Annotated in this window: 119 protein-coding genes, 1 tRNA gene and 2 pseudogenes (2 of these 122 cut by a window edge); 62 read left to right on the top strand and 60 right to left on the bottom strand. The window is 58.4% G+C overall.

All coding sequences use genetic code 11. From position 1 onward, the window contains the following. The 5 genes in view from PSFL_RS11555 to PSFL_RS11535 are tightly spaced (at most 38 nt apart) and all read left to right on the top strand, a layout consistent with a single transcriptional unit that may run on beyond the window. Nucleotides 1–693: the 3' portion of an ABC transporter ATP-binding protein gene (locus PSFL_RS11555; RefSeq protein WP_120733473.1), read on the top strand. Its footprint begins 405 nt before the window's first position; the window shows 693 of its 1,098 coding nt (coding positions 406–1,098); its start codon lies off the left edge, out of view; its stop codon occupies nucleotides 691–693. Beyond that, nucleotides 690–1,556: a carbohydrate ABC transporter permease gene (locus PSFL_RS11550; RefSeq protein WP_397470064.1), complete on the top strand. Its 867-nt coding sequence runs from the start codon at nucleotides 690–692 to the stop codon at nucleotides 1,554–1,556. Before PSFL_RS11555 ends, PSFL_RS11550 begins: the two co-directional genes overlap by 4 nt. A gap of 10 nt (nucleotides 1,557–1,566) precedes the next feature. Further along, complete coding sequence (locus tag PSFL_RS11545) at nucleotides 1,567–2,367, top strand: carbohydrate ABC transporter permease (protein ID WP_017735079.1); 801 nt, start codon at nucleotides 1,567–1,569, stop codon at nucleotides 2,365–2,367. A 10-nt stretch (nucleotides 2,368–2,377) separates the two neighbouring features. Beyond that, nucleotides 2,378–2,650, top strand: a complete 273-nt coding sequence (locus PSFL_RS11540; protein WP_029293327.1) for a DUF2160 domain-containing protein — start codon at nucleotides 2,378–2,380, stop codon at nucleotides 2,648–2,650. A gap of 38 nt (nucleotides 2,651–2,688) precedes the next feature. Then, on the top strand, nucleotides 2,689–4,431 hold the full coding sequence (locus PSFL_RS11535; protein WP_397470063.1) for an extracellular solute-binding protein: 1,743 nt from the start codon (nucleotides 2,689–2,691) through the stop codon (nucleotides 4,429–4,431). Between the two features lie 233 nt (nucleotides 4,432–4,664). Here PSFL_RS11535 and nuoN read toward each other — a convergent pair whose 3' ends face one another. The 22 genes from nuoN to PSFL_RS11425 form a co-directional block, all read right to left on the bottom strand. Next, entirely contained in the window at nucleotides 4,665–6,128 is a 1,464-nt protein-coding gene (gene nuoN / locus PSFL_RS11530; protein WP_057441395.1) for an NADH-quinone oxidoreductase subunit NuoN, read from the bottom strand. 7 nt (nucleotides 6,129–6,135) lie between these two features. Continuing rightward, nucleotides 6,136–7,668: an NADH-quinone oxidoreductase subunit M gene (gene nuoM / locus PSFL_RS11525; RefSeq protein ID WP_057445263.1), complete on the bottom strand. Its 1,533-nt coding sequence runs from the start codon at nucleotides 7,666–7,668 to the stop codon at nucleotides 6,136–6,138. Between the two features lie 39 nt (nucleotides 7,669–7,707). Next, nucleotides 7,708–9,561, bottom strand: a complete 1,854-nt coding sequence (gene nuoL / locus PSFL_RS11520) for an NADH-quinone oxidoreductase subunit L (protein ID WP_170044291.1) — start codon at nucleotides 9,559–9,561, stop codon at nucleotides 7,708–7,710. Further along, nucleotides 9,558–9,866 (bottom strand): NADH-quinone oxidoreductase subunit NuoK, encoded by a 309-nt coding sequence (nuoK, locus tag PSFL_RS11515; RefSeq protein WP_003174727.1) that lies wholly within the window; start codon nucleotides 9,864–9,866, stop codon nucleotides 9,558–9,560. The genes nuoL and nuoK overlap by 4 nt, the downstream gene beginning before the upstream one ends. Before the next feature lie 2 nt (nucleotides 9,867–9,868). Further along, on the bottom strand, nucleotides 9,869–10,372 hold the full coding sequence (gene nuoJ, locus PSFL_RS11510; RefSeq protein WP_017476146.1) for an NADH-quinone oxidoreductase subunit J: 504 nt from the start codon (nucleotides 10,370–10,372) through the stop codon (nucleotides 9,869–9,871). 9 nt (nucleotides 10,373–10,381) lie between these two features. Then, entirely contained in the window at nucleotides 10,382–10,930 is a 549-nt protein-coding gene (nuoI, locus tag PSFL_RS11505) for an NADH-quinone oxidoreductase subunit NuoI (protein ID WP_003174725.1), read from the bottom strand. Between the two features lie 11 nt (nucleotides 10,931–10,941). Next, the gene (gene nuoH, locus PSFL_RS11500) at nucleotides 10,942–11,949 is read right to left on the bottom strand and encodes an NADH-quinone oxidoreductase subunit NuoH (RefSeq protein ID WP_017737147.1); all 1,008 of its coding nucleotides are present in this window, start codon (nucleotides 11,947–11,949) and stop codon (nucleotides 10,942–10,944) included. Then, nucleotides 11,946–14,660, bottom strand: a complete 2,715-nt coding sequence (gene nuoG / locus PSFL_RS11495; RefSeq protein ID WP_057960016.1) for an NADH-quinone oxidoreductase subunit NuoG — start codon at nucleotides 14,658–14,660, stop codon at nucleotides 11,946–11,948. Before nuoG ends, nuoH begins: the two co-directional genes overlap by 4 nt. Nucleotides 14,661–14,795: 135 nt before the next feature. After that, on the bottom strand, nucleotides 14,796–16,151 hold the full coding sequence (gene nuoF / locus PSFL_RS11490) for an NADH-quinone oxidoreductase subunit NuoF (protein WP_397470062.1): 1,356 nt from the start codon (nucleotides 16,149–16,151) through the stop codon (nucleotides 14,796–14,798). Then, entirely contained in the window at nucleotides 16,148–16,645 is a 498-nt protein-coding gene (nuoE, locus tag PSFL_RS11485) for an NADH-quinone oxidoreductase subunit NuoE (protein WP_057441399.1), read from the bottom strand. Before nuoE ends, nuoF begins: the two co-directional genes overlap by 4 nt. Before the next feature lie 2 nt (nucleotides 16,646–16,647). After that, nucleotides 16,648–18,432 carry an NADH-quinone oxidoreductase subunit C/D gene (gene nuoC, locus PSFL_RS11480; RefSeq protein WP_033896875.1) on the bottom strand — a complete coding sequence of 595 codons (1,785 nt, stop codon included), beginning with the start codon at nucleotides 18,430–18,432 and terminating at the stop codon, nucleotides 16,648–16,650. Nucleotides 18,433–18,504: 72 nt separating this feature from the next. Beyond that, on the bottom strand, nucleotides 18,505–19,179 hold the full coding sequence (locus tag PSFL_RS11475) for an NADH-quinone oxidoreductase subunit B family protein (protein WP_012724951.1): 675 nt from the start codon (nucleotides 19,177–19,179) through the stop codon (nucleotides 18,505–18,507). 10 nt (nucleotides 19,180–19,189) lie between these two features. Further along, nucleotides 19,190–19,603 carry an NADH-quinone oxidoreductase subunit A gene (locus PSFL_RS11470; RefSeq protein WP_003219575.1) on the bottom strand — a complete coding sequence of 138 codons (414 nt, stop codon included), beginning with the start codon at nucleotides 19,601–19,603 and terminating at the stop codon, nucleotides 19,190–19,192. Nucleotides 19,604–20,274: 671 nt separating this feature from the next. Next, complete coding sequence (aceA, locus tag PSFL_RS11465) at nucleotides 20,275–21,600, bottom strand: isocitrate lyase (RefSeq protein ID WP_003219577.1); 1,326 nt, start codon at nucleotides 21,598–21,600, stop codon at nucleotides 20,275–20,277. A 509-nt stretch (nucleotides 21,601–22,109) separates the two neighbouring features. Then, nucleotides 22,110–22,835 carry a secretin N-terminal domain-containing protein gene (locus PSFL_RS11460; RefSeq protein WP_397470061.1) on the bottom strand — a complete coding sequence of 242 codons (726 nt, stop codon included), beginning with the start codon at nucleotides 22,833–22,835 and terminating at the stop codon, nucleotides 22,110–22,112. A 241-nt stretch (nucleotides 22,836–23,076) separates the two neighbouring features. Then, nucleotides 23,077–23,499, bottom strand: coding sequence for a GNAT family N-acetyltransferase (locus PSFL_RS11455; protein WP_057441403.1), 423 nt, complete (start codon nucleotides 23,497–23,499; stop codon nucleotides 23,077–23,079). Continuing rightward, nucleotides 23,492–24,661 carry a JmjC domain-containing protein gene (locus PSFL_RS11450; protein ID WP_397470060.1) on the bottom strand — a complete coding sequence of 390 codons (1,170 nt, stop codon included), beginning with the start codon at nucleotides 24,659–24,661 and terminating at the stop codon, nucleotides 23,492–23,494. The genes PSFL_RS11455 and PSFL_RS11450 overlap by 8 nt, the downstream gene beginning before the upstream one ends. An 84-nt stretch (nucleotides 24,662–24,745) precedes the next feature. Beyond that, on the bottom strand, nucleotides 24,746–26,116 hold the full coding sequence (gene purB, locus PSFL_RS11445) for an adenylosuccinate lyase (RefSeq protein ID WP_038441746.1): 1,371 nt from the start codon (nucleotides 26,114–26,116) through the stop codon (nucleotides 24,746–24,748). A gap of 125 nt (nucleotides 26,117–26,241) precedes the next feature. Next, on the bottom strand, nucleotides 26,242–26,865 hold the full coding sequence (hflD, locus tag PSFL_RS11440; RefSeq protein ID WP_005789104.1) for a high frequency lysogenization protein HflD: 624 nt from the start codon (nucleotides 26,863–26,865) through the stop codon (nucleotides 26,242–26,244). Next, nucleotides 26,862–27,986 carry a tRNA 2-thiouridine(34) synthase MnmA gene (gene mnmA, locus PSFL_RS11435; protein ID WP_170044288.1) on the bottom strand — a complete coding sequence of 375 codons (1,125 nt, stop codon included), beginning with the start codon at nucleotides 27,984–27,986 and terminating at the stop codon, nucleotides 26,862–26,864. Before mnmA ends, hflD begins: the two co-directional genes overlap by 4 nt. Nucleotides 27,987–28,045: 59 nt before the next feature. Further along, on the bottom strand, nucleotides 28,046–28,492 hold the full coding sequence (locus PSFL_RS11430; protein WP_397470059.1) for an NUDIX hydrolase: 447 nt from the start codon (nucleotides 28,490–28,492) through the stop codon (nucleotides 28,046–28,048). 212 nt (nucleotides 28,493–28,704) lie between these two features. Continuing rightward, nucleotides 28,705–30,930: an NADP-dependent isocitrate dehydrogenase gene (locus tag PSFL_RS11425; RefSeq protein WP_115128477.1), complete on the bottom strand. Its 2,226-nt coding sequence runs from the start codon at nucleotides 30,928–30,930 to the stop codon at nucleotides 28,705–28,707. Nucleotides 30,931–31,425: 495 nt separating this feature from the next. Between PSFL_RS11425 and icd the strand changes: the two genes are divergently transcribed. Further along, nucleotides 31,426–32,682 (top strand): NADP-dependent isocitrate dehydrogenase, encoded by a 1,257-nt coding sequence (icd, locus tag PSFL_RS11420; RefSeq protein ID WP_057441442.1) that lies wholly within the window; start codon nucleotides 31,426–31,428, stop codon nucleotides 32,680–32,682. Nucleotides 32,683–32,761: 79 nt separating this feature from the next. Here icd and cspD read toward each other — a convergent pair whose 3' ends face one another. After that, nucleotides 32,762–33,052: a cold shock domain-containing protein CspD gene (cspD, locus tag PSFL_RS11415; protein ID WP_120734442.1), complete on the bottom strand. Its 291-nt coding sequence runs from the start codon at nucleotides 33,050–33,052 to the stop codon at nucleotides 32,762–32,764. A 223-nt stretch (nucleotides 33,053–33,275) separates the two neighbouring features. Between cspD and clpS the strand changes: the two genes are divergently transcribed. Together clpS and clpA are read left to right on the top strand one after the other, a co-directional pair. After that, the gene (gene clpS, locus PSFL_RS11410; protein ID WP_029293391.1) at nucleotides 33,276–33,644 is read left to right on the top strand and encodes an ATP-dependent Clp protease adapter ClpS; all 369 of its coding nucleotides are present in this window, start codon (nucleotides 33,276–33,278) and stop codon (nucleotides 33,642–33,644) included. A 29-nt stretch (nucleotides 33,645–33,673) separates the two neighbouring features. Further along, nucleotides 33,674–35,944 carry an ATP-dependent Clp protease ATP-binding subunit ClpA gene (clpA, locus tag PSFL_RS11405; RefSeq protein WP_057445275.1) on the top strand — a complete coding sequence of 757 codons (2,271 nt, stop codon included), beginning with the start codon at nucleotides 33,674–33,676 and terminating at the stop codon, nucleotides 35,942–35,944. Nucleotides 35,945–36,155: 211 nt separating this feature from the next. Here clpA and infA read toward each other — a convergent pair whose 3' ends face one another. From infA to aat, 3 genes are all read right to left on the bottom strand, one after another. Then, nucleotides 36,156–36,374, bottom strand: coding sequence for a translation initiation factor IF-1 (gene infA / locus PSFL_RS11400; protein WP_002553999.1), 219 nt, complete (start codon nucleotides 36,372–36,374; stop codon nucleotides 36,156–36,158). Between the two features lie 100 nt (nucleotides 36,375–36,474). Continuing rightward, nucleotides 36,475–37,182 carry an arginyltransferase gene (locus PSFL_RS11395; RefSeq protein ID WP_057441413.1) on the bottom strand — a complete coding sequence of 236 codons (708 nt, stop codon included), beginning with the start codon at nucleotides 37,180–37,182 and terminating at the stop codon, nucleotides 36,475–36,477. 55 nt (nucleotides 37,183–37,237) lie between these two features. Then, the gene (gene aat, locus PSFL_RS11390) at nucleotides 37,238–37,918 is read right to left on the bottom strand and encodes a leucyl/phenylalanyl-tRNA--protein transferase (protein WP_057960010.1); all 681 of its coding nucleotides are present in this window, start codon (nucleotides 37,916–37,918) and stop codon (nucleotides 37,238–37,240) included. Nucleotides 37,919–38,439: 521 nt separating this feature from the next. Between aat and PSFL_RS11385 the strand changes: the two genes are divergently transcribed. Genes PSFL_RS11385 through cysG form a run of 6 tightly spaced genes read left to right on the top strand, consistent with a single transcriptional unit; the run spans nucleotide 38,440 to nucleotide 45,928 of the window. Then, nucleotides 38,440–40,848, top strand: coding sequence for a DNA translocase FtsK (locus PSFL_RS11385; protein WP_057441416.1), 2,409 nt, complete (start codon nucleotides 38,440–38,442; stop codon nucleotides 40,846–40,848). 57 nt (nucleotides 40,849–40,905) lie between these two features. Then, entirely contained in the window at nucleotides 40,906–41,529 is a 624-nt protein-coding gene (gene lolA / locus PSFL_RS11380; protein WP_057960009.1) for an outer membrane lipoprotein chaperone LolA, read from the top strand. 10 nt (nucleotides 41,530–41,539) lie between these two features. Continuing rightward, nucleotides 41,540–42,865 (top strand): replication-associated recombination protein A, encoded by a 1,326-nt coding sequence (locus tag PSFL_RS11375; RefSeq protein ID WP_397470058.1) that lies wholly within the window; start codon nucleotides 41,540–41,542, stop codon nucleotides 42,863–42,865. Beyond that, nucleotides 42,862–43,236: a fluoride efflux transporter CrcB gene (crcB, locus tag PSFL_RS11370; protein ID WP_057441422.1), complete on the top strand. Its 375-nt coding sequence runs from the start codon at nucleotides 42,862–42,864 to the stop codon at nucleotides 43,234–43,236. The genes PSFL_RS11375 and crcB overlap by 4 nt, the downstream gene beginning before the upstream one ends. Before the next feature lie 16 nt (nucleotides 43,237–43,252). Beyond that, nucleotides 43,253–44,533: a serine--tRNA ligase gene (gene serS / locus PSFL_RS11365; protein WP_057441423.1), complete on the top strand. Its 1,281-nt coding sequence runs from the start codon at nucleotides 43,253–43,255 to the stop codon at nucleotides 44,531–44,533. After that, on the top strand, nucleotides 44,534–45,928 hold the full coding sequence (gene cysG, locus PSFL_RS11360; protein ID WP_397470057.1) for a siroheme synthase CysG: 1,395 nt from the start codon (nucleotides 44,534–44,536) through the stop codon (nucleotides 45,926–45,928). Nucleotides 45,929–45,994: 66 nt separating this feature from the next. Here cysG and PSFL_RS11355 read toward each other — a convergent pair whose 3' ends face one another. From PSFL_RS11355 to PSFL_RS11325, 7 genes are all read right to left on the bottom strand, one after another. Continuing rightward, a complete protein-coding gene (locus PSFL_RS11355; protein WP_120733461.1) occupies nucleotides 45,995–46,990 on the bottom strand; it encodes a glutathione S-transferase family protein in 996 nt (331 codons plus the stop codon). Nucleotides 46,991–47,078: 88 nt separating this feature from the next. Next, the gene (locus PSFL_RS11350) at nucleotides 47,079–48,080 is read right to left on the bottom strand and encodes a glycosyl transferase family protein (protein ID WP_170060723.1); all 1,002 of its coding nucleotides are present in this window, start codon (nucleotides 48,078–48,080) and stop codon (nucleotides 47,079–47,081) included. Continuing rightward, nucleotides 48,077–48,412 carry a TusE/DsrC/DsvC family sulfur relay protein gene (locus PSFL_RS11345; protein WP_057441427.1) on the bottom strand — a complete coding sequence of 112 codons (336 nt, stop codon included), beginning with the start codon at nucleotides 48,410–48,412 and terminating at the stop codon, nucleotides 48,077–48,079. The genes PSFL_RS11350 and PSFL_RS11345 overlap by 4 nt, the downstream gene beginning before the upstream one ends. Next, a complete protein-coding gene (tusB, locus tag PSFL_RS11340) occupies nucleotides 48,409–48,702 on the bottom strand; it encodes a sulfurtransferase complex subunit TusB (RefSeq protein WP_128593583.1) in 294 nt (97 codons plus the stop codon). The genes PSFL_RS11345 and tusB overlap by 4 nt, the downstream gene beginning before the upstream one ends. Beyond that, entirely contained in the window at nucleotides 48,702–49,052 is a 351-nt protein-coding gene (tusC, locus tag PSFL_RS11335; RefSeq protein ID WP_057960003.1) for a sulfurtransferase complex subunit TusC, read from the bottom strand. The genes tusB and tusC overlap by 1 nt, the downstream gene beginning before the upstream one ends. Before the next feature lies 1 nt (nucleotide 49,053). Further along, nucleotides 49,054–49,446 carry a sulfurtransferase complex subunit TusD gene (gene tusD, locus PSFL_RS11330; RefSeq protein ID WP_057960002.1) on the bottom strand — a complete coding sequence of 131 codons (393 nt, stop codon included), beginning with the start codon at nucleotides 49,444–49,446 and terminating at the stop codon, nucleotides 49,054–49,056. Nucleotides 49,447–49,533: 87 nt separating this feature from the next. Further along, nucleotides 49,534–50,205 (bottom strand): Bax inhibitor-1/YccA family protein, encoded by a 672-nt coding sequence (locus tag PSFL_RS11325; protein ID WP_029293588.1) that lies wholly within the window; start codon nucleotides 50,203–50,205, stop codon nucleotides 49,534–49,536. 152 nt (nucleotides 50,206–50,357) lie between these two features. Between PSFL_RS11325 and PSFL_RS11320 the strand changes: the two genes are divergently transcribed. Further along, nucleotides 50,358–50,448: transfer RNA gene (locus PSFL_RS11320), tRNA-Ser, on the top strand. 115 nt (nucleotides 50,449–50,563) lie between these two features. On the opposite strand, the gene PSFL_RS11315 is transcribed toward PSFL_RS11320, so the two are convergent. The 5 genes from PSFL_RS11315 to PSFL_RS11295 form a co-directional block, all read right to left on the bottom strand. After that, complete coding sequence (locus PSFL_RS11315) at nucleotides 50,564–51,613, bottom strand: tyrosine-type recombinase/integrase (RefSeq protein ID WP_397470056.1); 1,050 nt, start codon at nucleotides 51,611–51,613, stop codon at nucleotides 50,564–50,566. Between the two features lies 1 nt (nucleotide 51,614). Further along, nucleotides 51,615–51,857: a DUF4224 domain-containing protein gene (locus PSFL_RS11310; protein WP_057960000.1), complete on the bottom strand. Its 243-nt coding sequence runs from the start codon at nucleotides 51,855–51,857 to the stop codon at nucleotides 51,615–51,617. Nucleotides 51,858–51,859: 2 nt separating this feature from the next. Next, the gene (locus PSFL_RS11305; RefSeq protein WP_397470055.1) at nucleotides 51,860–52,081 is read right to left on the bottom strand and encodes a hypothetical protein; all 222 of its coding nucleotides are present in this window, start codon (nucleotides 52,079–52,081) and stop codon (nucleotides 51,860–51,862) included. A 393-nt stretch (nucleotides 52,082–52,474) separates the two neighbouring features. After that, nucleotides 52,475–53,221, bottom strand: coding sequence for a hypothetical protein (locus PSFL_RS11300; RefSeq protein ID WP_397470054.1), 747 nt, complete (start codon nucleotides 53,219–53,221; stop codon nucleotides 52,475–52,477). Further along, nucleotides 53,218–53,463, bottom strand: coding sequence for a hypothetical protein (locus PSFL_RS11295; RefSeq protein ID WP_397470053.1), 246 nt, complete (start codon nucleotides 53,461–53,463; stop codon nucleotides 53,218–53,220). Before PSFL_RS11295 ends, PSFL_RS11300 begins: the two co-directional genes overlap by 4 nt. 101 nt (nucleotides 53,464–53,564) lie before the next feature. Here PSFL_RS11295 and PSFL_RS11290 point away from each other — a divergent pair, with 101 nt between their 5' ends. Continuing rightward, entirely contained in the window at nucleotides 53,565–54,041 is a 477-nt protein-coding gene (locus PSFL_RS11290; RefSeq protein WP_397470052.1) for a hypothetical protein, read from the top strand. A gap of 99 nt (nucleotides 54,042–54,140) precedes the next feature. Here the strand turns inward: PSFL_RS11290 and PSFL_RS11285 are convergent, their stop codons facing one another. Then, nucleotides 54,141–54,437 carry a hypothetical protein gene (locus PSFL_RS11285; protein ID WP_397470051.1) on the bottom strand — a complete coding sequence of 99 codons (297 nt, stop codon included), beginning with the start codon at nucleotides 54,435–54,437 and terminating at the stop codon, nucleotides 54,141–54,143. Beyond that, nucleotides 54,434–55,012 (bottom strand): hypothetical protein, encoded by a 579-nt coding sequence (locus tag PSFL_RS11280; RefSeq protein ID WP_397470050.1) that lies wholly within the window; start codon nucleotides 55,010–55,012, stop codon nucleotides 54,434–54,436. Before PSFL_RS11280 ends, PSFL_RS11285 begins: the two co-directional genes overlap by 4 nt. Before the next feature lie 72 nt (nucleotides 55,013–55,084). Here PSFL_RS11280 and PSFL_RS11275 point away from each other — a divergent pair, with 72 nt between their 5' ends. Beyond that, on the top strand, nucleotides 55,085–55,318 hold the full coding sequence (locus PSFL_RS11275) for a hypothetical protein (RefSeq protein ID WP_397470049.1): 234 nt from the start codon (nucleotides 55,085–55,087) through the stop codon (nucleotides 55,316–55,318). 61 nt (nucleotides 55,319–55,379) lie between these two features. On the opposite strand, the gene PSFL_RS11270 is transcribed toward PSFL_RS11275, so the two are convergent. Further along, a complete protein-coding gene (locus PSFL_RS11270) occupies nucleotides 55,380–56,159 on the bottom strand; it encodes a DUF2786 domain-containing protein (RefSeq protein WP_397470048.1) in 780 nt (259 codons plus the stop codon). Nucleotides 56,160–56,278: 119 nt separating this feature from the next. Here PSFL_RS11270 and PSFL_RS11265 point away from each other — a divergent pair, with 119 nt between their 5' ends. Then, entirely contained in the window at nucleotides 56,279–57,112 is an 834-nt protein-coding gene (locus tag PSFL_RS11265) for a hypothetical protein (protein WP_397470047.1), read from the top strand. A 54-nt stretch (nucleotides 57,113–57,166) separates the two neighbouring features. Here PSFL_RS11265 and PSFL_RS11260 read toward each other — a convergent pair whose 3' ends face one another. The 5 genes from PSFL_RS11260 to PSFL_RS11240 form a co-directional block, all read right to left on the bottom strand. Continuing rightward, complete coding sequence (locus PSFL_RS11260; protein ID WP_397470046.1) at nucleotides 57,167–57,982, bottom strand: DUF2303 family protein; 816 nt, start codon at nucleotides 57,980–57,982, stop codon at nucleotides 57,167–57,169. A gap of 43 nt (nucleotides 57,983–58,025) precedes the next feature. Beyond that, nucleotides 58,026–58,373 (bottom strand): hypothetical protein, encoded by a 348-nt coding sequence (locus PSFL_RS11255; protein WP_078467578.1) that lies wholly within the window; start codon nucleotides 58,371–58,373, stop codon nucleotides 58,026–58,028. 91 nt (nucleotides 58,374–58,464) lie between these two features. Then, on the bottom strand, nucleotides 58,465–58,764 hold the full coding sequence (locus PSFL_RS11250) for a hypothetical protein (RefSeq protein WP_397470045.1): 300 nt from the start codon (nucleotides 58,762–58,764) through the stop codon (nucleotides 58,465–58,467). A gap of 11 nt (nucleotides 58,765–58,775) precedes the next feature. Then, nucleotides 58,776–59,048 carry a hypothetical protein gene (locus tag PSFL_RS11245; protein WP_397470044.1) on the bottom strand — a complete coding sequence of 91 codons (273 nt, stop codon included), beginning with the start codon at nucleotides 59,046–59,048 and terminating at the stop codon, nucleotides 58,776–58,778. A 495-nt stretch (nucleotides 59,049–59,543) separates the two neighbouring features. Beyond that, nucleotides 59,544–59,927, bottom strand: coding sequence for a response regulator transcription factor (locus tag PSFL_RS11240; protein ID WP_397470043.1), 384 nt, complete (start codon nucleotides 59,925–59,927; stop codon nucleotides 59,544–59,546). A 440-nt stretch (nucleotides 59,928–60,367) separates the two neighbouring features. On the opposite strand from PSFL_RS11240, the gene PSFL_RS11235 reads away from it, so the two are divergent. Beyond that, nucleotides 60,368–60,679 (top strand): DUF1654 domain-containing protein, encoded by a 312-nt coding sequence (locus PSFL_RS11235; RefSeq protein WP_397470042.1) that lies wholly within the window; start codon nucleotides 60,368–60,370, stop codon nucleotides 60,677–60,679. Between the two features lie 52 nt (nucleotides 60,680–60,731). Here PSFL_RS11235 and PSFL_RS11230 read toward each other — a convergent pair whose 3' ends face one another. Both PSFL_RS11230 and PSFL_RS11225 read right to left on the bottom strand, forming a co-directional pair. Further along, nucleotides 60,732–61,598, bottom strand: coding sequence for a S24 family peptidase (locus PSFL_RS11230; RefSeq protein WP_397470074.1), 867 nt, complete (start codon nucleotides 61,596–61,598; stop codon nucleotides 60,732–60,734). Between the two features lie 505 nt (nucleotides 61,599–62,103). Next, a complete protein-coding gene (locus tag PSFL_RS11225) occupies nucleotides 62,104–62,337 on the bottom strand; it encodes a hypothetical protein (protein ID WP_397470041.1) in 234 nt (77 codons plus the stop codon). Between the two features lie 279 nt (nucleotides 62,338–62,616). On the opposite strand from PSFL_RS11225, the gene PSFL_RS11220 reads away from it, so the two are divergent. The 30 genes from PSFL_RS11220 (at nucleotide 62,617) to PSFL_RS11075 (ending at nucleotide 84,696) form a co-directional block, all read left to right on the top strand. Next, on the top strand, nucleotides 62,617–63,378 hold the full coding sequence (locus PSFL_RS11220) for a helix-turn-helix domain-containing protein (protein ID WP_397470073.1): 762 nt from the start codon (nucleotides 62,617–62,619) through the stop codon (nucleotides 63,376–63,378). Beyond that, on the top strand, nucleotides 63,375–64,064 hold the full coding sequence (locus tag PSFL_RS11215; protein ID WP_397470040.1) for a replication protein P: 690 nt from the start codon (nucleotides 63,375–63,377) through the stop codon (nucleotides 64,062–64,064). Before PSFL_RS11220 ends, PSFL_RS11215 begins: the two co-directional genes overlap by 4 nt. After that, complete coding sequence (locus PSFL_RS11210; RefSeq protein WP_397470039.1) at nucleotides 64,057–64,266, top strand: hypothetical protein; 210 nt, start codon at nucleotides 64,057–64,059, stop codon at nucleotides 64,264–64,266. Before PSFL_RS11215 ends, PSFL_RS11210 begins: the two co-directional genes overlap by 8 nt. Beyond that, the gene (locus PSFL_RS11205) at nucleotides 64,263–64,571 is read left to right on the top strand and encodes a DUF1364 domain-containing protein (RefSeq protein ID WP_397470038.1); all 309 of its coding nucleotides are present in this window, start codon (nucleotides 64,263–64,265) and stop codon (nucleotides 64,569–64,571) included. Before PSFL_RS11210 ends, PSFL_RS11205 begins: the two co-directional genes overlap by 4 nt. Next, on the top strand, nucleotides 64,568–65,863 hold the full coding sequence (locus PSFL_RS11200) for a tyrosine-type recombinase/integrase (RefSeq protein WP_397470037.1): 1,296 nt from the start codon (nucleotides 64,568–64,570) through the stop codon (nucleotides 65,861–65,863). Before PSFL_RS11205 ends, PSFL_RS11200 begins: the two co-directional genes overlap by 4 nt. A 2-nt stretch (nucleotides 65,864–65,865) precedes the next feature. Beyond that, nucleotides 65,866–66,180, top strand: coding sequence for a hypothetical protein (locus tag PSFL_RS11195; protein WP_397470036.1), 315 nt, complete (start codon nucleotides 65,866–65,868; stop codon nucleotides 66,178–66,180). 2 nt (nucleotides 66,181–66,182) lie between these two features. Next, nucleotides 66,183–66,536: an antiterminator Q family protein gene (locus tag PSFL_RS11190; RefSeq protein WP_397470035.1), complete on the top strand. Its 354-nt coding sequence runs from the start codon at nucleotides 66,183–66,185 to the stop codon at nucleotides 66,534–66,536. A 98-nt stretch (nucleotides 66,537–66,634) separates the two neighbouring features. Next, on the top strand, nucleotides 66,635–67,456 hold the full coding sequence (locus PSFL_RS11185) for a DUF2971 domain-containing protein (protein WP_397470034.1): 822 nt from the start codon (nucleotides 66,635–66,637) through the stop codon (nucleotides 67,454–67,456). Nucleotides 67,457–67,790: 334 nt separating this feature from the next. Beyond that, on the top strand, nucleotides 67,791–68,123 hold the full coding sequence (locus tag PSFL_RS11180; protein WP_397470033.1) for a phage holin, lambda family: 333 nt from the start codon (nucleotides 67,791–67,793) through the stop codon (nucleotides 68,121–68,123). 31 nt (nucleotides 68,124–68,154) lie between these two features. Next, a complete protein-coding gene (locus tag PSFL_RS11175) occupies nucleotides 68,155–68,481 on the top strand; it encodes an HNH endonuclease (RefSeq protein WP_397470032.1) in 327 nt (108 codons plus the stop codon). A gap of 153 nt (nucleotides 68,482–68,634) precedes the next feature. After that, complete coding sequence (locus PSFL_RS11170; protein WP_397470031.1) at nucleotides 68,635–69,123, top strand: terminase small subunit; 489 nt, start codon at nucleotides 68,635–68,637, stop codon at nucleotides 69,121–69,123. After that, on the top strand, nucleotides 69,124–70,812 hold the full coding sequence (locus PSFL_RS11165) for a terminase large subunit (RefSeq protein ID WP_397470030.1): 1,689 nt from the start codon (nucleotides 69,124–69,126) through the stop codon (nucleotides 70,810–70,812). Nucleotides 70,813–70,962: 150 nt separating this feature from the next. Next, entirely contained in the window at nucleotides 70,963–72,264 is a 1,302-nt protein-coding gene (locus PSFL_RS11160; protein ID WP_397470029.1) for a phage portal protein, read from the top strand. A gap of 2 nt (nucleotides 72,265–72,266) precedes the next feature. After that, nucleotides 72,267–73,130, top strand: a complete 864-nt coding sequence (locus tag PSFL_RS11155; RefSeq protein ID WP_397470028.1) for a head maturation protease, ClpP-related — start codon at nucleotides 72,267–72,269, stop codon at nucleotides 73,128–73,130. Nucleotides 73,131–73,200: 70 nt separating this feature from the next. After that, nucleotides 73,201–74,397, top strand: coding sequence for a phage major capsid protein (locus PSFL_RS11150; RefSeq protein ID WP_397470027.1), 1,197 nt, complete (start codon nucleotides 73,201–73,203; stop codon nucleotides 74,395–74,397). A gap of 184 nt (nucleotides 74,398–74,581) precedes the next feature. Beyond that, nucleotides 74,582–74,761, top strand: a complete 180-nt coding sequence (locus PSFL_RS11145; RefSeq protein ID WP_397470026.1) for a hypothetical protein — start codon at nucleotides 74,582–74,584, stop codon at nucleotides 74,759–74,761. 141 nt (nucleotides 74,762–74,902) lie between these two features. Further along, nucleotides 74,903–75,244 carry a head-tail connector protein gene (locus PSFL_RS11140; protein WP_220172326.1) on the top strand — a complete coding sequence of 114 codons (342 nt, stop codon included), beginning with the start codon at nucleotides 74,903–74,905 and terminating at the stop codon, nucleotides 75,242–75,244. Continuing rightward, the gene (locus PSFL_RS11135; RefSeq protein WP_397470025.1) at nucleotides 75,244–75,576 is read left to right on the top strand and encodes a head-tail adaptor protein; all 333 of its coding nucleotides are present in this window, start codon (nucleotides 75,244–75,246) and stop codon (nucleotides 75,574–75,576) included. The genes PSFL_RS11140 and PSFL_RS11135 overlap by 1 nt, the downstream gene beginning before the upstream one ends. Before the next feature lie 9 nt (nucleotides 75,577–75,585). Beyond that, nucleotides 75,586–75,756 carry a hypothetical protein gene (locus PSFL_RS11130; protein ID WP_220172324.1) on the top strand — a complete coding sequence of 57 codons (171 nt, stop codon included), beginning with the start codon at nucleotides 75,586–75,588 and terminating at the stop codon, nucleotides 75,754–75,756. A gap of 3 nt (nucleotides 75,757–75,759) precedes the next feature. After that, complete coding sequence (locus PSFL_RS11125; RefSeq protein WP_397470024.1) at nucleotides 75,760–76,263, top strand: HK97-gp10 family putative phage morphogenesis protein; 504 nt, start codon at nucleotides 75,760–75,762, stop codon at nucleotides 76,261–76,263. Then, nucleotides 76,256–76,642, top strand: coding sequence for a DUF3168 domain-containing protein (locus PSFL_RS11120; protein ID WP_397470023.1), 387 nt, complete (start codon nucleotides 76,256–76,258; stop codon nucleotides 76,640–76,642). The genes PSFL_RS11125 and PSFL_RS11120 overlap by 8 nt, the downstream gene beginning before the upstream one ends. Nucleotides 76,643–76,697: 55 nt before the next feature. Continuing rightward, entirely contained in the window at nucleotides 76,698–77,198 is a 501-nt protein-coding gene (locus tag PSFL_RS11115) for a hypothetical protein (RefSeq protein ID WP_397470022.1), read from the top strand. A gap of 39 nt (nucleotides 77,199–77,237) precedes the next feature. Next, the gene (locus tag PSFL_RS11110) at nucleotides 77,238–77,564 is read left to right on the top strand and encodes a hypothetical protein (RefSeq protein WP_397470021.1); all 327 of its coding nucleotides are present in this window, start codon (nucleotides 77,238–77,240) and stop codon (nucleotides 77,562–77,564) included. Between the two features lie 41 nt (nucleotides 77,565–77,605). Beyond that, a complete protein-coding gene (locus PSFL_RS11105) occupies nucleotides 77,606–77,815 on the top strand; it encodes a hypothetical protein (RefSeq protein ID WP_397470020.1) in 210 nt (69 codons plus the stop codon). A gap of 72 nt (nucleotides 77,816–77,887) precedes the next feature. Next, nucleotides 77,888–78,721: a hypothetical protein gene (locus tag PSFL_RS11100; protein WP_397470019.1), complete on the top strand. Its 834-nt coding sequence runs from the start codon at nucleotides 77,888–77,890 to the stop codon at nucleotides 78,719–78,721. A gap of 59 nt (nucleotides 78,722–78,780) precedes the next feature. After that, entirely contained in the window at nucleotides 78,781–82,224 is a 3,444-nt protein-coding gene (locus PSFL_RS11095) for a tape measure protein (RefSeq protein WP_397470018.1), read from the top strand. Then, complete coding sequence (locus PSFL_RS11090; protein ID WP_198799866.1) at nucleotides 82,224–82,574, top strand: phage tail protein; 351 nt, start codon at nucleotides 82,224–82,226, stop codon at nucleotides 82,572–82,574. The genes PSFL_RS11095 and PSFL_RS11090 overlap by 1 nt, the downstream gene beginning before the upstream one ends. Before the next feature lie 48 nt (nucleotides 82,575–82,622). After that, nucleotides 82,623–83,327, top strand: a complete 705-nt coding sequence (locus PSFL_RS11085; RefSeq protein ID WP_397470017.1) for a phage minor tail protein L — start codon at nucleotides 82,623–82,625, stop codon at nucleotides 83,325–83,327. Between the two features lie 2 nt (nucleotides 83,328–83,329). Next, entirely contained in the window at nucleotides 83,330–84,112 is a 783-nt protein-coding gene (locus PSFL_RS11080; RefSeq protein ID WP_397470016.1) for a C40 family peptidase, read from the top strand. Beyond that, the gene (locus PSFL_RS11075) at nucleotides 84,109–84,696 is read left to right on the top strand and encodes a tail assembly protein (protein WP_397470015.1); all 588 of its coding nucleotides are present in this window, start codon (nucleotides 84,109–84,111) and stop codon (nucleotides 84,694–84,696) included. Before PSFL_RS11080 ends, PSFL_RS11075 begins: the two co-directional genes overlap by 4 nt. Nucleotides 84,697–84,703: 7 nt before the next feature. Here the strand turns inward: PSFL_RS11075 and PSFL_RS11070 are convergent, their stop codons facing one another. Beyond that, nucleotides 84,704–85,084: a hypothetical protein gene (locus PSFL_RS11070; RefSeq protein ID WP_397470014.1), complete on the bottom strand. Its 381-nt coding sequence runs from the start codon at nucleotides 85,082–85,084 to the stop codon at nucleotides 84,704–84,706. A gap of 132 nt (nucleotides 85,085–85,216) precedes the next feature. Here PSFL_RS11070 and PSFL_RS11065 point away from each other — a divergent pair, with 132 nt between their 5' ends. The 8 genes from PSFL_RS11065 to PSFL_RS11030 all read left to right on the top strand — a co-directional run bounded on the left by PSFL_RS11065 (nucleotide 85,217) and on the right by PSFL_RS11030 (nucleotide 93,501). Further along, nucleotides 85,217–89,155 (top strand): DUF1983 domain-containing protein, encoded by a 3,939-nt coding sequence (locus PSFL_RS11065; protein WP_397470013.1) that lies wholly within the window; start codon nucleotides 85,217–85,219, stop codon nucleotides 89,153–89,155. Between the two features lie 20 nt (nucleotides 89,156–89,175). Continuing rightward, on the top strand, nucleotides 89,176–89,571 hold the full coding sequence (locus tag PSFL_RS11060) for a hypothetical protein (protein ID WP_397470012.1): 396 nt from the start codon (nucleotides 89,176–89,178) through the stop codon (nucleotides 89,569–89,571). A gap of 1 nt (nucleotide 89,572) precedes the next feature. Next, entirely contained in the window at nucleotides 89,573–90,298 is a 726-nt protein-coding gene (locus PSFL_RS11055; RefSeq protein ID WP_397470011.1) for a hypothetical protein, read from the top strand. A gap of 38 nt (nucleotides 90,299–90,336) precedes the next feature. Next, nucleotides 90,337–91,095, top strand: coding sequence for a hypothetical protein (locus PSFL_RS11050; protein WP_397470010.1), 759 nt, complete (start codon nucleotides 90,337–90,339; stop codon nucleotides 91,093–91,095). 2 nt (nucleotides 91,096–91,097) lie between these two features. Further along, nucleotides 91,098–91,646, top strand: coding sequence for a tail fiber assembly protein (locus PSFL_RS11045; RefSeq protein WP_397470009.1), 549 nt, complete (start codon nucleotides 91,098–91,100; stop codon nucleotides 91,644–91,646). 48 nt (nucleotides 91,647–91,694) lie between these two features. Further along, nucleotides 91,695–92,120 carry a cell wall hydrolase gene (locus PSFL_RS11040; protein WP_397470008.1) on the top strand — a complete coding sequence of 142 codons (426 nt, stop codon included), beginning with the start codon at nucleotides 91,695–91,697 and terminating at the stop codon, nucleotides 92,118–92,120. Further along, entirely contained in the window at nucleotides 92,120–92,638 is a 519-nt protein-coding gene (locus tag PSFL_RS11035) for a lysis system i-spanin subunit Rz (RefSeq protein WP_397470007.1), read from the top strand. Before PSFL_RS11040 ends, PSFL_RS11035 begins: the two co-directional genes overlap by 1 nt. 68 nt (nucleotides 92,639–92,706) lie before the next feature. Beyond that, nucleotides 92,707–93,501, top strand: a complete 795-nt coding sequence (locus PSFL_RS11030) for a DNA adenine methylase (protein ID WP_397470006.1) — start codon at nucleotides 92,707–92,709, stop codon at nucleotides 93,499–93,501. Here PSFL_RS11030 and PSFL_RS11025 read toward each other — a convergent pair. The 4 genes from PSFL_RS11025 to PSFL_RS11010 all read right to left on the bottom strand — a co-directional run bounded on the left by PSFL_RS11025 (nucleotide 93,498) and on the right by PSFL_RS11010 (nucleotide 95,522). Continuing rightward, nucleotides 93,498–94,178, bottom strand: coding sequence for an SOS response-associated peptidase family protein (locus PSFL_RS11025; RefSeq protein WP_397470005.1), 681 nt, complete (start codon nucleotides 94,176–94,178; stop codon nucleotides 93,498–93,500). The two genes, PSFL_RS11030 and PSFL_RS11025, sit on opposite strands and share 4 nt — an antisense overlap. A 22-nt stretch (nucleotides 94,179–94,200) precedes the next feature. After that, on the bottom strand, nucleotides 94,201–94,548 hold the full coding sequence (locus PSFL_RS11020) for a hypothetical protein (protein WP_198849491.1): 348 nt from the start codon (nucleotides 94,546–94,548) through the stop codon (nucleotides 94,201–94,203). A gap of 97 nt (nucleotides 94,549–94,645) precedes the next feature. Then, nucleotides 94,646–94,852 carry a hypothetical protein gene (locus tag PSFL_RS11015; protein ID WP_198849483.1) on the bottom strand — a complete coding sequence of 69 codons (207 nt, stop codon included), beginning with the start codon at nucleotides 94,850–94,852 and terminating at the stop codon, nucleotides 94,646–94,648. 205 nt (nucleotides 94,853–95,057) lie between these two features. Beyond that, the gene (locus PSFL_RS11010; RefSeq protein WP_198849484.1) at nucleotides 95,058–95,522 is read right to left on the bottom strand and encodes a cupin domain-containing protein; all 465 of its coding nucleotides are present in this window, start codon (nucleotides 95,520–95,522) and stop codon (nucleotides 95,058–95,060) included. A gap of 91 nt (nucleotides 95,523–95,613) precedes the next feature. On the opposite strand from PSFL_RS11010, the gene PSFL_RS11005 reads away from it, so the two are divergent. After that, nucleotides 95,614–96,459 (top strand): helix-turn-helix transcriptional regulator, encoded by an 846-nt coding sequence (locus PSFL_RS11005; RefSeq protein WP_198849485.1) that lies wholly within the window; start codon nucleotides 95,614–95,616, stop codon nucleotides 96,457–96,459. Between the two features lie 220 nt (nucleotides 96,460–96,679). Here PSFL_RS11005 and PSFL_RS11000 read toward each other — a convergent pair whose 3' ends face one another. Further along, nucleotides 96,680–97,690, bottom strand: coding sequence for an NAD(P)-dependent alcohol dehydrogenase (locus PSFL_RS11000; protein ID WP_170044275.1), 1,011 nt, complete (start codon nucleotides 97,688–97,690; stop codon nucleotides 96,680–96,682). A 54-nt stretch (nucleotides 97,691–97,744) separates the two neighbouring features. After that, nucleotides 97,745–98,041, bottom strand: a complete 297-nt coding sequence (locus PSFL_RS10995) for a helix-turn-helix transcriptional regulator (RefSeq protein WP_057959929.1) — start codon at nucleotides 98,039–98,041, stop codon at nucleotides 97,745–97,747. Nucleotides 98,042–98,717: 676 nt separating this feature from the next. On the opposite strand from PSFL_RS10995, the gene PSFL_RS10990 reads away from it, so the two are divergent. The 3 genes from PSFL_RS10990 (at nucleotide 98,718) to PSFL_RS10980 (ending at nucleotide 105,433) form a co-directional block, all read left to right on the top strand. Beyond that, a complete protein-coding gene (locus tag PSFL_RS10990) occupies nucleotides 98,718–99,842 on the top strand; it encodes an HDOD domain-containing protein (RefSeq protein WP_397470004.1) in 1,125 nt (374 codons plus the stop codon). A 93-nt stretch (nucleotides 99,843–99,935) separates the two neighbouring features. Then, on the top strand, nucleotides 99,936–104,486 hold the full coding sequence (locus tag PSFL_RS10985) for a PAS domain S-box protein (protein ID WP_397470003.1): 4,551 nt from the start codon (nucleotides 99,936–99,938) through the stop codon (nucleotides 104,484–104,486). Next, a complete protein-coding gene (locus PSFL_RS10980) occupies nucleotides 104,486–105,433 on the top strand; it encodes a diguanylate cyclase (protein ID WP_397470002.1) in 948 nt (315 codons plus the stop codon). Before PSFL_RS10985 ends, PSFL_RS10980 begins: the two co-directional genes overlap by 1 nt. A 605-nt stretch (nucleotides 105,434–106,038) precedes the next feature. Here the strand turns inward: PSFL_RS10980 and PSFL_RS10975 are convergent. From PSFL_RS10975 to PSFL_RS10955, 5 genes and pseudogenes are all read right to left on the bottom strand, one after another. Next, nucleotides 106,039–107,103 (bottom strand): tyrosine-type recombinase/integrase, encoded by a 1,065-nt coding sequence (locus PSFL_RS10975; protein ID WP_397470001.1) that lies wholly within the window; start codon nucleotides 107,101–107,103, stop codon nucleotides 106,039–106,041. Between the two features lie 4 nt (nucleotides 107,104–107,107). Further along, nucleotides 107,108–107,344 carry a DUF4224 domain-containing protein gene (locus tag PSFL_RS10970; RefSeq protein ID WP_057441436.1) on the bottom strand — a complete coding sequence of 79 codons (237 nt, stop codon included), beginning with the start codon at nucleotides 107,342–107,344 and terminating at the stop codon, nucleotides 107,108–107,110. 11 nt (nucleotides 107,345–107,355) lie between these two features. After that, a complete protein-coding gene (locus tag PSFL_RS10965; RefSeq protein ID WP_273872626.1) occupies nucleotides 107,356–107,586 on the bottom strand; it encodes a hypothetical protein in 231 nt (76 codons plus the stop codon). A gap of 79 nt (nucleotides 107,587–107,665) precedes the next feature. Then, the gene (locus PSFL_RS10960) at nucleotides 107,666–107,851 is read right to left on the bottom strand and encodes a hypothetical protein (RefSeq protein ID WP_273872627.1); all 186 of its coding nucleotides are present in this window, start codon (nucleotides 107,849–107,851) and stop codon (nucleotides 107,666–107,668) included. Nucleotides 107,852–108,103: 252 nt separating this feature from the next. Next, nucleotides 108,104–108,418: pseudogene (locus PSFL_RS10955) on the bottom strand (hypothetical protein); the annotation flags it as partial. 977 nt (nucleotides 108,419–109,395) lie between these two features. Between PSFL_RS10955 and PSFL_RS10950 the strand changes: the two are divergent. Continuing rightward, nucleotides 109,396–109,663 (top strand): annotated as a pseudogene (locus tag PSFL_RS10950) (hypothetical protein); its annotated part runs 74 nt beyond the window's last position; the annotation flags it as partial.

Here is a 109,663-nt window from a genome sequence, read left to right as displayed (position 1 = left end):
AAGGCCCGCAACCTGAGTGCCGATGAAAAGCAAAAGGTCTCGATGGGCCGTGGGCTGGTGCGCGATGACGTCTCGGCGATCCTGTTCGACGAGCCGCTGACGGTAATCGACCCGCACCTGAAGTGGAAACTGCGGCGCAAGCTCAAGCAGATCCATGAGCAGTTCAATATCACCATGGTTTACGTCACCCACGATCAGTTGGAGGCCTCGACCTTTGCCGACAAGATCGCGGTGATGTACGGCGGGCAGATTGTGCAGTTCGGCACGCCGCGGGAATTGTTTGAGCGTCCCAGCCATACCTTTGTCGGCTATTTCATCGGCAGCCCAGGGATGAATCTGATTGAAGTGCGGGCCGAAGCTGGTGGGGTGCGGTTTGCCGGGACACATCTGGCGTTGTCCGAGGTGCAGCAGCGGCAGATCGCGGAAAAGGACTACAAAAAACTTCAGGTCGGCATTCGTCCCGAGTTTATCCATGTGTGGGACGAGCCCAATCCTGATGCGTTGCAGGCCGACGTCATGCATATCGAAGACCTGGGCACCTACAAGATCCTGACCCTCAACCTCGACGGCGCGCCGTTGAAAGTACGCCTGGCCGAAGACAAACCGGTACCCGAGGGCCGGGCGTCGATCAGCTTCCCGGCGCAATGGTTGATGGTCTATGCCGATGATTACCTGCTGGAGGCGCGGCCATGAACAAGGTGCAGAACAACAAGGCCTGGTGGCTGGTATTGCCGGTGTTCCTGCTGGTGGCGTTCAGCGCGGTGATCCCGATGATGACCGTGGTCAACTACTCGGTGCAGGACATTTTCGACCAGTCCAGCCGCTATTTCGTCGGTGCCGACTGGTACAAGCAAGTGCTGCTGGACCCGCGCCTGCATGACTCGTTGCTGCGCCAGTTCATCTATTCCGCGTGTGTGCTGTTGATCGAGATCCCGCTGGGCATTGTCATTGCCCTGACCATGCCCACCAAAGGCCGCTGGTCGTCCCTGGTGCTGATTGTGATGGCCATCCCGCTGCTGATCCCGTGGAACGTGGTCGGCACCATCTGGCAGATCTTCGGCCGTGCCGATATCGGCTTGCTGGGTTCGAGCCTGAATGCCATGGGCATCAACTACAACTACGCCGCCAACACCATGGACGCCTGGGTCACGGTGCTGGTGATGGATGTGTGGCACTGGACCTCCCTGGTGGCGCTGCTGTGCTACTCCGGGCTGCGGGCCATACCGGATGTGTACTACCAGGCCGCGCGAATTGATCGGGCATCAGCCTGGGCGGTATTCCGACATATCCAGTTGCCGAAGATGAAGAGCGTGCTGCTGATCGCCGTGATGCTGCGCTTCATGGACAGTTTCATGATCTACACCGAGCCGTTTGTCCTGACGGGGGGCGGGCCGGGGAATGCGACGACCTTCCTCAGTCAGACCTTGACCCAGATGGCTATCGGCCAATTCGACCTGGGGCCGGCGGCAGCGTTTTCCCTGGTGTATTTCCTGATCATCCTGTTGGTGTCCTGGCTGTTCTACACCGCCATGACCCACTCCGACGCCAACCGCTGAGGCCGCCAACATGAGCAAGCGCAAGGTCATCCCGCTGCTGATCTACATTCTGTTCCTGCTGGTGCCGATCTACTGGCTGCTGAACATGTCCTTCAAGAGCAACACCGAAATCCTCGGCGGCCTGACGCTGTTTCCGCAGGATTTCACCCTGGCCAACTACAAGGTGATTTTCACCGACCCCAGTTGGTACACCGGGTATCTGAACTCGCTGTACTACGTGAGCCTGAACACCGTGATTTCCCTGACGGTGGCACTGCCGGCGGCCTACGCGTTTTCGCGCTATCGCTTCCTCGGCGACAAGCACCTGTTCTTCTGGTTGCTGACCAACCGCATGGCGCCGCCGGCGGTGTTCCTGTTGCCGTTTTTCCAGTTGTATTCGTCCATCGGCCTGTTCGACACCCATATCGCTGTGGCTCTGGCCCACTGCCTGTTCAACGTGCCGCTGGCGGTGTGGATCCTGGAAGGCTTTATGTCGGGGGTGCCCAAGGAGATCGACGAAACGGCCTACATCGACGGCTATAGCTTTCCGAAGTTTTTCGTGAAGATCTTTATCCCGCTGATTGGCTCGGGGATCGGTGTCACGGCGTTTTTCTGCTTTATGTTTTCCTGGGTCGAACTGCTGCTGGCGCGCACGCTGACGTCTGTGAATGCCAAACCGATTGCCGCCGTGATGACCCGCACCGTGTCAGCGTCCGGGATTGACTGGGGGGTGTTGGCGGCTGCCGGGGTGCTGACCATCCTGCCGGGCATGCTGGTGATCTGGTTTGTTCGCAACCATGTGGCCAAGGGCTTTGCCCTTGGCCGGGTCTGAGGAAACGATGATGGAATGGATGGCCTGGACCACCCCGACTGCACTGTTCTTTGCGGCGATTGCCCTGTTGCTGGCGGGCATGACCACGTGGGAGCTGCGTTCGCCGAGCATTCCCCGGCGCGGGTTGTTACCGATCAGCACCACCCGTGGTGATCGTTTGTTTATCGGTCTTCTCGGGAGCGCCTACCTGCATCTGCTGGTGATTGGCGTAACCGGCTGGAGCATCTGGGTGGCGTCCGCGCTGTCTGTGGTGTGGCTGTTGTCTGTGATGCGTTGGGGATAGCCACAGGCATCCCTTTTGATCCCAACCAGGAGGTCTCTATGTTCGATAACAACAATAAGCTGCGACATAGCATTTCATTGGCCGCTGTCTTGGCCCTCAGTGGCCTGAGTGCTGCGGCCTGGGCTGATGCCTATGAGGATGCCGCGAAAAAATGGATTGGCAGCGAGTTCAAACCGTCCACTCTCACCGAAGCCCAGCAACTTGAAGAGTTGAAGTGGTTTATCAAGGCCGCCGAGCCGTTTCGTGGGATGAAGATCAATGTGGTGTCGGAAACCCTTACCACCCACGAGTACGAATCCAAGGTGCTGGCTAAGGCCTTCAGTGAAATCACCGGGATCAAGCTGACCCACGATCTGCTGCAGGAAGGCGATGTGGTGGAAAAACTGCAGACCCAGATGCAGTCGGACAAGAATATCTATGACGGCTGGGTTAACGATTCCGACCTGATCGGTACGCACTTTCGCTATGGCAAGACCGAATCCATCACCGACCTGATGGCCAATGAAGGCAAGGACTTCACCTCGCCGACCCTGGACCTCAAGGACTTTATCGGCATCTCCTTTACCACTGCGCCGGATGGCAAGATCTACCAGTTGCCCGACCAGCAATTTGCCAACTTGTACTGGTTCCGCGCCGACTGGTTCGAGCGGGCCGATCTCAAGGCCAAGTTCAAGGAAAAGTACGGCTATGAGTTGGGCGTCCCGGTGAACTGGTCGGCCTATGAAGATATCGCCAAGTTCTTCAGCGAAGACGTCAAGGAAATCGACGGCAAACGCGTGTATGGCCATATGGACTACGGCAAGAAGGATCCGTCCCTGGGCTGGCGCTTTACCGATGCCTGGTTCTCCATGGCCGGGGGCGGCGACAAGGGGCTGCCCAACGGCTTGCCGGTGGACGAGTGGGGCATTCGGGTCGAGGACTGCCACCCGGTGGGTTCCAGCGTGACCCGTGGCGGCGATACCAACGGCCCGGCCGCGGTGTTTGCCACGCAGAAATATGTCGACTGGATGCGCGCCTATGCGCCACCGGAAGCGGCGGGCATGACCTTCTCCGAGTCCGGGCCGGTACCGTCCCAGGGCAACATCGCGCAGCAGATTTTCTGGTACACCGCCTTTACCGCCGATATGACCAAGCCGGGTCTGCCGGTGATGAACGCCGATGGCACGCCGAAGTGGCGCATGGCACCGTCACCACGCGGTCCATATTGGGAGGAGGGTATGAAGCTGGGGTATCAGGACGTGGGTTCCTGGACCTTCCTCAAATCCACGCCTGAGAAGCAAAAACTGGCGGCCTGGCTGTATGCGCAGTTCGTCACCTCGAAAACCGTGTCCTTGAAGAAAACCATCGTCGGCCTGACGCCAATCCGCGAATCGGACATCAACTCCCAGGCCATGACTGACCTGGCACCGAAACTCGGCGGCCTGGTGGAGTTCTATCGCAGCCCGGCGCGGGTGCAATGGACGCCGACCGGCACCAACGTGCCGGATTATCCGCGCCTGGCGCAGCTGTGGTGGAGCCATATCTCGGAAGCCGCCAGCGGCGAGAAAACCCCACAACAGGCGCTGGATGGCCTGGCCAAAGATCAGGACGCCATCATGACGCGCCTGGAGCGCTCCAAGGTGCAGCCGATCTGCGGGCCGAAGATGAACCCCGAGCGCGATGCCCAGTACTGGTTCGACCAGCCGGGTGCACCGAAGCCGAAACTGGCGAACGAAAAGCCCAAGGGTGAAACCGTGAACTATGCCGACTTGCTCAAGTCGTGGGAGGCGGCGCGTAAGTGAGGTAGGGCAGATAGCACAACGGCACCGTGAGGTGCCGTTTTTTGTGGTGTCGCTGCTACCGCCATCGCGGGCAAGCCCGCTCCCACATTGATCCGGTTTCATCATGAGAGCACGGTCATGTGTGGGAGCGGGCTTGCCCGCGATGGCGACAGCGGTGGCACCGCATATCTCCCCCCAGAAACGCAAAACGGCACCCAAGGGTGCCGTTCTGTTTACTGCTTGAGCCTAAGCGATCAACCCGCCATCACCGCATGCTGCACCAGGGTGAGCAACGGTTGTGGGTAGACACCCAGGAAGAACGCCAGCAGGGCAATGGCCAGCAGCATCACGCCACCCGCTTTTTGCTCCCAGTGCAGCTCGGCGTCCACACGGCGCAGGTTTGGCTCGATCAGGTACAGGGTGACCATCACGCGCAGGTAGTAGAACACGCCGATGGCGCTGCCCAGTACCAGCGAGGCCACCAGCCACCATTCGTGGGCTTCAACACCGGTCGCGACGATGTAGAACTTGCCGATAAAGCCGGCGGTCAGCGGGATACCGGCCAGGGACAGCATCATCACGGTCAGCACGGCGGTCAGGTACGGACGGCGCCAGAACAGGCCGCGGTATTCGTACAGGGCGTCGGCGTCACGGCCTTTGTAAGGCGAGGACATCAGGGTGATGACGCCGAACGCACCGAGGCTGGTGATCACGTAGGTGACCAGGTACACGCCGATGGCTTCCACGGCCAGACCCTTGCTCGCCACCAGGGCGATCAGCAGGTAGCCGAAGTGGGCGATGGACGAGTAACCCAGCAGACGCTTGAGGTTGTTCTGGGTCAGGGCCAGCAGGTTACCGAACAGGATCGACGCAATGGCGATCACGGTCAGCACGTCGCTGAGTACGCCGGTGTTGGCGGCAGGGGAGATCTGGAACAGACGCACCATCACCGCAAACACTGCAACCTTCGACGCAGTAGCCAGGAACGCGGCTACCGGCGCCGGGGCGCCTTCGTACACGTCCGGGGTCCACAGGTGGAACGGTACCAGCGACAGCTTGAACGCCAGGCCGATCAGCATCATGGCCAGGCCCAGTTGGGCAAGCGGCGCAGGCATGCTGGTGGTGGCCAGTGCGTGGCCGATACCGCTGAAGCTCAGGCTGCCGGCTTCGGCGTAGAGCAGGGCCATACCGAACAACAGGAACGCGGAACCGGCGGCCGACAGCACCATGTACTTGATGCCGGCTTCCAGGGAGCGCTTGTTGAAGAAGGCGTAGGCCACCAGGCCGTAGGTCGGGATCGACAGCAGTTCCAGGCCGATGAACAAACCGGCCAGGTGCTGCGCGCTGACCAGCACGATACCGCCGGCCGCAGCCAGCAGGATCAGCAGGTACAGCTCTTCGCGGTTGCCCGGGTAGCCGGTGCCGCCTTCGCCGAGGTAAGCGTGGGCGAGGGTGACGCAGGCCAGTGTCGCAACCAGGATCAACGCGGTGTACAGCAGCGCGAAGTCATCGATCATCACCAGCGGGGTCACCGCCAGTGGGGCGACCTTGAGTGCCGGGATAATCGACAGCAAGGCCAAGTTCAGACCTGCGGTAGACAGCAGGAACGTCTGTGAGTGATTGCGGCGCCAGGCGATTGCCAGCATCACCACCACAATGGTGAGGCTGGTAATCAGCAGCGGCGCAAGCGCGATAAAGTGTTGGATCGTGAATTCCATAGCGCTCTTACCGGGCCGAAGCGAGTTGAGTGAAGGCGGTGCTCAACCACTGCTGCACGCCATGCATCGTGGCGGCAGAGGTGTCGAGGAACGGTTGCGGATACACGCCGATATACACCAGCAATGCCGCAAGGCCGAGCACCATGATCAGTTCGCGAGCATCCATCCCTTTGAGGACAGCGTCCGACTTGGTCGGGCCGAAGTAGGCGCGGTGGATCATGATCAGCGAGTAGACCGAGCCGAACACCAGGCCGGAGGTGGCAATCGCGGTGATCCATGGCGCACTGACGAAGCTGCCCATCAGGATCAGGAACTCGCCGACAAAGTTACCGGTGCCCGGCAAGCCCAGGGAGGCGGCTGCAAAGAACAGGCTGATCGCCGGCAGGTAGGCGATACGCGACCAGATGCCGCCCATTTCACGCATGTCACGGGTGTGCAGGCGCTCGTACAGTTGGCCACTGAGGATAAACAGTGCGGCTGCCGAAACACCGTGAGCCAGCATCTGGATCACCGCGCCTTGCAACGCCAGCTGGCTGCCGGAGTAGATGCCGATCAGTACGAAACCCATGTGGGAAACGGACGAGAAGGCAATCAGACGCTTGATGTCGGTTTGTGCGAAGGCCAGGAACGCGCCGTAGAAGATCCCGATCAGACCCAGGGTCATGGCAATCGGCGCGAACTCGGCCGAAGCATTCGGGAACAGCGGCAGGGCGAAACGCAGCAGGCCGTAGGCCGCCGTCTTCAACAGGATACCGGCCAGGTCCACGGAACCTGCGGTGGGTGCCTGGGCGTGAGCGTCAGGCAACCAGGAGTGGAACGGTACCACTGGCAGCTTCACCGCGAAGGCGATGAAGAAACCGAGCATGAGAATGTACTCGGTGGTCATCGACATCTTGGTTTTCAACAGGTCGGCGTAGTTGAAGGTAATCACGCCGGTGTTGTTGAAGTTGACCAGGACCAGGCCCAGGATCGCCACCAACATGATCAGGCCGGAAGCCTGGGTGAAGATGAAGAACTTGGTCGCCGCGTAGATCCGGGTTTTCTTGCCGTCCGAAGAACTGTGACCCCAGAGCGCGATGAGGAAGTACATCGGCACCAGCATCATTTCCCAGAAGAAGAAGAACATGAACAGGTCCAGCGCAAGGAACACGCCGACAACGCCGCCCAGGATCCACATCAGGTTCAGGTGGAAGAAGCCCACGTGACGCTCGATTTCTTTCCAGGAGCAGAGTACCGAGAGGATACCCAGCAGGCCGGTCAGCAGGATCATCAACAGCGACAGGCCATCGAGGGCCAGGTGCACGTTGATGCCGAAGCGTTCGATCCAGACGTGCTTGAATTCAAGCGCGAAGGTTGGATCGACACCCGGTGCCGGAGCAAATGAATAGTCGCCATGGGCCCACAGCCAGAGGCCGAGTGCGAGTTCCAGGGACATGGTCAGCAACGCAATCCAGCGGGGCAGGGTAGCGCCGAAGCGCTCGCCCATCCAGCAGAGCAGGCCGCCGATAAAAGGGATCAGGATTAGCCAGGGCAGAATCATGACGGGCTCGTTTCCTTTCGCAAGTTCGCAAAGTTCATATCAGACCGCTACCACTACGATGGCGCCGATCACCAGCACGGCACCGGCCGCCATGGAAGCTGCATACCAACGCAATTGGCCGGTCTCGGTGCGGCTCAGGGCGGTGTGACCGGCCTTGGCGGCACGCGGGATCAAACCAATGGTCTGGTCGAGCGGGTCTTTGCGCAGTACATGGCTGATCGCAAGGTAAGGCTTGACGAACAGTTTGTCGTAGATCCAGTCGAAGCCCCAGGCAGCGAACCACCAGGCCGAAAGGAAGCGGCCAACGCCACTGTTGGCCACGGCAGTGACGAAGCGACGCTTGCCGAGGAACAACATGGCCGCCAGCAGGATACCGGCGATGGCGATGGCGCCCGAGGCGATTTCCAGGCTGTGCTTGGCGTCGCCGCCGGCATGCCCGACGCTTTGTGGCAGTACGCCAGCCAGTGGCGGGGTGATCATGGCGCCGACGAAGGTCGACAGGATGATCAGCACCGACAGTGGCAGCCAGTGGGAAATGCCGTGACCTGCGTGGGCTTCGGTCTTGGCTTCACCGTGGAACGTGATGAAGATCAGGCGGAAGGTGTACAGCGAGGTCATGAATGCGCCAACCAGACCGGCGTACAGCAGGCCTTGGTTACCGCTGGCAAAGGCTTCCCAGAGGATTTCGTCTTTGGAGTAGAAACCTGCGGTCACCAGTGGCAGGGCTGCAAGCGCCGCGCCGCCGACGATGAAGCTGGCGTAGGCCAATGGCAGTTTCTTCCACAGGCCGCCCATCTTGAAGATGTTCTGCTCGTGGTGGCAGGCAACGATCACCGCACCGGACGCAAGGAACAGCAGGGCCTTGAAGAAGGCGTGGGTCATCAGGTGGAAGATCGCGCCGTCCCAAGCGCCGACGCCCAGGGCCAGGAACATGTAGCCGATCTGGCTCATGGTCGAGTAAGCGAGGATCCGCTTGATGTCGGTCTGCACCAGCGCGGCGAAGCCGGCCAGCACCAGGGTCACGCCACCCACCAGGCCCACCAGGTGCAGGATTTCCGGCGCCAGGGTGAACAGGCCGTGGGTACGGGCGATCAGGTAGACACCGGCGGTCACCATGGTGGCGGCGTGGATCAGTGCCGAAACCGGGGTAGGACCGGCCATGGCGTCTGCCAGCCAGGTTTGCAGTGGCAGTTGTGCCGACTTACCGACAGCGCCGCCCAGCAGCATCAGGGTTGCCAGGGTGATCCAGAAGTCGCCGACCTGGAATTTCTGCGGTGCCAGCACCAGCAGTTCCTGGATATTCAGCGTGCCCACCTGTTGGAACAGGATGAACAGGCCGATGGCCATGAACACGTCGCCGATCCGGGTCACGACAAACGCCTTGAGTGCCGCGTTACCGTTGTTGCGGTTGCTGTAGTAGAAACCGATCAACAGGTACGAGCACAGGCCCACGCCTTCCCAGCCGAAGTACAGGAACAACAGGTTATCGCCCAGCACCAGAAACAGCATGCTGGCGATAAACAGGTTGGTGTAGGCGAAGAAGCGCGAGTAACCGGCCTCACCGCGCATGTACCAGGACGCGAACAGGTGGATCAGGAAGCCCACGCCCACCACCACGCCGAGCATGGTGATCGACAGGCCGTCGACGTAGAGGGCGAAGTCGGGCTTGAAGCCTTCGACCGCCATCCACTGCCACAGCACCAGGGTGTAGTGACCCGCTTCTGGTGGCGCAACGTTGAATTGCCAGATGACGTAGGCGGCGACAATCGCCGACAGGCCAATGGAACCCACGCCGACCAGGGCCGAGAGGTTTTCCGACCAGCGTCCACGGGAGAACGACAGCAGCAGGAAACCGATCAGGGGAAATACGAAAGTCAGAAAGATCATGTTCATCCGCGCATCTCACTGGCAGCGTCGATATCAAGCGTGTGGAAGCGACGATACAGTTGCAGCAGGATCGCCAGGCCAATACTGGCCTCGGCGGCTGCCAGGCTGATCACCAGGATGAACATCACTTGTCCATCCGGCTGGCCCCAACGCGCACCCGCCACGATGAAGGCCAGTGCAGCAGCGTTCATCATGATTTCCAGGCTCATCAACACGAACAGAATGTTACGGCGAACCATCAGGCCGACCAGGCCAAGGCAGAACAGGATGCCGGCAACCGCCAGACCATGCTCCAAAGGGATAGCAGGCATCGTCATTGCTCCTTGGCTTCGTTGCGGCCCAAGTGGAAGGCAGTGATGGCTGCAGCGAGCAGCAGCATCGAAGCCAGTTCGACCACCAGCAGGTACGGGCCGAACAGGCTGATGCCCACGGCCTTGGCGTCCACGGTGGTGTGGCCGATGGCCTGGCCGCTCTGGTGAGCGAACAGTACATACAGCAGTTCAGCCAGCAGCAGCGCTGCCAGGATCACCGGGCCAAGCCAGATGCCGGGCTTGAGCCAGACGCGCTCCTGGGCGACCGAAGCCGGCCCCAGGTTGAGCATCATCACCACAAACACGAACAGCACCATGATGGCGCCAGCGTAGGCGATCACTTCCAGGACACCGGCAAACGGTGCGCCGAGGCTGAAAAAGGTCATGGCCACGGCGATCAGCGAAATGATCAGGTAGAGCAGGGCGTGCACGGGGTTGGTGTTGGTGATCACGCGAAGCGTGGACACCACTGCAATACCCGATGCGAAATAGAAAGCGAATTCCATCTTTCTTCCTTAAGGCAGCAAGCTCTTCACGTTGATCGGCTCGGCTTCGTTTTGTGCGGCGCCCTTGGGCTTACCGGCAACGGCCATACCTGCAACACGATAGAAGTTGTAATCAGGGTTTTTACCGGGACCAGAGATCAACAGATCTTCTTTCTCGTACACCAGGTCCTGACGTTTGAACTCGGCCATTTCGAAATCCGGTGTCAGCTGGATTGCGGTGGTCGGGCAAGCTTCCTCGCAGAGGCCGCAGAAAATGCAGCGCGAGAAGTTGATGCGGAAGAAGTCCGGGTACCAGCGACCGTCTTCGGTTTCAGCTTTCTGCAGGGAGATACAGCCAACCGGGCACGCCACGGCGCACAGGTTGCAGGCTACGCAACGCTCTTCGCCATCGGGGTCGCGGGTCAGTACGATACGGCCGCGATAACGCGGCGGCAGGTACACCGCTTCTTCCGGGTATTGCAGGGTGTCGCGTTTGCGAAAGCCATGGCCGAAAACCATCACCAGGCTTCGCAACTGGGTACCGGTACCCTTAACGATGTCGCCAATATATTTGAACATGGGTCAAATCCTCACTGAACCGCGCCCGCTGGCGTGTTCAACAACACAACGGCAGCAGTCACCAGCAAATTGATCAGGGTCAGCGGCAGGCAGAAGCGCCAGCTGAAATCCATCACCTGGTCGTATCGTGGACGCGGAATGGAAGCGCGCAGCAGGATAAACAACATGATGAAGAACGCGGTCTTGAGGAAGAACCAGAAGAACGCCAACTGCGGCAGGATGCCGAACGGACCGTGCCAGCCGCCGAAGAACAGCGTGACCAGCAGGGCCGAGATCAAGATGATGCCGATGTACTCACCGACGAAGAACATGCCCCATTTCATGCCGGCATATTCAATGTGGTAACCGTCGGCCAGTTCCTGTTCCGCTTCGGGCTGGTCGAAAGGGTGACGGTGAGTCACGGCCACGCCAGCGATGAAGAAGGTACAGAAGCCGAAGAACTGCGGAATGATGAACCACAGGTTCTGTGCCTGGTACTCGACGATGTCGCGCATGTTGAACGAGCCCACCTGCACCACGATGCCCATCAGCGCCAGGCCCATGAACACTTCGTAGGACACAGTCTGGGCCGAGGCCCGCAAGCTGCCCAGCAGGGCGAACTTGTTGTTACTGGCCCAGCCGGCGAACAGCACCGCGTAGACCGACAGACCGGCCATGGCGAAGAAGAACAGCAAGCCGATGTTCAGGTCCGCCACGCCCCAGGTCGGGGTGATCGGGATGATCGCGAAGGCGATCAGCAAGGCGCTCATGGCCACGACCGGTGCCAGGGTGAAGATCACCTTGTCGGCAAACGGCGGGGTCCAGTCTTCCTTGAAGAACATTTTCAGCATGTCGGCAGCGATCTGGAACATACCAAATGGGCCAACGCGGTTCGGACCGTAACGGTCCTGCCACCAGCCCAGCAGGCGACGTTCGACGAAGCTGAGCAGGGCGCCCGCGACGACCACGGCCAACAGGATCACGATGGCCTTGACGACCGAGATGATCACGTCGATCACTTCAGGGGTGAACCAGGTCATTGCGCTGCCTCCTGCAGACCGTCAACGGTTTGGCCAAAGATCGCAGGAGGAATCCCGGCGAGGCCTTTTGGCAGTGCAACCAGGCCAGCACCCAGCTCGTCGTTGATGCGCAGCGGCAGACGCAGGGTCTGGCCGGCTACGTTCACGCTGAGCAGGGCACCGTCGTTGACGCCCAGGCGATCGGCTTCGGACTTGGCCACGGACACGTAGGCTTGTGGAATGCGCTCTTGCACCGGTGCGGCTTTGGAAGAGGTCTCTTCGCTGCCGAACAGGTGGAAGAACGGCACAACCTGCCAGGTGCCCTGGGCCGGGTTGAACGGACGCGGTACTGCAGCGAACCAGTTCAGCGAATCGCCGGTGCTTTCGATCAGGCGGGTGCCCGGGTCGCCAGCGCGGATATGACCACCGACTTCGTCCTGGAACTTGTTCCAGGCCTGCGGCGAGTTCCAGCCCGGCGACCAGGCAAATGGCACCTGCTGACGGGGCTCGACCGAACCCGAGTAGCCTTCCATGGAGAAGGCGAACGCGGTGTCGTTGTCTTGCGGGGTACGCGGTTCGTGCACGCTGATATCAGCGCGCATGGCGGTACGCCCGGAGTAACGCAGCGGTTCACGGGCCAGCTTCATGCCCTTGATGCGGAACGCGGCGGACGGTGCGGCATCGACGATACGCGCCAACTGCGGTGCGCTCGCGGCGACGGCTGCGGTGACGTGGTCGAGCTGGGTCCAGTCGATCGGCTGGTTCAGCAGGGTTGCGCGCAGGGCATGCAGCCAGCGCCAGCCTTCGTGAACCAGGATGCTGGCGTCCATGTACTTTGGATCGAACACCTGGAAGAAGCGCTGGGCGCGGCCTTCCTGGCTGACCAGGGTCCCGTCGCCTTCGGCGAAGGTGGCGGCTGGCAGCACCAGGTGGGCGCGGTCGCTGGTGGCGGTCTTCTGGTGATCGGCGACGATCAGCACTTTGGCAGCATTCAGCGCGGCATCGACCTTGGTCGCATCGGTGCGGGTGTACAGGTCGTTTTCCAGTACCACGATGGCGTCCGCAGTGCCGTCGATCACGGCTTGCAGGGCGCTGTCCAGGGACTCGCCACCGAGCATGGCCAGGCCAAGGCTGTTAGCTTCCGGCACGACCAGGCTGATGGAGCCGTTCTTCTCGCGCAGCTTCAAGGCTTTGGCGATGTTGGCGGCGGCCTCGATCAGCGCCTTGGAACCCAGCGAGGTACCGGCAATGATCAGTGGACGCTTGGCCGCCAGCAGGGCATCGGCGATGCGCTGGGCCAGGGCTGCAGCTTCTGCGTCCAGGCCTTCGACGGCAGGGGCGCTGGCGTCGAGGGCGTGGGCCACGGCGAAACCGATGCGAGCCAGGTCGTCGGGTGCTGCGTGCACGCATTCTTCGGCGATATCGTCGAGCTTGGTTTCAGCCAGGCTGGCGATAAACAGCGGGTTCAGCGCGTGCTGGCCGATGTTTTTCACCGCGGCGTCGAGCCACGGCTGGACGCGCATGGCGTCGGCCATTTCTTCGGCCTTGCCTTTGACCGACTGGCGCAGCGACAGGGCGATACGTGCGGCGGTCTGGGTCAGGTCTTCACCGAGCACGAAAATCGCGTCGTGGTCTTCGATGTCGCGCATGTTCGGTACTGGCAGCGGGCTGTCATTGAGCACTTGCAGGACCAGGCGAATGCGCTCCAGCTCACCGGCTTCAATACCGCTGTAGAAGTGCTCGGCGCCTACCAGCTCGCGCAACGCGTAGTTGCTTTCGAGGCTGGCGCGTGGCGAACCGATACCCACGATGTTGCGTCCGCGCAGCAGGTCAGCGGCTTTATCCAGCGCCGCGTCCAGGCTCAGCTTGGCGCCATCGGCCAGCAATGGCTGGCGAGGGCGGTCTTCGCGGTTGACGTAGCCATAGCCGAAACGGCCACGGTCGCACAGGAAGTACTGGTTGACCGAACCGTTGAAGCGGTTTTCGATGCGACGCAGTTCGCCGTAGCGCTCGCCCGGGGAGATGTTGCAACCGCTGGAGCAGCCATGGCAGATGCTCGGCGAGAACTGCATGTCCCACTTGCGGTTGTAGCGCTCGGAGTGGGTCTTGTCGGTAAACACACCGGTCGGGCAGACCTCGGTGAGGTTGCCGGAGAACTCGCTTTCGAGCACGCCGTCTTCAACGCGACCGAAGTACACATTGTCGTGGGCGCCGAATACGCCCAGGTCGGTGCCGCCGGCGTAGTCTTTATAGAAGCGCACGCAGCGATAGCAGGCGATGCAGCGGTTCATTTCGTGGGAAATGAACGGGCCGAGGTCCTGGTTCTGGTGGGTACGCTTGGTGAAGCGATAACGGCGCTCGTTGTGGCCGGTCATCACCGTCATATCTTGCAGGTGGCAGTGACCGCCTTCCTCACAGACCGGGCAGTCGTGGGGGTGGTTGGTCATCAGCCATTCGACAACGCTGGCGCGGAACGCCTTGGATTCATCATCGTCGATGGAAATCCAGGTGTTGTCGGTGGCCGGCGTCATGCAGGACATAACGATACGACCACGGGTGTCGTTTTCGTCGGTGTACTGCTTGACCGCACACTGGCGACAGGCACCGACGCTACCAAGCGCGGGGTGCCAGCAGAAATAAGGGATGTCGAGGCCTAGTGACAGACACGCCTGTAACAGGTTGTCCGCCCCATCGACTTCGAGCGCTTTGCCGTCTACGTGGATAGTGGCCATGGTTCAAAGTTCTTCGTTGGCCCGTTGTCAGCGGGCGTGGCTAATGGAATCTTGTTATTCATGTGCATCAACACAGCCTTCAAGGCGTCAGCACATGACAAGGCGAAGGGCACGGACCCTTCGCCTATTGAAGCGTTACGCGCCGACTACGATCGGCTTTGCCAGAGGCGGGACGGCGGCGCTTTTGGGCGCGATGCCGGCTTCGAACTCCGAGCGGAAGTACTTGATTGCGCTGCCCAGTGGCTCCACGGCGCCCGGTGCGTGAGCACAGAAGGTCTTGCCCGGGCCGAGGAAACCCACGAGGCCCAGCAGGGTCTCGATATCCCCCGGCTGGCCTTCGCCTTTCTCGATCGCCATCAGGAGCTTGACGCTCCATGGCAAGCCATCGCGGCACGGGGTGCAGAAGCCACAGGATTCGCGAGCGAAGAACTGCTCCATGTTGCGCAGCAGCGAGACCATGTTCACGGTGTTGTCCACCGCCATCGCCAGGCCGGTACCCATCCGGGTGCCCACCTTGCCGATGCCGCCGGCATACATCTGTGCGTCGAGGTGCTCGGGCAACAGGAAACCGGTGCCGGCGCCGCCTGGCTGCCAGGCCTTGAGGGTGTAGCCGTCGCGCATGCCGCCGGCGTAGTCCTCGAACAGCTCACGGGCGGTCACGCCGAATGGCAGTTCCCACAGGCCAGGGTTCTTGACCTTGCCGGAGAAGCCCATGAGCTTGGTGCCCATGTCTTCGCTGCCTTCGCGGGCCAGGGATTTGTACCAGTCCACGCCGTCGGCGATGATCGCCGGCACGTTGCACAGGGTCTCGACGTTGTTCACGCACGTAGGCTTGCCCCACACGCCAACGGCGGCAGGGAAGGGCGGCTTAGAGCGTGGGTTGGCGCGGCGGCCTTCGAGGGAGTTGATCAGGGCGGTTTCTTCACCGCAGATATAACGCCCGGCGCCGGTATGCACGAACAGTTCGAAGTCAAAACCCGAACCGAGGATGTTCTTGCCCAGCAGGCCTGCGGCCTTGGCTTCGGCCACGGCACGGTTCAGGTGCTTGGCGGCGGTGGTGTATTCGCCACGCAGGAAGATGTAGCCCCGGTAGGTTTTCAGCGCACGGGCACTGATCAGCATGCCTTCGATCAGCAGATGGGGCAGTTGCTCCATCAGCATGCGGTCTTTCCAGGTGTTGGGCTCCATCTCATCCGCGTTGCACAGCAGGTAACGGATGTTGATGGATTCGTCTTTAGGCATCAGGCCCCACTTCACACCCGTGGGGAAGCCTGCACCACCGCGACCTTTAAGGCCTGCGTACTTCACGGTCTGGACGATATCGTCCTGGGCCATGTCGGCAAAGGCTTTGCGCGCTGCGGCGTAACCGTTCTTGGCCTGGTACTCGTCAAGCCATACCGCCTCGCCGTCGTCACGCAGGCGCCAGGTCAGCGGGTGAGTCTCGGCCGAACGCTTGATCAGGTTGGCGGGACCAAAGGAAGTCAGGGTCATGGGTAGCCCTCGAGCAATTGGGTGACGCCAGCAGCCTGGACGTCGCCGAATGTGTCGTCGTCGATCATCAACGCCGGCGCCTTGTCACAGTTGCCCAGGCAGCACACTGGCAGCAGCGTGAAGCGACCGTCTGCAGTGGTTTGGCCCAGGCCGATGCCCAGCTTGCTCTGGATCGCGTCGACCACCGACTCGTGGCCACCGATGTAGCAGACCATGCTGTCGCACACGCGAATGATGTGGCGGCCGACCGGCTGGCGGAAGATCTGGCTGTAGAACGTCGCCACGCCTTCCACATCGCTGGCCGGGATGCCGAGGATCTCGCCGATGGCGTAGAGGGCACCGTCGGGCACCCAGCCACGTTCCTTCTGAACGATCTTCAAGGCTTCTATCGACGCCGCGCGCGGGTCTTCGTAGTGATGCAGCTCGTGCTCGATGGCCGAGCGCTCGGTTTCACTCAAGGTGAAACGGTCTGTCTGGATAAGCGTGCTGTTCATGCTTAGCGGTCCACGTCGGCCATAACGAAATCGATACTACCCAGGTACGCAATCAAGTCCGCGACCATCTCGCCTTTGATCACCGAAGGGATCTGCTGCAAGTGGGCAAAGCTTGGGGTACGAATCCGGGTGCGGTAGCTCATGGTGCCGCCATCGCTCGTCAGGTAATAACTGTTGATACCCTTGGTCGCTTCAATCATCTGGAAGGACTCGTTGGCCGGCATGACCGGGCCCCACGAGACTTGCAGGAAGTGCGTGATCAGGGTTTCGATGTGCTGCAGGGTGCGCTCTTTAGGCGGCGGCGTGGTCAGCGGGTGATCCGCCTTGTACGGGCCGGCCGGCATGTTGCGCATGCACTGCTCGATGATTTTCAGGCTCTGGCGCATTTCTTCGACGCGCACGATGCAACGGTCGTAGGCATCGCCGTTGGCCGCCAGCGGGACTTCGAACTCGAAGTTCTCGTAGCCGGAGTACGGGCGCGCCTTGCGCAGGTCGAAATCGCAACCGGTGGAACGCAGGCCAGCACCGGTGACACCCCACTCCAGGGCCTCCTTGGTGTTGTACTGGGCGACGCCGATGGTCCGGCCCTTGAGGATGCTGTTATCCAGCGCAGCCTTTTGGTACTCGTCCAGACGCTTGGGCATCCAGTCGATGAATTCCTTGACCAGGCGCTCCCAGCCGTTCGGCAGGTCGTGGGCCACACCGCCGATGCGGTACCAGGCCGGGTGCAGGCGGAAGCCGGTGATGGCTTCGATGACCTTGTACGCACGCTGACGGTCGGTGAAGGTGAAGAACACCGGGGTCATGGCGCCGACGTCCTGGATATAGGTACCCAGGAACAGCAGGTGGCTGGTGATCCGGAAGAACTCGGCCATCATGATGCGGATGGTGTCGACGCGGTCCGGAACCTTGATCCCGGCCAGCTTCTCGACCGAGAGCACGTACGGCAGGTTGTTCATCACGCCGCCGAGGTAGTCGATACGGTCGGTGTACGGGATGAAGCTGTGCCAGGACTGGCGTTCGGCCATTTTCTCGGCACCACGGTGGTGGTAGCCGATGTCCGGTACGCAGTCGACGATTTCTTCGCCGTCCAGTTGCAGGATGATGCGGAAGGCACCGTGGGCCGAAGGGTGGTTCGGGCCCAGGTTGAGGAACATGTAGTCCTCGTTGGTGCCGGAGCGTTTCATGCCCCAGTCTTCCGGACGGAAGCGCGCCGCTTCTTCTTCAAGCTGCTGCTTGGCCAGGTTGAGGCTGAACGGATCGAATTCGGTGGCGCGGGCAGGGAAGTCCTTGCGCAGCGGGTGACCTTCCCAGGTTGGCGGCATCATGATGCGCGTCAAGTGCGGGTGGCCCGGGAAGTCGATGCCGAACATGTCCCAGACTTCGCGTTCGTACCAGCTGGCGTTCGGCCAGATACCGGTCACGGTCGGGATGCTCAGGTCGCTTTCCGACAGGGCGACCTTGATCATCACGTCGCTGTTACGTTCCAGCGACATCAGGTGATAGAACACGGTGAAATCAGCGCCGCTCGGCAGCCCCTGGCGCTTGGTGCGCAGACGCTCGTCCACGCCATGCAGGTCATAGAGCATGACGTACGGCTTGGGCAGGTTGCGCAGGAAGGTCAGGACTTCGACGAGCTTGGCACGCGCCACCCACAGCACCGGCATACCGGTGCGTGTGGCCTGGGCAGTGAAGGCGTCAGGGCCAAAACGGTTATTGAGTTCGACGACCACATCCTGGTCGTCTGCCTTATAAGGCGGGATGTACAGAGCACTGCCTGTAGTCATGGTTTTTTATCGCTTTCGGTCAACGTAAAGAATGAAGCCAGGTTTTCGTTCTATAAAAGAAGCGGTTCTGGATCAGACTTCGTCGGGGCTGCGCAGGTTGGTGACTGCGATTCGCTGTTCGCGGCGCTGTTCCTTTTGTGACGGCATCTCGGCGCGGTACACGCCTTGATCGCCGACAACCCAGGACAGTGGGCGACGCTCCTTGCCAATCGACTCCTGCAGCAGCATCAAGCCTTGCAGGAAAGCTTCAGGGCGGGGCGGGCAGCCAGGCACGTAGACGTCCACGGGCAGGAACTTGTCGACCCCCTGAACCACGGAGTAGATGTCGTACATGCCACCGGAGTTGGCGCACGAACCCATGGAGATAACCCACTTCGGCTCGAGCATTTGCTCGTAGAGACGCTGGATGATCGGCGCCATCTTGATAAAGCAGGTACCGGCGATAACCATGAAATCCGCCTGACGCGGCGATGCCCGGATAACCTCGGCGCCAAAGCGCGCGATGTCGTGGGGCGCCGTGAAGGCGGTGGTCATTTCCACGTAGCAGCACGAAAGGCCGAAGTTGTACGGCCACAGGGAGTTCTTACGCCCCCAGTTGACCGCGCCACTCAGCACGTCTTCCAGCTTGCCCATGTAGATGTTTTTGTGGACTTGGTCTTCTAACGGATCGGAGACGGTTTCCCGCTCGCCGATGGGGTACTGATCGTTAGGAGCATCCGGGTCGATCCTGGTGAGATTGTATTGCATCGCCAAAGCCTCATTGTTTCAGCTTCGCTTGCCGCTTGCGACGAGCTTCCGGAGCCCAGTCAAGGGCGCCCACTCGGAACAGGTAGACAAGACCTGCCAACAGAATTGCTATGAAAACGAGAGCTTCGACGAATCCGGTCCAGCCGCTTTCGCGGACGGACACAGACCAGGCAAAGAGAAAGAGGGCTTCGATATCGAAGATCACGAATAGCATCGCGACCAGATAGAATTTGGCTGAGAGCCGCAAGCGGGCGCCACCTGTAGGTAGCATGCCGGACTCGAACGGTTCGTTTTTGCTGCGGCCCCAGGCTTTTGACCCGAGGAGGCTGGAAACACCGAGCATGAAGGCGCAGAGGCCGACAACACCGAGGAGGAAAATGGCAAAGCCCCAGTTGTGGGCCATGAGTCCTGTCGCTTCGGTCATGCTGGAAATCCTTAACAGAGAGCAAAGGTCTCTGAGCTCGAAAAAGTAACGACGCAGTGACGATATGTCGCAGCGCAATCAATCGCGGTGATTTTATGGCTAAACACCTAGCAAGTAAAATTCCTGTGGCTAAATTATTCGCTGAAATAAGGACATAGTGCACCTTTGTGGGGCTGTAGCCCAGACGCTGCGGGCATTAGCTTGATTTTAATCAATTGTGTTTTGTTTAGGGTGTAACGAAGTTTTATTGCTCTAAATGATAATGAATATTGTTTGCGAGAGTTTTAAGCGGGTGTTGAGTGCGTCGCGGGGAAAGTTGTTGTTACTTGCCCGTATGGCGCAAGTTGCCAGCGCGCAACTTTTAACTGATTTTTCCTAAGCCAATACCGCTCTGGATCAAGGTTTTGCTCAAAAAGTCGTTTTGACTCGGTTTCTGTGGGAGTCGGGCTTTTCGGATCGCCGCATCGCCGCGATGGCGGTGGGGCATTAGGCAAATGGGTGGCTGAAACGCCGCTACCGCAGGCAGGCCAGCTCCCACATTGGGTTTCGGGAGGGGGGGCAGTAACCTTTCGCCCAGGCAAAAAAACGCCCCGAACCAGTCGGGGCGTCAGATCGTGCGGCACTGCGGTTAGCTTTCTATCGGGCCCGCAATGGCCGTGTACTCAGGTCACTTAGTGAAACTGTTCTTCTTCGGTCGAGCCGGTCAGCGCGGTCACGGACGAGGTGCCGCCCTGGATCACGGTGGTCATGTCGTCGAAGTAGCCGGTGCCCACTTCCTGCTGGTGCGCCACGAAGGTGTAGCCTTTGGCGGCGTCAGCGAATTCCTGCTCTTGCAGCTTCACGTAGGCAGTCATGTCGTTGCGGGCGTAGTCGTGCGCCAGGTTGAACATGCTGTGCCACATGTTGTGAATGCCGGCCAGGGTGATGAACTGGTGCTTGTAGCCCATGGCGGACAGTTCGCGCTGGAACTTGGCGATGGTCGCGTCGTCCAGGTTCTTCTTCCAGTTGAAAGAAGGCGAGCAGTTGTAGGACAGCAGTTGGTCCGGGTATTCCTTCTTGATCGCCTCGGCGAAGCGACGGGCTTCGTCCAGGTCTGGCTTGGCGGTTTCGCACCAGATCAGGTCGGCGTACGGTGCGTAGGCCAGGCCGCGGGCAATTGCTTGATCCAGGCCGGCGCGTACCTTGTAGAAACCTTCCTGGGTGCGCTCGCCAGTCACGAACGGCTGGTCGTACGGGTCGCAGTCCGAAGTCAGCAGGTCAGCAGCGTTGGCGTCGGTACGGGCCAGGATGATGGTCGGCGTGCCGGCAACGTCAGCTGCCAGACGGGCAGCGGTCAGCTTCTGTACGGCTTCCTGGGTCGGAACCAGTACCTTGCCGCCCATGTGGCCGCATTTTTTCACGGAAGCCAGTTGGTCTTCGAAGTGCACGCCGGCGGCGCCTGCTTCGATCATGCTTTTCATCAGCTCGTAGGCGTTCAGTACACCACCGAAACCGGCTTCGGCGTCAGCCACGATTGGCGCGAAGTAGTCGATATAGCCTTCGTCGCCCGGACCTTTACCGGCTTTCCACTGGATCTGGTCGGCGCGGCGGAACGAGTTGTTGATGCGCTTGACCACGGTCGGCACGGAGTCCACCGGGTACAGCGATTGGTCAGGGTACATGGACTCGGCGGAGTTGTTGTCCGCAGCCACTTGCCAGCCGGACAGGTAGATCGCCTGGATACCGGCCTTGACTTGTTGCACAGCCTGGCCGCCGGTCAGGGCGCCCATGCAGTTGACGAAATCTTTCTCGGGGCGGAAGGACGGCTTGGCGCCCTGGGTAACCAGCTTCCACAGCTTCTCGGCGCCCAGTTTTGCAAAGGTGTGCTCAGGTTGAACCGAGCCGCGCAGGCGGACGACGTCAGCAGCGGAGTAAGCGCGAGTCACGCCTTTCCAGCGTGGGTTTTCAGCCCAGTCTTTTTCAAGGGCTGCAATTTGCTGTTCGCGTGTCAGTGCCATGGGGAAAAACCTCGTCGCGTCTTTTGTGGAAAAACTACTGGGTTGAAAATTCCGTTTTGCCAGCCACGCATTCAGTACGTGGTTATGGCTGCTCGCTGACCAGAAGCTTAGGCGGTCAAGTTGGGCTTGGCGGGGAAGGCGACGGGATGAACGATAGGCTCAAGGGAGAAAGTGAGCAGGTAGAGGCGAACCGAGAACAGTCTTCGGGCGTCGTGGGCCTTTGTACGATCCAACAGTGTGTTGCCGGGTTACCTGGTTAGCTTCCGTCCCTCGGGACAACTTCGTTCCAGTCGCAACCTCGTCAAACACGCCTTGTGGGCGGTACAGACACGAATCGGCTCAGGTGGGTAACTTGGAGCGACGATCCGAAGGCCCTTGCCAGGGCCCCTGATTAGCGGGAGCGAGGCCATCATGCCCATGCTTTTTTGGATCGTCAAATGTTTTGTAGTGCTTTTTTTATGGCACTACATCTTTGGTCTAATACGACTAATCAGTCAGTTTTTGGTGCTTCAGTTCAAGGTGTCGACTTTGACCCGCACTGTCAGGTCGTCCCGGCCCTGGGTCGAGTAGGTGCGGGTCGCGCCCTGTTTGTCGGCCTGGGTCTGGCGATTGATGCCGGCCAGGGTGATCCACTCACCCAGGCGCCCGCTGACGGTTGTGTCGGTACTTTGCACGTTCACTACATCGGGACGCTCCTGGCTCATGCGGTCACGATTGGTGCTGATGCTCAGGTGCACGGTCTCGCCGGTGACGCTGGCGGTGACATAGAAGCCCTGGGTGACGTTGCGGTACTGGGTCTGGTTTTGCGGGCGACCATAGGCGTCGGGCTGGGTGGTGGTCAGTGGCACGCTCTGGCCGACCTGGATCAGTGCGGGCACGCCTTCGCTGGCCTGGATCTGCTGGATCCCGCCGTCACGGCTTTTGGTGCTGTAGGTGATGACCTGGCGGTTGGCCTGCTGATTGTTTTCGTTGGTGTCGACGGTGATCAGCAAGCGTTTGGAGGGTGTATCCAGTTGTGCGAGCAGGGCGCGCAGGGCCTGGATCCTGTCGGGCTCGGCATTGACGATCAACTGATTGCCGTAGGCGCTGACAGTGCCGTCCTTGCCAATGAAATTCTGCGCCACGGGTAACAGGTCGGCGCTGGTGCGGTTGTTCAAGGGTACGACTTCGGTGGCTGCCATTGTCGAAAAGCTGACGGCCATGAGCAGGCTGGCGACTAGGGTGCGTAGGGACATGTCCGTTATCTCTGCAAGTCATTTGGGCTTGATGGTGCCAGTTTATCGGCCCGGCGGGGCGCAAGTTGAATCGTAGACGGCAAAAGGCCCTGGCATCGGTGGATGGCAGGGCCTTTTTGGGGGGGCTGCTAATGACGCCTTCGCGAGCAAGCCCGCTCCCACTTTTGACCGCATTTCAGGGGTCGAGCTCGATCAAGTGTGGGAGCGGGCTTGCTCGCGAAGGGAGCGACTGGGTCTAAAGTCAGCCCTCGCGCTCCATATCAACATGGGGAATCCCGACTTCCAGGAATTCCCCGCTGACGATCTTGAACCCCAACCGCTCATAGAACGGCGCGGCATACACCTGTGCGCTGAGGAACTGCCGGCTCTGGCCGCGTTTCTCGGCCTCGCCAATCACCGCTTCCATCAGTTTGTCGCCGACCTTCAGCCCGCGCCAGTCCTTGAGGACCGATACGCGACCGATCTCGCCGCTGGGCAGCAGGCGCGCCGTGCCAATGGGGAAGTCGCCTTCGAACGCGAGGAAATGCATGGCTCCGGCGTCGTCTGCGTCCCATTCCAGCTCAGGTGGAACCGATTGTTCAGCGATAAATACCGCTTCACGAATGCGCCGAATCTCGGCGATATCCTTTTGCCAGTCCGCGACACTTACGTGAATTTTATTCATCGGCAAACCCCAGGCTTCCTTGCTTGACCAGTTCGCACAGCAGGTCGCGGCCATCTTCATCAATCAGCCACGGGCCCAGGTTGTCGACGTGCAGGGCGTCGGCCGCGCAGATCAACTTCAACAGCTCGCGCAGTTTGCCCGGCAGGTAACGGCTCTGGCCGCTGGCGAACAGCAATACATCGTCGTCCACTTCCGACCAGGCCAGGCGCGCGCTTGGGTTGCGGATCAGGACTGCACCGTCTTCCAGGCTGCTGATCACTTCATCCTGCGCCAGCTCTTCGGGGCCGGCGACCAGTTCCGGGTAGCGCGGCTCGGTCATGAATTGGCCGAACCAGGTCAGCAGCATGCGCTCGTCGCTCATGTGTTCGGCCAGCAGGCTTTTCAGGCGGTCGAGGGCGTCGCTCTGGATCTGGTGCGGGTCACTGACGGGCTGGACATCGGCGTCGGTGTAGCGCTCTTCATCCGTCAGGTACTGGCTGAGGAAGTCGGTGAAGTGGGTCAGCACTTCGGCGGCGCTCGGTGCGCGGAAGCCGACCGAGTAGGTCATGCAGTCATCTTCGGCGATGCCGAAGTGCGCCAGGCGCGGCGGCAGGTAGAGCATGTCGCCAGGCTCCAGCACCCATTCGGCGCTCTCTTCGAATTCGGCGAGGATGCGCAGGTCGGCGTGTTGCAGCAGCGGGCTCTCCGAGTTGCACATCTGGCCGATCTTCCAGTTGCGCTTGCCATGGGCCTGCAGCAGGAACACATCGTAGTTATCGAAGTGCGGGCCTACGCTGCCACCAGGGGCGGCAAAGCTGATCATCACGTCGTCGATGCGCCAGCTTGGCAGGAAGCGGAACTGCTCCAGCAGCTCGGCCACTTCCGGTACGAACTGGTCGACCGCCTGCACCAGCAGGGTCCACTCGCGGTCGGGCAGGGTGCTGAAGGCATCTTCGGCAAATGGGCCGCGACGCAGCTCCCACGGGCGCTCGCCGTGCTCGATCACCAGGCGCGACTCGACTTCTTCTTCCAGCGCCAGGCCGGCCAGTTCGTCGGCGTCGATCGGGCTTTCGAAATCAGGGATGGCCTGGCGGATCAGCAGTGGTTTTTTCTGCCAGTAGTCGCGCAGGAATTCCCGTGCCGTGATGCCGCCCAGAAGTTGAAGAGGAATATCAGGATTCATGTGTAACCTATTGAAAAAAAGCACTTTTCAGACGGGAATAAAAACGCCCGGCGCTGCCGGGCGTCTTAAGGGGTCAAGCCGCAATCAGATGCGTTTGGCTTGGTCTACAGCGTTGCCGATGTAGTTGGCCGGGGTCAGCAGTTTCAGCTCGGCCTTGGCCGCAGCTGGCATGTCCAGGCCGTCGATGAAAGTTTGCAGTGCTTCAGGGCTGATGCCCTTGCCGCGTGTCAACTCTTTCAGCTTCTCGTACGGGTTTTCGATGTTGTAGCGGCGCATTACGGTCTGGATCGGCTCGGCCAGGACTTCCCAGCAGGCGTCCAGGTCAGCGGCGATTTTCTGCGCGTTGAGCTCCAGCTTGCTGATGCCTTTGAGGCTGGCTTCGTACGCGATCACGCTATGGGCAAAGCCCACGCCGAGGTTGCGCAATACGGTGGAGTCGGTCAGGTCGCGCTGCCAGCGGGAAATCGGCAACTTGCTGGCCAGGTGCTGGAACAAGGCGTTGGCGATGCCCAGGTTGCCTTCGGAGTTTTCGAAGTCGATCGGGTTGACCTTGTGCGGCATGGTCGACGAGCCGATTTCGCCTGCGATGGTGCGCTGCTTGAAGTAGCCCAGGGAGATGTAGCCCCAGATATCGCGATCGAAGTCGATCAGGATGGTGTTGAAGCGCGCAATGGCGTCGAACAGCTCGGCGATGTAGTCGTGGGGTTCGATCTGCGTGGTGTACGGGTTGAAGCCCAGGCCCAGCTCGTCTTCGATGAAGGCGCGGGCGTTGGCTTCCCAGTCGATCTCAGGGTAGGCCGACAGGTGGGCGTTGTAGTTGCCTACGGCGCCGTTGATCTTGCCCAGCAATGGCACGGCAGCCACTTGCGCGATCTGGCGCTCCAGGCGGTACACCACGTTGGCCAGTTCTTTACCCAGGGTGGTCGGCGAGGCCGGCTGGCCGTGGGTGCGCGACAGCATCGGCACGTCGGCGAAGCGGATGGCCAGTTCGCGGATGGCGTTGGCGGTCTGGCGCATCAGTGGCAGCATCACGTCATCACGGCCTTCGCGCAGCATCAGGGCGTGGGACAGGTTGTTGATGTCCTCGCTGGTGCAGGCAAAGTGGATGAACTCGCTGACCTGGGCCAGTTCCGGCAGCTTGGCCGCTTGTTCTTTGAGCAGGTACTCGATGGCTTTGACGTCGTGGTTGGTGGTGCGCTCGATCTCTTTCACACGCTCGGCGTGCTCCAGGGAGAAGTTTTCCGCCAGGGTGTTGAGTACCGCGTTGGCTTGCGCAGAAAACGCCGGCACTTCGCTGATGGCGGGGTGAGCGGCCAGGCGCTGGAGCCAGCGCACTTCAACCAGTACACGAGCACGGATCAGGCCGTATTCGCTGAAAATAGGGCGCAGGGCCTGGGTTTTGCCGGCGTAGCGGCCGTCAACAGGGGAAACCGCAGTGAGCGAAGAGAGCTGCATGGGGTGTTCTCGGACAGTCGGGCAACGAAATGGGGCGCGTATCATACATGAAAAAATCCGCCGGTCCGTTGCCAACTGACCGGCGTATTACGCGTAACGGCTTGAAAATAGCCCGTGGCTGCGACTTATTCGTTGCGCATCAACGGGTAAAGCTCTTTGAGCAATTTGCGACGGCTGATGACCAACTGCCAACGATGACCGCCCAACTGCCGCCACAACCGCGCCGAACGGATACCGGCCAGCAGCAGGGCGCGGATTTTCGAGGCGTTGTTGGGCTGTTGCAGGTTGCGCATGTCGCCGTGGACCTGGATCCGCTGGCGCAAGGTGCTCAAGGTGTCCTGGTACAAAGCGCCACAGGCGGCGATCACGTTCTCGTGGGCCGGGCCGAAGTGCTCGACCTGGGACTGGATCTGCGGCAGGCGCTTGCCGATGGTTTCCAGCAGGTCGTCGCGCTTGGCCAGTTGCCGCTCAAGGCCGAGCATCGACAAGGCATAGCGCAGCGGCTCGCGTTGCAGGGTGCTGGGGTCGCGCTCGAGGGCGCCGATCAGCGCCCGATAACCTTCACGCAGGCTCAGGTCGTCGCCGCCGTACACATCCAGGGTGTCCTTCGGGTCGACCACCAGCAGGCTGCCGAGCATGCAGGTCAGGCCGGCCTCGGTGACCTGGCCGGTCTTGGCGATCTTATCCACCAGCACTGCGGCGAGAAACACGCCGCCCAATGCCGTCAATTGCTCCTGGGTCGGGCTCATGCCGGGGTGCTCCAGGGCTCGGCGACTTCAATCACGCCGCCCCCCAGGCAGATCTCACCGTCGTAGAACACCACGGACTGGCCGGGCGTGACCGCACGTTGCGGGTCATCGAAGGTGGCACGGTAGCCATTGGCGGTTTTTTCCAGGGTGCAGGGCTGGTCGCTCTGGCGATAGCGCACCTTGGCGGTCAGGCGGCGCGGAGCGCTCAGGTCGATCGGGTTGACCCAATAGATCTCCGAGGCCAGCAGCGCGCCGGAGAACAGCAGGGGATGCTCGTTGCCCTGGCCGACGATCAGCACGTTATGTTGCAGATCCTTCACCAGCACGTACCACGGCTCTTCACCAGCGTCCTTCAAGCCGCCAATACCCAGGCCCTGGCGCTGGCCGATGGTGTGGTACATCAGGCCGTGGTGACGGCCGATGACTTCGCCTTCGGTGGTCTTGATCTCGCCCGGTTGCGCCGGCAGGTACTGCTTGAGGAAGTCACTGAAGCGGCGTTCGCCGATAAAGCAGATCCCGGTGGAATCCTTCTTCTTGGCGGTGGCCAGGCCGTGTTTCTCGGCAATCTTGCGCACTTCGGGCTTTTCCAGTTCGCCCACCGGGAACAGGGTCTTGGCGATCTGTTCACCGCCGACGGCGTGCAGGAAGTAGCTCTGGTCCTTGTTCGGGTCCAGGCCCTTGAGCAATTCGGTGCGGCCATCAACATCGTGACGGCGCACATAGTGGCCAGTGGCAATCAGGTCGGCGCCGAGGATCATGGCGTAGTCGAGGAACGCCTTGAACTTGATTTCGCGGTTGCACAGGATGTCCGGGTTCGGCGTGCGACCGGCCTTGTATTCGGCCAGGAAGTGCTCGAACACATTGTCCCAGTACTCGGCGGCGAAGTTGGCGGTGTGCAGCTTGATGCCAATCTTGTCGCACACGGCCTGGGCGTCCGCCAGGTCGTCCATGGCGGTGCAGTATTCCGTTCCATCGTCTTCTTCCCAGTTCTTCATGAACAGGCCTTCCACCTCATAACCCTGCTCCATGAGCAGAACGGCGGAAACGGAAGAATCCACGCCGCCGGACATACCGACGATGACGCGCTTCTTTTGTGTGTCAGAAGGGGCTGGATCACGCATAGGGTTTCAACGGGTGTCTTTAAAAAGGACGCGATTCTAGCAGGCCCGAGCCCGCAAGGCTAAAGAGAAGGACGGATCAATTCGAGACTGTGGCAGTGGCCGGCCAGATAATCGTCAATACAACGCATGATCAGCTCGCTGCGCCAGTCATCGCGCAAGGCCATCAACTCGTCACGGGTCAGCCAGCGGGCGCGCACGATGCCTTCGTCCAGTTGATAGTCCGGGTGGTGTTGCAAGGCCTTGGCGATAAAGCACACGCGCTGGTAGGTCACGCCATTGCTGGGGGCGGTGTACAGATAGATACCGACGATGCCGGTGGCTTCAACGTCCCAGCCGGTTTCCTCGAGGGTTTCGCGCACGGCGGCTTCGGTCAGGGTTTCGTGCGGGTCGAGATGGCCGGCAGGCTGGTTGAGCACGGTGCGGCCGCCCTTGAGCTCTTCGACCATGAGGAAGCGGCCATTGTCTTCGACGATGGTGGCGACGGTGATGTGGGGTTGCCAGGTCATAGCGGCCTCGAATTCGGTGGGGTTGGGCCTAATCAGTGTGGGAGCTGGCTTGCCTGCGATGGCGGTGGCTCGGCTACATCTGTACCGACTGGCAGACTGCTATCGCAGGCAAGCCAGCTCCCACATTTGCTCGGTTTTTTTCATTAAAACGGTGTTGGGCACAAAGAGAAACCCCGGCACATGGCCGGGGTTTGTGATGTCGCCCTACAGCATTACTTCAATGCAGCAATCGCCGCATTGAGGGTAGCGCTCGGACGCATAGCCTTGCTGGTCAGCTCAGGATTCGGCGCGTAGTAGCCGCCGATGTCCACTGGCTTGCCCTGCACGGCGTTGAGTTCGGCAACGATGGTTGCCTCGTTCTCGGCCAGGGTTTTTGCCAGTTGAGCGAACTGCGCCTGCAGCGCGGTATCTTCAGTCTGGGCGGCCAGGGCTTGTGCCCAGTACAGCGCCAGGTAGAAGTGGCTGCCGCGGTTGTCGATGTTGCCGACTTTGCGCGATGGCGACTTGTTGTTGTCGAGGAACTGGCCGGTGGCCTGGTCCAGGGTCTTGGACAGTACCAGGGCTTTCGGGTTGTTGTAGTTCACACCCAAATGCTCAAGGGAGGCTGCCAGGGCCAGGAACTCGCCCAGGGAGTCCCAACGCAGGAAGTTTTCTTCCAGCAGTTGCTGCACGTGTTTTGGAGCCGAACCGCCAGCGCCGGTTTCGAACAGGCCGCCACCGTTCATCAGCGGCACGATCGACAGCATCTTGGCGCTGGTGCCCAGTTCCATGATCGGGAACAGGTCAGTCAGGTAGTCGCGCAGTACGTTGCCGGTCACCGAGATGGTGTCCAGGCCCTTGCGGGTGCGTTCCAGGGTGAACTTCATCGCGTCGACCGGCGACATGATGCGGATGTCCAGGCCTTCGGTGTTGTGGTCTTTCAGGTAGGCCTGAACTTTCTCGACCACGACGCCGTCGTGGGCGCGCAGCGGGTCCAGCCAGAAAATTGCTGGCGTGTTGCTGGCGCGGGCGCGGTTGACGGCCAGTTTGACCCAGTCCTGGATCGGCGCGTCTTTGGTCTGGCACATGCGGAAGATATCGCCGGCTTCAACCGACTGTTCCATCAGCAGCTTGCCCTTGCTGTCGGTGACGCGGACTACGCCGTCAGCCTTGATCTGGAAAGTCTTGTCGTGGGAACCGTACTCTTCGGCTTTCTTCGCCATCAGGCCAACGTTTGGCACGCTGCCCATGGTGGTTGGGTCGAAGGCGCCATTAGCCTTGCAGTCTTCGATGACCGCCTGGTAGATGGTGGCGTAGCAGCGATCCGGGATCACGGCCTTGGTGTCGTGCAGCTGGCCGTCGGTGCCCCACATTTTGCCGGAGTCACGGATCATGGCTGGCATCGAGGCGTCGACGATCACGTCGCTCGGCACGTGCAGGTTGGTGATGCCTTTGTCGGAGTTGACCATCGCCAGGGAAGGGCGAGCGGCGTAGACCGCCTGGATGTCGGCTTCGATCTGCGCTTGCTGGTCGGCCGGCAGGGCCTTGATGCGAGCGTACAGGTCGCCGATGCCGTTGTTCAGGTTGAAGCCGATCTGTTCCAGCACGGTAGCGTGCTTGGCCAGGGCGTCTTTATAGAACTCGGCAACGATCTGGCCGAACATGATCGGGTCGGAGACCTTCATCATGGTGGCTTTCAGGTGAACCGACAGCAGTACGCCTTGTTTCTTGGCGTCTTCGATTTCGGCGGCGATGAAGCTGCGCAGGGCGTTCTTGCTCAGCACGGCGCTGTCGAGGATCTCGCCGGCCAGTGCGGTGGTCTTTTCTTTCAGGACGGTGGTGCTGCCATCCTTGCCGATCAGTTCGATCTTGACCGCATCGGCGGCTTCGATCTGTACGGCTTTTTCGCTGCCGTAGAAGTCGCCGTTGCTCATGTGAGCGACGTGGGACTTGGAGTCAGCAGCCCAGGCACCCATTTTGTGCGGGTGCTTGCGCGCATAGTTCTTGACCGACAGTGGGGCGCGGCGGTCGGAGTTGCCTTCGCGCAGGACCGGGTTTACGGCGCTGCCCTTGACCTTGTCGTAACGTGCACGGGTTTCTTTTTCCGCGTCGGTGGTTACGGTTTCCGGGTAGTCCGGCAGGGCGTAGCCCTGGGCCTGCAGTTCCTTGATCGCGGCTTGCAGCTGCGGGGTCGAGGCACTGATGTTAGGCAGCTTGATGATATTGGCTTCGGGGGTCACGGCCAGGGCGCCCAGTTCGGCGAGGTGGTCCGCAACGGCCTTGGTGCCCAGTTGCTCGGGGAAGCTTGCGAGGATGCGCCCTGCGAGGGAGATATCGCGGGTTTCCACTTCAATATCAGCGGAAGCGGTGAAGGCCTCTACGATAGGCAGCAGTGAATAGGTGGCGAGGGCTGGGGCTTCGTCGGTGAAGGTATAGATGATCTTCGAGCGGGTGGGCATATTCGGATTAACTCTCTTCTTTGCTAAAAGCGTGCGCGGAAACTCGAGATGCGCCGGGTAAAGCGCGTTCGTTCAAAGTCATCCATGAGCCGAATGTCGATGTTTCTTCGCGGTGATGTTGGGTTGCATCAGTCGAGCGTCAAGCGGGTGGGCTACGGTGGCAGCCCGGCTTTTTCAGGCGCAGGTGCTCGATATAGAGCGGTCGGCCGTCGTGACTCTTTGGTCAGCGGCGGCATTATACATAGGTCGCTATGCTTACGCCGAGCCTTCATACAAAAGGTGGATCGTCCATTGGTCTAAAGGTCGCATGGACCGGATTGCGCCTAAAGTCGCACGCAGTGCTCAAGTTTGGCATTTTTCCCTTTTGTTTCAAGGTTGTAGGCGACTAAATCTACCGTTTTCGCAGCAAATGTACGGGGTGCAAGGTTCCAGTCCACATTCAACTGGAGTAGGCTCGGGCACAGCCAGATGTTCAATCCACAAACGGAGTTCAGCATGGGATACAAGAAGATTCAGGTTCCGGCAGTCGGCGACAAAATCACCGTCAACGCAGACCATTCTCTCAATGTTCCTGACAACCCGATCATTCCCTTCATCGAAGGTGACGGTATTGGCGTCGACATCAGCCCGGTGATGATCAAGGTGGTCGATGCAGCTGTTAACAAGGCTTACGGCGGCAAGCGCAAAATCTCCTGGATGGAGGTGTATGCCGGCGAGAAGGCGACTCAAGTTTACGACCAGGACACCTGGCTGCCCCAGGAAACCCTGGATGCGGTCAAGGACTACGTGGTTTCCATCAAGGGTCCGCTGACCACGCCGGTCGGTGGCGGTATCCGCTCGCTGAACGTTGCCCTGCGCCAGCAGCTGGACCTGTATGTCTGTCTGCGTCCGGTGCGTTGGTTCGAAGGTGTGCCAAGCCCGGTCAAGAAGCCAGGCGATGTGGACATGACTATCTTCCGTGAGAACTCCGAAGATATTTACGCCGGTATCGAGTGGAAGGCCGGTTCGCCCGAAGCAACCAAGGTCATCAAGTTCCTCAAAGAGGAAATGGGTGTCACCAAGATCCGTTTCGACCAGGATTGCGGGATTGGCATCAAGCCGGTTTCCAAAGAGGGCACCAAGCGCCTGGCGCGCAAGGCCCTGCAATATGTAGTGGATAACGACCGTGAATCGCTGACCATCGTGCACAAAGGCAACATCATGAAGTTCACCGAAGGTGCCTTCAAGGAGTGGGCCTACGAAGTGGCGGCCGAAGAGTTCGGCGCGACCCTGCTCGATGGCGGGCCGTGGATGCAGTTCAAGAACCCGCGCACCGGCCGCAATGTGGTGGTCAAGGATGCGATTGCCGACGCCATGCTCCAGCAGATCCTGCTGCGCCCGGCCGAATATGACGTGATCGCCACCCTGAACCTCAATGGTGACTACCTCTCCGATGCCCTGGCGGCAGAAGTGGGCGGTATCGGTATTGCACCGGGCGCCAACCTGTCCGACACCGTGGCGATGTTTGAAGCCACCCACGGTACTGCGCCTAAATACGCGGGCAAGGACCAGGTCAACCCGGGTTCGCTGATTCTGTCGGCGGAAATGATGCTGCGCCATATGGGCTGGACCGAGGCGGCCGACTTGATCATCAAGGGCACCAACGGGGCGATTTCGGCCAAGACCGTGACCTATGACTTCGAGCGCCTGATGGACGGCGCCAAGCTGGTGTCGTCGTCGGGCTTCGGCGATGCGTTGATTTCGCATATGTAAGTCGAAGGCTATGAAAAACGGCCATCCTGATTGCTCGGGATGGCCGTTTTTTTATGCGTGGTATCTGCTCGGTGGCGGATCAGGCCGTTTGTTTCTTTTTCGAATGAGCGGATTTATCTGCCTTGTCGTGCCTGTCTTCGTTGGTTTTTCCAGGCTCGGCTGCGCAGATGGCGACAGCATGCAGGCCCTTGGGTCCCTGGACGATTTCAAAGGACACTAATTGACCTGCTTTAAGGGTCTTGTATCCGTCCATCGTGATCGCCGAGTAATGCGCAAAAAGATCATCCTCTTTGCCGTCTTCGTTAATGAAGCCGTAGCCCTTGGCATTGTTGAACCATTTGACCTTGCCACTGATCTTGACGCCAGACATACCCATATCCCTCTGCACCAGACTCCATCACTGGAGTATCATCCAGTTTATCCGTCCTAACCCGAATAAATAAGGTTGACTGCGCGGACCTTTTTTACCCACTGTGGGTTCTATTGGTTGTAACACCGTTTTGCCGATAGTCAAGGTGACCAGTCGGTCGGAGTTGAATTTCTGACAGGTCGCCCCCATCACTGTAAATGCACAACAGACGAACCTTTCTTTCATGCATGCATTCAGCCAGATTCGACTAACATTCAATCAGGATCGCCCGGATCATCTAGAAGACGATGACGGTTCTGCAGGCATCGCTGTTCAAGAGGCCAAGCCTGCTTTACAGGCGCCGCCGATGTACAAGGTGGTTTTGTTCAATGATGACTACACGCCGATGGATTTCGTCGTCGAAGTACTCGAGGTGTTTTTTAATCTGAACCGCGAGTTGGCGACCAAGGTAATGCTGGCCGTTCACACAGAAGGACGGGCAGTATGTGGAGTGTTTACCCGCGACATCGCCGAGACCAAGGCCATGCAGGTCAACCAGTACGCCAGGGAAAGCCAGCATCCGCTACTCTGTGAAATCGAGAAGGACGGTTAACTCCGACCACTTGGGTATGAGGTGAAGCTATGTTAAACCGCGAGCTCGAAGTCACCCTCAATCTTGCCTTCAAGGAGGCCCGTTCGAAGCGTCATGAATTCATGACCGTCGAACACCTGCTGCTGGCACTTTTGGATAACGAAGCTGCCGCCACCGTTCTGCGTGCGTGCGGCGCCAACCTCGACAAACTCAAGCATGACCTGCAGGAGTTCATCGACTCCACCACGCCACTGATCCCCGTGCATGACGAGGACCGTGAGACCCAGCCAACCCTGGGCTTCCAGCGGGTGTTGCAGCGTGCTGTCTTCCATGTGCAGAGCTCCGGCAAACGCGAAGTGACGGGCGCCAATGTCTTGGTTGCCATCTTCAGCGAACAGGAAAGCCAGGCCGTGTTCCTGCTCAAGCAGCAGAGCGTGGCGCGCATTGATGTCGTCAACTACATCGCCCACGGCATCTCGAAAGTGCCAGGGCATGGCGATCATTCCGAGGGTGAGCAGGATATGCAGGACGACGAGGGCGGTGAGTCTTCTTCTTCAAGCAACCCGCTGGATGCCTACGCCAGCAATCTCAACGAACTGGCGCGCCAGGGGCGGATTGATCCGCTGGTGGGGCGTGAGATGGAAGTTGAGCGTGTTGCGCAGATCCTCGCGCGTCGTCGCAAGAACAACCCTTTGCTGGTGGGCGAGGCGGGCGTGGGCAAGACCGCGATTGCCGAAGGCCTGGCCAAGCGCATTGTTGATAATCAGGTGCCTGACTTGCTGGCCAACAGCGTTGTCTACTCCCTGGACCTGGGCGCGCTGCTCGCCGGGACCAAGTACCGTGGCGACTTTGAAAAGCGTTTCAAGGCGTTGCTTGGCGAGCTGAAAAAGCGTCCGCAGGCGATCCTGTTCATTGATGAAATCCACACCATTATTGGCGCCGGTGCGGCTTCCGGTGGGGTGATGGATGCGTCCAACCTGCTCAAGCCGCTGCTGTCTTCGGGTGATATCCGTTGCATCGGCTCGACCACGTTCCAGGAGTTTCGCGGGATCTTCGAAAAAGACCGTGCACTGGCGCGTCGCTTCCAGAAAGTCGACGTGTCCGAGCCTTCGGTCGAAGACACTATTGGCATCCTGCGGGGCCTGAAAGGGCGTTTCGAAGCGCACCACGGCATCGAGTACAGTGATGAGGCGCTGCGTGCGGCCGCCGAGCTGGCCTCGCGCTACATCAACGACCGGCATATGCCCGACAAGGCCATCGACGTGATCGACGAAGCCGGGGCCTACCAGCGCCTGCAGCCGGTAGAGAAGCGTGTGAAGCGCATCGAAGTGCCGCAGGTCGAGGATATCGTGGCGAAAATCGCGCGAATTCCGCCAAAACACGTCACCAGCTCCGACAAAGAGCTGCTGCGTAACCTGGAGCGCGACCTCAAGTTGACAGTGTTTGGCCAGGATGCAGCGATTGACTCGCTGTCGACGGCGATCAAGCTGTCCCGGGCTGGCCTCAAGTCGCCGGACAAACCGGTGGGATCGTTCCTGTTTGCCGGGCCTACCGGCGTCGGCAAGACCGAAGCGGCGCGGCAGTTGGCCAAGGCTATGGGCATTGAGCTGGTGCGGTTCGACATGTCCGAATACATGGAGCGGCACACCGTGTCGCGCCTGATCGGTGCGCCTCCGGGCTATGTCGGCTTCGATCAGGGCGGTCTGTTGACCGAGGCGATTACCAAGCAGCCGCACTGCGTACTGCTGCTCGATGAAATCGAAAAGGCCCACCCGGAAGTCTTCAACCTGCTGCTGCAGGTCATGGACCACGGGACCCTGACCGACAACAACGGGCGCAAGGCGGACTTCCGCAACGTGATCGTGATCATGACCACCAACGCCGGTGCCGAGACGGCCGCGCGGGCTTCCATTGGCTTTACTCATCAGGATCACTCTTCCGACGCCATGGAAGTGATCAAGAAGAGCTTCACGCCGGAATTCCGCAACCGCCTGGACACCATTATCCAGTTTGGTCGCCTCAGCCATGAGGTGATCAAGAGCGTGGTGGACAAGTTCCTTACCGAGCTTCAGGCGCAGTTGGAAGACAAGCGCGTGCAGCTGGAGGTGACGGAAGCGGCACGCAGCTGGATCGCCGAGGGCGGCTACGACGCGGCAATGGGCGCCCGCCCAATGGCGCGTCTGATCCAGGACAAGATCAAGCGGCCATTGGCCGAAGAGATCCTGTTCGGCGAGCTCTCCGACCATGGTGGCGTGGTGCATATCGACTTGAAGGATGGCGAGCTGACCTTCGACTTCGAGACCACTGCTGAAATGGCCTGATCGCAACACAACAAAAAGGCGCTTCGGCGCCTTTTTGCTATTTCTCAAGCGCTGCAATCAAAATGTGGGAGCGGGCTTGCCCGCGATAGCGGTGTATCGGTGCCAGATGTATTGCCTGACACACAGCTATCGCGAGCAAGCCCGTTCCCGCATTAATTTTATAGCGCGCACAAAAACGCCCGGCATAACCGGGCGTCTTGTATTGACTTGTTTAGCGAGCGCGGTAAGTGATGCGCCCTTTGCTCAAGTCATAGGGCGTCAGCTCGACGCGCACTTTGTCACCGGTAAGAATACGAATGTAGTTCTTGCGCATCTTGCCGGAGATATGCGCGGTTACGACGTGCCCATTTTCCAACTCCACACGAAACATGGTGTTGGGCAGGGTGTCGACGACAGTGCCTTCCATTTCGAAGCTGTCTTCTTTCGACATGCAGTAAAGCCCTCGGTATCCAGTGAATGGCCCGGTGCAACTGCGCCAGGCAAAAGCGGCGTGCATTGTGCCCGAAAAAGGGTGTTTAAGCCAAGGGGTTCTAGTTAAGCGTGACCCATCTTTGATTAATTAGCAGCTCAATGGGCCGATATTGGGTCTTGTAATTCATCTTTTTGCAGTTTTTTATCCAGTATCCGAGGTACACCGCGTCCAGGTTTTGCCGGGAGGCTTCACTGATTTGCCACAAAATCGCAAAGCGCCCGAGGCTGCGGCGCTCTTCGGCGGGTTCGTAAAAGGTGTAGACCGCCGATAAGCCATTGGGCAGCAGGTCGGTGACCGCGACCGCCAGCAGCCTTCCCTCAAGGCGGAATTCGTAAAAACGCGAGAACGGCAGGTCGCGCACTAGGAACGTGGAAAACTGGTCACGACTCGGTGGGAACATGTCGCCGTCGGCGTGGCGTTGTTCGATATAGCGCTGGTACAGGTCGAAGTACTCTTCGCTGAAGCCGGGCTTGGCGGGGGTCACGATCAGGTCGGCATTGCGCTTGAGGATGCGTTTTTGATTGCGATCGGCTAAAAATTGCGCCACGGGGATACGCGCCGGCACACAGGCGTTGCAGTTCTGGCAGTGCGGCCGGTACAGGTGGTCGCCACTGCGCCGAAAGCCCATCTCTGACAGGTCGGCATACACATGCACGTCCATCGGCTGGCTGGGGTCGAGGAACAGCGTAGTGGCCTGTTCTTCGGGCAGGTAGCTGCAAGAGTGGGGTTGAGTGGCATAAAACTTCAAGCGCGCCAACTCGGTCATGATCAACCCTCGGATAAGCTTTGAAATAAGTGTAAGCCAGGTGCGCGCATGTCGCCTAAGAAACCCACGGCCCACTGCTGGCTTGATCAAGATGGTCGCGCAGGTAACCGGCAAAGTCGCTGCGGGGAATGGCGCGGGCGCCGAGGCTGTGCAGGTGATCGGTGGGCATCTGGCAGTCGATCAGCACAAAACTCCAGGCCTGCAATTGCCTGACGAGCGTGGCAAAGCCATATTTCGAGGCATTGTCTGCGCGACTGAACATCGACTCGCCAAAAAACAACTGGCCCATGGCCAGGCCATACAGGCCGCCGACCAGTTCGCCCTGGTCCCAGACTTCAACGGAATGGGCGTAGCCCCGTTGGTGCAGTTGCAGATAGGCGTTCTGCATGGCTTCGGTGATCCAGGTGCCGTCTGCATAGCTGCGTGGCGCAGCACAGGCCTGTATGACAGCGGCGAAGTCCTGGTCGAAGGTGACCTCGTAGCGTTGCTGGCGCAGCAGCTTGGCGAGGCTGCGGGACACGTGCAGTTCGGCGGGGAACAGCACCGTGCGTGGGTCTGGCGACCACCACAGGATGGGCTGGCCTTCGGAGAACCAGGGGAAGCAGCCGTGGCGATAGGCCTGGACCAGGCGGTCGGCGGACAGGTCGCCACCGGCAGCCAGCAGGCCGTTGGGTTCACGCATGGCTTTGGCCAGCGGTGGAAACGTCAAGGTGTTGCGTTGCAACCAGGTGAGCATGGTATTCAGGCTTACAGAAGGGGAGGGCGGTGACAGGCCGGGGCCCGCCGCGTTAAGCAGTGATTATTGTCGAGCCGGCGCCACTCGGCCAGCCCGATCATGTAATCCGTACCCTGATGCATGAGCGGGTGTTTCTGCAACTCTATAGCAGTGATGCGGTCGTAATCGCGTCATGTCGCCATCCGTTGAGCGGGAATGCTGGGTAAAGCTTGTCCAGTCTGATAAAAACAGCTCATAAGCCTTTGTCAGTAAAGACAATGCATGCTCAAATTGAAACCCATGGGCAATGCGCCGGGCGATGCTCCATGAGCGAAGCCGGCAGCGTGGCAACGGGCACACAAACCCGTACAATGGCGGCACTATGTCCTTGTGGGCTGGCGTTAACGTCGGTGCATGATTCAATCTCGGAGTGTTAAAGGACGCTTGACGACGCTCATTCACTTTTCACCTGTCCGGATTGGGCAGTATTTTTATAGTCATTCAACTGTTGGACGCGCTTAAGGCGCAGGAAAAGACCCGTTTTGAAGAAATCCGCCGCAGCACCCAAAACAGCAGTAGTACCGGCCTGGCGCCAGCACCTGCACTATCGGCTCAAGGAAGGCGCGCTGATTGCCATCGGTGCTTTATGCCTGTTCCTGATGATGGCCTTGCTGACCTATGGCAAGGACGATCCGGGCTGGAGCCATAACAGCAAGATCGACGATGTGCAGAACTTCGGCGGGCCTGTGGGCTCCTACAGCGCCGATATCCTGTTCATGATCCTGGGCTATTTCGCCTATATCTTCCCGTTGTTGCTGGCGATCAAGACCTGGCAGATCTTCCGCCAGCGCCATGAGCCGTGGCAGTGGAGCGGCTGGCTGTTCTCCTGGCGCCTGATCGGCCTGGTGTTCCTGGTGCTGTCGGGCGCGGCCCTGGCGCATATTCACTTTCATGCACCGACCGGCCTGCCGGCTGGCGCGGGCGGTGCCTTGGGCGAAAGCCTGGGTGACCTGGCCCGCAGGACCCTGAATATCCAGGGCAGCACGCTGACGTTCATTGCCCTGTTCCTGTTTGGTCTGACGGTATTTACCGACTTGTCGTGGTTCAAGGTCATGGACGTGACCGGCAAGATCACCCTCGATCTGTTCGAGTTGTTCCAGGGTGCCGCCAACCGCTGGTGGGCCGCCCGTGTGGACCGCAAGCGCATGGTCGCGCAATTGCGTGAAGTCGACACCCGGGTCAACGAAGTGGTGGCCCCGAGTACGCCGGATCGCCGTGAGCAGGCCAAGGTCAAGGAGCGCCTGATCGAGCGCGAGCAGGCCCTGACCAAGCACATGTCCGACCGCGAGAAGCAAGTGCCGCCGGTTATCGCCCCGGCGCCGGTCAAGGCGCCCGAGCCAAGCCATCGCGTGCAAAAGGAAAAGCAGGCGCCGCTGTTTATCGACAGCGCCGTCGAGGGCACTTTGCCGCCGATCTCGATCCTCGATCCGGCGGAAAAGAAGCAACTCAACTATTCCCCGGAATCCCTGGCGGCCGTCGGCCATCTGCTGGAAATCAAACTCAAGGAGTTTGGCGTCGAAGTGTCGGTGGATTCGATCCACCCCGGCCCGGTGATTACCCGTTACGAAATCCAGCCGGCCGCAGGGGTCAAGGTCAGCCGTATCGCCAACCTGGCCAAAGACCTGGCGCGCTCCCTTGCGGTTACCAGCGTGCGGGTGGTGGAAGTGATCCCCGGCAAAACCACCGTGGGTATCGAGATTCCCAACGAAGACCGGCAGATCGTGCGCTTCTCCGAAGTGCTGTCGACCCCGGAATACGACAACTTCAAGTCGCCGGTCACCCTGGCCCTGGGGCACGACATCGGCGGCAAGCCGGTGATCACTGACCTGGCGAAAATGCCCCACCTGCTGGTTGCCGGTACCACCGGTTCCGGTAAGTCGGTGGGTGTGAACGCGATGATCCTGTCGATCCTGTTCAAGTCTGGCCCGGAAGACGCCAAGCTGATCATGATCGACCCGAAGATGCTCGAACTGTCGATCTACGAAGGCATCCCGCACCTGCTGTGCCCGGTGGTGACCGACATGAAGGACGCCGCCAACGCCCTGCGCTGGAGCGTGGCCGAGATGGAGCGGCGCTACAAACTGATGGCGAAGATGGGCGTGCGTAACCTGTCCGGCTTCAACGCCAAGGTCAAGGAAGCCCAGGACGCCGGCACGCCGCTGACCGACCCGCTGTACAAGCGCGAAAGCATTCACGATGAAGCGCCGCTGCTGACCAAGTTGCCGACCATCGTGGTGGTGGTCGACGAATTTGCCGACATGATGATGATCGTCGGCAAGAAGGTTGAAGAACTGATCGCGCGTATCGCGCAGAAGGCCCGTGCGGCCGGGATCCACTTGATCCTCGCGACCCAGCGGCCGTCGGTGGATGTGATCACCGGCCTGATCAAGGCCAACATCCCGACCCGCATGGCGTTCCAGGTGTCGAGCAAGATCGACTCACGGACCATCATCGACCAGGGCGGTGCCGAGCAACTGCTGGGCCATGGTGACATGCTCTACATGCCGCCCGGCACCAGCCTGCCGATCCGCGTTCACGGTGCATTTGTGTCCGATGACGAGGTGCACCGCGTGGTCGAGGCGTGGAAACTGCGGGGTGCGCCGGAATACAACGACGATATCCTGGCGGGTGTCGAAGAAGCCGGCAGCGGTTTCGACGGTGGCAGCGGTGGCGGCGACGATGATGCCGAGACTGACGCGCTGTACGACGAAGCGGTGGCATTCGTGCTGGAAAGCCGTCGCGCCTCGATCTCGGCGGTGCAACGTAAACTGAAGATCGGCTACAACCGCGCCGCGCGTATGATCGAGTCCATGGAAATGGCCGGCGTCGTTACGGCCATGAACACCAACGGCTCGCGCGAAGTCATCGCGCCAGGGCCGATGCGCGACTGACCTCGCGCCGCGTGGCAGCACGCGGCGCGCCTTTCACATCATTCTATGAGGACTCCCATGCGTCTTATCCGCATGCTGTTGTTGCCGGCATTGGCCCTGACCGCGTTTTCGGCCCACGCCGACCAGGCATCCGTCGCGAGCCTGACCAACTTGCTGGACAAATCCAAGACCCTGACCGCGCGCTTCTCCCAGTTGACCCTGGACGGTGGCGGTACGCAGTTGCAGGAAACGGCCGGTGAAATGGCCGTGCAGCGTCCTGGCTTGTTCTTCTGGAAAACCGACGCGCCCAATGAGCAGACCATTGTCTCCGATGGCAAGAAAGTCACGCTGTGGGACCCGGACCTGGAGCAGGCGACCATCAAGACCCTCGACCCACGCCTGAGCCAGACCCCGGCCTTGCTGCTGTCGGGTGATGTGTCGCAGATCAGCGAGAGCTTCGAGATTACCTCCAAGCAACAAAGCAACGTGATCGACTTCACCCTCAAGCCCAAGTCCAAGGACACGCTGTTCGACAGCCTGCGCCTGTCGTTCCGCAATGGGGTGATCAACGATATGCAACTGATCGACAGTGTCGGCCAGCGCACCAATATCCTGTTCACCGGGGTCAAGGCCAATGAGTCGGTCCCGGCCAAGACGTTCAAGTTCGACATCCCCAAGGGTGCCGATGTGATCCAGGAGTAAAAAGCCGCCCATGGACCTGTTTCGCAGTGACCCGATTGCCCAGCCATTGGCCGCGCGCCTGCGCTCGACCAACCTGGATGAGTATGTCGGGCAGGAGCACTTGCTGGCTCGTGGCAAGCCGCTGCGCGAAGCTCTGGAGCAGGGTGCCCTGCACTCGATGATCTTCTGGGGGCCGCCGGGCGTGGGCAAGACCACCCTGGCGCGGCTGCTGGCGAAGGTCTCCGATGCACACTTTGAAACGGTCTCGGCGGTATTGGCCGGGGTCAAGGAAATCCGCCAGGCGGTGGAAGTCGCCAAGCAACAGGCCGGGCAATATGGCCGGCGCACTATCCTGTTTGTCGACGAAGTGCATCGCTTCAACAAGTCGCAGCAGGATGCGTTCCTGCCTTACGTGGAAGACGGCACGCTGATTTTTATCGGTGCGACCACGGAAAACCCCTCGTTTGAGCTGAACAACGCTTTGCTCTCGCGAGCGCGGGTGTATGTGCTCAAAAGTCTCGATGAAGCAGCGATGCAGAAGCTGTTGCAGCGGGCGCTGAGCGAGGACAAGGGGCTGGGCAAGCGCCACCTGAGTCTGGGTGACGAGGGTTTCAAGATCCTGTTGGCGGCGGCAGACGGCGATGGCCGGCGGTTTCTCAACCTGCTGGAAAACGCCTCCGACCTTGCCGAAGACAATAGTGAGATTGGCGTCGACCTGCTGCAAAGCCTGTTGGGCGATACCCGGCGGCGTTTCGACAAGGGCGGCGAAGCCTTTTACGATCAGATTTCCGCGTTGCACAAATCCGTGCGCGGCTCTAACCCGGACGGCGCGCTGTACTGGTTCGCCCGCATGATCGACGGCGGCTGCGACCCGCTGTACCTGGCCCGGCGCGTGGTGCGCATGGCCAGCGAGGACATCGGCAACGCCGACCCACGGGCCCTGAGCCTGTGCCTGGCGGCCTGGGAAGTCCAGGAGCGCCTGGGCAGCCCGGAAGGTGAGTTGGCGGTGGCGCAAGCCATCACCTACCTGGCCTGCGCGCCGAAAAGCAATGCGGTGTATATGGGCTTCAAATCGGCATTGCGCGCCGCGGCCGAGCACGGCTCGCTGGAAGTCCCTTTGCACCTGCGTAATGCACCGACCAAGCTGATGAAACAATTGGGTTATGGCGATGAGTACCGCTACGCCCACGATGAACCGGATGCCTATGCCGCCGGTGAAGACTACTTTCCCGACGAGCTTGCCCCGCAACCGTTCTACCAGCCGGTGCCCCGTGGCCTGGAGTTGAAGATCGGGGAAAAGCTCAACCACCTGGCGCAACTTGATCGCCTGAGCCCCAAACAACGGAGAAAATCATGATTCCCTTGGTGGTCGCAGTCTCTGTTGGCGGTGTGGCCGGTACCTTATTGCGCTTTGCCACCGGTAATTGGATTAACGCCAATTGGCCGAAACACTTCTATACCGCGACGCTGGCCGTTAATATCGTGGGCTGCCTGTTGATCGGCGTGTTGTACGGCCTGTTTCTGTTACGCCCGGAGGTGCCTGTTGAGGTGCGCGCCGGGTTGATGGTGGGCTTCCTTGGCGGCCTCACCACCTTTTCATCCTTTTCACTGGATACCGTGCGCCTGCTGGAAAGTGGGCAAGTGCCGCTGGCGATAGGCTATGCGGCCATCAGTGTATTCGGCGGGCTGCTCGCCACCTGGGCCGGCCTGTCCTTGACCAAACTTTGATAAACGAGAGACCGACATGCTCGATTCCAAACTGTTACGTAGCAACCTTCAGGACGTAGCGGACCGCCTGGCATCCCGTGGCTTTGCCTTGGATGTTGCGCGCATCGAAGCGCTGGAAGAACAGCGCAAGACCGTCCAGACCCGCACCGAAGCACTGCAGGCTGAACGCAATGCGCGCTCCAAATCCATCGGTCAGGCCAAGCAGCGTGGCGAAGACATCGCGCCGTTGATGGCGGACGTCGAGCGTATGGGCAGCGAGCTGTCTGACGGTAAGGTCGAGTTGGACAAGATTCAGTCCGAGTTGGATTCCATCCTGCTGGGCATTCCCAACCTGCCGCATGAGTCGGTACCGGTCGGCGAAGATGAAGACGGCAACGTCGAAGTGCGCCGCTGGGGTACGCCAAAAGCCTTTGATTTCGAGATCAAGGACCACGTCGCCCTGGGCGAATTGACCGGCGGCCTGGATTTCGAAACCGCCGCCAAGATGTCCGGTGCGCGCTTTGCTCTGCTGCGCGGTCCGATTGCGCGCATGCACCGGGCCCTGGCGCAGTTCATGCTCAACCTGCACACCGGCGAACACGGGTACGAAGAGGCTTATACCCCTTACCTGGTTCAGGCGCCGGCGCTGATGGGCACCAGCCAGCTGCCGAAGTTCGAGGAAGACCTGTTCAAGATCAGCCGCGATGGCGAAGCCGATCTGTACCTGATTCCGACCGCCGAAGTGTCGCTGACCAATATCGTGGCCGGCGAGATCCTCGACGCCAAACAGCTGCCGATCAAGTTCGTGGCCCACAGCCCGTGCTTTCGCAGTGAAGCCGGTGCCTCGGGGCGTGACACCCGCGGCATGATCCGCCAGCACCAGTTCGACAAGGTCGAGATGGTACAGGTGGTCGAGCCGTCGACCTCCATGGAAGCCCTGGAAGGCCTGACTGCCAACGCCGAGCGCGTCCTGCAACTGCTGGAGCTGCCGTATCGCGTATTGGCGCTGTGCACTGGCGACATGGGTTTCAGCGCGGTGAAGACCTACGACCTGGAAGTGTGGGTGCCGAGCCAGGATAAATACCGCGAGATTTCTTCGTGCTCCAACTGCGGTGATTTCCAGGCCCGACGCATGCAGGCGCGTTTCCGTAACCCGGAAACCGGCAAGCCGGAGCTGGTCCACACCCTTAACGGTTCGGGCTTGGCGGTAGGTCGCACCCTGGTTGCCGTTCTGGAGAACTACCAGCAGGCCGACGGTTCGATCCGTGTACCTGAAGTGCTCAAGCCGTACATGGCGGGCGTTGAGGTCATCGGCTAAATGGAATTTCTGCCACTGTTTCATAACCTGCGCGGCAGCCGTGTGTTGGTCGTCGGTGGTGGGGAGATTGCCTTGCGCAAGTCCCGGCTGCTGGCCGATGCCGGCGCGGTATTGCGGGTGGTTGCTCCCCTGATTGAAGATCAGTTGCGTGAACTGGTGCAGGGCAGTGGCGGTGAACTGATTGTGCGCGGTTATCAGGAGGCGGACCTTGATGGCTGCACCCTGATCATCGCTGCAACCGACGACGAGCCGCTGAACGCGCAAGTGTCCAGCGATGCCCGGCGGCGGTGTGTGCCGGTCAATGTGGTGGACGCGCCAGCCTTGTGCAGCGTGATCTTCCCGGCGATTGTCGACCGCTCGCCCTTGGTGATTGCGGTGTCCAGTGGCGGCGACGCGCCGGTGCTGGCGCGTTTGATCCGCGCCAAGCTGGAAACCTGGATTCCGTCTACCTATGGTCAATTGGCCGGGCTGGCCGCGCGCTTTCGCGCCCAGGTCAAGGGCTTGTATCCCAATGTTCAGCAACGCCGGGCTTTTTGGGAAGAGGTTTTCCAGGGCCCGATTGCCGATCGGCAACTGGCGGGGCAAGGTGATGAAGCCGAGCGGTTGCTGGTGGAAAAAGTCAACGGCAAGCCGCCCCATGCGCCAGGTGAGGTGTATCTGGTGGGCGCAGGCCCCGGTGATCCGGACCTCCTGACCTTTCGCGCGCTGCGTTTGATGCAGCAAGCCGATGTGGTGCTGTATGACCGCCTGGTGGCCCCCGCGATTCTTGAGCTGTGCCGACGGGATGCCGAGCGGGTCTATGTCGGCAAGCGCCGCGCCGATCACGCGGTGCCGCAAGAGCAGATCAACCAGCAACTGGTGAACCTGGCCAAGCAAGGTAAGCGTGTGCTGCGCCTCAAGGGCGGCGACCCGTTTATTTTTGGGCGCGGCGGCGAAGAGATCGAAGAGCTGGCGGCCCATGGCATCCCGTTCCAGGTGGTGCCGGGCATCACCGCGGCCAGTGGTTGCGCGGCTTACGCTGGCATCCCTTTGACCCATCGCGACTATGCGCAATCGGTACGCTTCATCACCGGCCACCTGAAAGATGGCACCTCGGATTTGCCCTGGAATGACCTGGTGGGGCCGTCGCAGACCCTGGTGTTCTATATGGGGTTGGTGGGCTTGCCGGTCATCTGCGAGCAACTGATTCGCCATGGTCGTTCGGCGGACACCCCGGCTGCGCTGATCCAGCAAGGCACCACGTCCAACCAGCGTGTGTTTACCGGCACCCTGGCCGACTTGCCGCGCCTGGTGGCGGAGCATGAAGTGCATGCGCCGACCCTGGTGATCGTAGGCGAAGTGGTGGTGTTGCGTGAGAAATTGAAGTGGTTTGAAGGCGCCCAGTCCCAGGTATAACCTGTTCGCCCGGCTGCACACAGACCCACTGTGGGAGCCGGGCTTGCCCGCGATGAGGCTGGCGCATCAGCGCCAGATCTCTTTACCGCTTAATCCTTCTCGATCATGTTTGCTATCAAACGCCTGCAATGGCCCCTTCGGCACAATCCCTGTCGGATTGATCGTCCGGTGGCTGGCATAGTAATGCCCCTTGATATGCGCAAAATCCACGGTCTCGGCCACCCCCGGCCATTGATACAGCTCTCGCAACCAATTCGACAGATTCGGATAATCTGCTATCCGCCGTAGGTTGCATTTGAAGTGGCTGTAATACACCGCGTCAAACCGAATCAGCGTGGTAAACAGCCGCACATCGGCCTCTGTCAGGTATTCACCGGCCAGGTAGCGCTGCTGGCCCAGGTGTTGTTCCAACTGATCCAACTCGGCAAACACCTCATCAAATGCGCTTTCATACGCCTGCTGCGAGGTGGCGAAGCCTGCGCGATACACGCCATTGTTCACGGCGGGATAGATCCGCTCGTTCAACGCGTCGATGGTCGGGCGCAGCGGTTCGGGGTAGAAGTCCAGGGTGTTGCCGGTCAGCCCGTTGAACGCGCTGTTGAACATGCGGATGATCTCTGCCGATTCATTGCTGACGATGCGATTGAGCTTCTTATCCCATAACACCGGCACGGTGACACGCCCGGTGTAGTCGGCGGTGTCGGCGGTATAGCGCTGGTGCATGAAGGCAAAGTCGTCGAGCTTGTCGCCAGTGGAGCCGTGGGCCTTGTCGAAGGTCCAGCCATTCTCCAGCATCAACCAACTGACCACCGACACGTCAATCAGGCTTTCCAGGCCTTTGAGCTTGCGCAGGATCAGAGTGCGGTGGGCCCACGGGCAGGCGAGCGAAACATAGAGATGGTAGCGGCCAGCCTCAGCCTTGAAGCCGCCATCCCCGCTCGGGCCAGGTTGGCCATCGGCGGTGACCCAGTGCCGGCGTTGCGCCTGTTCCCGTTGGAAGGCGCCATCTGCGCTACTTTCGTACCACTGGTCATGCCAGTGTCCTTCAATCAGCAAACCCATGACTGACTCCTTGGCTAGTAAGCGTTGGAGTGCAGTCTAATCGTCTGGGTTCGAACAAATAGCGCAAAGGGTCGGGGTTAATTATCGACTAGTTCGATGTGTTGCGCGCATCCCAATACTGTTGGGCCAGTTCGAAGGCCTGTTCCCGTGGGTGCCCCAGGCCGCGCAGGGCCAAGGCCATGGTGGCGATCAGCGCTAATTGTGGGTAGCTGTCTTGTACCTCACCACGCCATAGGGCCTTTAGATGTTCGGGGTCGAGACTGGCGGGCTTGACGTGGCGCTGGGCGGAGAGGGCAGGCCACTCCTCGTCCCAGCTTGCGCCGCCGGTGGTGCCGTACAAGTGGCTGGTGGTGTCGGGATTGATCTCGATCTCGCCGCCATCGCCCTTGATCACAATGGTGTTGTCACCCAGCAGGCCACTGGCATCGCGGTGTACCCCCTGGTAGCCGGGATGGAAGATGCTTTGCAGGCCGCAGCGTGCGCCCAGCGGGTTGAGGATGCGGGCCAGGGAGTGAATGGGCGAGCGCAGGCCGAGGATATTGCGCAGGTCAATCATGCGTTGCAACTGCGGGGCCCAGTCGCCCAGTGGCATAAATGCCAGGTTGCCTTGTTCCAGAGCGGTCTCGACCTGTTGCCAGTTGCGGCACAGTGGAATCTGCAGCTCACCCAGCAACTGTTCGGTGTACAGCCGGCCGGCCGTATGGGCACCGCCGCCGTGCATGAAAATCCGCACGCCGTTCTGCGCCAGGCACTTGGCGGCCAGCAGGTACCACGGCAGGTGGCGTTTTTTCCCGGCATAGGTGGGCCAGTCGAGATCCACCGTCAGTGCTGGAGGGTTGAGCCGCTCGCGCAGGGCCTCGGTGAAGCCGGCGAGCTCCTCCGGGCTTTCTTCCTTGTGGCGCAGCAGCATCAGGAACGCACCGAGCTGGGAGTCCTCGACTTTCTCGTCGAGCAGCATGCCCATGGCTTCCCGGGCTTCTTCACGCGTCAGGCTGCGGGCGCCGCGCTTGCCTTTGCCGAGGATCCGCACAAACGGCGCAAAGGGGTGTTCGGCGGGAGTTTCGGTGATCAACGGGGCAAAGTCGGTCATAAGCAATTCGTCGGCCTGGGCAGGCCCGCCAGCTTGGCGGCAAGTTTGGCGGGAGTGCCTTTGAACAGTCGGTTGAGGTGCAGGCTGTTGCCCTTTTCCGGGCCCAGCTTCAAGGCGGTGTACTTGATCAGGGGGCGGGTGGCCGGGGACAACTGGAACTCCTGGTAAAAACCCCTGAGCAGCTTAAGGATTTCCCAGTGTTCGTCGGTCAGTTCCAGCGCTTCGGCGCTCGCCAGGGCATTGGCCACCTCGACTGACCAGGCATTCAGGTCAACCAGGTAGCCGTCCTTGTCCAGCTCAAGGGTGTGGGGGCCTACAGTCAGGGTGTTCATAGCCAGGTGTTGACCTTGTCATGGTCGATCGACAGCTGCACAAAACCTGGGTAGTCGACACTCCTGGCCCACTGCGGCAACGCCAGGCCGCGGGCCTGGGCATCTTCGGCAAGCACGAAGATGGCCAGGGCCTTGGCTTGCAGGGCCTGGAAGGGGGCGCTACCGGGTTGCAGGGCATAGATTGCATCGCCGCACAGCAGGATCGCATCTTGCGCGCCACACAGGCGTAGGCAACTGCCGAGGCGGCTGTCGGTAAACGGGGAGTGGGACAACACATGCAAGGTCGACATCAGAGGGTCATCACCTGATCGTAACGGTCAATCATCTGGGAAATCTGTTCGCTGCTCAGTGGCTGCGCGCTATCAGGGGCGGTCAACCCACGCTCCGCCAGGCTGTGGCTGCATGCGAACACGTCGTCGATGCCAAACAGCGAGAGGGCCTGCAGGTTGGCCGTCACATCCTTTTGTTGCACGGCCTTGGCATCTTGGGCGGTTGCCAGTTGAAACACCCCGTCATCGAGAAACAGCAGTCCGATCGGCAAGTCGAATGCGCCGCCGGCCAGCACCACATCCAGTGCTTCCCGCGCACTGGGCCCGGACCATGGCGCCTGGCGGCTGATGACTAACAAGGATCTGGACATTTCATGGCCCTCCAAAGCAGATCAGGCGGTCGGCGTCCTGAATGGCGTCGTGCAACTGCCCCAGGCCTGACAGCGCCCACGGCGCGTCCAGATTCACCGCACTGCGCTGGTAGCGCGCAGCTTCCTCGGCATTCAACACCCCTCGGCGCAGCGCCGCCGCAATGCAGACCACGCCGTCAAGCTGATGCTCGCTGACGAAGGCGCGCCATTGTTGGGCGATATCCTGCTCATCCTGGGGCGTGACCACCGAATTGGCAGCGCTATAGACGCCATCCTGATAGAAAAACAGCCGCACAATCTCATGCCCGCCGGCCAACGCCGCCTGGGCAAACTGCAGGGCGCGGCGCGAGGAGGGCGCATGGGCGGCGGAAAAAAGCGCAATCGCGAACTTCATGGAACACTCTGTAGGCAAACCTTTGCCAATGATAAAGCCGCAGGCAACAAAAAGCCCGCCGAAGCGGGCTTTTTGATGAGGCTGGGATCAGTCGTCGCGGCTCATGATGCCGAAGATCTGCAACAGGCTGACAAACAGGTTGTAGATCGATACATACAGGCTGATGGTCGCCATGATGTAGTTACGCTCGCCGCCATGGATGATGGCGCTGGTCTGGAACAAAATGCAGACCGAGGAAAACAGCACAAAACCGGCGCTGATCGCCAATTGCAGGCCGCTGATCTGGAAGAACATGCTCGCCAGCACGGCCGCCAGCAACACGAAGAAGCCAGCCGTGATGAAACCGCCGAGGAAGCTCATGTCCTTACGGGTGATCAGCACATAGGCCGACAGGCCACCAAACACCAAGGCCGTCATGGCGAATGCCGAGCTGACCACTTCCGCGCCGCCCTGCATACCCAGGTAACGGTTCAGGATCGGGCCCAGCAGGAACCCCATGAAACCGGTCAGGGCAAACGCCGACACCAAGCCCCAGGCCGAGTCGCGCAGCTTGTTGGTGAGGAAAAACAGGCCGTAGAAGCCGATCAATACCACGAAGATATTCGGGTAGCCGACACGCATCTGCTGCGCCACATACGCCATCACGCCGCTAAATGCGAGGGTGAGGGCGAGCAAGCCGTATGTATTGCGCAGGACGCGGCTAACCTCTAGCTGCTCAGCCTGCACGTTGCTATTAACTGCGTAATCCTGTTCGCGCATGGCGACACTCCTCCAGTTTTGAAACGTTCAGTCGCAAAGATCATAACAGACGCTCTGTAACAAGCTATGCAGAGAGTTTGACAGTGTGTTTCATTCGGGTATTATGGCGCCCGCTGAGACAGGATGGGCTATTATAATCCTGTGTTGCGCAAGGGAAATTGGCAGAGTGGTTGAATGCACCGGTCTTGAAAACCGGCGAACGTTAATAGCGTTCCCAGGGTTCGAATCCCTGGTTTCCCGCCAAGATTCATACGAAAGCCCCGCTATTGCGGGGCTTTTGTGTTTCTGGCATTCGGGAAGCGGGAGACGGCTTTTCATAGGTGTTCCATAACTATTGTGGAAGTGTTCCAGAACTTTCCTATTTTGATGGCTTCGCAGTAGCGCCAATCCTCCTGTAAACGCGCTTGGTAATTTCTTGTTTGCTGTGCCCCAGTAGCAGGCTTGCGTCGCCAATGTCGACGATTTCCGATGCCGCCTTTGGCCGGATATCACGAAATTGAAACCCGCCAATCTTCGCGGCGAGCATCGGATCTCCCTGATCGATGGCTTTTTGCTGCGCCTTCTCACGCGCCTTGTCCCACCGCAAGCGCAACATCCCCTTTGTCATCCTCTTGCCATGTTTGCTGATCAGCAAGTACTTGGAGGGGTGGTGTGCATTCCTCTCCGTTATCTCCCTAACTAATTTTCCCAAACTGTTTTCCCCAGCCTCCGTGTGCATCAGAATCCTGAGCTTTAGATTTGTCTTACCTTGCGTGACCATGAAGTAATCGCCCTCGATGTCATCGCTGCGCATTGAGATTACGTCAGCTGGCCGCTGGCCAGTCAGGTACGCCAGGTCCATTGCCTCCTTGAGTTCTGGCTCTGCCATCCCGTAGACCGCATCCCAGACCACCGCGTTGGCGTAGTAGTCGCGCGGAGTCTCCTTGTTTTTTCGGATGCCCTGGCACGGATTCTCCCGCTCGGTAAGGCCCCACTCCCGCGCCAGATTGAATACGTGGGAGAGCAGGGCGATTTCCCGGTTGGCCCGAACCTTTGCGGTGCGCGCATCGCGGTAGCCCGCAATATTGGCCGGCGTGATCGAGTCGATGGGCGCCCCGTCGAACATGGGGCGCAGCTGTTTCAACTCGGCCAGATTGTCTTTCTGGGTGCGCTCGCCTTTCTTGGGTATGACATCGCGCTCGTACCGGTCAAAGATCCCCTTCATCATGGTTAGATCGCCGGGTTTGTCCTTGGCTTCAAGCTCGGCCCACTTCAGGCGCGCCTTGTCCAAGTCCTTACCCAGCGGCACATCCTTTCCTGTCGCGTCTCGGTAGTAGAAGGAGGTCCAGGTGGTGCCGTTTTTACGTTTCCTCGTGCGCTGATACATGCGCGGTGGAAGGTGTCGATATTCCTTGTTGCGGGGGCGCATATCAGCTCACTCTGGAATAGTCGGGCGTCCATGCCGGGCGTGCCGGCGGCGGGTTTGGGTCAACGATCGTTGGGCTGACCATGCCCAGCTTCATGCGCGCGAACATGCGGCCCACCAAGGGGCGACCACCACGGCTTTCGACGTAGACCCAGTTGCGGTCTTTGAGCCACTTTCGTTGGTGGGCTCGGTGTTTGTAACCGGTCAGGTCGGCGAGCTCGTCGTCCGACAGGATCTCTGCCTCCATGTCTACCTCCCGCCGCCCGTTGTAGGCCGCGCTGTCTTGATGATGTGGATGATGAAACCGAAGGTGAGCAGCATCCAGGCGACGGTGCCGGCGAATGCTGCGATCAGGGTCTGGTCGGTACCGGTGGAGAGCAGCTCCGGCACCTGCCAGAAAAACCAGAAGGTGGACCCCGCCACGTACAGCACGATGGCCGTGATGAGCAGGGTAAGTTTCGTTGCGTACATGGGGTGTCCTTGCCGCGCTGGGCAGCAGAAGTTGATAGCGAAGTGCCTCGATGGCGAAGGGTGCGAAAAAGAGCTACAAATACTGTTCAACTTGCTCATGTGTCAGGGAGGGCGCGTGTCACACAATCTCGATGTTCCAGTCGTTCACGCCTATCGGGGGCATACGTTGTTTCTCAAGTTCGAATGGAGGCGACCAAACGATGATGTACCCGCATTTGCGAGAATCATTGAGCCGGCATCCGTTGAAGGATTGGGCGAAGTTGCCGCCGAGCTGACGGGCCCATGGCCTGACTATCCGGCGGCGCTGGGTGACGCAATGGCCGCTGCGGAGCGATGGATCGACAGCCAGTTATCGTGAGTTCGCTCACCGGCAGGCATGTAGGGGGATTGGGTTTAGAGCAGCGCGCCTTGTTTCGGTGTCGGCTCAGGGGTTTGGTAAGTCCAGCGGGGCGGCGAGTTGTGCGATTCGATGCGGCTGCGCATTACTGATGCGCGCGCCTCCTTAGTGGGCGGCGAGTATGTTCCGCGCCAGGCTTGATCGATCCCGATGTTCCGGCCAATGTTCGTGCTGTCTGCGCTTGATAGAGGCAGGTGGCCAAAGATCGCCGGGTCGAGCATGCGCAAGCCGTGAAGCTTGCACATCGGCCTGCCGTCATCGTCACAAACAACCCGCATCGCCTTTCCCATCTGCCCCCACCAGGCGGCGGTGCCTGGCTGCGAGTAGTCGCCTGAGCTGCCGATGCACACCCTTGGCCAACTGCTTGCCAGGCGCTCCAACCGTTCAAGACTTTCGTGCATGTGCCAGACAGGCGCGCCAAACCATCTTGGCAGCGGCCATTCCTCGATCAGTGCATCATTTGCCGCCTCGTCTCCGTCGATCACATCAGGGATCACGGCGAAGTCGCAGGCGGGGATAAGCTTTGCGTCAGCTGCCCAGCGGTAGAACGGTTGCCAATCGGTAACCGGCTTGCCTTGCTTCCAGGCTGAAAACGCTCCGTTGTCGATAGCAAACGACTGGCAGACTTGAGCCGCCAATGCGAGTTGCCGGGGATCGCTGAAGCTCACGAAGGCATGGCCACCACCAATCGCGGCGGCTGCGGCTGTCTCTGGCGTAATGGGTAGGCCGTGGTAATGGATCATCCGCTAAGCCTCACTGTTTCGATCTCGACGCCCTGGTGTGTGGCGATGATGGTTTGGTCACCGCCGAGGGATTCAGCCAGGCGGTCGGCGATCTGTTCGTGCCAGCCTTTTTTGATCAGCGCAGTCGCCGCCCGGATGTGTTCGACGTGGATCATTGCGGGAGAACGCAACTCAAGCCGATACATGATCGTTTCGCCGTCGGAAGGGCAGACTACTGCAAAGGTATGTCGGTAAATATTCACGCGAAGTCCTCGTCCGCCATTCAAGGGCGGGCTAGTAAATGAAAGAGAGGGTTAGCCTATTGGCGTGGTACTTTTTAGAAAAATTGAGAGGGATCAAATAAATGTCGAGAATTCGATACATGGATGTTTCTGAGGAAAATAAAGTCCGATATGCCGAATATCTTGAAACGGACGGCGTTTTAGTTCAGGAGATACTTGCTCCACACGACGCAGACAAGAGGGAGGGTTTGGTTTCTCGTCATCGAACAGGCCAGATAACCGCGCTAGTCATCAAGCTTGGATTTTGCTGGGCCGAATACGACTCTGGTGGATACACAACCCACAAAATTCTGAAGCCAAGTAATCTTTTGGATTCGCCTTTTTTGATTCGTGGTGGTGATTATCTGAAGGGGCTTTATCCTGAGTTTGACGAGGTTTTAGCTAGGATTGCGTATGCCTTTGAGATCACAGGCTCCAAGCGAGAAGCTTCGTTAAGCGTTTTTTTTGGCCCGCGAGTGCCAGTTGATTATTACGGAAACTACGACTACAGCAAATTTCCCGGCGGATATTCACCCGGCGTCGCATTTTATGGGGAATAGTTAATCTCCAGAGTTGTTGGGCAAGCTCCTTGCCGCTATAGCGGCTGACTTTGAAGGGGGAGGGGTTACAGGTTTTGCGGGTGGAGTACGAATGTACTCCTATGCGGCTGGCGCTGACTTTTGCTCATGCTCCAGCTCAGAGGTGATCGATTCAATCTCGGCGAACAGCTTCTGCTGCTTCAGGTTTCGTTCTTGCCAGATGGCCTTCAAGTTGCGACTCAAGGCCGCCAGCGCCGATGCGCGTGAGATGTAAACCTGGCTTGCGTGGAGCATGTACGTTCGGCCTGGCCCTTGGTAGCACTTCGGCCCATTCAGCCGCGCCAGGTTCGCACGGGCATGCAGCTCAATTTCCTCAACTCGCCGCATCCGGATGTTGATCATCCACAAGCCGCTCACGAATCAATGCCCGTGTACTTGCGCCACGGCACCTTCACGCCGTTGACCAGAAAGCCCCAGTCACTACGCCACTTGCTGGTGATGAAGAGGGTGTAGACGCCGCCGGGTGAGACTTCATCGATTCGGTGGTACTCGCCGTGGTTTAGGCGCGCGGTGTCGCCCGGGTTTCGACTCTTCATCGAAAGCTTGCAGAGATCATCCTGATCCTCCCGCCAAAGCAGGGGGCGCCCGGGTGTCAGCATGTCGAAGTAGGTTGCAGGATCCAGCCGCTCCTCGGTGTACCAGCCGAGCAGGATGATCGTGCGGGCGTTCCATGGGTGGTCATGCAGATCCCGGTCTTCGTCGTGCCGCATGATGTGGTGGATGCGGAACGACCAAGGACACCACCACAGCGCTGGCTTGTGCGTTTCGCGGGAGTAGGGGTTGAATAGCCACCAGCGGCCCATGTACATCTCGGCGCCGTCGGCGGACATGATGTGCAGGTATGGGGTGCGCTGGGCACGGGCGATGAGCCAGGCGGCAACCGCCGGGCGCGCAAGCAGCTTGGCGACCAGGCGCCAGAACAGGTTGATCACGGGGAGTCCTTGCCGGGCCATGCCCGGGCGGTGTGGTGCTACGATGGCCCCTTCCTCTAAATGGGCTGGACCATGACCAAGCACGATATTTACGATGAGATCGAAGGCTTTCAGGTTTGGAACTACATGGAGTGTGACAAGGACGAGGAAGGCCGGGAGACCTGGCGCATCAACGTCGAGATAAAGCGCGGTGGTGAGGTGGTGGTGCCGGTTGTTGCTGGTGACCGAACCTATGTTGACCGTGGCCTGGCGCAGGTTGCAGGTCGTGAGGTCGGGGCCAAGCTGATTGCTGAGGCGGGACTATAGGCTTTCTGCGGGTATGGTGAGTTCCGGTCTGGCCATTCCCTGGCGCTTGAGGGGAGGGGGATCAGGCGATTGCGGATAGCGCGAGGACATCCTCGCCACCACGCGCGATGCCGGCGTGTAGTTCCACCTTACTGCCAGCGAGCATCCCGGCGATCTGGGCGTTTAGATCCAGCTCTACCGCCTTGCCTTTCCTAGATTTCCCGATTTCCTGGGTAGCGAGATATTCGCTGATCAATGCCTTGTCCTGCGCCTGAACCGCGATGAGGCCTTGGCCGGTGGCCGGGTGCCCCAGCGGATCATCATCGCCTTGAGGCACAAGAGCTTTCAGCTTCGACTGGACCTCCCAAACCCACGCCAGCGCAAAGTGGTCGCCGGCAGTTTCTGCCGAATACCGGCTGCGATGGACTCCCGACCTGACGGCCGAGCAGTACTCCTTGCGCGCCTGAGTAAGCTTGGTGTGTAGTGCCTCATACGCGTACAGGGCGATGTTCTGGGCGGGAGAAACTCCGACGAATGTCGCGCACTCAATGATTTGGCCTTTTGCGGAACACCACGTCCGGCGGCGCAGGGTTGTGCAGCTGAATGCGTCTGCTACAGCGATGCTCAGTTGCTGATCCCACGCTGGTCGACGCTTGGCGCGAAACAGGGCTGACTCAACCTCACCGACGTCGCTCAGCTTCACATCCATTTCGGTCAGCCGGTACTCGCGCATCAATGCCTGGGCCTGCCGGAGTGCCGTTGCGGCTTCGTTCTCGTTGGCACTCTGTGCAAGTGCTAGGCAGTGCTTTATCTTGCGAATCGCCCGTTCGAGCTTCTTTTCATCGATCTGTTGTGTGGACATAGGGGATCCTCGCCTAGCTGTATGAAGTCATTAAAAAGGAGCCTCATAATTGTAAGAGGCTACGGCCACTAGATTTCGCAAGAGGTGTATGCGAAATTGCTGGCCTAATCGGGAGTATGATGAATATGAAGGTCTTTATCAGTTGGTCTGGAAATCGCAGTAGAGTAGTAGCAGAAGTGGTTAGTGATTGGATTAAGTGCGTCCTTCAGGCATCCGAGCCGTGGATTTCTACCCGGCATATTGAACGCGGCTCACTATGGTTCTCGGAAATCAATGAAAAGCTTCGCGATGTATCTATTGGCATTGTTTGTTTAACTCAGGAAAATAAGAACAAACCCTGGATACTTTTTGAAGCTGGTGCATTGGCTAAGGGGCTTACTGGAAGCCGAGTATGCACATTTCTTATTGATCTTCAGCCAGCCGAGTTGACCGATCCTTTAGCTCAGTTTAATCATACTCTCCCAAACGAAAGTAGCGTTTGGGAGTTAGTTAGAACGCTGAATTCGGGGCTTGCAGAAAAGGCATTAGAGGAGCGGGTTCTGGAGAAAATATTTGCCGTCTATTGGCCACGGTTCGTTGAAGATTTCCAGCGGGCGCTTGCCGAAAATCCTCCCCAGGAAAACGTAGAACCTAGATCGCAAGATGACCTTCTTAGTGAGATATTGGACAATACTCGTTCTCTTGGACGGCGTATATCTGATATCGAAGATCGAGAAGGTCGGTCTACGTTTAAGGCTAGAAGTGTTAGCAAGTTAGTTTCAGTCGCTGGAGAGGTTATAGAGTCGGCGGTCGACATGATAATTAAGGGGGCGAGTGATGTTTCAGTTAGAGATCATCTTGTTAGTCAAAATATCCCTGTAAGTCAGGCATCGGAATTGACCACTAAAATTAGAAATACTTTTGATAAGAAACTTATGGAACAGCCAGAATTGAAGATCCCTGATAACGACTGAGTTTTTGTATACACCGCACCACGCCTCAAACTTATGGGCATGGTGCGAGTGTGATTATTTTGGATCGAATGCGCCCAGGGACAACTCGGCAGCCGAGCCGATTTTTTCCTGAAGTACTGTTTTGAATTCCTGAGCGATGTCTTCGCGCTGTACCTCTTCGCCTACCCAGCGCAATTTCAACACCGGCTGCGAGCCGCTGGTGATCACCGACAGGCGAAGGGTGATCTGTTGTTCGGTCAGGCCTTCGAACGGGACGGTGCGGAATTGCAGGGAAACCGGCAGGGTTTCTTTGCTGCGCGCCTCGATCTGGTCCATGGCGCTGCGGCTGGCGCTGGTTTCGCCTACGGTGGTTTCCGACTCGCTCGACGCCTTGATGGTGATGGTGCGCACTGCCGCAATGGCCTTGGCCACCGCGATTGCATTGCCTGCTTCATCAACCGGGGTGAGGTACTGGTGCCAGTCTTCGATCCAGTCGCTCAGGTCTTTTTGGCTAATGCCGCGCCCGCCGATTTGCTGGGCTGCGGTGTAGCCGGCGGTGGGCTTCAGCTTGAGGACGGCGCGGTCATCGGCGTGGCCAGGTACATCGGCAGTGCCCAGGTTGAACAGGAGGGCACAGCTCATTGCGTCCTGATCAATGAAGCCGCGTGCGCCAAGCTCTGCGCGCTCAACCACGTAGGCGCTGAAATCTGCCAGCGAATGGGTGCTGTAGGTGCCACGGAAGCGGCTACGGCCGGCCTGGAACTTCTCCAGGTCGATGACTTTCGAGCTTTCCGGCAGCACTACAGTAGGGACCAGTGTTTCCAGCTTCTTGCCGTTGGCTTCCAGCGCCGTATCGGTGATGAGCTGAATTGCATCTTTGGTGAGTGACATCGCTTATTTCCTTGGATTGCGGAGGGAGGGAGAGCGGGGTAGATCAGGTGCGCTTAGGGATCGGCGCGTCATCGCGGCTAAACAGTTGGTCATGCTTTTCCGCGAAGAGGGTCACGCGGCCGCCGGTACCCACGTGCATTGGCGTATCGAGGCTGGTGTTCTCGCTGCGGGTGCCGCGCTTGGTTGGCACTTTGTAGTCGAGCTTGTGCTTGATCTTCACCTGGTGCGATTCGCCGATCTGGCTGAAGTCCAGGGTAATAACCAGCTTGCCGGCCTTGCCATAGTCGACAACCCCGGCGGCTACTTCGGATATGGCGTGGCCGATTTGGCTGGCAAAGGCGCCGCCGTTGAGCTCTTCAAGAAACTCGGCTGTATCTGTTGCTGTGGACATGGCTGTTTCTCCGGGATGGCCAAAAGGCCGCTGGGTGGAAGATTGAATTGCGATTGACGAAGGCGCTGGCGCACCTGGTTGCTGAGGCGCCTCATGGGGTGTCGGCGAACTTGAAGCCGTTTTCCTGAGCGATCAGCCTGGCCCGCTTGCTGTCGGTGCCGAACTCTTTGGCGGCCTCGATAGCAGTCAGGCCTGCCTCAGCCAGTTCCTTCAGCCTGGTCGCATCCTTGTCGCGGGCAGCCTTCAGCTTGATGCTGCGGGTGCTTTTGATCGGGCCGCCGACCTCACCGCTGACGCCGCTGGCAATCTGCTCCGCCTTGTTTCCGGCGCCGAAGAATGCGTCCATCTGGCGATGCAGATCGGCGATCACTGCGTCTTTCGGGTTGGCCATTGGGACGCCGATCATTGCGCACCACCAGCAAGGCGATTCGCCTTTTCTTCAAACTGCATGGCGATGTCGTAGGCCGCTTTAAACGTCTCACGGAAGGCACGAGTCTTGCCGCTGCCCAGCTCGATAACGCGGTACATGCCACCGCTTTCGCTCGACACCTGGAAGCGAACCTTCTTGGCCGGCATGACTCGCTCCAGTCGGTCGAAGAAGTCAGCGCGTGCTGCGTGGGTTTTGCGAAGCAGTGCACCGAGTTCGTCGATGCGGTCTTGAAATGATGGATGCATGTCTGATCCTCGGTGTGGGTTGCGTGTATTCGTCAGCACCCTGACCGCCTGGCGGGTGCCGGTGGGCCCAGGGGAGGGTGCTGACGGGTAAACGCGAGATGTGAAAAAGCCCGAGGACTCCCCGGGCTTTTTTGGTTGGCATCACGAAGACCTCCCTACGTGACAGCCTCCCAGGCCCGCTACTGGCGACGGCCTGGGTTTGAATCATCAACGGTGTTTTTGAGCTTGGGGTGGCCTGCCGATTGTTCGGCCAGTGCGCGGTGACACCGACGGCCCAGATGCCCGCTGCCTGTCAGGTGGTGTGGCGCAGCCTTCAGGCTTTCTGCGCTACCAGGGTGAAGCCGTTAATGCGGCATTGGTGCAAACCCTCCGTTCAGTGGTGAACTATCGAGCATTCCTCGGTAGTTGGTTGTGATGCAGGTGGGCGGTTATAGGCCGCGATTTCGTCCGCATCCCAAAGCCCACTCAGCGAATGGGCAGAGGTGATGCTTTCGGTTATGCGGTGAGGGTTGGCCGTTCAGCCTGGCGCACCATCCGCACCTGGGTGGTACGGCGCTCCGGTGTTCGGCGATCTCGGCGCATTGCGTCGTCACCGATCATTGCGTGCATGGCGATCAGGCTGGCCAGGACAAAGCACATCGGCGAGATGATCTGCCGGCGCATGGCCTCGGCCACCATCGCGGTCTGGCGAGTTACGCCAAGCTTGAACATGGCGCAGGAAAGGCGCTTGGCAACGGTGCAGGCCGCCACGCCGTGCAACCTGGCTATTTCCTTTGCCGTCTTGCCCTGGGCAGCGGACAGCAAGTACTGAAGTTCTCGCGGCGCAAGACCACGGCCGAGATGACCCTTCCATGCGCCGTTAACGATTGTTGCTTCCATCGTTGTGACTCCCGGTTGTTTTCCGAAAGCGCCCGATACAGGCGCTGACGTGAAATCTTCTGGTGTCGCTTGCCGGCTTCCCGCTACTGGCGCTGCCGCCGGCCCCATCAAATTGTTCTTCCAGCCACGGGCCTTTCGGCTTGTTCTCCCGCTGGATAACTTGTCTTGGTGTTTTACGCTGCACACCCGGGTCAGTTGCCAACCCTCTGAACCGTTGAGGCCGGTTCATCGCTGCCTTCCATCTGGCCGGTTGTTATCCGGCGATGGGGCAAATATGAACCATAAGTTCATTTATCGTCAAGTACCAAAAGTACATATTTATTGCGGAAGTACACAAACACCAAGAAACCTTCGGCGATGAAAATGCTGATTTACCAATCGGAACCGCTTCGCTATAGTCTCGATATACTGGATGCATATACAGCTATCGGGAGGGCGACATGGCAAGGGTGAACAAACAGTCAAAGCCGGCACAGAGGCATGAAATCAGCGGGATAGAGAGGCTTGGATTGCGCGTCTCATCCATGATTAATCATCCGGTCGCCCAGGCTCAGCGATGGGTGAAGATCCACCGCTTAGACACGGACGGAGATCGGGAATGGGGGGAGGTGATGGGTTTGCTGTCCGAGACAGACGGCATAGACTTAGTTTTCAACGACGATGAGTCGGTGACGGTGAAATGGGAAGCGAGCGTCGATGAGGACCGCCCGGTTGAGGTGTTTGAGCCCATCGAAGAGCCCGCAACCTTTTAGTCGCCCATTTAAAAGCCCGCTCGGCGGCGGGCTTCCAGACAATTAGTAAAACCTAAACCAGGTTGGCATTCCATACGAGCAGCACGCGGGCTTGAATGTATGTTTCCTCTGCTCTGATTGTTTCTGGCGGATGCCTTGTGTTGTCAGAAATCATTTTGAAGCGGTCGTCACCCATCCACTGGAGGCGCTTGATGTAAAGGTGGCCTTCCCACGAGAACATGTAAATCCCGTCCCCCGTGAATTCACGGACGCTGATATCTACAAGAAGAGGGTCTCGATGCCTGATAGTCGGGGCCATTGACTGCCCCCAACCCGTCACCATCTTGAGATTGAAGTGCTCTTTGAACTCTACGCCCATTTCACGCAAGTGCTGAGGGCTTACCCGGACATCCTGGAGCATTTCCGGGTAGTCATGCGGTATTTGGCCTCCGCCCATCGCGGCCCGAACATCATAATGCGCGATCCATACCTCATCGCCTACCGCGCCAGGTCGGTAGTAATCAACCTCTATAACGCCACCGCCATCATCTGACTCAGCAACCGCAAGTAGGCGCCGGCGCGCACTTTCAGGCAACCCCTTGCCTTGATTGGCAAGCATGCTCCGAACAATATCCGCAGCCGAAAGGGAGCTGACCTCAGTTGCACCGATTGTAACGGCGTTCATCTTTGATGAGCCGGGATTGTCACCTGCGCCGTGCTGCAGCCATTCGACCTTCACGTTCAGCGCATCCGCAATCGCACTCATTTTGGCTGGCCCGGGAAGAGTCTCGCCATTTAGCCACTTGCTCGAAGCCTTCGGCGTGACCTTGGCTATTTCGGCAAGGCGAGCTCCCGCTCCCCACTGGTCTATTCCGTGGGCTGTTAAGGCTTGCTTGAGGCGGGCAACAAATGCCGACCGAATATCTTCTATCTGAACCATAGGTTCAGCATCGCATGAGCTTGCATGTACTTTCAGTTCCGACATAATATGTACTGCAAGTTCATATTCAATCCGGAGGCCATATGCGGCCGCTTAGAAAATCTATCGATGATGCGGGTGGTGTCCCGGCTGTGGCCTTGGCCTGCGGCAAGACGCCCCGGGCGATCTACAAGTGGCTTGTTGCCGACGCGTTGCCGCGCACCGAGTACACGGGCGAAACACAGTACGCCCAAAAAATTTCAGAGCTTGCGGCCGTCAATGGGAAGCCCTTCGAGCCTGCTTGGCTTTTGGCAGAGGCGCACCCAAAGAAGTCAGCCGCTTAACAGCTGCGGGCTGGTGAGTTGATTCTCCGCCCAATTCAGCTCGACCAAAAGTGAATTGGATCAGCTGTTAATTCATACAGTGCATAGGAAGGGAATAGAGATGGAAGACAAGAAGCATGAATCAGGATTTCCAGTAGATGGCGGGGCAGACGAAAAGCTCGACTACCTCGCCAGCCTTGTAACTATCGCGAAACCTTCTCGATCCCTATCAGAAGATTGTGTATCGCGGCTTGATGAATGCCTGAGCTACCGCCAACCCACTTCGGCTCCGACGGCATCGCACTCATTATCCGCTGCGCATCCTGCTTGAGCTCTTCAACGTCAAGGGCTGGGTTGGTGGCGATCGCTTTCCCAATAAGCATCATCGCCGCGCAAATACCCTGCTCGAAAGGGGTGATTACTTTTTCTTCACTCATGTCCGGCCTCCAATGGCCTTTTCGTTTGGAAGCAAAAAGCTACCACGGATGCACCGGACACCCATAACGCCTGAATCGCAGGCATAAAAAAACCGCCTGGCAGGGCGGCTTAGTACAACGTTTAACGGGGTCAATAATGATCAATCAAGACAGAACAGTCAACACCTCCAGGAGCGTTGCGACACTTCCAGCCCATCTTAAATATGTGTCGCGACACCTCATTCCATCCCCTGCGGTCACTCAAATCATCAAAGGGAACTCGCTGTGAGCGTCCAAGCAATGTCATGGGCGCTTTCTTTGCCCATCCAGTCACTTAAAGACTCCAGCGCTCGGCACGTACTGCTGTGCTTGGCCAACTACGCCGGCTCAAATGGTGCTGGCGCGTTCCCTTCGGCAAAAACCCTTACCGATGACACCGGTCTTTCTGAGCGAACAGTCCGTATCAAGCTCGACCTGCTGGAAGAGTGCGGCCTGATCGTTCGCGGAAATCAGGCGTTGGCTGCGGTGTACATCGACCGTCATGACCGCCGCCCGGTTGTGTATGACCTCATGATCAAGCGGGGTGCAGCACCTGCACCCCGTCCAGATGTAACGGGGTGCAGCCTTGGTCAGAACGGGGTGCAGCCTGCGACAGAGCGGGGTGCAGCCACTGCACCCAATACATCATCTAACCATCAATTAACCGAAGAGCAGCAGCAGCGCGAGCTTGCGGAGTCGATTGCCGAGCAAGATCGCCAGGCCCTGGAATCGCAAGATGAGCGCCAGCGCTTCGCCATGTTCGCCGACTTCGTTCCGCCCGAAGACGCGCTGCAGACTCAACTGAAAATCGCGGGCCTGCCAGTCGACTCGATGACCGACGAACTGCTGGCCGGCTTCAAAGGTTTCTTCGTCGCCAAAACATCCGTACTCGATACCGCCGCTGGCTGGTGTTTCAAGTTGGTCGGCTGGATCAAGCGCGAGCGAGCCCAGGCCGCCGGATCCGCCTCGGCGGAAGAGGGGCCCGCCGGTGAGGACTGGGCATCGAAAGGGGTACGGCTATGAACCGAGCCAACAAACCTGTCGTGGCAAGCCAGCTGGTTGCTCGTCGTCAATGCGATCCGACCTACCAGGGCCCTGTCCAGGCTCAGGCCGCTGTTCCCGTCGACCCCTCCACCCAGGCTGTCATCGACGACCTGTTCCTTCGGTTGCGCGGGGCATGCGGCGCGTGGCGACAGTCCTGGCCCACCGAGGCTGTCATGAACGCCTCTAAGCTTGAGTGGCTCGGCGAGTTCATGCGCTCAGGCATCAGCCGTATGGAGCAGATCGACCATGGCATGCGGGTAGTGAGTGCGAGCAAGTCAGCTTTTGTGCCGGCACCCGGTGTTTTTGTCAGTTGGTGCTTTGCCCCTGAAGGCTTGGGCCTTCCGAGTGTCGAGTCTGCTTACGCGCAGGCGCTCCGCAACTGCCATCCCGCCATGCGCCACTGTTCCAAGTGGTATCACCCCGCCGTCTACCACGCAACGGCAGCCGCCGGCTTCCACAGCCTGCCGCTGCTCTCCCGTGAGCTGGGCCTGGCGAGCTTCGAAAAGCAGTACCTAAACCAATGCCGTCGAATCTGGCAGGGCGAGAGTCTTGCGCCCGTTCCGGTTGCCGAGCTTGCTGCGCCTAAACCAAAAATTACCCCCGATGTAGGCAATAGGGCCTTGGCCGAACTGCGCGCATGCCGCGCCGGAGGTTCCCGTGGTTGATCGCCTCCTGGCAACGCCCGACCCTCACCTGTACCCATACGCGGTCTTTTGCTGCTCGTTCAAGTTCGACCTGGGCGACATCCCGGACCATGCCCTGGCGCTATTCGCTGACCGCAACATGGCTGCTCGATACGGCTGCGGGATGTGGCCTGAGACGTACCAAGTGATTGATTTGCGTACCTCCCAGAGGGTTGCCCCATGACCCGCCAGACCAAGCTGACCAAGGCCGCGCGCGGGCGAGATTGTCAGGTCCGCCTGCCTGGTTGCCCAGGCGACACCGAAACCGTTGTGTTGGCCCATTACCGCCTGGCGGGGATTTGCGGAGCGGGCATGAAGCCACCAGACCTGATCGGGGCCTGGGCCTGCGAGTACTGCCACAGCCTGAGCGATGGCCGTACCAACCGAAGCGCCCTGGGCATGAGTTACGACGAGATTCGCCTCTATCACGCCGAGGCCGTCATGCGGACTCAGGCCATTTTGATCAAAGAAGGAAAGGTGAGCGCTTGAGCACCCAAATCAAAACCCTGACGGTGAAGCTGTCGGACGCCGAGATCGCCCGCAATGCCAAGCTTGAGCATGTGCGCGACCTGCGGGACGCCGGACACCCGGCGCTGCACTTTCGTTTCGCCAAGAATCGCACGCGCGGCTCCTGGTACCTGCTCAACAAGCGCAAATGGCATCGCATCGGCGGCTTTCCCGACCTGAATACCAAGCAGGTGATCGCCGCACTGCCGGCGGTGCGCCTGCGGGTAGCTGCCGACGGCGCGGCTAGCGTTTCGGGCTGGGTGACTGTGGGCGAGCTGCTCGATTGGTTCGGTGATCGCATGGCCAAGTCGCGCTCGCTGTCCGACAAGCGCCGGGCTGCGGGCAAGTCGGCTATCAGTTGCCAACTCAAGCCGCGTTTGGACGATCTACTGCTGCGCGACGTGAGCGCCCAGACCCTCGACAAGCTACTGATGTGGCCGGCCCAGGCCGAACTATCGCTGTCCTACGTGCAGCAGCTGTACCGGCTGCTCGCGGTGGCCTTCCGTCAGGCGCGCAAGCTGGACCTGATCCCGGTCAACCCGATGGCGGAAATGAAGTTCGTCAACTTCACCACGGCGCGGATCCTGCCCAAGCCGGCGCGGTTGCGTGACGTGCAGTTGCAGGACCTGGTGACCCTGCTGGCCGAGCGCTTCGACAGTGCACCGGGTGACGCCATGCTGGCCTTGATGATGCTGTGCCACGGCACCCGGATCGGTGAGACCCGTCAGTCCCGCTGGGCTGATATCGCGCTGCCAGAGCGTGAGTGGTTCATCCCGGGAGAACACACCAAGACCAAGACCGAGCTGCGGGTGCCGCTGACCGATCAGGTGTGTTCGCTCCTACAGCTATACCGCATCCGGCAAAACGCCCAGGGCTACGAAGGGCCACTCCTATTCCCGTCACGCCGTGGCAAGGCACTCAGCGACAACCAGGCGAGCGCAGTATTCACGCGGTTAGGGCAGGGCGCCTGGACCAGTCACGACCTACGCAAGGTGGCCCGCACTGCCTGGACTGATCTCGGCGTCGATGGGCACATCGGCGAGATGCTGCTCAACCACTCCCTGGGCAAGATCGCCTCCACCTACATCAACACCCAGGCCAAAGAGCAGCGGCGCCTGGCCCTGGTGAAGTGGCACAACTGGTTAGATGAGCGTGGCTTCAAGATGATTCACGCGCAGACAGGCGTTAGATATGAAGATTCGCAAAACCTCGTAGACGCCTTGAACGGCGGGGCCTGCGAGCCAGAACCACAATTTGTTAAGGGCGAGGTTTAAAAATGGATAAAAAGACTCATGGCCCCGCCTTTGTGCGCCGCCAGATCCCGCTCACCGACTGCCCATCCTGTGCCGGAAAGGGGTTGGTCAAGGGCGTGTTTCATCAGCTCGACTGCATGGGTTGCCATGCTTCCGGCCTGGTGCACGCCGAGACGCTGCAGCCGTTGCCGGTAGATGGCCTGATCGTTCAGCTCGGCATGTTGATCCGGCAAGAGCGCCACGTTGCGACGTTGCCGCCTGCAGTCGACGGCGTCGTGGCTCAGTATCAAGACATCAACCGTCGCGGGCCTGGTGGCTCGTCATTCAAAGGAGATTGATCATGGCGAGAACGAAGAATTTCACCGAGCGCACTGCCGAGGATCTGCTGGAGCACTGGGGCCGCTGGGTTGTGCTGGGCTCGGGCGTGTCGTGCTGCGCCTCCCGCGAGAACACGCTGCACACGCCGATGATCACCGACGACGATGCGCTGATGATTGACGGCCTGATGGGGCGCCTGCTCAAGCGCTACCCGGAATGCGGCAATGTGCTGATGCGCTATTACACCAGTCGAGACACCTCACTGATGGAGGTTGGCAAGAAGATGAAGTTCGGCGAGGAGAAGACCAGGCAGCTCTGGAAGGCCGGCGTTGCGTGGATTGATGGTGCGCTCGATGTCCGCCGCGAAGCAGCGTAGCTTCTCGGATGCTGCAGAAATCTGATCTAATGACAGCTCGGAAAGTGGACTGTTATCTACTTATTTTACTGTTCTAGGTTGTTAAGGGAGTTTTGCTCTTGAAGGTTTATAAATACTTGAATTTGTCAAGAGCAAGCTTTTTAAAAGATGGGTTAATAAGGTTTTCTCAGCCGGGCGCTTTGAATGATCCATATGAGTGCTTGCCGGCGTATCCTGATGAGCTTCTCCAACTTGGAACTAATTTGTTGAGAGAATCGATTGTTGCTCAGCTTGATGACGTAAAAGAAGATGATCCGGATGCAAGGAAGCTAAAGAAGGCGCGAGCACATTTAATTGTTCAGATGTTGGATGAGGAAGTAAGAAAAAATCCTTCATATTTGAGGGATGAATACGTTAAGTTGGTCACGTTGAAGATGAATGCAGGATTTGGCATTTTTTCCCTGTCAAGACGTTGGAATAGCGCCTTGATGTGGTCTCATTACACAAAGGCCTATACAGGATTTTGCGTTGGTTTTGATAGAGATCATAAATTTTTTGACGGTTTTCCAGATGCAAAAGGGGAAAGGTTTCCGCTACGCTCGGTTCGATATTCAGAGGTAAGAACTCTAGTTAAAGATGGTATAACAGATGAAGGTGATGTATTAGATGCGGTTTTAACAAAGTCATTAGATTGGTCGTACGAGGAAGAGGAGCGTTTGGTCGCTTTTTTGCACTCGGCTCATAAAGTTGAAGAGCGCTCTCCTTATAATGTTCATCTGTATAGTGTGCCATTTGACGCTTTTAGCGAGTTGATTGTCGGTCATCGAGCAACTGATGCCTTTAAGCAAGAAGTAGCGGATGCTGCTAAAGCTCTAAATATACCTGCATATGAAACAAAGGTTTCTGATCTTTCCTTCGATGTTGAACGGAAGCCGCTCTAAATTCAGTTATTTTTCGAGGCTTGACAGGACCGGGGACTGACTATAGATTTCAGTTACTTTGCGGTTTTTCCGCGTGCAAAGCCCGTCTCTGAGATGGGCTTTTTTGCTTTCTGGAGATGATCAAAGCCCGGCGGAAACGTGCAGGGGTAACAGTCAGCGTGGGGACTGGAGGGAAACGCCACGACAGCAACCTGACAGGGTCGCCACCTCCACCCATTGAGCCTCGGCATTCGCCGGGGCTTTTTCGTTTTCGGCTCCACCACACCCATCGCTCTGAGCTGGGAGTGCTGCTGGAGCCGGACCTAATCGCCCCCCAGATCGGGGAGGACAGCGGATGCCTAACATGCCCGATAAGCCAGACACCTGGGTTCTTGTACTCGCGTGGCTGAGTCAGCACGCCCCGGCCTTTTATGCCGCAGGCTTTGCAATATCGATCTCTGCACTGCGGATCATCTACGGCGGTGGCACACGCAAGGCGGCGTTCTTCGAGAGCCTGCTGTGTGGCTGTATCACGCTGTCGATGCTGTCTGGCCTTGAGTTGATCGGTATCCCACAGTCAGCAGCCAGCTTGATCGGCGGCATGGTCGGGTTGCTGGGTGTGGATAAGGTCCGCGCATTCGCTGACAGAGTCACTGGCTTCAAGCTTCCTGGTAGGAATTCCGAGTGATGACCTACATGGATGGGAGCAAAGCGAGCTGATGGGCAGGCTATCTACCATCAAACCACGCATGAGCGCGGCGGAAGGCAGGCCCTTCGCCTTACCTGCTGCACCTGAAGCTGCTGACGGCTGGGGATCCGGTCGAGGCGGTCGCCCATGGAGGCGCATCCGTGCTGCGATCCTTCTGCGTGACAACTATACGTGCCAGGCCTGCGGCCTTGTCACACAGCAGCTTGAGGTTGACCACATCGTCAACAGAGCAAGGGGAGGTTCGGATGATGACGCGAACCTCCAGGCTCTCTGCATCCCCTGCCACAAGCTGAAGACTGCTTCTGAGTCGGCTGAAGGCTCGGGCCGAGCGGTCTGACCGCACGATTCGCGAAATTGAGAAACGATGTCGTTTGCGTGCTTGTGGCACGCCAGAGTCCCACGGGGCGGGTCTAAACCGTGGAGCCTTTTCCACAGGACACCGCCCCCGACCTCATTTAGAGATTTTTTCCTCCTCACAGGTTTTTTGTTAATGGCTTTAACAACCAAACAGCGCGCATTTGTCGAGGCTGTTAGGAGAGGTGCGTCCAATCGTGACGCAGCGATAGCCGCAGGATACGCGGCCTCCAGCGCTTCGGTCGCAGGCTCGAGGCTGGCAAAACATCCGATGGTGAAGGCCGCATTGGCCGGCGCTCCCGTTAACAAGGATGTTAAAGGCAGTGCGCCTGCTCAGACACCTAGGCAGGCCCCTCTTGATCTGGAGGATGGGGCCGAAGCGTTCTCATTCGATGCAGCCAGGGTGCTGTCATTCTCCGACCCGAAAGACTTTCTGCTGGCCACCATGAACGACTTCAGCACTGAGCCAAAGTTGAGAGTCGATGCCGCCAAGGCCTTGATGCCTTTCGTACATCAGCGCAAAGGCGAGGGCGGGAAGAAGGAAGAAAAGGACCAGGCCGCTAAATCAGCGAGCAAGGGTAAATTCGGTGCTGCCGCACCGCCTCAATTGAGATCGGTAAAATAAATGAGCGAACCCGTCTGGAGTACCAGTTGCCCAGATTGGGAAACGAAGATCGTGAATCGCCAGTCGCTCGTGCCCTTCGCTCCGCTATTTCCTGAAGAGGCGCGGGCTTGTATGCAGGTCATGGGCGACCTTCGCATTGTGGATGCGCCAGGTAGTCCGCTGATCAGTGAGTCATGCGCCCCTTGGATCGATGATCTGGGGAGCGCCATCTTTGGCGCATACAACGCGGATACCGGAGAGCGCCTCATCAAGGAGTTCTTTCTACTCATCAGCAAAAAGAACGCTAAAAGCACGATTGCCGCTGCAATCATGCTGACCGTATTGATCCGCAACTGGCGGCAGTCCGCAGAGTTCATCATTTTGGCACCCACCATTGAGGTGGCAAATAATGCGTATGCCCCGGCCCGGGATATGGTCAAGCACGACGAGGAGCTGAGCGCGCTGCTGCATGTTCAGGATCACGTTCGAACGATCACACACCGTGAATCGGGAGCGACCTTGAAGGTGGTTGCCGCTGACCAAAACACAGTTGGCGGCAAGAAGGCCGCTGTGGTGCTGGTCGACGAATTGCACCTGTTCGGCAAGAACCCGCACGCAGCGAACATGCTTCGAGAAGCGACGGGTGGATTGGCTTCTCGGCCAGAAGGTTTCGTGATTTACCTCACGACCCAATCGGACCAACCGCCGGCGGGTGTTTTCCGTGAAAAGCTGATGTACGCCCGTGGCGTGCGAGACGGCACGATTGTTGACCCGAACTTTCTTCCGATCATCTATGAGTTTCCGAAGCGGATGCTCGATGCCGGAACCCATCGGTCGCCGGAGAACTTCTACGTCACCAACCCAAATATGGGCTACTCGGTCAGCGAAAAATTCCTAATTCGGGAGATGAGCAAGGCGGAGGAAGCGGGGGAGGCCGAGGTGCTTGGGTTTATGTCCAAGCATTTGAACGTCGAAATTGGTCTTGCGCTACGCTCTGACCGCTGGGCCGGTGCTGATTTTTGGGCTGCTGCGGCCATCCCTGTTTTGACCCTGGACAAGCTGATCGAAATGTCCGAAGTGATTGCGGTGGGGATTGATGGCGGGGGGCTTGATGACCTTCTTGGATTTGCTGCCGTGGGCCGTGACAAACGAACACGCGATTGGCTGGTCTGGACTCATGCCTGGGCTCATCCGTCAGTGCTTGAGCGGCGAAAGGCAGAGGCGCCACGCTTTAGGGATTTCGAGAAGGACGGGAATCTGACGTTGTCTGAGCGCATTGGCGACGACGTTGCCGACGTGGCTGACCTGGTGGAGCAGGTAGAGGCTTCTGGTCTCCTCGATAAGGTTGGTTGCGACCCGGTCGGCATTGGGGCGATTTATGACGCAATGATTGAGCGAGAAATTCCCCCTGAAAAGATCGTTGCCATCAGCCAGGGCTGGAAGCTTGGCGGGGCGATCAAGACCGCTGAGCGCAAGCTGGCCGAGGGAGGTATGAAGCATGGGGGCCAGGCAATGATGGCCTGGTGCGTGGGCAACGCAAAGGTTGAGCCCAGGGCCAACTCCATCCTGATCACAAAGCAAGCCAGCGGGTCGGCCAAGATCGACCCCTTAATGGCTCTATTTAACGCCGTGACCCTGATATCTCTGAACCCTGAAGGCCGGGGCAATGACGACTTCATGGCTGCCATTCGGAACCCGATAATCGTATGAATCCATTGCACGTATTTGTAGCCGCTGCTCTGTGTGGGTTCGCCCTGGCCGTCGCGGGGGTCTACGTTCTTGCAGGCTTAGGCTGGTCACTGCTGGCGGGATCGGTGTCCTTGCTTCTCATCGCTGGTTTCGTGCGCAAGGGGCTAACAGATGGCTAAGACTCTTTCGTCAGTCATTGGAAGCGCAGCGCGAAAGCCAAGCGCCTCGGTTGCTGACTGGATCGGCAAGACGATTAAGTTGACGGATGGCGGCTTCTGGGGGCAGTTCCTAGGGGGGCAATCCAGCTCTGGCAAGACGGTAACGGTCGATAACGCGATGCACCTGTCGGCCGTCTGGGCGTGTGTTCGTATTATCTCCACCTCTGTTGCTGGTCTACCTCTAGGGGTCTATCAGAGGGATGCTGATGGCGGGAGAAAGGACGCCCGGGACTTCGCCATTTATGACGTTATCCATAACAGCCCCAACGAGGATATGACGGCCTTTCAGTTCTGGCAGGCCATGGTTTCGGCAATGCTGCTGCGTGGGAATGCCTTTGCAGAGATTCTGCGAATTGGCGGCCGAGTGGTTGCTCTGGACTTTCTGTTGCCTTCTCGGGTTGATTTGGATCTGGATGGCGACGGCAGAATTGAGTATTGGTATTCGCCTCGCAAAGGGCCACGTCGCAAAATTGAACGCGCCGATATGCTGCATATTCCAGCATTCAGCCTTGATGGCCGAGTGGGGCTTTCGGCAATTCGTTACGGTGCCGATGTATTCGGCTCAGCAATGTCTGCTGATGATGCCGCCAACGGCACCTTCAAGAATGGGTTGCTTCCCGCAGTAGCTTTCAAGATCGACCGGACGTTGAAGCCTGAGCAGCGCGAAGAGTTTCGCGATTACGTTAAGCAGGTGTCCGGCGCCCTAAACGCCGGCAGATCGCCAGTGCTTGAGCAAGGCATCACGCCAGAAACGATCGGCATCAATCCTGTGGATGCGCAGCTGCTGGAGTCGAGGGCCTACAGCACTGAGGAAATATGCCGCTGGTTTGGTGTTCCGCCCTGGATGGTTGGCAAGACTGATTCGGGCAGCAACTGGGGTACTGGTCTTGAACAACAGATGATCGCATTCCTCACGTTCAGCATCAGTTCGGTCACCAACCAGATTCAGCAATGCATCAACAAGCGCCTGCTGACGCCGGTCGAGCGGCGCACCTATTACTCCGAGTATGCGCTGGAGGCTTTCCTGAAGGCCGACAGTGCAGGGCGTGCTGAGTGGTACAGCAAGATGACCCAGAACGGCGTAATGACCCGAGACGAGTGCAGGGTCAAAGAGAACCTGCCTCGCCACGGAGGAAACGCCGCCGTGTTAACGGTGCAAACCAACTTGGCGCCGATTGATCAACTCGGCAAGACAACCGATGGCCAGGCCGCGCAGGCCGCCTTAAAAAGCTGGCTCGGCCAGAGCGAGGAGTAAACATGCCGAAAGACACCAAGGCGAACAGCATGCGTTGTGAGATTACACCGCGGGCACTTGAGCTGTGGAATCCAGGCATTCAAGCCGCCCTTGAGGCTGATACAGACACAATCACCATCTACGGCATTATCGGTGAGGACTGGTGGGGCGAGGGCAACACCGTAAAACGTGTCGACGCGGCGCTTCGTGCCATCGGTGACCAGCCTGTCACTGTCTACATCAACTCCCCTGGCGGCGATATGTTCGAGGGGATCGCGATTTACAACCGGCTGATGGAGCATTCTCAGGAGGTAACCACGAAAGTGCTGGGGCTTGCCGCCTCTGCCGCCTCGGTGGTTGCAATGGCCGGCGCAAAGCGGGAAATCGCCAAGAGCGCTTTCTTGATGATCCATAACTGCTGGACCTACTACGCCGGTAATCGCCACGCGATCCGCGAGCTCGCCGATACGATGGAGGAGTTCGACCAAGCGATGACCGGTGTTTATGCCGATACGAGCGGGCTGGATGAGAAGGACATCGAGAAAATGCTTGATGCCGAGACCTACTTGAGCGGCTCCACCGCACTGGAAAAGGGCTTTGCCACGGGGTTGATTTCTGCAACAGAAGTCAAAGAAACAACGGATGAGTCCCAGGCTCAGGCGCAGGCTGCGCGCAAACTCGACGCAGCCTTGGCTAAGTCAGGCATGCCCCGTAGCGAGCGCCGAAAACTAATTTCCGAGATCAAGACCGGCATGCCTAGCGCTGCTGGCGGCGACACGCTTCGCGCTGTCGTGTCGGGTAAGCCTCGCGCTGCCCTTGATGTATCCGCGTTTGAAGAAACCGCAACCCAGGCGTCGGCACTACGGGATCTCCTTCCCATTCGCTAGACGACTGCATCAGCAACCCGATTATCAACCGCCCAAGTGGCGGTTTTTTCATTTCTGAAGGAAACAAACCATGCCAGTAGATCTGTCCCAAATCGAAGCTTCTCAGAAGCAAACCCAGGCAGACCTGAAAGCCGTTGGCGATCAGATCAAGACTTACGCCGAGCGCACTGAGAAGGAAATCAAAGCCTCCGGCGAAATGCAGACTGAAACCCGAGCCAAGGTTGATGAGCTGCTGACCAAGCAGGGTGAGTTGCAGGCTCGTATGCAGGACGCCGAGCAAAAGCTGGTCAATGCAGGCAAGCAGCACGAGCCAGAGACTCAGCAGTCTGCCGGCCAAATGGTTGCAGCAAAGATGCAGGAGGAGGGCGTTAGCAGCTCTTTCCGTGGCTCGCGCCGTGTGGAGGTGCCGCGTGCAGCAATTACCTCGGCGCCGGCGTCGGGTGGCGCTCTTGTCCCGACTGAACGAGTTGGTGTGATTTTGGCTCCCCAGCGCCGGCTCACCATTCGTGACCTGGTTGCCCCCGGAACCACAGGTGCAAACGCTGTTGAGTACGTCCGCGAGACGGGCTTCACCAACAATGCTGCCATCGTTGGTGAGGGCCTGGCCAAGCCTTACAGCGAACTGACCTTTGGTCTCGAAAACGCGAACGTGCGCACTATTGCCCATCTGTTCAAAGGCAGCCGTCAGATTCTCGATGATGCGGCGGCCCTGCAGAGCTACATCGATGCGCGCGCTCGTTACGGTCTGTTGCTGGCAGAAGAAGCCCAACTGCTTTACGGCAACGGTACCGGCAATAACCTGCACGGCATCATCCCCCAGGCTCAGGCATATGTAACGCCGGCAGGTATCTCGGTAGCTGCTGAGCAGCGTATTGACCGCATTCGCCTGGCATTGCTGCAAGCCACCCTGGCCGAGTTCCCATCTACAGGCATTGTGCTCAACCCAATTGACTGGGCGGCGATCGAGCTGCTGAAAGACGGCGAAAACCGCTACATCATCGGCAAGCCCCAGGAAGGCACTTCGCCACGCCTGTGGAATCTGCCAGTGGTTGAGACCCAGGCAATTGTCCAGGGGCAGTTTCTCACCGGTGCTTTCAGCTTGGCTGCACAGATCTTTGACCGCATGGGTATCGAAGTCTTGGTTTCGACTGAGAACGACAAGGACTTCGAGAACAACATGGTCACCATCCGAGCCGAGGAGCGATTGGCCTTCGCGGTCTATCGTCCTGAAGCTTTCGTGACCGGTCCTCTGGTTGCCGCCCCTTAACTTACTGCCGGCTCAGGTCTCTCTGGGGAGGCCTGAACCGATTGGAGAAACGTTATGAGTCGAGCAAAAAAGAACGAGCCAACTACTGTTTTGCCTCCAGCAACTCAGCAACAAAATGAATCGGAAAAGACACTGACAGCAGGCCAGGAAGTTGTTGCCAGCCAGGCGGCGACCGCCCAGCCTTTTGCTGCTGACGCTGCTGACGCTGCTGACGCTGCTGACGCTGCTGACGCTGCTGACGCTGCTGACGCTGCTGACGCTGCTGACGCTGCTGACGCTGCTGACGCTGCTGACGCTGCTGACGCTGCTGACGCTGCTGACGCTGCTGACGCTGCTGACGCTGCTGACGCTGCTGACAGCTTGATCACCATCTATCCGCTGAGAAGCTATCTGGACGGTAAGGAAATTCGCAATGCTGGAGGTGACGGCTATAAGTCACCAAAGCATGAAGCCAGCCTCCTGGTTGCCAAGGGATTGGCTACAACACTCAACCCGAAGGCCTGACATGAATGTCATTCCGACCGATGAAGTGATGCGACATCTGCGGGCTGAAGAGGATGATCGTGCGGATGTTGAGTTGTACTTGGCTGCGGCTGAGGACAGTGCCGCTCAGTTCATGAATCGTCGTTTCTTCACTGATCAGACTGCCTTGGACGCGGCGATTGCGGATGGGTCTGCAGGTGATCGCCCGATTCTGATCAACCCAACCATTCGCGCCGCCTGCCTGCTCATTGTCGGCAACCTGTATGGAAACCGTGAGGATGTTGTCGTGGGCACGATCTCCTCCGAATTGCCTGGCGGATCCCGATCATTGCTTATGCCATATCGTATTGGCTGGGGGGTTTAATGCGCGCTGGACGATTGCGCCACTCTTGCACGATGTTCAAGCCTTTATTGACCAGGAGCAAATCCGGCGGCTTCGATACCACCTGGACCGAGATCGGCAAGCTGTGGGCAGAGATCGCAATGCCGACTGGGCGCGTATCGCCCATTGCCGAGCAGCTGAAGGCTGTGATCACCGCCGAGATTCGCATCCGGCCCCGGGCTGACGCTATCGCGGGCAACCGCCTTGTGCACACGGTGAAAGGAATCACCACCACTTACTTGATCGGTGCAGCGCTGCTCAACAATGAGCGCGACATGCTTCGATTGCTTTGTTCAAACGTACCCAACCCATAGAGGTGAATCATGAAGGTAATTGCCCTGGGCTCTTTGTCCGGCGCCACTGGCGACCGGGAGAAGGGTGAAGATTTTACGGTCGACGCCAAGCTTGGCGCTGACCTGGTAGCTCGCGGACTGGCAGAGGAAGTGCCAGAGCCTGCCCCAGTTGCTGAAAAGGCCTTCAAGGCCAGGGAGTAGGCCATGGCCAGTCGCCGCTCGCGTATGTCTGGTGACTTCAAGCTTCGCCGAACGTTGCGCACACTCCACCAATCCATGGATAACGAGTTGGCGCCGGTGATGCGTGATAGTGCCGAGCGGATTCTTTCGACGATGAAGAACCTGATCCCGAAAGATACTGGAGCCGCTGCTGCCGCGCTGACGGTGTTTGTTTCCCAAAGTGGCCTTGACGCCCAGATCGGTATCCGTGGCAAGAAGAACAAACAACGGTTCTTCTACCTTCGGTTTGTCGAGTATGGGACCAAGGGATACACCGGCAACAAGCGCGCAGGCGGTCGAACCCGCCGGCCGACGAACAAGGCAGACGGCTCGCACTTCTTCGGTAAGTACCCAGACATTCCTGCACGGCCTGCGCATCCCTGGCTTCGCCCAGCGAAAGACGTGAATCGGGAGTATGTCGTGGCCAACATCAAGGCAGCCATCGGTCGAACGTTGAGCAAAGCAAGCAAGGGGCTTTCCAATGGCTGACCCATCTGTTGCGTTGCAGGAAGCAATGTTCGCTCGGCTGGAGGCCGAAGTGTCGTGTCCAGTCTTCGACGGCGCGCCCATGGACACCGATATGCCGTATGTATCGTTTGACCGGGAGATCAGCACCAACATCTCGCCTATCGCCGGCCGGAAGCGTCAACAGCGCCTGATCTACCTTTCGGTGTGGTCGGATGCCCACGGCCAGGCCGAGGTGAAGCAGATCCTCGGCGAGGTTGTGGCGGCTCTGGATGAGCGCCGCTTGCCGTTGACTGTTGGTCGGGCCGTATCGGTCAGGGTCGAGCAGGCCGACGCCCAGCGCGATGCTGACGGCGTCACGTACCAAGGATCGATCACGGTCCGCGTTATCACCACCCACTAAACCCAACACCCGGCCGCACCGCGGCTTTATCCAATGTGCCCTTGGAGGAACCCCCATGGCCGAAGACAACCTCAACACAGCCGCCGGCTGCCGGATCGGCATCGGCAGCAAGAACGACGCGGACACCGAAGCGCTCTATAAGGCTGACACCTATGTCGATATCGGCGAAGTGGAAGACCTGGGCGAGTTCGGTGATACGTTCAGCTCTGTGACCTTCACGTCGCTGCGCAATGGCCGTGTGCGCAAGTACAAGGGCACCGCCGATGCAGGTGACCTGACCCTTGTTGTCGGCCTCGACAACGGTGACCTGGGCCAGGCCAAGCTGAAGATCGCTCACAAGGATCGCAGCAAGGGCGACTACAACATCAAGATCACCCTGAACGATGGTGACCCTGATGCAACCCCTGCGATTTTGCCGACCACGTTCTACCAGCGCGGCAAGGTGATGAACAACACGGTCGCCCCAGGCGCTGCTGACAACGTGGTTCGCCGCAACGTCACCATCGCCATTAACTCCGACATCCTGGAAATCCTCCCGGTACCGGTCACCCCATAACCACAGGGGCTCCGGCCCCGAACCCCAAGGATCCGAAATATGAGCAAGACTCTTCACGGTACCGTCGACATCAAGCTCGATGACGAGACGTACACGCTCCAGCCTACGCTTGGGGCGGTTCGGACAATTGAGGCCCACTTTGGCGGGCTGCGCGGCGCCTCCCAGGCAATCAATGCCCTGAGCATCGACGGTTGCGCGGTGATCATCGCAGGCGGTGCGGGCTTGACCGGCAAGGCCGCCGAGGCTGTCGCCGAGCAGGTTTGGCAGGCTGGTGTGCTGGAGGTGTCAGTGCAATTGAATGCTTACCTGGTGGCGCTTTACAACCCGAAAGGCCCGAATACGGGAAAGGCCAGGCCGGCGGCGTAAGTGCCGTAGAAGACGGCAGCTATGTTGACCGGCTCTACGCGGTGGCCACGGGGTGGCTGGGCTGGCCTCCCGATCTGGCGTGGCGCACGCCAATGCCTGAACTGTTCCTGGCCATGGACGCCAAGATCGAGTGGTCGCAGATGACCAATCCCTTCGGCGGTGGCAAGGCAAAGCCCAAAGAAGGTAAGCCTTCACCTTCGGCAGTGGCGGACAAACTGCGGCAGGCGCTCACAGGAAGGCAGGCGCAGTGACGAGGGAGCAGCAAAGAGTGCTTTCTGAAGTCCGGCAGTGGTAAATTCCTTGGAAATACAGGGAGTGAATCGATGCGTGTTTCTATTTTGGTTGCTGCATTGGCAGTGCTGTGCGGGTGCTCGGGTCCTCAGTCTGCCGTGCGACCTCCGCCGGGGAGCACCCAAGTTGTGCCAGCTCAAAAAGAGGTGTTCATAACGTTCGACCCTGCTGGAAAAAAAGTTCAAGCCAAGAGCTTTGCTTCCGCTAAGGACCTCTTAGGGGAACTCAAAAGGCTCGGCGGTCCGAGAGGGGAGTATGAGACCGACGCGGCGTTCGCGAGCAGGATGGCTTCGTTTGGAAACTTCTCCGTAAACGGGGTCGTTATTCCATCATCGATCAAGTTTGATAGAGTTACCGGTGAGTTCTCGTTGCGCGTCTCAATGCATGACGCTCAGGCGTGGGGATTTAAGAGTGGACTGGATGCCTTGAAGGCAATCAATACAGACTATCCGGCGTTTGATCTGGGGGAGGACACCTACTCTAGAGGTACGTATTCTGGACAGAACTCTTTCGGAGCGACGGCGCTGATCGAGAAGCAGAAAATTGACCGATATTTTCTAGTGTTCAACCCTGTCCCCAAAGCGCCTGGGACCATATTTTTCTACAAGGTTTCAGGAAAGTTAAAAATATCGGCAAAAGAAATGGAGAGCGAGCGGGACAATATTCGAGTTAATTTTACCGTGATGCCGGTACCGGACTTCGTTCAGACCGCCAAGAACTATCATGCGCCAACTATCAGTAGTCCGCATGAGTCGGAGATTGATAGTTACTTTTTCCAAACAAAAGTGTTTTGGATTAAGGTCGTAAATATCAGAACTGGCCAGGTTTACGACGAAGAAGCAAAAATGAGTATCGAGACAATCTGATTTTATTTATTCATCAAGAGAACCCACTTCGGTGGGTTTTTTTATGCTTGGAGAAAAGCATGGCTGATACCGACGTACAAGGGATGCTCGTCCGCATCGAGGCGACCACTGCCCAGCTGCGTCAGGAAATGGCAAGGGCTGATTCGAGCGTTGGCCAGGCGTCGAGTAAGATCGACAAAAGTCTTGGCCGTGTGGATGATGCGTTCGATCGTGCCGGGTCCAGCGCTCAAGCGGCCGGCGGACTCATTAAGAGCGCCATGGCCTTGGCGGTCGGCGCGGTTTCGGTGGGCACCATCATAAAAACCGCCGATTCTTACTCGCAAATGTCGGATCGCCTTGGAATGGCAACCAGCAGTGTCAGCGAGTACAACCTGGTTCAAGACCGCCTCCTCGAAACGGCAAAACGCAGCTATCGTCCTCTCACTGAGGCACAAGAGCTGTACATCCGAACATCGGATAGCCTTAAGTCGATGGGCTACAATACCAGCCAGGCGCTGGATGTGATGGACAGCTTCAGCTTCCTTTTGGTGACCAACTCCGCGTCTGCAGAAAAGGCCAGTTCGGCAATCGATGCCTACTCGAAGGCGCTCCAAACTGGCAAGGTTGAGGCTGATGGATGGCAAGCCATCCTTGCGGCCATGCCTACGGTTGTTGACACTATTGCCAAATCCACCGGGAAGACTGCTGAAGAGATCCGCAGCCTTGGAGCCCAGGGCAAGCTAAGCCTCGACATATTGACGGAGGGCCTTCAGAAGTCTGCTGGGGCCAATGGTCTACTGGCTGACAGCATGGGCGTAGCGGTGCGTGATGCGCTTCAGAACCTGGAAAACTCTTTTACGGTATACATCGGCAAGCTGAACGAAACCACGGACGGCACAGGTGTGCTGGCGAAGGGGATCAGCGTACTTGGTGACAATTTCGAAACCCTCACGGATATCGCAGGGGTTGCTGCTGTCGGCGCACTTGCTGGATATGCCCGCCAGCTCGCCGGCTCTGCCGCAGCCTCATTGGTGGCGACTAAGAACGCCATATCCGAGGCGATCGCCAGAAAGGCTCAAGCTGCGGCCGTTTTGCTTGCTGCCCAGGCCGAACAGCAAAAAGCCCAAACGACAGTATTTCTGGCTGAAAAAGAATCCGTCGCAGCCCGAGGCTCAGCCGTCCAAACACAGATGTCGTTGCAGCTCGCGGAAGCCAGGATGGTTGAGGCTCGCGCTACGGCGGCCGCTGCTACTGCACAAGCCGCCGCCGGACGTGCTTCGTGGAGCCTGGCGGGCGTCCTCGGTGGCCCACTCGGCATCGCGGTTTTGGCCATTGGTGTTGCTACTGCATTTCTGACGCTGCGCGACAACACCAGTACGCTGGAGAAGAAGCTAGGAGATCTGGCCGACCCAATTGATAAGGTCGCTGAGCGATTTTTGAAATTGAATCGTGCTACTCAGTCCGTAACATTGCGCGAACTCGAGTCGAAGATAGAGGGCATGCAGTCCAAGCTCGGGCAAATGTCCGGCGCAATCGCTGATAAGTTCGAAAGCGATCTCCGAGGGATGGGGGCCGCTGGCGCGGATGGCCTTATGGCTGGCTTAACGCCGTTGCCAGCTCAAGCGCAGCAGGCCCTGGACCTTGTCCGCCAAGCATCCAAAGATCAGGCGGCCGGTATCACGGTTGATTGGAAACTCGTCGCTGATCAGTTGCGCCTTATCCCCGGCGTCACAGAGTCGATGGCTGCCGCCATTGAGAATAGCCAGATACCAGTTACCGAGTTAAGTGCCGCCCTCGATGATCAGCGCGTGAAGCTGAATCAGCTCACTGGCGCAACTGATGCCAACACGCGTGCGCAACTTGAAAATGCCGCGGCAAAGGCCCAGGCAGCTCAGGACGGCAAGAAGTATCTTGACCAGTTGCTAAAGCAGCTCGCATCCGCTCAGGACAAGACAAATCTGGCGGCGGCAAACCGATACATCGCAGAGCACACCTTGCTCACCGAGGGGGATATTGTCGCAATTCGGTCAGCTGCCGCCGCGAAAGACGCCCAGAAAGCTGCTGACGATGCCGCAACGAAGGCCAAGCAGAAGAACACCAGCGCTACCGAATCGGCAGCAAAGAAGCAGGTAAAGGACTTCGAAACTGTTGAGGAGGGCTACAAGCGCCAGATCGAACTGATCAACACCACGGGCGACAAGCAGAAAGACGCCACCGAGGTGATGAAGCTGTCCTTTGAGCTCCAGGAAGGAAAGCTCGGCAAGCTGAGTGAGGCGCAAAAGAAAAAGCTCATGGGCATGGCCGCGGAGCTGGATGCGCTGAACAAGCTAAAGAAGGCCAATGAGGATGACCTGAAGCTTACTGCTTTCAGGAATGCCCAGGGCGTCACCACCCAAACCACGAAGGATGGCTTCGACCAGGAGTTGGCCGGTGTTGGGATGGGTGACAAGGCCAGGGACAGAATGCGTGCCGACCTGGCCATGCGCCAGAAGTACGCCGCAGACGTGGCTGCGCTCAATGAGCAGCGCAACACCGGGCAGATCTCGCCGGAGCTCTACGCCAACGAAACACAGGTTCTTCAGGACGAGCTGAACAAGCGACTGCTGGCGCAGGAGAATTTCTACGCAGCGACGGACGAGCAGCAAACGAACTGGATGAATGGCGTAAACGAGGCATGGGCGAACTATGCCGATGCCGCCCGTGACTACTCGGCCCAGGCTGCGGACATCACCAACACGGCGTTGAGCGAAGCCACTGGCGGGCTGGGCACTTTCTTCTCGGACGTGGCCAGCGGCGCGGAAGATGCCGGTGACGCGCTGGGCGATATGGTCGGCAACTTCGCCAAGTCGATGTTGAAGGCGCTGGGTGATATGGCGGCGCAGTGGCTGATCTACCAGGGCATTCAGATGCTGGTGGGGAAGACCACGCAGTCGAGCGCGGCTGGGATGCTGGGCGCAAACGCTCAGGCCATGTCTTTAACGGCGGGCCTCAACGCCTTTGCATCCACTGCGGCTATTCCGATCATAGGGCCGGCTGCGGCGCCGGCGGCGATGGCTACTGCTTTGGCGGTGACCGGCCCTCTGGCCTCGGCCGTGGGCATGACCGCGCTGGCAGGTATGGCGCACGACGGTATCGACTCGGTTCCTGAAGACGGCAGCTGGTTTTTGCAAAAGGGCGAGCGGGTCACCACTGCCCAAACAAGCGCGAAGCTTGATGCAATGCTTTCCAGGATAGACAACGGCTTGGGTAGCTCTCAGCCCCAGGCTCAGATCGGCGTTGGTAGCCTGGAATCGCTCGGCAACGGGCGCGCTGCAATGGTTGGTTCTGGCAGGGAGTCGGGCGGATCAACTGGTGGGCCAACCCAGATTGTCTATAGCCCTCAGGTAACAGTTCAGGCTCAGCCAGGTATGAGCGATCAAGATGCCCGGCGCCAAGGCGAGATGATGGAGGCGGGCCAGGAGGCCCAGTTCAGGAGGTTTCTTCAGCGCGAAATGGGGCAGAACGGCCTGCTTTGGAGGCGATGATGGCTGAGACATTTACCTTTGATGTCGAAGTCGGTACCGACGGAGATATCAGCCAGCGAACGTGGGAGAACGAGTTCGGCGACGGGATGGTCCAGGCCGGCGGCATTGGAATCAACACAAAGAGCCAGGTGTGGAATCTGGTGCACACCGGTGAGGACCTGCCGGGCGAGGAGTTGCCCGAGTTGCTGGCGTTTCTGGACAGGCACGAAGGCTACAAGGCCTTTCGCTATGCGCCGCCAGGCGAGCCGGAAGGCTGGTACCGGGCGAACGGCTACAAGAAAAAGGCGCTCGGCGCGGAAATCTACACCGTTACCTTCACTGTTAAGCAGGTGTTCAACCCTCGACCTTAACCGTCACCAAGCCCCGCCAAGTGCGGGGTTTCCTATTTCTGGGGCCCTATGAATTACAACACCGATCTTCAAAAGCTCGAGCCCGGTAACCAGATCAGGCTCTACGAGCTGGACGCCACGCGCCTGGGTGCTACGATTTGGCGATTCCACGGCCATGCCCACGAAGGCGACATCATCTGGCAGGGGCAGCTTTACTCGCCGCTACAGATCGAGGCCAAAGGCTTCGACATTCGCGGCGATGGCAGGCCGGCTACTCCCACGCTGCAGGTGGATGACGAATTGGGCGGTGTGCGTGGGGCGATCACTGCCCTGTGCTTCCAGTTTCGCGATCTGGCCGGCGCACGGGTCAAGGTGATTGAAACGTTCCGTCACTTCCTGGACGCCGCCAATTTCCCCGACGGCAACCCGGAAGCCAGCGACCAATCGAAAACGAACCTTTGGTTTATCGAGCAGAAGACCGAGGCGCTGCCGAGCATCTCGGTCACCTTCTCCCTGTCCAGCCCCACGGACATGGAAGGGCAGATGCTGCCTTCCCAGCAGATCACCAAGCTTTGCCGGTGGGCCTGCCGTGGCGGGTACCGGCAGGAGGCGTGCGCCTATACCGGCACTGCCATGTTCGACAAGAAGAATCGGCCCACGGACAACCCGGCGCTCGACCGCTGCGGGGGCTGGTGGAGCAGTTGCAAGTTACGGGGCAACACACGCCGCTTCGGCGGATCCATGGGCGCGAGCCTTATCGCAAGTTCGAGGTAGTCATGCGGATCAATCAGAAATTGCAGGACGAGATCCGCGCGCACGCCGAACGCGCTTACCCGGCCGAGGCTTGCGGGGTGCTGATCAAGACTGCTGCTGGCCGTGAGTACGTGCCCTGCACCAACCTGGCCACCACTGCACGCGAGAACTTCCAGATCTACCACAAGGACATGGCCGGTGCCGAAGATCGCGGGGATGTGCTGGCGATCATCCATAGCCACCCGGACCAGGCCCCGACGCCGAGCATGGCTGACCGCGTCAGCTGTGAGCTGCACGAACTGCCCTGGGGCATTGTGGGCTGGCCAGGCGGGGAGTTTGAGTGGTTCAAGCCGTCAGGCTTCCAGGCGCCGCTGCTGGGCCGCGACTTCTCCCATGGTCTGCTTGACTGTTGGGCAGCGTGCCGCGACTGGTACGCCCGGGAGGCCGGCCTGCAACTGCCGAACTTTGAGCGCGCCGATCTGTGGTGGGAGCAGAAGGATGGGCCGAGCCTGTACGAAGACAACTTCGCGGCCACCGGTTTCTACCAGGTCAACGAAGCGCGGCGGGGCGACATGCTGGTGCTGCAGATCCCGACGCCTGGCCGGGAATGCTACTTCCCGAACCATGCAGCGATTTACCTGGGCGATGAGCCGGCGCTGATCAGCGAGACGGCGCCGAAGCTTGGCGGGTCTGGGCCGTTCATCTACCACCACATGCCCGGCCGCCTGGCCGCCCGTGAAATCTACGGTTGGTCGATGGCCAACCGGGTAAAGCTGATTCTCCGTCACAAGGACTACCGCCCATGACAATGCGAACCATCAAGCTCGGCGGTGTGCTGGGTAAAAAGTTCGGCAAGCAGTTCACGTTGGACGTTCACAGCTTCCGGGATGCCATGGCGGCGCTGTGCATGATGAAGCCGGGCTTTGAGAAGTACCTGCGCACTGCCGAAGAGCGCGGTCTGGTGTTCGCTGTCTTCGTCGACGAGCGCAATCTTGGCGAGCAGGAGCTTGACCTGGTGGGCAGCGATAACGGCGACATCCGTATTCAACCAATCGTCCAGGGTAGCAAGCAGGCGGGCATGTTCCAGACACTGCTCGGCGTTGTTCTGATCGTGGCCGGCCTGTTCACTGGCGGCACCACGTCGACGCTCGGCATGGGCCTTCTGGCCGCCGGCGCCGCTGTCGGGCTGGGCGGTGTTGTGCAGATGTTGTCGCCGACCACCAAAGCCAGCGCCGAGAGCAAGAATGACGACGGCAACAACCCGAGCTACGGCTTCGGCGGCGCTGTCACGACTATCGCCCAAGGCAACCCCTACCCGTTGCTATACGGAGAGCGTGAAGTTGGCGGCGCCGTGGAGTCGGGTGGGGTCTACACGCAAGACAGCATCTAATTTGTAGTTACGGTGGGGAGTTTTTACCGTGCTTATTCTCATGTTCGGATTTTGTCTGCCCAGAGCCTACGGCGGGCTTCTCCGCGGCGGGGAACAAGCGTTCATGTTTTTGAGCAAGGTCGAGCTCTGTGAGCGCTTCGAGCGCGAGCTTTGAAGCCACTTTACAACTCCACTTGTCGAGTTCAAAAACATATTCATCGAACCGAGTCTTCTTCAGCGCTACTTTCGCATCATCGAGTTTCTTTATGTATTTCAGTGCGAGTTTTACGTCGTCGGGGCTGTAGCAGGTGCAATGAACATAATCACCTTCCTTGACGTACCAGGTACCTGCTGAAGCGTCGGGTTCACCTGTTGGGTCTAGCGGATCTATATGGAATGTCCCGATCATTAAAAGCTTCCTTTTCGTTGATGTTTACTAATACCAAAACTACCGCTTTTCCGCAAAGCGGAAGTGTTTTTGATAAATGTTGGACTTTCCCATCAACCCGCTCCGGCGGGTTTTTTTCATTCTGGAGGGCGCATGAGCGCAGCAGCAAAGAAGGCGCGGCGTGTAGCCCCTCGCACGCGCCGCGCCGTGATCGGCAGCAAGGGCGGGCAGGCCAAACAGAAAAAGCCGAGCATTGCTCAGAACAGCGTTCCGTCGATCTCTACTGCTCGCATCGTCTATCTCTGGAGCTGGGGCCCCATTGTTGGGCTTGTAGACGGCCTGCGCTCGCTCAAGCTGGACGGTACCCCGGTCCAAGCGCCTGACGGCACGATTAACTACCCGGGCGTTAAATGGCAGTTCCGAAATGGCGAGCTGAATCAGGAGCGGCTGGAGGGTAATACCGAGTCCAGCAACGAGATCGACGTTAAGCAAGAGCTGATCTTCGGCACGCCCTGGCTACACACCATTACCAACTCGGTGAGTGATGCGATTCGCCTGCGCCTGAGCTGGCCAACGCTACGCAGCCAGGATGCCGCCGGAAACATCAACGGTGTGCGCATTGATTACGCCGTGGATATTTCGACCGACAACGGCCCATACGTCGAGGCTCTGGTCTCGTTTGTTGATCGCAAGAACGTCACAGAGTACGAGCGCGCGCACCGCCTGGAGTTGCCGTCGGGCAGCCGCTGGACTATCCGTGTCCGGCGCCTGACTCCCAACGCTAACTCCGATCTGGTGGTTGACCAGATGGTCGTCAAGGCCATTGCCGAGGTTGTCGATAGCGATCAGGAATACCCGCTCACAGCAGTCAGTAGTATCGAGTATGACGCCCAGACCTTCGGCGGCGATATCGCCAAAATCGCGGCGTTGATGCGCGGGCGCATTATTCGTGTGCCGTCCAACTACGACGCGGAGACACGCACCTACGCAACGTCCGGTACCGGTACGAGCAACGGTATATGGGACGGCACGTTCAAAGAGGCCTACACCAATAACCCTGCGTGGATCTTCTACGACCTGGTGCTGCACCCGTACTACGGCCTTGGTGACCGTATCGACGCGACAATGGTGGATCGCTGGTCGCTTTACCGCATCGCGCAGTATTGCGATCAGATGGTGCCGGACGGCAAGGGCGGCATGGAGCCGCGCTTTACCTGCAATCTGTACTTCCAGAAACAGGCCGAAGCCTATGCGGTGCTGCAGGACCTGGCCTCAATCTTCCACGGCCTGGCCTTCTGGGACGGCAGCCAGATCGTAGTCAACGCCGATATGCCGGGTGATCCGGTGTACACCTACAATCAGACGCAGATCCTGAACAATGGCGCCATCAAGTACGAAGGCACCCGGGCCCGCGACCGCCATACGCTCTACATGGTGTCCTGGGATAACCCGGACCAGGGTTTCGAAACCGACAAGGAGCCGGTATTCGACGATGAGGCAATGGTCGAGCTCGGCGGCATGGTCCGTGAAACCACCGTCGGCGCTATTGGATGCACCTCTCTGGGCCAGGCCCAGCGCGCTGGGCAGTGGGCGGCCTTGACCGAAAAGCTACAGACCCAAGGCGGCGTGTTCCGTGTTGGTCTCGATGGTGACATCCCGAAGCCTGGTCAAGTCATCGCCGTGGCGGACCCGATGTTGGTTGGCCGGAACAATGGCGGGCGCATATCGGCGGCGGCTGGGCGCGTGGTGACGCTCGACCGTGACACCACCGTGCCGGTGGGCGCTCGTCTGATGGTCAACCTACCCAGCGGCAAGTCTGAGGGACGGGTAGTGAAGTCTGTTGCCGGTCGTGACGTGACCGTGATGGCGGATTTCAGCGAGCAGCCCCAGGCGGAAAGCGGATGGATTCTTGATTACGAAGACCTGAAGCTGATGCAGTTCTACGTCCGCAACGTCACGCGGCCGGAGTGGCACCAGTTCCAGTTCGAAGTGATCCAGCACGACCCGAGCAAATTCCCTGCTGTCGACAACGGCGCCGTGGTCGATAGCCGGCCAATCACCGGGATACCGGTTGGCACCCAGGACGCACCCGCGCGGGTGATGCTGAGTCAGCACGTAGTGATCGAGCAGGGCATCGCTGTCACCGTCATGTCGATCGCCTGGGACGCGGCGCCAAACGCCGTGGGTTATGACGTCGAATGGAAGTGGGGCGCCCGCGAGTGGGTTCCGGTACCGCGCACCGGTGAGTTGATGGCCGATGTGCGCGGGATCTATTCCGGGCAGTACATGGCCAGGGTGCGGGCGGTGAGTGCGCTCAACGTTTCGTCGATCCCTGTCACGTCCGCGCTGACCAACTTGGAAGGCAAAGCCGGTAAGCCGCCGGCGGTGGCGTTCCTGACCACCAACAGCCTGGTCTACGGCATCGGCGTCCAGTGGGGCTTTCCACCAGGTGCAGAGGACACCCAGCGCACGGAGGTCTGGTATAGCGAGTCGCCGGACCTGACGACGGCGATCAAGTTGAGCGACTTCAGCTACCCGCAGGCCACGCATGAAATGCACAGCCTGCTGGCAGGTGCGAGCCTGTTCTTCTGGGCGCGCCTGGTGGACCGTACTGGCAACGTTGGCCCGTTCTTCCCGATCTCTGGCGCGGTCAATGGCCAGGCCAGCTCGGACCAGACTGAGTACGACAAGTACTTTGCCGACAAGATCGGCAAGGGTGCGCTGTATCCAGGCCTGCGAGAAGAGATCGCGCTGATTTCGGGGGACGGCGACGGGTCGGTCAACGAACGGCTGAAAGAGGCCAAGGCAGAGCTGGAGGGGCTACTGGGCCAGATCACCGGGGCAGAGCCGTACAATCCGAATGAGCACTACTTTGCTGGCGCATTCACGCAAAAGGATGGGCACCTGTACCAGGCGACTGGCTCGGTACCGGCCGGCGAAGCACCGCCAAACCCGCTGTACTGGAAGGATATCGGCACGATCCTGCAAACCACCGACGCGCTGGCCCAGCAGGTTCAACTGGTCACCAGCATGATCGAAGAGATCGAGGGCCAGGTGGTGGCCACCGCGACATCGGTTGAAGCGCTGCGCTCGGCCGCTCGTGGCGATGATGGATCGGGCGACTTGGCGGACGCGGTGAAGGGCTGGCAATCGACAGCTGATCTCGGGATTGAGAAGCGCACCCGGGCCACGGAAAGCGATGCAATGGCGCGGCAACTCACCACGATGGAGGCGCGGGTGGGGGCGAACCAGTCCGGGCTGACCGTGCTGGAGCAGGTGGTGGCCAACAACAAGCAGACGGCAGCCACCCAACTGACTCAGCTCAAAAGCGACTTGGAGTTGACCGAAGGGAAGGTCGCTGGGAATGCGCAGGCAATCACCGGCCTCGACACCAAGGTCACTAACCTCGACGGGAAGGTCACGTCTCAAGCGTCCAGTAATGAGGCGCTGCGGGCTTCGGTGCGCGGCGATGATGGTGCCGGCGATCTTGCCGGCGCTATCAAGGCCTGGGAGGCGGCGGCCAGCTTTGAGGTCGAGAAGAAGGTCCAGGCTACTGCGACTGAGGCGCTGGCCAAGAGGACAGAAACCCTGCAGTCGAGCATCGGCCAGACCAGTGCATCTGTGCAGGCCGTCAGCGAGACCGTGGTCCAGCTCGACGGTAAGGTGTCTGCCCAGACCACCATGAAGGCTCAAACCATTGTGGATGGTCGGAAGGTTGTGACTGGGCTGGCTTTTGGTTCGGATGGTGAACAGTCGGAGTTCCTGATCTTCGCGCAGCGCTTTGCAGTCGTGAACGAGATCGACGGAACAGTTATCCCGATGTTTGTGGTCCAGAACAATCAGGTTGTGTTCAACACAGCGATCATCAGCAAGGCGCTTATCCAAGAGATCATCCTAGGGATGAACATCCGGTCTCCAGCGGTTGACTCGCAAGGGCGGCCTCTACTTGAGATCAACGTTCCGGCAGGGAAGCTCGTCTTCCGTAGTGAGCATGAAGATGGATCTATCTTGCTCAACAGCGATGGCCTTGCAGTGTATGACGGCAACTACAAGCGCAGAACAATGAACGGCAGGCTCACACCGCCAAGCTAATTACTTTTGGAGGTATTACCGTGGAGTATGGCTTCTGGGTTTTTGATGAAAACGAAGTTCAAACTCTGGGGATTGAAGATTTCACCCTGCAAAAGTTAGCGGTGATGATAGTTCCTGCCGCGACTGGTGGGGGGAGGGGGTCTAACTACGAGTACATCCTTATGGATGTTCCAGGTTATGACCCTGCCACCTGCTTTGTCACGATCACCCCCAAAGTTTACGCGCCGTATGATCAGCCTGGTTACCCTGATACTTGGGGTGGCTTACCGACTTACACAAACTTGGGTGGGACAAGAATTGCGATTTACACACAAATCAATTACCGCGAGCCGGACGGTGGTGGCGGCGGGAAAAACCGCGAGATGTGGACGCGCAATATTGTGGAGAGCGTCGTAGAAGTGGTCAAGGTAAATTGATATGGATGACTACGGTTTTGTCGCTGTAAACGATCACGGATCTGTCAGCATCAGCAGCGTGTACAAAGTTCTGGTGTTCTCCGAGCGAGGGCAGTTCAGAATCCAGTCTCGCTACACTGACAAGGAAGGCAAAGGGCAGTTTACCTTTGCCAAACCTATTCGCACCGTGGAACCGCCCCAAATATTTTTGAGGACGATATCGGCATCACACGCCAGCCTTGGGCTGTATACCTCCATTGAAGGATCTTCCGGCAACTGGACCGGCTTTCATGTCACATCAGCAGTTCGGGGCGGAAGCGTGTTGCAAGACTATTTAATGGAGTTTGTGTCTTGCAAATACTCCGACCAAAGCAGCTCATCTGAATACGGACTTGAAGTGCGCGATGCGCAAAACCGGATCATGTTTGTGTCCAGTGATAGGGTTGTTCGTTATGGGAAGTTTTCAAAGAATTGGACGGTAGGCAGAGGACGTTTCGTAGATATCTACTACAGCGATGTAACGGTAGATGCTGACGACTTTATAAGCGTGTCGAGCCTTGATCGAGGAATAATGTGGTTTGCAAACGACTCAAAATATGCGGGCATCACAATTTTAGAGGGTGGGGTTCCGGTGTTGCAGATCTTTAATCAGAGGCACTACCTAGAACGATTTTATTGGCAAGGCTCAGATGGTTTTTGTCTAAGCATTCCCGTCTGCAAGTTTCCAATAGAACGTTACTACAACTAATTTCAAGTGCTGATGTGGGCACTCAACTGGAGAAACCTATGGCTTCTTGGTTTTCAGAAGGGACTGTGAGCGTGCAGAACGGGAGCCCGACAGTAACGGGCGTCGGCACCAAGTTCTCGAACTGCCGTGCGGGGGATATGTTTGTCGGTCCTGACCAGGGCATCTATCAGGTGATCAACCCTGCAAGCGATACGTCGCTTGCCATTTCGCCACCGTACCGTGGACCGGCCGTTGGTGGCGCCGGGTACGGGATCGTGCCCGTCAATGGCTATCCCAAAGCCCTGGCCGACGCAGTGAACCAAATGGTTCAGCAGTGGGGCGCCACGCTCGCAGGCCTGGGTGATGTGTCCACTCAGGATGTAGTGCCGGTGGCCATGGGCGGTACCGGTGGCAGAAATCCGGCTGAGGGGCGTGCAGGCCTGGGGCTGGGCACTGCGGCGACAGCGGCCGTGACCGTGGGCAACGCCGACGTCACGCCAGGGAGGGTTTTGAAAAATGGAGACCTTGGCCTCGGCGCGGACTGCGTAGGGATTTCAGATTGGACGACTGCCTACGATGAACTTGGAGGTGCCTTTATTGCGGGTAATGCGATCTTTCCCGGCGGTACCGGAGAGTCTATTAACGCAACAGGCATAACCCTAAGGCGCTCAGGGCGAGTTGGTGCCCAGATGATGATCTACAACGGCGACAACCAATTCCTCTTTCGTTCTGCATTCAACGGCTTCCTTCCCTGGGTGCGGATGTACCACACCGGCAACACCACCCGCATGGCCGACAACACACTGAGGGCGATCTGATCATGGCAAGAGCAGCAATTAACATCACCGGCACGGGTGAGAAGTTCGATTTCGTTTCGCTGGGTGGGACCGAGGTGACCTGTTATCGCAAGAACGTGGGCGTCTACTGCGTCACCGGCACGCTGGGTATGGTCCCATTTCCGCCCATTGATCAGGGCTGGGGCTACGGGCTTCATCCTTCGGACAATCCCGCCGAGGTGAACATCTCGTTTGAGGACGGCCTACTCACGGTCACCGTGACGAAAGAGGGCAAGCCGTACGATCTGAAGGTCATGATCACGCTGCACATCCTGGTGCCCGACCTTCCTCCGCAGGAAGAGCTGCCGCCGCCGGCGCTGGATCCTGTGGTGGCTGCACAAACCCAGATCGCGCACCTGCGAGCCGAGGCGGATTACGCAATCGCGCCACTTCAGGACGCCGTCGATATCGACGAAGGGACCGAGGCAGAACTGGCGACCCTCAAGGCCTGGAAGAAATACCGCGTGGCCCTGAATCGCGTGCCTGAGCAGGAAGGCTACCCGCTCGCCATTGATTGGCCCGCCGCGCCGTAGTCGACGACACCCGCCATCGAGCGGGTTTATTTTTGCCTGGAGAAAAGCATGACCACTTCCGATAAAGACCGGGACATCCTAGCGTGCACGCTGTGGGCTGAGGCTCGAGGGGAAGGTCTGGCCGGCCAGATAGCCGTGGCATGGACCATCCGCAACCGTGTGTTCGACGGCAAGGCCAAGTCCTGGTGGGGCGAGGGCTACGCCGGAGTCTGCCTGAAGCCATGGCAGTTTAGCTGCTGGAACCAGAATGACCCGAACTACGCCTACCTCAGCGGTGCGAAGCCGATACCGGCCGCGCAGCTCGCCCAGGCCCAGCGTGCTGCTGACCAAGTGATGACCGGCGCGGTACCGGATCCAACCGGCGGCGCTACGCACTACTACGCAACCACGATGCCCAAGGCCCCGGCCTGGGCGGCGAAGGCCAAGCAAACGCTGCGCCTGGGGCACCACATCTTTTTCAAGGACGTGCCTTAATGACGCCCGTACAGAAGCTGGCCGGGCTGGTGGTGCTGATCCTGGCGCTGATGGCCAGCGCCGCCGGCGTCACCTGGCAGGTTCAGGAGTGGCGCACGGGCAAGACGCTGGCCGAGCAGGCCGGCCTGCACAAGGATGCTCTGGCCAACGTCAGCGCGGCAGCCGCCAAGCAGGTGAGCGAAGAGCAGGGCAGGCGCCTGGCCCTGGAGAAGACGCTGGCCACCTCCGATCAACAACACACCCGAGAACTTTCCGATGCTCAACGCAACCAGGCTCTGCTGCGTGACCGCCTTGCTACTGCTGATGTGCGGCTGTCAGTCCTTCTCGACGCCACGGATTCAGCCAGTGGCTGCAACGTGCCTGCCGCCTCCGGCGCCGTCGGCGTGGTTCATGCAGCCCGTCGAGCCCAACTTGACCCAGCGCATGCTCAACGAATTGTCGCCATCACGGATGCCGGCGACCAAGGACTGATCGCGCTGCGGGCGTGCCAGGCGTATGTCAGGGCTATAGCGCCCTGACCTACATTCCCGGTCGCAAAAATTAACATGACCCCCAATAAACACCCACTTTGCAAAGGATTGCAAAAATGACAAACCCAATCGTTCCATGGATGGGCGGCAAGCGACGTCTATCGAAGCGCCTGCTGGCCCTGTTCCCCGAGCATGAATGCTACGTTGAGGTGTTCGCCGGCGGCGCCGCGCTTTACTTCAAGCGCGAGCAGCCAGCGAAGGTGGAAGTGCTCAATGACATAAACGGCGAGCTTGTGAACCTGTATCGCGTGGTCCAGCACCATCTCGAGGAGTTCGTGCGCCAGTTCAAATGGGCACTGAGTTCGCGGCAGATCTTCGAGTGGCAGAAGATGGCGGTGCCGGAAACACTGACGGACATCCAAAGGGCGGCGCGGTTTTTCTACCTTCAGCACCACGCCTTCGGCGCCAAGGCTACAGGGCAAGTCTTTGGCACAAGAACCTCTGGCCGGCCTATCAACTTGCTGCGAATTGAGGAAAATCTATCCGAGGCCTGGCAGCGCCTTTCCGGCACCTACGTCGAGAATCTGCCGTGGTTGAAGTGTTCCGAGAAATACGATCGGCCACACACGTTCCATTACATGGACCCGCCCTACTGGCAGACCGCCGGTTACGGTGTGGACTTTCCGTTTGAAAACTATGAACGGATGGCTGACTTCATGCGGCGCTGCGAAGGAAAGGTCATGGTCAGCATCAATGACCACCCGGACATACGGCGTGTATTTGACGGGTTCCACTTTGAAACTGTGGATATTCGCTATTCCACGACGAATCAGCGGCAGGTTAAGGCTGAGGTCAGCGGGGAGTTGGTGATAATGAATTGGAAATCCTCTGACCTCGGCGGGCATTTCTAGGCCAGGCGCCTTATCAGCCCCGGGCCTTTGTTCCGTACGTTGCCCACGACCGTATCGACCTTGAACCATTCGAAAGCCTCGACCGGTTCGCCCTGGTGCAACACCATCTGCTCGGCACGCTCCTTGGGTGTGGCCGGGTCCAGCCATTCCCTGGCCAGCTCCGGCGTCAGCACCACGGGCCGCCGGTCGTGAATGTCCACCATGCCGCCGGCGCTGTCGGCGGTGATGATCACAAAGCCGTCATGCTCGCCTTGACCTTCATCTGCGTCGGGTAGCTGGCCTATGGCCGCGCACAGCACCGGCGCGCCATCCCGCCGGCGGATCAGGTAGGGCTGTTTCTTTGGCCCGCCTTCATCAACCCATTCAAACCAGTTGTCCACGGGCGTGATTGCCCGGTGTGGCCAGATCGCCCGGAAGAATGGGCCGTGGGCCACTTTCTCGAATCGAGCGTTTATCGCCGCGGCACGGTCCTTGGCCCAGTGCGGCCGCCAACCCCACCGCACCAGGTCTGCGTGCAGCGTTTCATCCTGCTGGTGGAGCAGGGCGACCTGGGTGGTTGGTGCTACGTTGTACCGCTCAAGCGGTGCGTCACCCGCTGAGTTTGCCAGGGCGTTGGGCATGCTCAGTGCCGCAACGAAGTCATGAATTCCGCTGTACTGTGAAAGTCTTCCGCACATCGGCAAGCCCTCGGTAGAAATTTCAGCTTAGATCACTCGGCAAAATCTTCATGGGGGTGCTTCCCCAGGCCCCGTTTGTAGCCCGCGCAAGCGCCCATTCAAGTGAGTTGAGCTTGCTTGTGACAAAGCTCAGGTCAGTTTTGCAACTAGCAAGAGCGCTATCGGAGGCTTTGAGCTCTGTCCGAAGCTTGTCGCGTTCGATAGAACGCTCAGCGTGCATTCGCACCAGGCCGTAGATGTCCTGTCGGGCCTTGCGAAGCTGCACGTGCAGTTCCTGAATCTCGTTCTCCAAGAGCAGCGCGTGTTGCTTGTGCATTTCTAGAGGCGTAGGGCATCCAAGCCACTCGCAGGTGTCTTCATCGATGTTCATGGCGGGGTAATCCGAATGCTGTATGCGCATACAGTAATCGAGAGTTGTACAGGCTGAGGTTGCGAGGCGACGAGCTGCTGTTGTTCCCGACGATCAGTCAGGGAGTGTTGAGAACGGCCAAGGTTAGCTTGATGAACTCTTCGTTGCGGTCGATGGTGACCAGAGCACCGCGCACGTTGTCGGCGACTTCGGTGCTGCCTTGCTGCTCAACCCAGTTCGTAAGCTCCATGATGGCTGCTTCAAGGGCGAGTTGGTTTTCGTTGATTTTGGATAGCAGGGAAGGGAGCAGGTCAGAGTTCGGCATCGGTGTTCCTCCTTGGAGTGAACAGCGTAGCAGTTGGTGTTCGGTACGCCTGCTGTAAGGGTGTCTACTTTCGACCCAGACCGGTCATTCGTGACAGGCAGCAAACGTCCCGGAGCTGTCCTGAAAACTCACTAAGTGATTCGATTGGTGCAATCGGCTTTGTTTGTAGAGGAAGAAGGTGCCCAAAGAGGGTACCTTCTCAGATTCAAAAATAGCGCAGCCCATATTTTTTCTGGAGTTGGACGAGTTGGTCTGGACTTGGTTTTTCTGGAGCGGCACGGCGAATTAACTCACCTGCATCTTCAAAGAAACCTTCTGCTCCCCCAGGAGTAAAGGTTGTGAGAAAGCGACATTCGGTGTCACCTTCATTCTTGAAATACTGCTCGACCCCTCGTGGAGCAACGACATAGCTACCCGGCTCCGCCAAGTAAACAGCCTCGCCAATCTGCATGGTTAGTTCCCCTTCGAGGATAAAGTTATTTTCATCCTCCCCCTTGTGGATATGCCGCGGCACTACACCACCAGGTGGGAGCACCGTCTCCATAAGCGAATAGACTCCTCCTGTTTCGGTCGCAAACACCTTGATGTTCATTTGCGCGCCAGTAGGGTGCAAAACGTGATGCCCTTCATCAGGGCTAATCATGCGCGCCGTGGTCGAATTACTACTCATGCGTTCCTCCAGAAATGTTCACGGTTGAGATGACGGGATAGCCATCTCACGACTACGGAAGATTTTATCGGCACTAGTCGTGGTAGGATTTGTGTATCAGGCCAAGTTATATGCAAAAAACGTCAAAATGCCAAAGCGACTGCTTCCACCTCACGCCCCATCAGCAAAAATCGTAACTGCGATTGGCTTTACTGCCTTGAGCGAGGGACTTTCCGGACCAGAACCCCATCTTCATGGTCAAGGACAACTGGTGTTGTCTATGCAGGGGGTTGTTGCCTGCGAGGTCGCCGAGAGCCATTGGATAGTGCCACCAAATTGCGCGCTCTGGATTCCTGCCAACCTCCCTCACGAAAGTCGTGCCTCTGCCAATGCTCGTGGCTACTTCCTGTTCATCGACCCTTCAGCATCCCCTCTTCCAGAAGAGTGCTGTACGTTCAGTATCAGTTCCATGCTCCGCGAAATGATTATTGAGCTATGTGAAGGTAGAGGCGACCGCAGTACTCGCAGTAAAGATCTCATTGCCCAATTAGTGGTTGAAGAGTTGAGCGCTATGCCAACGGTGCATACACATTTCCCAATACCAAGCGACTTTCGGTTGCAACAAATTGCTGAAGCATTGATCAAGGCTCCTGGTGACAGAAGAACGCTTGAGCAATGGTCAAGTTTTGCTGGGATGAGCGAACGGACACTTGCACGTCAGTTGTTTAAGGAAACCGGGATGTCGTTCGGCAAATGGCGTCGGCAGCTCCATCTGATGGTGGCGCTGAAGTTGTTAGCTGAAGGGAAGAGCGTTCAACAGGTCGCAGGAGACCTTGGTTATGAAGCTGTGACGAGCTTTATCACTATGTTTAAACTGGCGCTTGGCACGACTCCGGCAAAATATGGTTCATTATTCGATGTGAGACAAAGGAGGGAACGACTTCAAGACTCTTACTAAGTCTTAAGGCGGGGGCTTGTCGTCTTGGTGAATGTTCCTCCTTTGAGTGAGCAGCGTAGCAGTTGGTGTTCGGTACGCCTGGCTCTAAGGGTGTCTCCTCTCGACCCATTGCAGCCAGTGCGACAGGCAGCAATGGGCCAATGTCTCTCGCCCGCTACGTTGGCATGAGTGTCAGCTTATCTTTGAGATAGGCTTATGGATCATGCCCATTCGTGTGGGCTTAGATATCCAGGCAAATTTTGCCAAAATGCTGGTTGGTTTCCTGATACTTGAACGCTTCGACAATCTCACTCAAAGGGAAATGACGATCAATAATCGGGCGCATGCCATTAGTATTAATGGCTCGGATCATGTCCTGCTGCTGGCTACGGCTACCCACCAATACACCCTGCAGACGCACTTGCTTGACCAGTGCCGGTACAAAATTCATTGCGCCGCTTACACCACTCAATATCCCAATGACGGAGATGTGACCAGCGACTCGAATTGCAATCATCGATTGCTCAAGCGTCGCAGGGCCGCCGACTTCGATGATGTGGTCAACACCACGGCCACCCGTTAGAGCGCGTGCAGTTTCGCCCCAGTTAAGGTCTTTGCGGTAATTGATCACATGATCAGCGCCTAGCGCTTTCAGACGTTCAAGTTTTTCGTCGCTTGAAGAGGTAGCAATGACGGTAGCACCTGCCATTTTAGCGAACTGCAGGGCGAAAATTGAAACGCCACCAGTGCCTTGGACGAGCACGGTGTCGCCCGGCTTGAGTGAGTCATCGGCCATTAGGGCGCGCCATGCTGTAAGGCCAGCGGTGGTAAGCGTCGACGCCTCAGCATGGCTGTAGCCAGTAGGCGCGAGGGTAAAAGATGTGGCTTTGGCCGTCACTTGCTCACGAGCGTAGCCGTCAATGCCATCCCCTGGCACGCTTACAAAGCCTTCAACCAGTGGCGCACCGTTGATCCACTCCGGGAAGAAGGTGCTTACGACCGAGTCCCCCACCTTGAACTCAGTGACATCAGGGCCGACAGCAATGACTTCACCTGCACCATCGGCCATGGGGATGCGTTTTTCGCTAGGGCCCCACATACCGCTGACAACCGCGAAGTCATGGTAGTTGAGTGAGTTGGCGCGAAGGCGTACGGTGATTTCGCCACGCGATGCGGCTGGGACTTCGCTGCTGCCAACCACAACGTTTTCATAGCCACCATTGGGTAGGACGAAGATAGTTTTACTGCTCATGGGGATTCCTTATGTTTTCTAATTACGCGAAATAACGAAATGAAGGTTTAAAAATTACAATTCGAGGATCAGCCTAGCCGCAAAGTCGTCAATCGCCTGCTCATTGCGTCGGTAGTAAGTCCACTTTCCGATGCGGGTGGTTAGCACGAAGCCTGCGCGCTGCAAGATAGCTAAATGTGCAGACGCGGTAGAAGGTGAAAGCCCTGCCTTGTGCTGCAAATGGGTTACGCACACTCCTATCGCAGGATCGCCATGATCCTGAGGTGGGAAATTACTAAGTGGGTCTTTGAGCCACTCCATCATTTGCATGCGAGTGTCATTGCCCAGGGCTTTGAGCTGTTCGAGTATCATGGCCGACAATGCTACGCTTTTTTCCGAAATGTTCAATAAGTAATCTATGACCCTTCACAAGGGTTTGAAATCAAAAAACTCGTCCAGCCGAATAGGCTCTACTTTTTTGTAGATGCCCTGAATGACTGCTTGAACTAACCCGCTCTGGTAGGCATCCCCTATCTATGTTTGAACGTCCGCCTCTGGCCGCAAGCCGCGCTACTTTCGACCCGTTGCAGCCATTCGGGACGTGCTCCCTTGGAAGATGCCAGGATAGTCCATAAGTGTTGGCGTAAAACCAGCCGAAACACGATGGGGCGACTGTCGCTAGGGCCGTTAGCCAGGACTGCTTTGATCAGTGAATTAGAGGGGGCAGCACATTTTTTCGGGCTGAGGCCAGCGAGCAGCAGGCTGAAATCACTCAAGCAATTCCTCTATTGGCGGCGTTCATGCAATAAGCCTCGCCAGCCTAACTATCTGTGAGCTGCTTGCTTGTATAGTTCGCGGGTCAGGAATAGATTCGATCCTTCAAGGATCCTATCAAGCTACAAGTCAAAGGGAAATTGCCGTGATTTACACAAAATCGCTCGGTAACAACCTCACCCATTGATCTCAGCGACGTCTATGTTTGCTGGTGGCTCATAGTCAGCCACTAAGCCATTGCGAGGTTGAGTATCAAGCCAGTGAGGATTATCTAATGCGCGTGATGATTCTGGATGATGATCCCTGGATATCAGATCTCATAAAACAGCTCGTGTTGAGCATACGTCCGGTTGCTCAGGTCGATTGCTTTATCGATCTCGCTAGCGCTTTAGACGCTTGGCAGCCGAGTACCTATCAGTTGGTGATCGCCGACTGGAATCTACCGGATGCCCCCGGCGTCTACCTGTTGCAGAAAATTCGCGAAAAAGATCAAAGCACGCCACTGATCATGATCACTGGGCGCGCTGATCGAGAAAGTGTGCTGGCGGTAAAATCGCTGAGGATCAGTGCCTTTTTCACCAAGCCATTCCAGGTTTCGCGCGTCGTGGAATGCCTGGACGCGCTCCTTCCGCTTGATGAGCCCTCCGGGGCGATCAGTCTCAACACGGAAGACCTGATCAGCTATCTCAGTGGTTTGTCTTCGGGTGATTTGGACCTACCTTTACTGGCCTCGGTAAAAGACAAACTCCAGCTCGGCTATGGCGGGGCGTCAATGGATTTACGAGAACTCGCCAATGATTGGCAGTATGACCCGGCTCTATGCGCCCACTTGATCGCCGCCGCCAACGGTGCCGCTTATCGAGGGCTCGGCCAGCCATGCACGAATTTGAACGGTGCTCTGACACGATTAGGAGGGCTTACCAGCGTTAATTTGGCGATTAGCCAGGCACTGCGACAGACCAGTACTCAACCTGACGGCATGCTGATGACTTTCATCCAGGCTCATCTGGATGATGCCGAGCGTCTAGCTGAAAGGGTTGTGCTCCTAGCTCAACAATGTGGTCTGGATCCCGCTCCGCTGGAAAGTGCCGCCCTGTTGCACCGCATGGGCGAACTCTGTGTGCTGTATCAAACTCAGAAATGGGAGAACCAGGGCAATAGCGTGACCGAAGAAATGCTTACCCACGCTACCCGTGATTTTTCAGCACCTTTTGCCAGTCGCTTGAAAGCGCGCTGGGGGCTACCTATGGTTCTGCGCGAGTTGATAGGCGCAATATATGCTTTGCCCCAAATGCAAGTTCGCCGCGAACAAGTGGTGATGCGCCTTGCTGCCGCCATGAACAACGGCGAACCCGGAGCAGAAATTGACAGACTTCAACGATTAGCCGGCCTGAGCTGAGCGTATTAGTGAATTGCAGGTTGGACGTCTAGCAGCCCCAAAACAGGGTTTGAACTTTAATCTTGAAGGCTGAAGGCCTTCTGCGATGGGACAATGCGGGTGAGAAAACATAAGTTTTTTGCATGGAACTGGGCAGTAGCTATCACTCTGGCCGCGGGGTTAGCGGCAAGCATTCTAGGTGGCTGGATCCTTGAACGCATCAACGAACAGCGGGCTCAAGAAGCGGTTGCAGCGGCGACTGAAGACGCCGCAGATTTGGTTTTAATGCGTCTCAATCTTTACCAATACGGTTTGCGAGGCGCTCGTGGAGTGGTGCTGACAGCCGGTGAATATGGCATTAGCCGTCAAGTGTTTCGCCGATACCACGGAACCCGTGATCTCGCTTTCGAGTTCCCCGGCGCCAGTGCCTTTGGTTTTATTAGGCGTGTACCAACGCGCGATGAAAACGAGTTTCTCAAGCGCGCTCAAACTGACGACGCAGCGGACTTCTCCATTCATCAATTCTCAGCGCATTCAGGCGAGCGCTACGTTATTCAGTATGTTGAACCGGCTGAAGATAACCAGGCTGCCATTGGCCTGGACATAGCGTCAGAGACATCTCGGCGAGAGGCGGCACAATCCTCGATACAAAGCGGTGCGGCACGGATCACTGGGCCCATCACGCTAATACAGTCCATAGGAAAACCGCAGCAGTCTTTTCTGGTATTGATGCCCATCTTTCGCGGCGGAGTGACTCCGCAGACCGCTGCTGAGCGCGAGGCCGCAGCTCTTGGCTGGAGCTATGTCGTTCTGCGGACAGAGGAGGTGCTCAGAAGTCTGCGCATAGAAAACGAGGCGATGCATCTGCGATTAAGTGATATCACCGTCCCAGGTCAAGAAAAGCTGTTTTATGAAAGTACCGACGAATCGGCTCGCAGTGAAACGCTGATGAGCCATCAGATAGAGCGCGAGGTGTACGGGAGGCGTTGGCAAATCGAACTCGACGCAAATTCGCTGTTCATCCAGCGCTTGCATCAGGTCTCGCCAAAAGTTGTCCTGTTTTACGGTGGTTTTCTCACTCTTCTTCTGGCGACCTTGGTGAGTGTCGTGAGTGTCAGCCGTCATCGTCGGCGGGAGATGTTTGCCCAGCAGGCAAGGCTGGCTTCCATCGTTGAAAGCTCGGCAGATGGCATTATCGGACAAACACTCGATGGCACCATCACTAACTGGAACAAAGGAGCTGAGCGCCTTTTTGGGTACACCGCCGAGGAAGCGGTGGGACAGACACTCGTCAATTTGATTGTTCCGGCAGAACTTGTCACAGAAGAAGCTCATATCCTTGCGCAGATTAGGGCAGGTGAGCGTATCGTCAGCTTTGATACCCAACGCCATCACAAGGACAGGCGACTGATCGATGTCTCCGTCAGCATTTCTCCCATTTATGGCGAGGCTGGTCGCGTCATTGGGGCGTCCACGACGTTAAGGGATATCTCGGCGAAAAAAATGGCAGAGGCCCGAATTCTTGAACTCAACTCCAACCTCGAAGAACAGGTTGCGCAACGAACATCCGAGTTGCGGCATCTCAATCTGTTGTTGGACACGGTGCTGCGCTCGGCCACTAAGGTTTCGATCATTGCGACGGATCTCGATGGCGTAATTCGTGTGTTCAACAAAGGCGCCGAGCATTTGTTGGGTTATGACGCCGATGAACTACTAGGCAAAGACACCCCGGCGCTCCTCCATGTCCCAGAGGAAGTCGCTGCACGTGGCGTTGAGCTGAGTGAGGAGTACGCTCAGCCTATCGCAGGTTTCCGTGTGTTTACCCATAAACCAGAGCTTGAAGGCGCAGAAACCCGAGAGTGGACTTACACACGCAAGGATGGCTCGCGGTTTCCTGTCACGCTAGTGGTCACCTCCATGCGCGATGCCGATGGGGTATTGAGCGGTTACCTGGGTATTGCGGTCGACATCACCGAACGTAAAGCGGCAGAAAAGCAGCTGGCTGCGAGCCTGAAGACGACACTGGAACAACGTAGCGAACTGATTGCGGTGCACGATCAACTGCTGTTGGCTGCTGAAGTGGCCGAACTGGGTGTCTGGTCTTGGACGTTGGCGAACAATAAGTTGCAGTGGAATGACCGTATGTTCGAGTTCTACGGACAGCCACTGACGTTGCGCAATACCGGCTTGAACTATATGCACTGGTACTCACGTGTTCACCCTGAGGATGTCGTGGCAGCGGCTGCAAAGCTGAATGCCGCCGTCGAGGGGACTGATGTGTATGACACAGTTTTTCGTGTCGTTCGCCAGGACGGTCAGATCCGCTTTATACATGCTGGCGCGCAGATTGAACGCAGCCCGAACGGTGCGGCATTGTGTGTGACCGGTATCAATCGGGACATCACTGTTCAACGCGAGCTAGAGTCGCATCTGCTTTACGCCAAGGAACAGGCCGATGCAGGAAGTGCAGCCAAGTCTGCGTTCCTGGCTAACATGAGTCATGAAATACGCACACCGATGAACGCCGTGTTGGGTATGTTGCAGTTGGTGCAGAACACTGATCTGAATGGTCGCCAACTCGATTATGTGACCAAGGCGCAAACCGCTGCGAAATCACTGCTGGGTTTGCTCAATGACATTCTCGATTACTCCAAGATTGAGGCGGGCAAGCTGCAACTCGATGTGCACCCGTTCGAGCTTGAACCGCTCATGCGTGACCTCGCCGTAGTGCTGGCAGGTAACCAGGGCAAAAAGGAGGTTGAGGTCATGTTCGACCTGGACTCCAATTTACCCAATGACCTGATCGGCGATAGTTTGCGACTGCAGCAGGTACTGATCAACTTGGCGGGCAATGCCCTCAAGTTCACCCTGGAAGGCCAGATCGTGGTCAGCGTTGAACAACTGATGCGAACGGAAAATACTGTGAGTTTGCGCATAGCCGTTTCTGATACCGGTATTGGTATAAGCCCGGAACAGCTTCAGCGTATTTTTGAAGGTTTCACTCAGGCCGAAGCTTCAACTTCCCGGCGCTTTGGTGGTACTGGTCTGGGCCTGGTGATCTGCAAGCGGTTGGTCACCTTGATGGGGGGTGAACTTCAGGTGGAGAGCCATCAAGGTGTTGGGAGTCGTTTCTGGTTCGATATCACCCTTGATGTAGCGCCGACGTCATCGCTCAGATCGGCCTGGCCTGAAGTCGATTTGCCCATACGAATTCTGGTCGTCGACGACAACGCCATGGCGAGTGAATTGCTGTTACGAACCGTTCGTGCATTCGGATGGATTGCTGACAGCGTGAGTGGTGGTACGCAAGCAGTGGAATGGGTGCAGAAAGCCCAGGCGCTAGGTGAAGCATACGACGTGGTGCTGATGGACTGGCGGATGTCTGATATGGATGGACTGAGCGCTGCGCAATTGATTCAGCAGCAGGGCAACGGCTTGCCGCCTCCGATGGTCATTATGATCACTGCTTATGGTCGCGAGGTATTGGCTGACGCACACCAGGCGGGAGATGCCCCCTTTGTGGGTTTCCTCACCAAACCGGTCACTCCCAAGCAGCTAGCCGACGCCGTTCAGCGAGCACTTAACGGCAAAGACCAGCTGCATTCCCCCCTTTCCCGGTCAACAGTTGACAGGCCGCAGCGTCTGGCCGGGCTGCGACTATTGGTGGTGGAAGACAACATGCTCAATCGCCAGGTCGCCGATGAGTTGCTGACAAGGGAAGGTGCCCAGGTGACGCTGGCCGAAGGCGGACTGGAAGGTGTAAGCAAGGTGATGAATGAGGATGTGCCCTTTGATGTCGTATTAATGGATATCCAGATGCCAGATATTGATGGCTTGGAGGCGACTCGTCGTATTAGATCGAACCTACGCTTCGCAACACTGCCGATTGTGGCGATGACCGCAAATGTCTCCAATACCGACCGTGAAGCCTGTCTTGCTGCGGGGATGAATGATCATGTCGGCAAACCTATAGACCTAGAACAACTCGTGGTAACGCTGCTCTTTCAATCGGGCCGTGAAGATAGTCACGCAACTTTAATCTTGGGACAAGTCGATGCAGGAGAAGACGTTTTAGAGTCTCGTAAATCAACTATTGACCGCTTTGGTGGTAACCTCGATTTGATCCGCACGATGCTAGGTACCTTTGGCCCAGAGATGGGAAAACAGCTTGCCCAGTTGCGTGATCATATTCAGCGGCAAGATGCATCGGGGGCTGCGTTTGTACTCCATACCATTAAAGGTAGCAGCGGTACTATGGGCGCCAAGGCATTGTCGTTGCTGGCAGGCGACCTGGAGCACAAACTCAAATCTGCCGATTTAGAGTCTGTAGCGAGTCTTTTGGCCGACCCAATATGGTTTGACGGGTTGAGCAGGTTACTGCAACAAAGCCTTGAGCAAATGAATGCCGATTTTGGTCAGAGCCAGCGTGCAAAAAGTAGTGCTGACGAAGATTCCGTGGCGCCGGCGCAATGGAGAGAGTCCCTAGAGGAGATTTTGCTATTGCTGGAAACGGGTAACCTTCAAGCCATAGAACTGGCAGATGCATTGGCGTCAAAAATGCCGCAATCCCTGCGACCACAGTTCGACGAACTGGTTGTCAAGGTGCAGTCACTCGACTTTTCCGCTGCGATGCCGATTGGTCGTGACCTGTTGAGATTTGCCTGATGGAGCAGTTGATGAAAAGCTGGTTGCCTCACTCACAGAACCGCCCAAAACTTCTTATTGTCGATGACCTGCCGACTAACATCCGGGTACTGCACGAGCTGTTTCGTGAGGACTGTGATGTGTTTATGGCCACCAGCGGTGAACAGGCAATTAGCGTATGCCAAACCCAACTGCCCGATTTGATTCTGCTGGATGTAGTCATGGAGGGTATGGACGGGCATGAAGTATGTCGTCGACTCAAGGTTGACTCTGCGACCCAGGCCATTCCCATCATCTTCATTACCGCACAGCAGCAGGAGTCGGATGAGGTGCTAGGTCTGGAGCTAGGCGCGGTGGACTTCATCAGCAAACCTATCAATCCCACCATTGTCAGAGCACGTGTGCGAACACATCTGACCCTTAAGTTACAGAACGATCTGCTGCGCTCCATGGCGTTGATGGATGGCCTTACTGGAGTGGCTAATCGACGCAAATTCGATGAAGAGATATTGGCGGATTGGCGCCAGTGCTTTCGAGAGCAAAAGCCGCTGTCGCTTATCTTAGTGGATGTCGATTATTTCAAGCGCTACAACGACCGATACGGGCATCTGGCCGGCGATGGCTGTCTGAAATCCGTTGCTCAGGCGTTATCTGAAACGGTTAGACGGCCCTATGACCTGGTCGCTCGGTATGGTGGCGAAGAGTTTGCCTGCGTTCTGCCCAATACAGTTCTTTCTGGTGCGGTCGAGATTGCAGAAAGAATGCAAGCGCGGGTTCGGACATTGGGTATCGAGCATTCTGCTTCTGATGTAGATCGTGTGGTGACTATTTCTCTAGGCGTCGCAACATTGACGCCCACTGGCGAACTGGGATTCGAGGCTTTGATAGAGGCTGCGGACAAGCAACTCTACGAAGCGAAGAGCGGAGGCAGGGCGCGGGTGTCTTCATCTGCAATATCGTCCAGTTAAGAGTTTCTCCTGTTGCTGACTGCATGTTTGGTCGGAGCTTGCTTCCGGCACCAAGTCGGTAAAAGGAGCGCCTAATTAACGCAAAATCAATGGAGATTATCCATTACCTTGCTTTGCGTAAGTTGGCGATCAGGGAAAAGGCATCTGCCCAGTTTGCTGCTTGGCTTTGAGCCGCTGTGGATAGGTCCTTCGTGACTAGAAGCTTCTGGCCGACCGCGGTCATTCGATGAGTCTCAAGACTCGTGGGCTGTTTGGTAGTTTGTGTTCGGTCGGCAGGACGCCGGGGAAGGAGCAAAAACAGTTCCAAAACTAAAACCGCACCCCATGTAGAATGCGGCTTGTAGCTCGGTAACTTTCCTTTAGTAATGGAACTCCGGGAGCCTCCAAGGCCCCGGCCCAGTTGAATTTGCATAGCGGTCTTGAAAACCGGCGAACGTTAATAGCGTTCCCAGGGTTCGAATCCCTGGTTTCCCGCCAAGATTCATACGAAAGCCCCGCGATTGCGGGGCTTTTGTGTTTCTGGCGTTCGATAATTGGACAGGGTTTTAAACTAGCAGTTTCCGCATCGTTTACGACGCTTTCCGCAACTACTGTCAGATGCTCTATCAACGGGTCGGTTTCACGATCTCGCCAACGCGCCTATAAACCGTCTCGGTTATCCGCTTATCCGTATGCCCAAGCAGGCGACTGGCATCGCCCAGGTCCAATATCTCACTGGCTGCTTTTGGTCGGATGTCGCGGAACTGGAACTGCCGGATGCTCGCGGCAAGTACGCCGTCTCCCGCCTCGTTAGCAATGGCAATTGCCTTGTTCCTGGCATCGTCAAAGCGTAGGCGTAGCATCGGCTTGGTCACCTGCCGGCCATCTTCAGTGATTATTAGGTATGGAGTCCGTACTCCACGCGAGCGCCGCTGCTCTATCAGTCGCTCGACCAGTGTACCCAGGTCATTAAGGTTTCCGGCAGCGGTAAGGCGGATCCGGAGCTTCTTGGCCGTCTTGCCTTGCGATACCTGCAGGAGTTCATTTACTGCATCAGCCTCGCGCATCGAAAGCACATCTGCGGGGCGCTGTCCGGTCAGGTAGGCCAAGTCCATAGCATCGCGAAGCTCCGAGGCTGCGACTGCGTAAACGGCGCTCCAGATCTCCTCAGTTGCGTAGAAGTCTCGAGGTGCCTCCTTGTTCTTGCGCACGCCGGCGGCAGGGTTGTTCTCGGTGAGCCCCCACTCCCGCGCAATGTTGTAGATGTGCGACAGCAGTGATATTTCCCGGTTGGCTCGTACCTTTGCGGTCCGGCTATCCCTGTACTGCGCGATGATCTGTGGCGTAACCGCATCAATAGGGGCGTCGCTGAACGCTTTGCGCAGTTGCTTCAGGCTCAGGAGATTATCGCTCTGCGTTTTGGGCGCCTTGCCTGGGATGATCTCGCGCTCGTAACGGTCAAACACCTGGCCCAGCAGGGCTCCTTTCTTCGGTACCGGCTTGCAGTCGAGCTTTGCCCATTCAGCCTTCGCAATTTCCAGGTCACCCCCGAGCGGAATCTCCACCCGCTTCCCGTCTTCATTCCTCCCGTCGTAGTAATACCCAACCCACTCTTTTCCGCCTTTCAGCGTGCGTACACGCCGAATCATTCGCGGCGGCAGGTCCCTGTTTGCCGCCTTTTTTGCTCGCATGTCTTTATCCTACGTTTGAAAGATTCAGTGACCAGGCTTCGGCCGCGACGTTTTCCGCTGATGGCTTCACGCCGGCCAACTTCATCCGGGCGTAAACGCGGCCCACCACTGGGCGACGCGAGCGAGTCAGTACATATTTCCAGCCGTTTTTGTTGAGCCACTCGATCTGTCTGGACGGGATCATGTAGCCCGTTATTGCCGCGATCTCTTCCTCGGCAAGCGTTTCGCTTTGCATTTCCATGGTGTGCACCTCTATGCCCGGGGATTGTCATGCGGGCCAGTAGGCCGCGCTATCTTGATGATGTGGATGATGAAACCGAAGGTGAGCAGCATCCAGGCGACGGTGCCGGCGAATGCTGCGACCAGGGTCTGGTCGGTACCGGTCGAGAGCAGCTCCGGCACCTGCCAGAAAAACCAGAAGATGGACCCCGCCACGTACAACACGATGGCCGTGATGAGCAGGGTGAGTTTCGTTGCGTACATGGGGTGTCCTTGCCGCGCTGGGCGGCAGAAGGTAGCCCGCCGTTTTCCGGCAGGCTTGTAGAGAAGGGATTCGGGGCTTCTACATCAACGTGGCGAGATATGCCCCTGCGATGTGCCGCCGCAAATCCTGGCGCTCTTCAAGGTCGATGAGGCCCAGCCGAAGCAAGCGGTCGGTCCATCGGTCGTATTTTCGGAAGAAACGATTCCTAGACTTGCGAGTTTTTACTGGCGCAATTGCGATGACTGTTTCTGCGAAATGTTTCATGAGGCATTCCTTGTGGGGGTGAGCCTCAATGGTTGATGTGCCGGGGTGTCGGTTTCCCGACTATTTTCGGCTGAAACTACTCATGGCCTTGACCCCTTTAGATGAAAACGTAGGCGAACCAGAGGGCGGCGGTCATGGCGTCACCTTCGGGCTTTCCCCGGCAACCTGGCAAGAGCCGCAACCATCCCCGCAGGCGCCGCAGAAGTCTTTTCCCGCGGCTACTGCCTCTGCTTCACGTTGCAGGCTTGGGGCGCGGCGCGCCCACCAGCAGACCGGCCCGTCGTCGGTGTCGTGAATGGCCAGACAGAACCAGCCATCGCCTTCTGGACGGTCAGGCTCCCAGTAGCTGCAGTCCGGCTCGCCGGCTTCGAAATAGCGCTCAGAGACCGCTTCGTCGCTGTGGTATTCGAGCTCAACCATCTTCACCTGCAAGCGCTGTGCAGCGATCCAAGCCTTGCACTTATCACCGTCGCCCTCGTCGAAGTCGGGTATGTCGGGGTGAGCAAACATGCCGTATTCGTCGCGCACGACCGGGGCTGGCTGGATTACATTGATTTCTTCAGGCATGACTTCGTCCTTGCCGCTACAGCGGCTGACTTTGAAGGGGGGATTACATTTCAGTAACAACTCGAGAAGTGACAGTTCTAAATCGACTTGCCGATAATCGTTCGTTCGCTACTTGCTTGCGAGATGTCCACCCCTCTGGTTGGCAGCTTTTGCTGCTTGAGCGGCGGCGGCGTTTAAAACTTCAGCCAATTTAGTCGGCTCGCTAAAAGAGACATCTTTTGAAATTGCTTATGAGATACAGCGCGTTATCGTTGGCCGTGGTCTTATCGACCATGGTTGTAGCGGATGAATTACCGGATAGCCCTTTACTCGAGCGCTTTGGCGAAGCTATCAATCAGTTGCCTAAACCCGCTTCTCCTCCAGAGGCGAAGCACGTTCCGCGTGTCTTGGGCGCGCAGGAGCTGGATGCGCTGAATTATCCCGGCACTCCGGTTAGGCCAGAGCCCAATACCACCGGCAATCCGACTATCGACAATATGGAGGCCCGTGATAGAGCTGCGTGTATCAGGCAAAGTAGCGGCTCTGCTTTTCACTGCAGATAGTATTGGTGAGAGATTTGCGCAGGTAGATCATTTTTCCACTACCTCGTTACCAGGTCATGGGCATTCACAACCGCCTTCGGTGTGAATCGCCCCGGGTTTAGTAGACACCTCTTTGCCTTAAATGGCGGAACGCTAGGTACAACACTTCAAGCCGAAAGACCAAGCGGCTACGCCGTTTTCACAGAGGCCTCTGCTTATTTTGTGGACGTACAGCCCGAGGGGGCAGGCTCAGTTTCAAAATATTACGTAGTTCTGCCGAACTGGATTGCAAACAAAAGATTGGCAGCTCTTCAGGGCTGCCTCTAGTAACTAAACGGTTTCCAAGGCTCGCTTCGGCGGGCCTATTTATTGTCTGGAGAATTTTATGGCGGCGCCGGCAATCAACTATCAACCCATTACCACGATTCTTCTTTACGGCCAGCTCCGTCAGTTCGGGAGGGCAACATGAACTTCCCGAACGTGAAGTGGGAGTGGCGCACCGGGGCGGTGGATCAGACCTATATCCAGGGCATCACCTCGATCGAGAACGAAACCACCATCAGTAGCGAACTGCGCAGTGGCACACCGTGGGTTCGGGCGATCAGTAACACCCAGCTTTCTGCCGTGCGAGTACGCTTCGCCTGGCCGGCGCTACAGTCCGTGGATGCGAACAACAACATTAACGGTTACCGGATCCAGTAAAAGGTCGAACTGGCCACCGATG

The sequence above is a fragment of the Pseudomonas sp. DD1 genome, from assembly GCF_044510355.1.
Taxonomy (GTDB): domain Bacteria; phylum Pseudomonadota; class Gammaproteobacteria; order Pseudomonadales; family Pseudomonadaceae; genus Aquipseudomonas; species Aquipseudomonas shahriarae.
This window is presented reverse-complemented; position numbering and strand designations above follow the sequence as displayed.

What these genes read in the sequence shown, in the direction of transcription:
- PSFL_RS11255 (WP_078467578.1), bottom strand. Translation starts at nt 58,373, where the DNA reads ATGTCCACAGCAACAGATACAGCCGAGTTTCTTGAAGAGCTCAACGGC.
- PSFL_RS11425 (WP_115128477.1), bottom strand. Translation starts at nt 30,930, where the DNA reads ATGCCCACCCGCTCGAAGATCATCTATACCTTCACCGACGAAGCCCCA.
- PSFL_RS11160 (WP_397470029.1), top strand. Translation starts at nt 70,963, where the DNA reads ATGGCTAAGACTCTTTCGTCAGTCATTGGAAGCGCAGCGCGAAAGCCA.
- PSFL_RS11550 (WP_397470064.1), top strand. Translation starts at nt 690, where the DNA reads ATGAACAAGGTGCAGAACAACAAGGCCTGGTGGCTGGTATTGCCGGTG.
- PSFL_RS11140 (WP_220172326.1), top strand. Translation starts at nt 74,903, where the DNA reads ATGAATGTCATTCCGACCGATGAAGTGATGCGACATCTGCGGGCTGAA.
- clpS (WP_029293391.1), top strand. Translation starts at nt 33,276, where the DNA reads ATGCATGCATTCAGCCAGATTCGACTAACATTCAATCAGGATCGCCCG.
- nuoF (WP_397470062.1), bottom strand. Translation starts at nt 16,151, where the DNA reads ATGACCCTGACTTCCTTTGGTCCCGCCAACCTGATCAAGCGTTCGGCC.
- nuoG (WP_057960016.1), bottom strand. Translation starts at nt 14,660, where the DNA reads ATGGCCACTATCCACGTAGACGGCAAAGCGCTCGAAGTCGATGGGGCG.
- PSFL_RS11325 (WP_029293588.1), bottom strand. Translation starts at nt 50,205, where the DNA reads ATGCGCGAACAGGATTACGCAGTTAATAGCAACGTGCAGGCTGAGCAG.
- PSFL_RS11205 (WP_397470038.1), top strand. Translation starts at nt 64,263, where the DNA reads ATGACCCGCCAGACCAAGCTGACCAAGGCCGCGCGCGGGCGAGATTGT.
- crcB (WP_057441422.1), top strand. Translation starts at nt 42,862, where the DNA reads ATGATTCCCTTGGTGGTCGCAGTCTCTGTTGGCGGTGTGGCCGGTACC.
- PSFL_RS11170 (WP_397470031.1), top strand. Translation starts at nt 68,635, where the DNA reads ATGGCTTTAACAACCAAACAGCGCGCATTTGTCGAGGCTGTTAGGAGA.
- PSFL_RS10990 (WP_397470004.1), top strand. Translation starts at nt 98,718, where the DNA reads ATGCGCGTGATGATTCTGGATGATGATCCCTGGATATCAGATCTCATA.
- PSFL_RS11015 (WP_198849483.1), bottom strand. Translation starts at nt 94,852, where the DNA reads ATGCCGAACTCTGACCTGCTCCCTTCCCTGCTATCCAAAATCAACGAA.
- PSFL_RS11540 (WP_029293327.1), top strand. Translation starts at nt 2,378, where the DNA reads ATGGAATGGATGGCCTGGACCACCCCGACTGCACTGTTCTTTGCGGCG.
- nuoN (WP_057441395.1), bottom strand. Translation starts at nt 6,128, where the DNA reads ATGGAATTCACGATCCAACACTTTATCGCGCTTGCGCCGCTGCTGATT.
- PSFL_RS11470 (WP_003219575.1), bottom strand. Translation starts at nt 19,603, where the DNA reads ATGACCGAAGCGACAGGACTCATGGCCCACAACTGGGGCTTTGCCATT.
- nuoK (WP_003174727.1), bottom strand. Translation starts at nt 9,866, where the DNA reads ATGCCTGCTATCCCTTTGGAGCATGGTCTGGCGGTTGCCGGCATCCTG.
- nuoC (WP_033896875.1), bottom strand. Translation starts at nt 18,432, where the DNA reads ATGACTACAGGCAGTGCTCTGTACATCCCGCCTTATAAGGCAGACGAC.
- PSFL_RS11235 (WP_397470042.1), top strand. Translation starts at nt 60,368, where the DNA reads ATGGCAAGGGTGAACAAACAGTCAAAGCCGGCACAGAGGCATGAAATC.
- PSFL_RS11220 (WP_397470073.1), top strand. Translation starts at nt 62,617, where the DNA reads ATGTCATGGGCGCTTTCTTTGCCCATCCAGTCACTTAAAGACTCCAGC.
- tusB (WP_128593583.1), bottom strand. Translation starts at nt 48,702, where the DNA reads ATGTCGACCTTGCATGTGTTGTCCCACTCCCCGTTTACCGACAGCCGC.
- purB (WP_038441746.1), bottom strand. Translation starts at nt 26,116, where the DNA reads ATGCAGCTCTCTTCGCTCACTGCGGTTTCCCCTGTTGACGGCCGCTAC.
- PSFL_RS11065 (WP_397470013.1), top strand. Translation starts at nt 85,217, where the DNA reads ATGAGCGCAGCAGCAAAGAAGGCGCGGCGTGTAGCCCCTCGCACGCGC.
- tusC (WP_057960003.1), bottom strand. Translation starts at nt 49,052, where the DNA reads ATGTCCAGATCCTTGTTAGTCATCAGCCGCCAGGCGCCATGGTCCGGG.
- PSFL_RS11215 (WP_397470040.1), top strand. Translation starts at nt 63,375, where the DNA reads ATGAACCGAGCCAACAAACCTGTCGTGGCAAGCCAGCTGGTTGCTCGT.
- PSFL_RS11260 (WP_397470046.1), bottom strand. Translation starts at nt 57,982, where the DNA reads ATGTCACTCACCAAAGATGCAATTCAGCTCATCACCGATACGGCGCTG.
- mnmA (WP_170044288.1), bottom strand. Translation starts at nt 27,986, where the DNA reads ATGCGTGATCCAGCCCCTTCTGACACACAAAAGAAGCGCGTCATCGTC.
- serS (WP_057441423.1), top strand. Translation starts at nt 43,253, where the DNA reads ATGCTCGATTCCAAACTGTTACGTAGCAACCTTCAGGACGTAGCGGAC.
- PSFL_RS11450 (WP_397470060.1), bottom strand. Translation starts at nt 24,661, where the DNA reads ATGAATCCTGATATTCCTCTTCAACTTCTGGGCGGCATCACGGCACGG.
- PSFL_RS11350 (WP_170060723.1), bottom strand. Translation starts at nt 48,080, where the DNA reads ATGACCGACTTTGCCCCGTTGATCACCGAAACTCCCGCCGAACACCCC.
- PSFL_RS11100 (WP_397470019.1), top strand. Translation starts at nt 77,888, where the DNA reads ATGCGTGTTTCTATTTTGGTTGCTGCATTGGCAGTGCTGTGCGGGTGC.
- PSFL_RS11000 (WP_170044275.1), bottom strand. Translation starts at nt 97,690, where the DNA reads ATGAGCAGTAAAACTATCTTCGTCCTACCCAATGGTGGCTATGAAAAC.
- nuoH (WP_017737147.1), bottom strand. Translation starts at nt 11,949, where the DNA reads ATGACCTGGTTCACCCCTGAAGTGATCGACGTGATCATCTCGGTCGTC.
- PSFL_RS11230 (WP_397470074.1), bottom strand. Translation starts at nt 61,598, where the DNA reads ATGGTTCAGATAGAAGATATTCGGTCGGCATTTGTTGCCCGCCTCAAG.
- PSFL_RS10985 (WP_397470003.1), top strand. Translation starts at nt 99,936, where the DNA reads ATGCGGGTGAGAAAACATAAGTTTTTTGCATGGAACTGGGCAGTAGCT.
- aat (WP_057960010.1), bottom strand. Translation starts at nt 37,918, where the DNA reads ATGCTCACCTGGTTGCAACGCAACACCTTGACGTTTCCACCGCTGGCC.
- PSFL_RS11275 (WP_397470049.1), top strand. Translation starts at nt 55,085, where the DNA reads ATGACCAAGCACGATATTTACGATGAGATCGAAGGCTTTCAGGTTTGG.
- PSFL_RS11135 (WP_397470025.1), top strand. Translation starts at nt 75,244, where the DNA reads ATGCGCGCTGGACGATTGCGCCACTCTTGCACGATGTTCAAGCCTTTA.
- PSFL_RS11080 (WP_397470016.1), top strand. Translation starts at nt 83,330, where the DNA reads ATGCGGATCAATCAGAAATTGCAGGACGAGATCCGCGCGCACGCCGAA.
- PSFL_RS10975 (WP_397470001.1), bottom strand. Translation starts at nt 107,103, where the DNA reads ATGCGAGCAAAAAAGGCGGCAAACAGGGACCTGCCGCCGCGAATGATT.
- PSFL_RS10980 (WP_397470002.1), top strand. Translation starts at nt 104,486, where the DNA reads ATGGAGCAGTTGATGAAAAGCTGGTTGCCTCACTCACAGAACCGCCCA.
- PSFL_RS11225 (WP_397470041.1), bottom strand. Translation starts at nt 62,337, where the DNA reads ATGAGTGAAGAAAAAGTAATCACCCCTTTCGAGCAGGGTATTTGCGCG.
- PSFL_RS11535 (WP_397470063.1), top strand. Translation starts at nt 2,689, where the DNA reads ATGTTCGATAACAACAATAAGCTGCGACATAGCATTTCATTGGCCGCT.
- PSFL_RS11150 (WP_397470027.1), top strand. Translation starts at nt 73,201, where the DNA reads ATGCCAGTAGATCTGTCCCAAATCGAAGCTTCTCAGAAGCAAACCCAG.
- PSFL_RS11030 (WP_397470006.1), top strand. Translation starts at nt 92,707, where the DNA reads ATGACAAACCCAATCGTTCCATGGATGGGCGGCAAGCGACGTCTATCG.
- PSFL_RS11035 (WP_397470007.1), top strand. Translation starts at nt 92,120, where the DNA reads ATGACGCCCGTACAGAAGCTGGCCGGGCTGGTGGTGCTGATCCTGGCG.
- PSFL_RS10960 (WP_273872627.1), bottom strand. Translation starts at nt 107,851, where the DNA reads ATGAAACATTTCGCAGAAACAGTCATCGCAATTGCGCCAGTAAAAACT.
- PSFL_RS10995 (WP_057959929.1), bottom strand. Translation starts at nt 98,041, where the DNA reads ATGATACTCGAACAGCTCAAAGCCCTGGGCAATGACACTCGCATGCAA.
- PSFL_RS11055 (WP_397470011.1), top strand. Translation starts at nt 89,573, where the DNA reads ATGGATGACTACGGTTTTGTCGCTGTAAACGATCACGGATCTGTCAGC.
- PSFL_RS11040 (WP_397470008.1), top strand. Translation starts at nt 91,695, where the DNA reads ATGACCACTTCCGATAAAGACCGGGACATCCTAGCGTGCACGCTGTGG.
- icd (WP_057441442.1), top strand. Translation starts at nt 31,426, where the DNA reads ATGGGATACAAGAAGATTCAGGTTCCGGCAGTCGGCGACAAAATCACC.
- PSFL_RS11545 (WP_017735079.1), top strand. Translation starts at nt 1,567, where the DNA reads ATGAGCAAGCGCAAGGTCATCCCGCTGCTGATCTACATTCTGTTCCTG.
- aceA (WP_003219577.1), bottom strand. Translation starts at nt 21,600, where the DNA reads ATGGCACTGACACGCGAACAGCAAATTGCAGCCCTTGAAAAAGACTGG.
- PSFL_RS11375 (WP_397470058.1), top strand. Translation starts at nt 41,540, where the DNA reads ATGGACCTGTTTCGCAGTGACCCGATTGCCCAGCCATTGGCCGCGCGC.
- PSFL_RS11175 (WP_397470032.1), top strand. Translation starts at nt 68,155, where the DNA reads ATGGGCAGGCTATCTACCATCAAACCACGCATGAGCGCGGCGGAAGGC.
- PSFL_RS11300 (WP_397470054.1), bottom strand. Translation starts at nt 53,221, where the DNA reads ATGATCCATTACCACGGCCTACCCATTACGCCAGAGACAGCCGCAGCC.
- PSFL_RS11355 (WP_120733461.1), bottom strand. Translation starts at nt 46,990, where the DNA reads ATGGGTTTGCTGATTGAAGGACACTGGCATGACCAGTGGTACGAAAGT.
- PSFL_RS11090 (WP_198799866.1), top strand. Translation starts at nt 82,224, where the DNA reads ATGGCTGAGACATTTACCTTTGATGTCGAAGTCGGTACCGACGGAGAT.
- PSFL_RS11115 (WP_397470022.1), top strand. Translation starts at nt 76,698, where the DNA reads ATGGCCGAAGACAACCTCAACACAGCCGCCGGCTGCCGGATCGGCATC.
- nuoE (WP_057441399.1), bottom strand. Translation starts at nt 16,645, where the DNA reads ATGAACAGCACGCTTATCCAGACAGACCGTTTCACCTTGAGTGAAACC.
- clpA (WP_057445275.1), top strand. Translation starts at nt 33,674, where the DNA reads ATGTTAAACCGCGAGCTCGAAGTCACCCTCAATCTTGCCTTCAAGGAG.
- PSFL_RS11315 (WP_397470056.1), bottom strand. Translation starts at nt 51,613, where the DNA reads ATGCGCCCCCGCAACAAGGAATATCGACACCTTCCACCGCGCATGTAT.
- PSFL_RS11130 (WP_220172324.1), top strand. Translation starts at nt 75,586, where the DNA reads ATGAAGGTAATTGCCCTGGGCTCTTTGTCCGGCGCCACTGGCGACCGG.
- PSFL_RS11155 (WP_397470028.1), top strand. Translation starts at nt 72,267, where the DNA reads ATGCCGAAAGACACCAAGGCGAACAGCATGCGTTGTGAGATTACACCG.
- nuoM (WP_057445263.1), bottom strand. Translation starts at nt 7,668, where the DNA reads ATGATTCTGCCCTGGCTAATCCTGATCCCTTTTATCGGCGGCCTGCTC.
- cspD (WP_120734442.1), bottom strand. Translation starts at nt 33,052, where the DNA reads ATGTCTGGCGTCAAGATCAGTGGCAAGGTCAAATGGTTCAACAATGCC.
- tusD (WP_057960002.1), bottom strand. Translation starts at nt 49,446, where the DNA reads ATGAAGTTCGCGATTGCGCTTTTTTCCGCCGCCCATGCGCCCTCCTCG.
- PSFL_RS11430 (WP_397470059.1), bottom strand. Translation starts at nt 28,492, where the DNA reads ATGACCTGGCAACCCCACATCACCGTCGCCACCATCGTCGAAGACAAT.
- PSFL_RS11305 (WP_397470055.1), bottom strand. Translation starts at nt 52,081, where the DNA reads ATGTACGCAACGAAACTTACCCTGCTCATCACGGCCATCGTGCTGTAC.
- nuoL (WP_170044291.1), bottom strand. Translation starts at nt 9,561, where the DNA reads ATGAACATGATCTTTCTGACTTTCGTATTTCCCCTGATCGGTTTCCTG.
- PSFL_RS11270 (WP_397470048.1), bottom strand. Translation starts at nt 56,159, where the DNA reads ATGTCCACACAACAGATCGATGAAAAGAAGCTCGAACGGGCGATTCGC.
- PSFL_RS11075 (WP_397470015.1), top strand. Translation starts at nt 84,109, where the DNA reads ATGACAATGCGAACCATCAAGCTCGGCGGTGTGCTGGGTAAAAAGTTC.
- PSFL_RS11290 (WP_397470052.1), top strand. Translation starts at nt 53,565, where the DNA reads ATGTCGAGAATTCGATACATGGATGTTTCTGAGGAAAATAAAGTCCGA.
- infA (WP_002553999.1), bottom strand. Translation starts at nt 36,374, where the DNA reads ATGTCGAAAGAAGACAGCTTCGAAATGGAAGGCACTGTCGTCGACACC.
- PSFL_RS11180 (WP_397470033.1), top strand. Translation starts at nt 67,791, where the DNA reads ATGCCTAACATGCCCGATAAGCCAGACACCTGGGTTCTTGTACTCGCG.
- PSFL_RS11310 (WP_057960000.1), bottom strand. Translation starts at nt 51,857, where the DNA reads ATGGAGGCAGAGATCCTGTCGGACGACGAGCTCGCCGACCTGACCGGT.
- PSFL_RS11395 (WP_057441413.1), bottom strand. Translation starts at nt 37,182, where the DNA reads ATGACCGAGTTGGCGCGCTTGAAGTTTTATGCCACTCAACCCCACTCT.
- PSFL_RS11010 (WP_198849484.1), bottom strand. Translation starts at nt 95,522, where the DNA reads ATGAGTAGTAATTCGACCACGGCGCGCATGATTAGCCCTGATGAAGGG.
- PSFL_RS11455 (WP_057441403.1), bottom strand. Translation starts at nt 23,499, where the DNA reads ATGAATAAAATTCACGTAAGTGTCGCGGACTGGCAAAAGGATATCGCC.
- PSFL_RS11070 (WP_397470014.1), bottom strand. Translation starts at nt 85,084, where the DNA reads ATGATCGGGACATTCCATATAGATCCGCTAGACCCAACAGGTGAACCC.
- PSFL_RS10965 (WP_273872626.1), bottom strand. Translation starts at nt 107,586, where the DNA reads ATGTACGCAACGAAACTCACCCTGCTCATCACGGCCATCGTGTTGTAC.
- nuoI (WP_003174725.1), bottom strand. Translation starts at nt 10,930, where the DNA reads ATGTTCAAATATATTGGCGACATCGTTAAGGGTACCGGTACCCAGTTG.
- PSFL_RS11120 (WP_397470023.1), top strand. Translation starts at nt 76,256, where the DNA reads ATGGCTGACCCATCTGTTGCGTTGCAGGAAGCAATGTTCGCTCGGCTG.
- PSFL_RS11460 (WP_397470061.1), bottom strand. Translation starts at nt 22,835, where the DNA reads ATGTCCCTACGCACCCTAGTCGCCAGCCTGCTCATGGCCGTCAGCTTT.
- PSFL_RS11195 (WP_397470036.1), top strand. Translation starts at nt 65,866, where the DNA reads ATGGATAAAAAGACTCATGGCCCCGCCTTTGTGCGCCGCCAGATCCCG.
- PSFL_RS11190 (WP_397470035.1), top strand. Translation starts at nt 66,183, where the DNA reads ATGGCGAGAACGAAGAATTTCACCGAGCGCACTGCCGAGGATCTGCTG.
- hflD (WP_005789104.1), bottom strand. Translation starts at nt 26,865, where the DNA reads ATGAGCCCGACCCAGGAGCAATTGACGGCATTGGGCGGCGTGTTTCTC.
- PSFL_RS11165 (WP_397470030.1), top strand. Translation starts at nt 69,124, where the DNA reads ATGAGCGAACCCGTCTGGAGTACCAGTTGCCCAGATTGGGAAACGAAG.
- PSFL_RS11095 (WP_397470018.1), top strand. Translation starts at nt 78,781, where the DNA reads ATGGCTGATACCGACGTACAAGGGATGCTCGTCCGCATCGAGGCGACC.
- PSFL_RS11085 (WP_397470017.1), top strand. Translation starts at nt 82,623, where the DNA reads ATGAATTACAACACCGATCTTCAAAAGCTCGAGCCCGGTAACCAGATC.
- PSFL_RS11345 (WP_057441427.1), bottom strand. Translation starts at nt 48,412, where the DNA reads ATGAACACCCTGACTGTAGGCCCCCACACCCTTGAGCTGGACAAGGAC.
- PSFL_RS11020 (WP_198849491.1), bottom strand. Translation starts at nt 94,548, where the DNA reads ATGAACATCGATGAAGACACCTGCGAGTGGCTTGGATGCCCTACGCCT.
- PSFL_RS11045 (WP_397470009.1), top strand. Translation starts at nt 91,098, where the DNA reads ATGGCAAGAGCAGCAATTAACATCACCGGCACGGGTGAGAAGTTCGAT.
- PSFL_RS11265 (WP_397470047.1), top strand. Translation starts at nt 56,279, where the DNA reads ATGAATATGAAGGTCTTTATCAGTTGGTCTGGAAATCGCAGTAGAGTA.
- PSFL_RS11240 (WP_397470043.1), bottom strand. Translation starts at nt 59,927, where the DNA reads ATGGAAGCAACAATCGTTAACGGCGCATGGAAGGGTCATCTCGGCCGT.
- PSFL_RS11110 (WP_397470021.1), top strand. Translation starts at nt 77,238, where the DNA reads ATGAGCAAGACTCTTCACGGTACCGTCGACATCAAGCTCGATGACGAG.
- PSFL_RS11050 (WP_397470010.1), top strand. Translation starts at nt 90,337, where the DNA reads ATGGCTTCTTGGTTTTCAGAAGGGACTGTGAGCGTGCAGAACGGGAGC.
- PSFL_RS11475 (WP_012724951.1), bottom strand. Translation starts at nt 19,179, where the DNA reads ATGCAATACAATCTCACCAGGATCGACCCGGATGCTCCTAACGATCAG.
- PSFL_RS11245 (WP_397470044.1), bottom strand. Translation starts at nt 59,048, where the DNA reads ATGCATCCATCATTTCAAGACCGCATCGACGAACTCGGTGCACTGCTT.
- lolA (WP_057960009.1), top strand. Translation starts at nt 40,906, where the DNA reads ATGCGTCTTATCCGCATGCTGTTGTTGCCGGCATTGGCCCTGACCGCG.
- PSFL_RS11250 (WP_397470045.1), bottom strand. Translation starts at nt 58,764, where the DNA reads ATGGCCAACCCGAAAGACGCAGTGATCGCCGATCTGCATCGCCAGATG.
- PSFL_RS11025 (WP_397470005.1), bottom strand. Translation starts at nt 94,178, where the DNA reads ATGTGCGGAAGACTTTCACAGTACAGCGGAATTCATGACTTCGTTGCG.
- cysG (WP_397470057.1), top strand. Translation starts at nt 44,534, where the DNA reads ATGGAATTTCTGCCACTGTTTCATAACCTGCGCGGCAGCCGTGTGTTG.
- PSFL_RS10970 (WP_057441436.1), bottom strand. Translation starts at nt 107,344, where the DNA reads ATGGAAATGCAAAGCGAAACGCTTGCCGAGGAAGAGATCGCGGCAATA.
- nuoJ (WP_017476146.1), bottom strand. Translation starts at nt 10,372, where the DNA reads ATGGAATTCGCTTTCTATTTCGCATCGGGTATTGCAGTGGTGTCCACG.
- PSFL_RS11125 (WP_397470024.1), top strand. Translation starts at nt 75,760, where the DNA reads ATGGCCAGTCGCCGCTCGCGTATGTCTGGTGACTTCAAGCTTCGCCGA.